Below are 112,783 nucleotides of genomic sequence, written 5' to 3'. Positions count from 1 at the left end.
TCTCGACGATCGCATGGCCCGGGCCGGGCAACGGTGGCTCCGTCTGCACCAGCTCCAAGGCCTCGGCGGGGGGACCGTAACGGGTCGCGACGATTCTGTGGGCCATGCCCCGTTCAAGGTCGCGACGCCCCCGGAGTATTCCAGCAGTCTCGGACTCACTGGTGACGGGCGCGATAGGGGACAATCGGCCGAAGCCTCGAGGTGCTCGCGGCAGGCCTGGTGCAGGTGGGCTCGGTGGGCACATATTGAGTGGGCAAGTACTTGGTGGGCACGTGATGACCAGGAGGAAACAGCATGACGCTCATCCCCAGCGGACGCCGCCGACTGCGCCCGGAGGGCGACGCGGTGGAGTTCACCCGCACCTATCGCACACCGATTTCAGACGTCTGGGCGGCAGTGACGGAATCGGACAGACTGGCCCGGTGGATCGGGTTCTACACCGGTGACCCGACGCAGGGTTACGTCCAGTTCACCATGAATGCGGAGGGCGAGGACAACATGATCCCCGTGCGCTACGACATCCGTCGGTGCGAACCGCCGCGAGTCCTCCAGATCCGCGCCACCGACGACTTCGGCACCTGGGATCTGGTCGTGGAGATGGTCGAGGCCGACGGCATCACCACCGTGACTCTCGCTGAGATGGTCAACGACCCGACGGCGATCGAGAACACCGGACCGGGCTGGGAGTACTACCTGGACAGGCTGACTGCCGTGATGCTAGAAACCGACCCGGCCGCAGTCGATTTCGACGACTACTATCCGGCGCAGCGCGAGTACTACCGGCTCATCCAGCAAGCGATCGTCGACGACGCGACGTCGGCGAACTGATCAGAAGAACCCGATCAGCGACGAAACCAGGCTGCCTGATCGTCGCGCAGCGCCTTGTCGATGCGCAGCCGAGAAGTGGTGGCCAGGTCAGCGGGCAAGGCGTCCGGAGAGAACCACTCGACGGCGATGTTCTCGTCGTCGGCGGGATGTGGCTCCCCGTCACGGTGGCGGGCGAGGAAGCAGACATCGAGATACTGCGTCTGATCCCCGTTCGGATAGGTGATCATCGGGGTGACGTCGACACTGGTCAGCCGCTGCACTTCGGCGCGTACCCCGGTCTCCTCGGAGATCTCGCGCAGGATCGCACGTGCGGGCTCCTCCCCGGGTTCCAACACCCCCGACACCACCGCCCACTGACGGGTGTCGGCGCGGTGGGTCAGCAGTATTCGTCCATCGGAGTCGAGTACGACGGCACTGACGCCGGAGAGCCACAGTGGGCGGTGGCCGACGTGATGGCGCAGATCGCGGATGAATTCGGGAATCGGCACCCGTTCATCCTGCCGGTGCCGACGGAACCCGGCAAAAGGCGAGGTCGGGCGCGCGCGACGGAATTGTCGGTGCCAAGTGATTCACTGACCGCGATTCACTCACAGGAGGTGCGCACATGGACGAGTACCAGCCCGACCACACCGACGATCATGCCGATCGACGTCGACCGGACCGGCACCCGGCACACGCCGGACATCGCGCCCGGCGGCGGGCCGTGGACTGGCCGGCGATGGAGCGGTGGCTGGTGGAGTCGATGGCCGACATGGGGCGCGCTGCGATCCTCGACATCGGTCCGGCCGTTGCGCACCCCGACGACGAACATGACGTCGACTGCGCGCAGATCCAGGTGCTGGCCTCGCAGACCTATCTGGTCCGGTTGTCGACGACGCTGATGTCCGTACCGCTGCTCGCCTCGCAGACCGTCGGTCGCGACGCCCTCGACAGGTGGTTCTACGACGACACCTTCGCCGACTGCACCCACGGATTCCTGATGAGCCGTTCACGGCGGCGGGTCGCCGAGATCGTGGTCACCTGGTTCCGGGATCGGTGCGGATTCGCGGCGCCGGATGAGTTGGGATGCTCCTATCAGGCCTCGACCATCCTGCCGAGATCAGCGCCGACCGACCCCTCGGCGCAGCGTCAGGGATACCCCTGAACTTTCCCCGATTTCGCCTGCAGACAGGTGATTTTTCGCGCCAACCGGATCACAGTGGAGACATGACATCAACGAATCCCAACGGAACCACCAACAGCGGCATGACCTTCTGGAAGGTCCTCGGCGTCATCGCAGTGGTGCTACTCGCGCTCGCGATGGTGGGCCCACTGCTCAAGGGCCTGTTCTGGATCGCACTGCTCGGACTGGCGATCTACGGCGCATTCGCGTTGTACAGGGCGCGCTCGCGAAAGAACACCAACGGACCTGCGTCCTTCTGACCGATCGATAGCCTGGACGCATGACCACCATCGAGGTCACCATCGGCGATATCACCACCCAACGCGTCGACGCGATCGTCAACGCGGCGAACTCGTCGCTGCTCGGTGGCGGAGGTGTCGATGGAGCGATCCACCGCGCGGGCGGCCCGGCGATCCTGGCCGAATGCCGATTGCTGCGGGAGACGTCGCTGCCGTCCGGGCTCGAATCCGGCGCGGCCGTCGCGACCACCGGGGGCGACCTTCCGGCGCAATGGGTCATCCATACCGTCGGTCCGGTCTACGCCCCCGGCGAAGACCGGTCGTCTGTCCTCCGTTCCTGCTACACCCGAAGCCTTCGGTTGGCGCACGCCCTCGGCGCGGCATCGGTGGCATTTCCGCTGATCTCGGGCGGTGCCTATGGCTGGCCGGTCGACGATGCCGTCCAGCAGCAGGTTCGCGCTGTCAAAGGTGCGGATTCGACTGTCGAATCCGTTACGCTCGTGGCGTTTTCAAGCCGGATCGCCGACATCACACGCCGCATCCTCGCCTGAACCCCACATCGGGCGTCGCCCGACTATCCTCTGTGCGTGGCCGACTCAACGGGACCTGACTCAGCCGAATGCGGCGCGACCGTTCGCTGCGCGCACGGTGCATGCCTGAGGTGCGGATCGGCCGATGACCACTGACACCGGCAATGCCCCCGGTGCGGTCGGGGACGGCGCCGTGTTCGGGTCAGGTGACTGCCCCGCTCATGTCGAGTTACTTTCCGCACGTGCTCGTGATGACGCGGACACGCCGCCGGTGGAGCCGACCGTCCTGCGACCCCCTCGATTCGCCTACAGCTCGGCCGAGTGGCATCGCGCGGGTCGTCGGCAGTCGCAGTCGACCGACATCCCGATTCTGGATCGACTCGCACAGATGTCGGTGAGCGCAAGTCGCGTCACCGACGCCGACACCATTCCCGGCGAAATCCTGGTAGACGTCGACGACGACACCTGGAGCAGCGTGCTGGCGCCCGGCTATCTGCGGTTGTACCTCGCCGGCCATGGCCACGACGGCACCATCGCGATCGTGTTGACCCGCTTCGTCATCGATCACGCCGTAGCTGTGTCCGAGCTCATGGATCACGCGTTTGTCGAGGCTCGTTCATTGCCCGAGTGGGACGAGAGCGAAGCCACGCGTACTCAGCCGGGTTTCCGCACCGAGGGATCGTCGGTCCAGTCGGGAACCTACGTCGGTGATGACGAGACCTGGTTCTGTGCCATCCGGTATGCCGCCTACCGTCGCGGAAACGTCGCATATCTGCTGCACGCCACCGGAACCGCCCCGGCGCGCGAGGGTGCTGCGTTCCGCCGATCGATTACCGCCGCCGTCAGTTCGGTCCGATTCGACGACTGATCGGGACAGCCGCCCGATTCGCCGATGGTCGACACACCAGCAGTTCAACACCGACAGGGGAGGACATGGTCCGACGCAGCGACCGAGTGGACGATCTCGAGCAGGTCTTGGCAGCCGACTCGGTCTTCGCCGACGACCCGGACGATCAGGGCTGGCTGACCGCTCGCGCCGCCGATCAGCAGATCTATGTGCGGATGGGCGATTTCCCCGATGAGGATCTCTGGTCACTCTGGCTCGGAGATGGGCGATGGATGGACTTCACGGTCGCACCGGCGCGTTGGACGCTCCGGATACCGGGACGTCGGCGCCCGACCGGAACGCGCCCACGACTCCCGAAAAACGAGTTCCACGAATGACCCTGGGCTCGCAGCTGCCCGGTGTACCGCCGATCCGGGATACGCTGTCCACCGAAACTGCCAGCACACGGGGTGGGCCATGCCGACGGCGATCGCGACCATCAGCCTCAAGGGAGGTGTCGGCAAGACGACGCTGACTGCCGGTGTGGCCGAATTCCTGGCCGGCGAGTTCGGGCAGCGTGTTCTGCTGGTGGATCTCGACGCGCAGACGAACCTCACCACCATGATGATCGGACAGGACCAGTGGCTGCAATGCAACAAGCGGGGACACACACTGGCGACGCTGTTCGCGGACGCACTCGACGACACCAGGCGTTTCGATCTCGACACGACGCTTCAGCGCGATGTGTCACCCGTCGAGTCGGTGCGGGGTGTGGACCTGTTGCCGGCCTCCCTCGACTTCATCGAGTTGCAGGAGGAACTGAGTGCACGCCGTGTGGCCGCCGACGACCACGCCGCGCTGATCGACGTGCTGCGTCGCGCGGTTGCCGCGATCGCCGACAATTACGACTTCATCCTCATCGACTGCCCGCCGAATGTCGGTCCGTTCAGTCTCAACGGTCTCTCGCTGGCCGATGCCTATGTGATTCCGACGATCCCGGACGTGTTGTCGACGTACGCGATCGGTCATGTTCAGCGTCAGGTCGCCGACTTCGGAAGGGAAATCGGCCGTGAGATCACCGAATTGGGTGTGGTGGTGACCAAGTTCCGCGCTGCGGCGACACTTCACCAGGACACGGTCTTACGGCTCCGTCGGGACCCGTCGATACAGAACGTACTGCCCGCGTACCTCCACGAGGCCAACGTGATCGGTGCCGCAGCGGAGTACCGGCCGTACGTGAACCTGCGCGCCAAGTACGGCCATCACGGGCACTTCGAGCAGTTCCGGGGCGTGACACAGGCACTGATGATCGAAGCAGCCGCGAAGGTTTCGTCCACCGCGTAGCGTCGAGTCGGGTGTGCGACCGAACGCGGTCTGGTCCAGCTGCCGCCGCGTACCGACCAGGTGGAGGAATGATGCTCGGACTCGGAATCATCGGATGGATCATCGTGGGCGGCCTTGCCGGGTGGATCGCCAGCATGATCATGAAGACCAACGCTCAGATGGGCATTCTGCTCAACATCGTGGTGGGCATCGTCGGTGGCCTGCTCGGAGGGTTCATCCTCGCCCTGTTCGGCGTCGATGTGGAGGGCGGCGGACTGATCTTCAGTTTCGTGACCTGTCTCGCCGGGGCCTGCCTGCTGCTGTGGATTGTCGGCCTCGTGCGTGGTCGATCGAAGGTGTGACCACCCTGCGGTCAGTGACCGCCCCGCGGCCAGTGGCGCTGGTGTACAGGCGGTGCGCGAGGCAGGCCTTCATGACCGAGATGGGTTGGGGGATCATCTCGGTGAGTTCGAATGAGTTGAGACGCTGCGGCGGCGCCTGTGCTGGTGGTGGGTGGATGCGGGCGCGTGCTTGTTCGAGGGTCGGGTTCGCTGTTGCGTCGCCACCACACGCGGCCGGCGTCGGGGCCGTCGGTGTAGACCCCGGCGGTGAACTGGCCCGGGTTTTTGCCGACCATCCGGTGTGGGGGCCACAGGCGGGGGCGAGGTCGACGATGTCGGTGTTGCCGCCGTCGGCGAAGTCACGCACGGCGTGATGCATCTCCGCGTGGGCGGCGGGCTGATCGCAGTCGGGTGCTGAGCACACGTGCCCGTCGGGGCGGGCGAAAGACACCAACCGTTGCGCGCGGGTGGCGAGTCGGGGTCGTCGGGATTGTTGAGGCCGGGTGTAACCCATACCGCCCACAACGTTTCGATCAGGGCGCGGGTTTCCGGGTCGAGGTGACCGGTCAGTTTTGACATTTGCTGGGCGTCTTGCCGGTTGACCCACACGTTACGACGCCGTTTACGGTCACTGTCGTCGGTCAACTCGGCGTCGGGGTCGAGGTTGTCGAGTAGCCGATGCCCGAGTTCACCGATCTCGGCGGGCGTGTGCTCACACGCCAACCCGGCCAGGGTGGCCTCGGCGGCCACCTTCTTGTCATGCGGCAACCGATCCACCACCGCATCCAGCTCGGCGAGCAGACCCGGCACCTGCGACAACGACCCCGCCGACACCGACCCAGAAGGTACCGAATCATGGGGCACCGAATCAGGCGGCGCAGAGTCGGTGGGCGCAGACTTGGTGGGCGCGGCATCGGTTGCATCACACTCGTCAAACTCGGCCATACTCACCCCCGACTGACCGTCCCGAACGTATGTTCGAGAATACCGCCACCAGTCGAACCTGCAACCCTTCGTCGCGTCCGGTCGGTACGTTGGTGGGGTAGGGACCGCAACGAGAGGAGTGTTCATGACACGCGTCGCGATCATCGGGGGTCACGGCAAGATCGCTCTGCGCTTGGCGAAGATCCTGTCCGACCGGGGCGATGAAGTGACCTCGCTGATCCGCAACCCGGCCCATCGCGACGATGTGGAGGCCGCCGGTGCCACGCCGGTCGTTGCCGATGTGGAGAATCTCGATGTCGCCGGGATTGCTTCGGTACTCACCGACCAGGACGCGGTGGTCTTCTCCGCCGGCGCGGGCGGTGGCGACCCGAACCGGACCTACGCCGTCGACCGCGACGCCGCGATCCGCTCGATGGACGCCGCTGCCACCGCGGGCGCGAACCGCTATGTAATGGTGTCCTATTTCGGAGCCGGGCCCGACCATGGTGTGCCGGAGGACAATTCGTTCTATCCCTACGCGGAGGCGAAAGCTGCCGCCGACGAACATCTGACGGCATCCGATCTGCAGTGGACCGTTCTCGGACCCAGCCGGCTCACCGACCAACCCGGTACCGGCCGGATCACGGTCGGCGGGGACCGGGTGGCCGGCGACGAGGTGAGCCGTGACAACGTCGCGCAGGTCGCCGCGGCCGTACTCGCCGTCCCCGCGACGGTGGGTAAGCGCATCGAGTTCAACGACGGCGACACCCCCATCGCAGACGCGGTGTCGTGAGATCTCACCGGTCATCGCCGACAATCGGACCATGACCGATACACACGCCACGTCGTTCCTGTCCGATGTCGTGGCGATCGTCGGGGACGCGCATGTGTTGACCGACACCGATGCGATGGCCGGCCATCTGACCGATTGGACCGGACGTTGGACCGGGACGGCGGACGCGGTGATCCGCCCGCGTACCACCGATGAGGTGGCTGCGGTGGTCTCTGCGTGTGCCGCCCACGGCGTGGCCATCTGCGTGCAGGGTGGCAACACCGGGCTGGTCGGCGGGTCGGTGCCGCCTACCGAGCCCGCGTCCCGGGGCCTGCTGGTGGTGATGAGCACTGCCCGTATGACCGACATTGATGAGGTCGACACCCGCGGTCGCTGCGTCGGTGTCCAGGCGGGTGCGACGATCGATCAGATCGACTCCCGCGCCGCAGAGCACGGCCTACGCTTCCCGGTGGATCTGGCGTCGCGAGAGTCGGCCACCGCGGGTGGGGTGGTCGGGACCAACGCCGGCGGGGTGCGGATGATCCGGCACGGCAACACCCGTCGCCAGGTACTCGGCATCGAGGCCGTACGCGCCGACGGTCAGGTGTTGCGCAGGTGGACATCGCTCGTCAAGGACAACGTCGGCTACGACATCCCCGGATTGCTAGCCGGGAGCGAGGGCACCCTCGCCATCGTGACCCGGGTCCTTTTCCGGCTGGTGGCCCCGCCTGCCTCGACGATCGTGACGGTGGCCGCGGTGCGCCACGTAGAGGATTCGTTCGCCCTCATCGACACCATGACCGAGCGAGGACTGACCGTCGAGGCGGCCGAGATCATGACCGATGCGGGGATTGAACTGGTGCATCAGCACGGCGTGCGCCGGCCGGTGGCCGCGCACGCGCCCTTCTACACCCTGGTGGAAGTGTCGGGCACCGGTGATGTGGAGGCCGCGGTGATCGACGTTCTCGACGATGCTGACGTCGTCGACGCCGTGCTCGAACCCGGCCCGGCCCGCGATCTCTGGGCGGCGCGTGAGCGGCACACCGAGACGATCTCGCGGTCGTCCACCACGCCGGTGGTGAAACTCGATGTGTCCGTGCCGATTCGGGCGCTTCCGGAGGCGCTTGCCGAACTGGCCGCCGTGGCCGACCTCGTCGAGCACCCGTGCCGGTCGATCCTGTTCGGGCATGTCGGGGACGGCAACATCCACGTCAACCTGCTCGATGTGCCCGAACACAACGCCGAGGAACTGACGGGGCGAGTCTTCGGGATCGTCGCCGCCAACGGCGGCAGCATCAGCGCCGAGCACGGTATCGGCCGGGCAAAGGTGGCGTGGACGCACCTGGGGCGTAGTGACGTCGATCTCGCCACGATGCGTGCGATCAAGGGTGCCTGGGACCCCGACGGCCGGTTGAACCCGGGCGTGCTGTTCGGCTGACGCGCGCGAACGACCGAATCCTGAGACGATTCATCTCGTGACGACCGACGATGGGGCGCGCGAGGACCTGGTGGAGCTGGCCCGACGCTGTGGCGTCGCCGATCGGTATGTGGGCTGGGATCAACTCGACCATCACGTGAGTTCGGATACGATCGTGGCGGTGCTCGCCTCGCTGGGCGTGGCCGCCGATGGCTCCGAGGAGATCGCCGCGGCCCACGCGCACCTCGACGATGCGCCGTGGCGGGAGATGTTGCCGCCGGTGACGGTGGCCGTCGAAGGCGCCCGGACCCGGTTCATCGCCCATGTGCCGCACTGGGATCCGCTTCATGTCTGGATCGTCACCGAGGACGGACGCACCGAGCAGCCCGCACAGGTCGACGAGTGGGTCGAACCGCGCGAGGTCGACGGGGTACTCATCGGTCGGGCGACCTTCGAGGTCCCCGCGAATATCGAACCGGGCTATCACCGGGTGCATGCCCTCGATCCGGCCACCGAACAGACCGTGGATCGGCCGCTGATCGTGACGCCTCGGCGGCTGTCGACCGCTGATGGCCTGCTAGACGGTCGGCGTTGGGGCGTGGCCGTCCAGCTGTATTCGGTCCGCTCGTCGAGGTCGTGGGGAGTCGGCGATTTCGCCGACCTCGCGGGCATCTGCGAGGCCGCGGCCAGTAGTCATGGGGCAGATTTCGTCCAGGTCAACCCGCTGCACGCGGCGCAACCGACCGCACCCATCGAACAGTCCCCGTACCTGCCGGTGACCCGGCGGTTCGTCAATCCCCTCTACATCCGGGTCGGCGACATCCCCGAGGTCGCGAGACTGGACAAACGGGCACGTAAACACCTCAAGACGCTGGAGCGAGCCTTTTTCGACGAGAACCTCGCCACCGACAAGATCAAGCGCAACAAATCGTTCCGGGCCAAGATGAGCGCGTTGGAGATGATCCACGACCAGCCGCGATCAGACGAGCGGGACTTTGCCTACCGATCGTTTCGGCGGCGTGAGGGCAAGGGGCTGCGCCGCTTCGCCACCTGGTGTGCGCTGGCCGAGCATTTCGGCTCCGACAGCCCCAAGTGGACGACGCGCTTGCGGGACAAGGACTTCGTCAAGCGTAAGCGCCGAGAGCTGGCCGACCGCGTCGACTTCTACATGTGGCTGCAATGGATCTGCGATCAGCAACTCGCCGATGCACAGCATGCCGCTCTGTCGGCGGGCATGCGGATCGGGATCATCGCCGACCTCGCGGTCGGGGTGGCTCGGCACAGTGCCGATGTGTGGATGCTCGGCGATGTGCTCGCCCGTGGCGCGACTGTCGGGGCGCCGCCCGACGGTTTCAATCAGCAGGGACAGAACTGGGACCAGCCTCCGTGGGACCCGCGCCGCCTGGCCGAGGCCGGATACGAGCCGTATCGCGACATGCTGCGTACGGTCCTGCGGCATGCGGGCGGTCTGCGGGTCGACCACATCCTGGGGTTGTTCCGGCTCTGGTGGATTCCCGACGGCAAGAGCCCGGCAGCGGGCACCTATGTCCATTACGACCACGACGCGCTGATCGGCATACTGGCGTTGGAGGCCGAACGGGCCGGTGCCGTGGTGATCGGTGAAGACCTCGGAGTCTTCGAACCGTATGTGCAGCAGGCGCTCACCGAGCGCGGAATACTGGGTACCTCGATCTTGTGGTTCGAACACGGTGCCGATGCGCCGGTGCCGCCGGAGGAGTACCGGCAATTGTGCCTGACGTCGGTGACGACTCACGACCTGCCACCCACGGTGGGCTACCTCGCCGGTGACCACATCGAATTGCGTTCTCGGTTGGGGTTGCTGGAGACCGGTGAGGCGGCCGAACGCGCACGTGACGAACGTGACCGCGACGCCGTACTGAATCTGGCCCGATCCCGTGGACTGCTACCGCCCGACGCCGCACCGACCGGGCAGGAGACGGTTGAAGCGCTGTACCGACTCATCGCGCAGACGCCGTCTGTGCTGTTGAGTGTGGCGCTGGTCGATGCGGTGGGGGAGCGTCGGATTCAGAACCAGCCCGGCACCGATTCGTCGCAGTACCCGAACTGGTGCATCCCGCTCGCCGACGAGAACGGCCAGGTGGTTCTCGTCGAGGATCTGGCCAGCAATGCGCGCTTCGCGAGTCTGGTCGACGCACTGACGGAGCAGGGCGTCGGGTCACATTGAGTGGTCACCCCGGGAGGCGGTGTGCCGCGGCCCGGGGCCGTGATCGGAGCGCACCGCCACCAGGGTCAATACCAGAGCGATGAGGGCGAGAACACCGACCGCGATGTTGAATGCGATCCCGGAGGTGCGCAGCCCCCAGTGGGCCGCGGCGAAACCCTCACCGACGATCGGGATCGAGATCGCCACATAGGCGACCACGAAATAGGTCGAGGTGACTTCGGCGCGCCGGTCGGATGGGCTGGCCGCGACGACCGCGGCCAACCCCTTGCTGAAGGAGAGTCCCTGACCGATTCCGCTGATGATCGCGCCGAGGAACAGGATGGCCAACGATGGGACCAGCAGCCCGCTCACCAGCACGGCCATTCCGACGACCAGGACTGCGCATCCGACGATCAGGGACCGCTCCGTAAGCTGTGAACGCCCGACGATCTGGGTCAACGCCGAGGTCAAGAACAGCACCGCCACCAGGATGCCGGCGATCGCGTGCGAGTCGATGCCGAGTATCTGCGACACGAACGACGGGGTCACACCTGTAAAGGTGCCCATCACCGCGAACCCGGCAAAGGCCGCGATGGCCGCACGCACGAAGACGCCTCGGACCTCGGCGGGAACCGACAGCCGCTGCAAACCCAGGCGCGTCCCGGCGCGGACATCAACCGATTCCGTCAGGAACCAGATCCCGACGAGGACCGGTGCCAGCAGCACCAGATCGAGCGCAAATGGAAGGCGGAGCGGGGCGGGTGCGAATTGAGCGAGGAGTCCGGCGATCAGCGGCCCCAACCCCAGACCCCCGATATTGGCGGCGGTGGCGATGGCGGGTGCCCGGCCCTGCCAGCCCCGGGGTGCCAGTTCGATGATGGCCGCGGTTGCGGCGCCGGCGTAGATTCCCGCCGACAAACCGGACAGCACCCTGCCGATCATCAACTGCCACACGGGTCCTGCGGTGAGGAACACCACGGCGCTGGCTGCCGAGAGCAGTGCGCCGGCGAGTAGCAGTGGCCGTCGTCCCACCGCATCGGACCAGCGACCGAACACGATCAGTGCGGCGATCACGCCGGCGGCGTAGATCGCGAAGATCACCGTGGTGGTGACCACGCCGAAGCCGAGCTCGGCCGCGTAGATGGCATAGAGCGGGGTGGGCAGGGTGGTGCCGAGCATGACGACGGCGAAGGCGAGTGCGGCCGCGGCGAACGAACGCCCACGTGACCGTTCTCGTCGTTGCGCTGGGGCCGTCTGTGTGTGGCTGCTCCCGGTCTGCGGCATGACTGTGCCAGCGTCGGATGTCGCGGCCGTATTCCCGCGCAGCTCCGGTGTCCACTTCGGTGTCGGTGTCGGTGTCGGTGTCGGCCGCGGCGATCGTCAGGCTGCGCCCGACGCGTCGGCCTCGTCGGGGTATGCCGCGACCATCAGCGACGCCACTGCCGACAGCACCTCCGACCACGCCGCGGTCATCTCCGCGGTCCAATGCGGGTCGCCGACTTCGGACATGGTGGCGATCATGCACTCGGCGACCGCGCCGTACATCGGTTCGGTCACCCCCAACTCGGCGTGACGGCGGCCCAGCGTGCCCAGTGTCGACGAGAGCCACGCGGAATCCTCGAGATGATCGACCACCGCGATGATGGCCGTGCGCAACATCGCGGCTTGCGGACGCACGCCCCGACTGAACATGGGTTGTACCTCGGGATATCGCTCGAAGAGCACCTCATAGAACCGGACGGTGAGGCCGTCGTCGGGTAGGTCCACCAGCGCCAGACTGCGCTCGAGAAGAATTTTGTCCATGCGACGATCGTGGTGAACCGCTGTTACCTGGCAATTACCGCGACGGCACAACGGGTCGCCGCACCGGTAACACCAACCTCACAGCCGCTCGGATCACCGACGTCGCCGACGGGTCTGGTCACGTCGCGTCTCGTCGATTAGTGTTTCGGGGAGTAACACTCACATCGGTCAGCACGATCGACGATTCGGCCCGGGGGCGGAAGCGATGACAGAGACGGCACGACCCGACCACGATGTGGTGATCGTCGGGGCGGGCTTCGGCGGGTTGGGTGCCGCAATCGAGTTCAAGAGCCTGGGTTTCGAGAACATCGCCATCCTCGAGCGCGAGCAGGATCTCGGTGGCACCTGGCACGTCAACCACTATCCCGGCCTGGCCGTCGACATCGCCTCGGTCACCTACTCGTACTCGTTCGAACCGAACCCGTATTGGTCGCGGCTGTTCGCGCCGGGAGTCGAACTCAAGCGTTACGCCCATCACGTCGCCGACAGCTACGACCTGAAGCGACACATGCAGTTCGACACCACGGTGACGCGGGCGGAATGGGATGAGCGCGAGCGACTCTGGCGGGTCGCCACGGCCGACGGTGCGACGCGAACGTGCCGCTATCTGGTCACTGCCACGGGGTTCCTCTCCCAACCGCACACGCCTGACTTTCCGGGTCTCGACACGTTCGGCGGAAAGATCATCCACACCACTGCCTGGGAGGATGGCCACGACTTCACCGGTGAGCGGGCGGCGATCGTGGGCACCGGCGCCACCGCGGTCCAGCTGATACCCGAGATCGCCCGCCAGGCAGAAACTCTCACCGTGTTCCAGCGGACGCCGATCTGGGTGGTGCCGAAAGTCGATTTCGGAATCCCGGCGCCTGTCCAGAAGATCTTCGCCCGGGTGCCGATTACCCAGCGCCTGGCCCGGATGGTGAACACCGCCGCACTCGAGGCCCTGATGGTGTTCGGGGTCCTGCACTTCAAGCAGGCCAGAATCGGCAACCGGGGAGCAGAGCTGTTGGCGCGTGCGCACCTGCGCGCCCAGGTGCGCGACCGGAGTACCCGAGCGGCACTGACTCCGACGTACGACTTCGGCTGCAAACGGCCGACGTTCTCCAACAGCTACCTGCGCGCCTTCAACGATCCGCATGTCTCTCTGCAGACGAGCTCCATCGACCGGGTGGAACCGGGAGCGATCATCACCACCGATGGCGACCGCACCGAGGTCGACGTTCTGGTCCTGGCCACCGGTTTCGATCTCTGGGGAACCAACTTTCCGGCGTTCGACATCGTCGGGCGGGATGGACGCGATCTCGGCACCTGGTGGCGAGAGAACCGGTTTCAGGCGTACGAGGGTATCGCCATGCCGAGTTTCCCCAACCTGCTCTCGCTGAACAGTCCGTACTCCTACAGCGGGTTGTCGTACTTCACGACGATCGAAGGGCAGATGACCCACATCCGTCGGCTGTTCGGTGAGTTGCGGCAGCGGCAGGCCACGACCTTCGAAGTGACCGAGGAGGCCAACGCGGAATTCCTGGCCCGGGTCACCGAGAAGTTGCAGTCCTCGGTGTTCTACAACGGCGACTGTTCGTCGGCCCGAAGCTATTACTTCAACCAGCACGGTGAGGCGGCGTTGTTGCGGCCGAGTTCCACTCTGTCCACGCGGCGCGAGATGGACGGGTTCCCGCTCGACGACTATCGGTACCGCTGACCCACCGTCAGCGGGCTGGGTCGGGGACATGCTGCCGACGCCCCATCGCCGCAGCAATGCCGCCATATCCTAGAATCATGCGTGCCTGGGAAGTGAGCGCTCCGGCGCCGATCGAGCACCACCCGCTGCGGTTGGTGCGCAAAGATGTGCCGGTGGTGGGTGACGACGAACTGCTCGTTCGTGTCCTCGCATGCGGCGTGTGCCGCACCGATCTGCATGTGGCCGAAGGGGATCTCCCACTGCATCGAGATCGGGTGACCCCTGGGCACGAGGTAGTGGGGGAGGTGGCAGCGCTGGGTGCGCGGGTCACCGAGTTCGCCGTCGGTGACCGCGTCGGGGTGGCGTGGCTGCACCGAACCGATGGCACTTGCGACTACTGTCGGCGTGGCGACGAGAATCTCTGTCCGGCATCGTCCTACACCGGGTGGGACCATGATGGCGGCTATGCCGACTTCACCACCGTGCCTGCGCCGTTCGCGTATCGCCTGCCCGCCGACCTGGAGACCGTCGCCGCGGCCCCGCTGCTCTGCGCCGGCATCATCGGTTATCGTGCGCTCAAGCGGGCGAGCCGGCCCGACCTGGGTGCCGAGTTCGGCTTCGAGATCCCGCACCGATTGGGCCTCTACGGCTTCGGTGGCAGTGCACACCTCTGTGCGCAGGTCGCGATCGCCCTGGGCGCCAGGGTGCATGTGATGACCCGCGGCGAACAGTCACGGGAGCTAGCGCGACGCCTGGGGGCGACGTCGGTGGGCGCCACCGACGCTGCCCCGCCGGAGCCACTGGACGCCGCCATCACATTCGCTCCGGTGGGTGAGCTGGTGCCGGTGGCGATGCGCGTCCTCGATCGCGGTGGCGTCCTGGCCATTGCGGGCATTCACCTGAGTGATGTTCCGCCGCTGAACTATCAGCGAGAGCTTTTCTACGAAAGAGAGATCCGCTCGGTCACCGCGAACACCAGGGCCGACGGCGAGGAGTTCCTGACACTTGCCGCACGCCATGGCGTGCACGCGACCACCCACCCCTATCCGCTGTCGGGGGCTGATGAGGCGCTCGCCGACCTGAAAGCGGGACGCTTCGACGGTGCCGCGGTCCTCGTGCCCGACTGACCGCGGGCCGCTCAGACCGGTTCCAACAGTTCCGGCCCGTTGTTGGCAACCCGGTTCACCAGCGGGGCCACCTCGCGGACGTCGATCGCGTCGGCGATCGCCTCGCTCGGCGGTGCGAACAGTTCGGCGGGGGCGGTGTGGTCCGGGTCGAGCCACGGATCCCAATTCTCGAAGGGCATGATCAGCGGCATGCGGTCGTGAATATCGCGCAGGTGTCCGACGGCGTCGGTCGTGAGGATGGAACAACTCAGTAACGGTGGTGTGTCCCGTGCGGCGTCCTTCGGGCGCCACACCGACCACAGACCGGCCATGAATAGTCGGGTCCCATCGTGGGGGGACATGAAGAACGGCACCTTGGTGGGTTTGCCCTTCGCATCGGCGGGGCCCTTCTTCCACTCATACCAACCGTCCATCGGGACCAGACACCGCTTGGACTTCACCGAGGAGCGGAACGAACTCTTCTCCGCCGCGCTCTCCGCGCGAGCGTTGAACAGCAGCGGGCCTTTGCCGACCTCCCTGGCCCATGGCGGCACCAGGCCCCAGCGCATCGCGCGGATGCGCAGCGCCGGGTCGTCGTCGGCATCGTCGGGTGCGTGACGCCGCACCACGGTCATCACCGTGGTGGTGGGTGCGACGTTGTAGTTCGGGCCGGGGGACCGTCCGGACGTGCCTCGTTCGGCCGACACTGGCTCATTGTTCGCGGACCCGTCCTTCGCCGATTTGTCATCAGCCGATTCGTCGCCCGCCGGGTCGAGGGGAACGGGCACCTCGTTGATCGCATCGATCTCCGCGGCGAGCTTCGCCGGGTCGGTGGTCACCGCATATCGTCCGCACATGGTCTCCATGCTGGCACGAACCCCCGACACGGACCCATGACACGATTCCACTGACACTCACACCGCGACCCCTCACACGGCGATCACTCACACCGCGATGTCGGCGGTCACGGCATTCGTCGCCGCGACGAGGTCGCCGGGAGCGAGTCCGATCTCCATACCCCGCCGACCGGCACTGCAGTACACCGTCGACCAGTCGAGCGCGGATCTGTCCACGACCGTGGGCAGCGCCGTGCGCTGGCCGAGCGGTGACACCCCGCCGAAGACGTAGCCGGTCGAGCGGGTGACCGCCTTCTCGGCGGCCATCGCCGCCTTGGATGTGCCCTTGGTGACATCTGCCAACGCCGCGGCGGCTGCTTTCAGCGACAGTCGGCGCGGTACCGGCACCACTGCGACCGCCAGGTGACCGCCGAGATCGATCACCAAGGTCTTGAAGACCTGATCCGGACTTATCCCGAGGGCATCGGCGAGCGCAGCGACCGCCTCGGCGCCGTACGCGTCGCTGTTCTTGTCGTGGGTGTAGCGGTGCACGCTGTAGGCGATACCTGCGCGTTCGAGTGCCGTCACCGCGGGTGTTGCGGCCATCATCTCGCTCCGTTCTGCTGGCTGTGCTGCCGATCCGTACATCGCATGGAACATTTGCCGTGCACACACTGTTGACGCATGTGTCGACGACGCGGGCAACCGGCGGTGGCCGCTCGTCAACCGAACATTCCCGACTCACACGGAAGGTCGAACAGCCATATGAGTAGCACTGGTCTGGTCGAACCCACCAGCGCGGTTCACGAGTCAGCATCCCAGGTGGGCGTCGCGCCCGGCGCGGCATCGGTAAGCTGGTCCGACAGTGGGATCTCCAACGGGATCGTGGCCCCGGACACCCGATGGGTGCTGCGGGCACCGACCTCGATCCCAGCGAACGCCGTCACCGAAGGGATCGTAGTGACCGAACCCGAGTCGCAGGACCAGGCGCCCGCCGATGCGGCCGATGCGGACTCGAAGCGCACATCCAGAGTCGGGTCGCAGGCGCCGCGCCGAGCCGATCCGGGCGAGTCGCCCGAGGCGTTGACGGAGCGTTTCGAGCGTGACGCGTTGCCGTTGCTCGACCAGATGTACGGCGCAGCACTGCGGATGACCCGTAATCCGGCCGATGCCGAAGACCTGGTTCAGGAGACCTACGTCAAGGCCTTCTCGGCCTTCTCGTCCTTCCGGGAGGGCACCAACCTCAAGGCGTGGCTTTATCGGATCCTGACCAACACCTACATCAACGGATATCGCAAGAAGCAGCGTCAACCGGCGCAGTATCCCACTGACGAGATCACCGATTGGCAGTTGGCGGCGACGGCCGAACACTCGTCGACCGGACTTCGCTCAGCGGAGATCGAGGCGCTCGAAGCCCTACCCGACGACGACATCAAGGCCGCGCTGCAGGAACTCCCGGAGGACTTCCGGATGGCGGTGTACTACGCCGACGTGGAAGGTCTGCCTTACAAGGAGATCGCGGAGATCATGGACACGCCGATCGGAACCGTCATGTCCCGGCTGCATCGTGGCCGGCGCCAGTTGCGCGATCTACTCGCCGACGTCGCCCGTGAGCGCGGCTTCAACCGCGCCGCACGCAACTCCGAGAGCGGGGTGAAGAGATGAGCGGCACACAGCGAAGTGATGATCAGGGTGGCGACATGGATCCTGAGTTCGTCGAACTCGACTGCTCCGCGGTGATCGCGGATGTCTGGTTGCTCCTCGACGACGAGTGCGATGCCGATGCACGGTCACGTCTGCAGGAGCATCTCGACACCTGCCCATCGTGTTTTGCCCATTACGGCATCGAGCAGCAGATGAAGACTCTGATCAACCGGAAGTGCGGCGGCGATCACGCACCCGAAGGGCTGCGTGAGCGGTTGCGTGTCGAGATCCGTCGGACCGTGATCGTGCGGGAGTCGGGTACCGACTGACCCGGTTGGGCGACGTCACCACGGGCTGGTGACGTCCGCACCTCACCTGCCCCACGGCGGTCGAGAGAACCCGAAAAAACGCCGAGAGCATCCACCCCTTCGCAGAGAAGTGACTCTCTGTTCCAAAGGTGGATGCTCTCGGCGTTTTTTCGGGTTCTCTCGACGCGTACCGCGTCAGACCACACCCTCAAGCTCGCTACCCGAGTCGAAACTCAGGAGTTGGGACGCTTGCCGTGGTTGGCAGCGTTCTTCTTACGAGCGCGCTTCTTGCGTCCGCGCTTGCCCATGACGGACCTCCTTCGTACTGTGTGCGGGTCTGATTGTCCCACGTGTGGCATGCGTGATCACAATCGCCTGTCGTCGCGCCGCCGTGTGCGTCGGCTAGGTTATGACCATGGCTGAAGACGTCGTGGCGGAGATCGTCGCCAGCGTGCTGGAAGTACGGGCGAGCGCCGGGCAGCAGGTCGAGGTGGGCGACACCCTGGTGCTCCTCGAATCGATGAAGATGGAGATCCCGGTCCTGGCGGAGGAACCGGGCACCTTGGCCGATGTCAAGGTCGTGGTCGGTGATGTGATCCAGGCCGGCGACATCATCGCCGTCTACGAATGAACGGTGCGGGCAGGCGATTGCGTTCGCCGGACCGCTCGGCTGAGTAGCCCCAGCTATGTCGACGCTGGCAGATCTTCTGGCAGAACACACGCAGCTGTCCGACGCCGCGGCAGCCCACCTGCAGCGTCTGGTCGCGGAATGGCAGTTACTGGCCGATCTGTCGTTCGCGGACCTGCTGATGTCGGTGCGGACCGAGAACGGCGACATGGTGACGGTGGCACAATGTCGCCCGAACACCGCGTCGACCGTCTTTCCGAGCGATGAGGTCGGTTCGGTGGCCGACCGCGCGATGAATTCGCAACTGGACCGGGCATTCTTCGCCGACCGGGTGTTGCGTGACGAGGACCCGGAGTGGTTCGGTTCGGTGGCGATTCGTCGCGAAGCGGTTCCGGTGGGGTTTCCCGGCGCCGACGGAGCGATCGCGGTTCTCACGCGCGCGGTGGATCTGACCCATCCACGGTTGCCGTCACCTCTCGAGCTGGCCTATCAGGACTCGGCGAACGATCTGTGTCAGATGGTCGCCGATGGGACCTTTCCGCATCAAGAGGGCAATCCGCGCGGTCTGTCCACACCCCGCGCGGGTGACGGATTCGTCCGGGTCGACGAGCACGGGATGGTCGTCTATGCCAGCCCCAACGCGTTGTCTGCGTTCCACCGGATGGGGTGGAGTGCGGAACTGACGCACACCCGGCTGTCGGAGGTGACGTCGGCGTTGTTGACCGATCGGTTCGAATCCGAGGATGTGGCCACCATGATCGATGCGGCAGCGGGGGTCACCGCGCCGCCGGTGACGCCGTACCGCGACGTCGGGATGCGGATGGAGGCCGATGCCAGTCGGGCGACCGTGCTCATCCGTGCGGTACCGCTGCATCCGCGGGCCGTCGATACCGGCGCGGTGGTGTTGATCCGCGACGTCACCGAGGTCAAACGACGTGACCTCGCGTTGATCAGCAAGGATGCGACGATCCGCGAGATCCACCATCGGGTCAAGAACAATTTGCAATCGGTGTCGGCGCTGTTGCGTCTGCAGGCACGGCGCACCTCCAACCCGGAGGCGCGCGGCGCGCTGACCGAGGCGGTACGCAGGGTGGCGTCTATCGCCCTCGTGCACGAATTGCTCTCCGGCAGTGTTGACGAGGAGGTTGATCTCGACGAGGTCGTCGATCGGTTGGTGCCGATCCTGGTCGATGTCGCCTCCAGGGATGCCAGAGTGCAAGTGCGGCATCGTGATCGACTCGGTGTGCTCTCGGCGGAGCTCGCGATGCCGCTGGTGATGGTGCTCACAGAACTGATCCAGAACGCGATCGAGCACGGCTTCGATGATGGCGCCGCCGACAGCGAGATCGAGATCGTGGCCCACCGGGATGTCCGAACACTCCGTATCGCCATACGTGACAATGGTTTCGGGCTACCCGCTCATTTCGACATGAGCACCTCGGATCGACTCGGCCTGCAGATCGTGCAGACCATGGTGTCGATCGAACTCGGTGGCACCCTGGCCATGGGAGCGAATCCCGCGGGCCGGGGCGCCGAGGTGAGTGTGACGATCCCGTTGCGCTGAAGCGAACCTGCTGATGGCCGAGATCGTATGTCCCACAGACGAAGAGACCCGGCCGGGGCCGGGTCTCTTCGATGTCGCCGTGGCGACTGGAGGCTGTGGCCCCTGTCAGACGCTGCTCCGCGTCCGCGTCCGCGCGGTGCGCCGTTTGAGCGCGCGCCGCTCGTCCTCGCTCATTCCTCCCCAGACGCCTGCGTCCTGCCCGGACTCCAGGGCCCACGAGAGGCATTCGGCCGTGACGGGGCACCGGGCGCAGACGAGCTTCGCATCAGCGATCTGTGCGATGGCCGGTCCGCTGGTCCCCACCGGGAAGAACAGCTCCGGATCTTCGTCGCGACAGATTGCTTTGTGACGCCAGTCCATTCCTTCTCCTTCAGGTGCTTGACGCACCACTCGACAACTACCAATGTCTGGTTTGTTGTGGCTGTAACCGCTAGTTCACGCGGACCCACCAAATGTTTCCGCACTGTTGCTTGTGAATACTTTCACGAATCCAGGCGAAGTCAATGGTGTTCCGTTAACACGTGTGCAATATCACTGTTCGGTGACCCTCCCCGAGGGGGGTGGCTGCACTTGGTTGCGCACCGATGTACTACTCTACTGGGGTTTGTGGCTGCTTTGGTGTGATTTTCGCTGGTCGCCGAAAGAAATCCCTGGTGGTCTTCGAGTCATAGTCGGTAGTCTGTGAGGCATGCCACGACGACGACGTTGATCCTCATCACACCGACAGCGCTCCCGGCGACGGGCTGAGGGCGCCGACCGGCTGAGCGTGGCCGCCTCGGTCGCGGCACTGGCCGAGGACGCGATCCCGCTCTACCCACTGTATGCGGTCATGTTCGCCGACCCCGACGTCGTCGGGGCCGGACTCTCACCCGCGTCGATCTCCGTGCTGTTCATCATCTGGTCGGCGTGCTCCTTTCTCTTCGAGATCCCGACCGGGCTACTTGCCGACCGTGTCTCGCGTCGCCCGCTGCTCGTCGTGGGTCCGCTGGTGACCGGGGCAGGCTTTGCGCTGTGGACCTGGTGGCCGTCGTTCGGGGCGTTCGCTGCGGGCTTCGTGTTGTGGTCGGCGGGCTCGGCGCTGCGCTCCGGCACGACGCAAGCGCTGCTCTACGACACCCTGGCCGCCCGAGGGCACGCCGTGCGCTATGCGGCGCTGGCCGGCCGACTGCGCGCATTCGGTGCCTGCGGTGTGCTGGTGGGCACGGTGTCGGCGGTGCCGTTGGCGGCGTGGGGCGGATACCAGGCGGCCGGCGCGGCGAGCGTCGCGGCGTGCGTGGTCTGCGCGGTCGCGTCGTGGGCACTGCCCGAAGAGCGGGCACCCGTCGGTGACGTGGACGATCTCGCGCGAGGCGACGGCGACGGAGCCGACCGGGAAACGGATGCCGAGCACGGCGTCGCGTGGACCGTCTCGGTGACGGCCATCCGCATGCTGTGCACCGACCGGGCGCTGGGCGGGCTGTTTCTGCTGGTGATCGCGCTCACCTGGGTATCAGCACTTGACGAGTATCTGCCGCTGCTCGCCGACGAGATGTGGCATGGGGGCCGGTGGGGATGGCCCCCTTCCATCGGGGTCCCCGTTGCGATGATCGTGGTTGCCGTCGGGGACATCGTCGGTGGCTGGGCGGCACAGCGGACCCGAATCGAGCGGCTCACCGCGCGGGGCACGGCGCCGTGGCTGCTCTTGGGCGCAGCGGCACTGGCAGTCGGCTCGTGGTGGGCCCATCCGGCCGGAATCGTGTTGGTTGCGGGTGCCTTCGCGATCTTCGGCTGGGCGTTCGTGATGGCCGAGGCGATGATGCAGCGGCGGGTTCGGTCCGAAGTAAGGGCCACCACCTCGTCGGTGGTCGGCGTGGGGGAGGAGGTGATCGCCGTGGTGGCGTTCGGTGCCTGGGCGCTGGGATCGGGCTGGTGGCCCCCATCGGTGTTGTTCGCCGTCGCGGCGGTGCCCTATGCCGTGCTGGGTGTGCTGCTCGGCGTCGGAGTGGGGGCCACCACGGCGAGAGCGTCGGCGCGATACCCGAAATCGACCGCATGATGGGCGCCGATGTAGTCGCCGTCCATCTGGACGTCGATGGGTTCCTCGGCGCGGAACCGCACCCAGGCGACGTCGTCGTCGCGATGCAGATGGCGCGCTTTCGGCGTGCGATGGCTGAGCAGCCGGGCGGCCAGCGGGATATTGCGGGCGACGCCTGTCGACGTGGCCGCGAACACCCCGAGTCGCGTGTCGAAGCCGGTCGTCGGATTGGTGCGGATCTCGAAGTCGCCCAGGTAGGTCCACGGACTCGTGTTCGACACGAACGCGAACCGGACGCCGTCGATCGGGTCGAGGCCGGGCAATTCGACGGTGAACGACGAACGGTCCATCGCATTGCGCAGGAAGGACGCGACAGTCGTCCACAGGTAGCGCATCGGCGTGGCCGCCTTGCCGGCATGCCGCTTGTCCTCCATCGCATGCACGACGACGGCATCCATTCCCATACCGGTGTTGAACAGGAACCACCGATCGCGGGTGTGTCCCAGGCCGATGCGCCGGCACCCGCCGGCCTCTAGCAGTCCACTGAGCTGAGCGGTCGCCGCGAGTGGATCGGGTTCGATACCCAGGGTGCGCGCGAAGACGTTGGCACTGCCGCCCGGGATGACGCCGAGCGCCGGTAGCCGGCGGTCGGGATCTGGCATGGTGCTCGGCGGCCCCAGGATGCCGTTGACCGCTTCGTTGACCGAGCCATCGCCACCGTGGACGAGCACCACGTCGAATCCTTCGTCGACCGCACGGGCGGCCAGCTCGTGGGCGTGACCACGATGGGTGGTGTGTTCGACGTCGAGGGCGAACCGTGAACTCAGCGTGTGCGCCAGAGCGTCGCGGCCGGCCGGGGTGGTCGCGGTGGCGAAGGGGTTGACGATGAGCATCATGCGCACGAGATCCCACGATATGGGGTCCGGGCGTGTGACGTGCACCCGCCCATCTCCGTCGTCGCTCGCCACCCATAGTCTGGAGTGGTGAGCAGCAAGCAGGGCGCCGGTCGCGCAACAGGTGGTGACGGGCAGTCGGGGGCCGATTCCGCGGCGGCGCAGCGACCGCCGACCACCGTGCGAGCGGCCGGTGCGGTGACCGCGCTGGAGGGCGCCGTCGCCGTCGTCGTCGCGATTGTTCTCGCCATCCGCGAGGCGGCGGGCCATCGGGAGGCGTTCATCAGCGGCTACGGCACTGCGGCATGGTTCGGCATCATCGGCGGCGGAGTGTTGATCGGCGGCATCGCCCTGCTGACAGGTCGCCGATGGGGACGGGCGATCTCGGTGGTCGCCCAGATCCTGCTACTGCCGGTTGCCTATGCGCTGCTGACCGACAGCGGGCAGCCGTGGTTCGGTATCCCGCTGGCCATCGCGGCGCTGGCCGTGCTGGTGCTGATCTTCAGTCCGGCATCCACGCGATGGCTGGTCGGCGAGTACACCACCGACGACACCCCCGAGTCGGGAGCCGGCTCGCGACGACGACGCTGACCCGCGCGGTACCGATCACGGCCGGTTCGACTCGGGCCGGTCGGTAACGCGGGTTACCCCAGACGGGGTGAGTGATCGGCCGTACAGTTGAGGCCATGACCCGCATGCTGGCCATCGCGAATCAGAAGGGTGGGGTCGCCAAGACCACCACTGTCGCGTCATTGGGTGCGGCGCTGGCCGACCTTGACGTGTCGGTACTCGTGGTGGATCTCGATCCCCAAGGCTGTCTTACCTTCTCACTCGGGCACGACCCCGACCAGCTGGAGTCGTCGGTGCACGACGTGTTATTGGGTGAGGAGGAGATCGCCGACGTGTTGCTCGACACCGACGACAACGTGACGCTGTTGCCGGCGACCATCGACCTGGCCGGCGCCGAGGCGTTGTTGTTGATGCGGCCGGGGCGGGAGTACGCCCTCAAACGCGCACTCGCCGAGGTCGCCGAGGACTACGACGTCATCCTGATCGACTGTCCACCGTCACTGGGTGTGCTCACCCTCAACGGGCTCACCGCCGCCGACGAGGTGGTGGTTCCGCTGCAGTGCGAGACGCTGGCCCACCGCGGCGTCGGGCAACTGTTGCGCACAGTCAACGAGGTGCAACAGATCACCAACCCGGCGTTGACGACCCTGGGCGCGGTGGCCACCCTCTATGACGCGCGCACCACCCACAGCCGTGACGTGCTCGGTGATGTCGCCGACCGCTACGACCTGCCGGTTCTGGACCCACCGATACCGCGTACGGTGCGGTTCGCCGAGGCGTCGGCGTCGGGCACGTCGGTGATGCGCGGCCGGAAGAACAAGGGCGCCAACGCTTATCGTGGACTGGCCGAGAATCTCTGGAAGCATTGGGAGGCCGGGACACCGGTCCAGACTTTCGACACCGCCTGACGTCTGAATCTGTATCTATGAGCGGCGCAGCACTCCTGCGTGACCAGCCGGGTGCGCAGCGCCGACGATGCTCCCGAGCGGGGTGTGTGACGACCCGGCATCGTACGGCCGGGATCAGGCAGGGGAGTAGGACGTGACGGTTGGCCCCCACTGTTCGATGACGTCGGCGCCCAGCACCCGCAGAGCCACCGGCTCGTCGCGGCGGCCGTCTCGCGGCAGGGTCATCGCGCGCAGTTCGCGGCCGGTGGCCCCGTCGCGGACGCTGACGCCGTCGGCGGTCGGCAGGAGCAGCTGGCCGGCCATGACCTCGCCCGTCCCGATGGTGCCGGGGATCTGGTAGATGGGCCGAAGATCGGAAGCGTCCAGCACCACGGTGGCCGTGCCGGTGTAGAAGGTGGTCAGGCCGCCGCCGGTGACGACGACTCCATCACCGGGGGGTGCTTGCACCCCGTTGACAGTGTTCGTGGCGGTGGGTGCTCCGTTCGAGGAGAACTGCCGGATCGTCGGCGTTCGATTGCCGTCAGGCGTCGGGGTGTCCGCGTCGGGAAGCGGCGGGTCGCCGCCGCCGTCGTAGACCGCGATGGTCGAACTGGTCATCGCGATCAGGATCGGCGGTGGGCCCGCTGAACCATCGGTGATTATCGATGAACCGTACTGCTGCACATCCTCATCGTCGTCGAGGACGGCACCGAGCACGGTCAACCGGTAGCCAGGGTCATCGGCGCAGCGCTCGATGACCGCGACGCGGCTACCACCGACCGCGGACGACAGCAACTGGCAGTCAGAGCGGCCCGGCTGCACATCCGGGTTCACCGGTGCATCCACCCGGCCGTATTCGATTCCGCGCACCAGATTCGACCCCCACGTCTCCAGACGTGTAGGGCCCTGGGAGACAACGTAACCGGAGTCCGACAGGAGTCGGACCCGATCGTCGGCGTCACTGCTGCGGCCGCCCGTACGCTGTCCCGAGGAAGCATCGAGTGCGGTGATCTCGCCACAACCGCGCGAGTTGCGGTAGGCGGCGAGCACCTTGTTGTTGCTCGCCGGCCACGCCGCGATCGCCGCGCACAAGTCCAGGTTCCGGGTGTAGCGCCACAGTTCGCGTCCAGTCCGCGGGTCGCGGCCCGCCACGGTGCCGCCGTCGGCGGTCACCACGGTCGAGTTCGCGACGGCCGGGATCCGGGTGGCCGGCGACTGCGCCCGCCACGAAGGTGTGAGGGCCGTGGGCACCTGCGCCGACGGCTCGACCTCGGGTACCGGCGCGACGGCTTGTACGCTCTCGGTCTGCCGGACCGGACTGTTCGCCCAGACGAGCAGTCCGACGACGACGGTGACCACGATGATCGCCGCGGTGACCGCCAGGTCGACCGGGGTGCGACGCTCAGGTCGAATACGGGCCACGTGCCCTCCGGTCGCCACTCACACGTCGACCAGCGCCGAAACGGGTCACTCGGCTGCGGCGACGGTCGTGGTCTTCTCCGGCTGTGAGTCGCCCGACGCAGCACCGCGCTTGGCGCTGCCGCGACGACGACGACGTCGACGCGGGCGCTCACCGCCGGCGGAATCGCTACCGTCGGCCGCACCGGCCCCCGCGTCTGTGGTGTTCTTGCCCGACGTCTGATTGTCGGCGGCGTCGTCCGAGGACCGCGCCGCTCCGTCGGAGGACTTGCCGCCGCGGGTACGTCGACGCACCCGGTTCGACTTCGGACGCTGCGACCTACTCGTGCGCTCCTCGCGCTCACCGGATGGCTTCGGCGTGGCGATTCGTCCGGTGGCCGAGTCCGGGATCGAGAGCTCTTCGCGCAGATGCTCCGAGGTCGAGTAGGTCTCCACCGGCGTCGGCACATCGAGACCCAGCGCCGAGTTGATCAGCTCCCAGCGATGCAGCTCATCCCAGTCGACCAGGGTGATCGCGATGCCGGTCCGGCCGGCACGTCCGGTGCGGCCGATGCGGTGCACGTAGGTCTTGTCGTCCTCCGGGCACTGATAGTTGATGACGTGGGTGACATCCTCCACGTCGATGCCGCGGGCTGCGACGTCGGTGGCCACGAGCACGTTGATGTCACCGTTGCGGAAACGCTTGAGTGCTTTCTCGCGCGCGACCTGTCCGAGGTCACCATGTACCGCGCCGACGGAGAAACCGCGTTCGGCGAGGTCGTCGGCGACCTTCTGTGCCGTGCGCTTGGTGCGGGTGAAGATCATCGTGGCGCCCCGGCCCTCGGCCTGCAGAATGCGTGCGACCAGTTCGGCCTTGTCGAGTGCGTGGGCGCGGTAGATGAACTGCGTGGTCCGCTCGTGGACGGCCGAGTCATTGGCGTGTTCGGCGCGGATGTGGGTCGGGCGGTGCAGGAACGTGCGGGCCAAGGTGACGATCGGACCCGGCATGGTGGCCGAGAAGAGCATGGTCTGTCGGGGTGTGGGCAGGGCTGCCATGATGCGTTCGATATCGGGCAGGAACCCGAGGTCGAGCATCTCGTCGGCCTCGTCGAGCACCAGCACGCCGACCTTGCCGAGGATGAGGTGGCCCTGCTGGGCGAGATCGAGCAGGCGGCCGGGAGTGCCGACGACCAAGTCGACGCCCGACTTGAGGTCGGCGATCTGCGACTCGTAGGGGCGCCCGCCGTAGATCGAGGTGATCTTGAGCGGACGGGTGGTGCCGTCGGCGAGGGTGACGTCGAGCTTCTTGGCCGCGACCTCGAGGTCGCCGGTCACCTGCAGACACAGCTCGCGGGTCGGCACGATGACCAGGGCGCGCGGAGTGTTGTCGAGTGGACGGAGACCCGATGCCTCGGCAGTCGCGAGACGATGCATCATCGGTACGCCGAATCCGTAGGTCTTACCCATGCCGGTACGGGCCTGACCGATCAGGTCGTCCCCGGACAGGGCCAGGGGAAGCGTCAGCTCCTGGATCGCGAAGGTATGTGTCTTGCCGTCGTCAGCGAGTGCCTCGACGATGCTGTCGTGCACGCCGAGTTCGGCGAAGGTGGGGGAGGTGTGGGTTTCGTCGACGATCGTCGTCTGGACGTCGTCACGGGAGTTGGTCCCGGTGGTATCGCTCATGTGAGGTTGTATGCCTTTCTGCATTTCCCGCACGCACGAAAGGCACCACAGTGGGGTCGAGCGGCCTGCGCCGGAAGGGCCCTGGTCGGGCCGCGTCGGTGGGTCCGGGACGGACCGCGCAAACCGCGCTCGGTGACTGTGTGGTGGCTCCGCTCGGGCAGTGTCACCCGGCGACCAGTGCGCGCACATTGTCCGGTGACCGCGCGATGAAAAGGGCCGCTCCGCCCGGCCGTGATGAGTCGTTGCCGGTCGGTTCGCCACCGAATCGTCATGATCGCGTCAGTGCACCGTTGTCCAGTGTACTTGGTGAACGTCGAGAGCCCGCATACCATCACCAGCATGTCGACTGCGCCGCACCCATCCGGAGTTTCCCCCGATCCCACAGATACCGCTGCGACCAGCGACGATGGCGGTGCCATCGGCAAGTTGTTCGCCGTCTTGCTGGCCGGTGAATACGCGGCTTTCTATCGCCTCATCGACGAGTCCCGGATGGCACCCGACGTCGCGAGCAAGGTGGCCATCGCCCGGATGGCGGCGTCGGAGATCAATCACTACGACACGTTGGCCGAGCAGGTCTGTGCGCGCGGCATCGACCCGATCGCGGCGGTCGAGCGTTACCGATCGATCTTTGACGACTACCACCGTGTTACCACTCCGAAGACCTGGTATGAGGCGCTGGTGAAGGCGTATGTGGGCGACGGGCTCGCGGCCGACTTCTACACCGAGGTCTCGGGGGTTCTGCCCGCCGATGCGCAGACCGTCATCCGCGAGGTGATGGCCGAGACGGCCAACTCCCGGTTCGCGCGCGACCAGGTCGCGGCCGCCGTCGCCGCCGACCCGTCATTGAGATCGCCGCTGATCCTGTGGGGCCGGAGATTGCTCGGCGAGGCCGTCACGCACGCCCAGTGGGTGCTCGCTGCCGAGGAGGAGGTCACCGACCTGCTGTTCGCCGGTTCGGCATCGCTTCAGGGTATTGCCGGATTCTTCGATGCGATCACCGCCGACCACGCCACCCGGATGGCCGAACTCGGTCTCGGTGGATAGGTCGGGTGGGGTCGAGGCTTCGCGTGTTGCGCTGTGAGCGGAGCCGATGTCGTCGGCGATCGGGTCTGATCTAGCCTGGATCAGCAGACAGTTGAGTGCCGTGTGCGCGGTTGGCCGCGACGCGGCGGATGACCTTCGGAAGGGTGGCCATGGCCGTTGAAGTGAAGATCGGAATCACCGACAGTCCTCGTGAGCTGTCCATCCAGACCACGCTCACCAGTGACAAGGCGTACTCGGAGGTCGAGGCGGCGCTGTCGGGTTCCGGACAACTGCTCGCGCTCACCGACGACAAGGGCGCGCGCTTCCTGGTGCCGGTGACGAAAATCGCCTACGTCGAGGTGGGCAGTACCGAGAACCGGCGGGTGGGCTTCGTCGCCTCCTGACCCATCGGCTCCGATGTACGGCCGCTGTCGATGAGTGTCGACGGCGGCCGAAGTCGTTTCCGCAGCCGGCTCCGGGGAGAGCGCGGCGGTATCGAGCGCTTCTCGGAGCTTCTCAGGCCAGGTCGTCGGAGTCGTCGTCGCCCGTCCCGATGCCCTGCAACGGCACGTGGGACAGCCCGCCCCACAACAGGGCGACCGTGGTGTCCACCGCGGCCCGCTTGTCGACCGGGCGTTTTGCCTCGAGCCAGTAGCGGGCGTTGACCTGGCTTGCGCCGACCAGCCCCGCAGCGAGCATCCGCGAGCGGTACGGGTCGAGGCCGGAGTCGTGCATGACCAGCCCGTAGACCGCGTCGACGCATGCCTCGGTGGCTCCCTCCACCCGCCGGATCACAGCGGGATCCTTGGCGTCGGAGGAGAAGATGAGCCGGTAGCCGGAGTTGTCCTGGTCGATGAAGTCAAAGAATGCCTCCACCGCGGCACGCACGCGCTGCTTGTTGTCGGTCGTGGTCAGCAGCGCGCGGTTGACGTCGCTGACGAGCTTCTCGGCGTGGGAGTCGACGACGGCGATGTAGAGGTCCAGTTTCGACGGGAAGTGCTGATACAGCACCGGCTTGCTGACTCCGGCATGCACGGCGATCTCGTCCATGCCCGCAGAGTGGTAGCCGCGCTCCACAAAGATCTCGCTCGCTGCATCGAGCAGCTGCATACGCCGGGCACTGCGCGGCAGTCGGGTGTTGCGCGCGGCACCGTTCGACGGGTTTGTGGTGGTCGACATGGGTAGAGCGTACTCGGCGACGATGCCGGGTCCCGTGGCCGCACGGCCCCATCGCGACACACCGTTCCACGCCTGCGCGTTTACCTGTGAGAAGGTTGAGCTGTGAGTCACCCAGGAGGCGGGCCGAACTCGCCGTACCCCGGGGCCGGAGGGCCCGGCGCGACCGGTGGGGGGATCGGGGCCGGGCGGACAACCGGCACGACCACGGGCATGCGCACCGGTGCCGGGTCGTCGGCGGAGCCCCCGCGGGCCAGACCGAAGCCGGACCAACCACTGCGTGCCCGGTGGGATCCCACCGACGACAGCGGACGGATCCGGGTCGATCGCGATGCTCAGCCCGAGCGCAAGAAACAGAGCGCATTGGGTCGGTTCGTCGCCACCTATGGGTGGCGCGCCTATGCCATCCCGGTCTTGATCGTGCTGACCGTCGTGCTCATCGTGGTCACCGTGCGGTCCGCCGACGACACCGCCTTCGTGCCCGCCGCGGACGTCAACCCCGATGCGGCCTCACGCAACACCGACGTGAGCAAGGAGACCGGGCCGATCGGTGCCCCGACCGGAACCATCCAACCCGAGGCATTGCCCGCCGGGACACTGCCCGCCGGCGGGCCGTACACCGAAAAGGGGCGTGAGGTCTACCACGTGGTGCCCGGGGCCGGCAAGCAGGTCGGCACCGGCGGCGAGGTCTACACCTACACCGTCGAGGTCGAGAACGGCATCAACGCGCAGGACTTCGGCGGCGATCGGTCGTTCGCGAAGATGGTCGACGCGACCCTGGCGAATCCGCGCAGTTGGATCGGGGACGGGAAGGTCAGCTTCCGACGCATTGACTCCGGTGAGCCGGACCTGCGCATCACGCTGGCATCGCCGGCCACGACACGTGAGTTGTGCGGCTACCAGATCCAGCTGGAGACGTCGTGCTTCTATCCGCCGGAGGAGCGGGTGACGCTCAACGAGGCGCGCTGGGTACGTGGTGCCATCTCATATCAGGGTGACGACCTTCTCTACCGGCAGTACCTGATCAACCACGAGACAGGGCACGGCATCGGGTACGAGGCGCATGAACCGTGTAAAGAGAACGGCGCGCTGGCGCCGGTGATGATGCAGCAGTCGTTCGGGGTGGCCAACAGCGAGATCATGGCGCTCGACCCCGATATGCAGGCGAATCGCAGCTATGTGTGCAAGCCGAATCCGTGGCCGTTCCCCGACCTGTGATGCGGCCATCCGTGGCTGCGGAATGACCGTGCCGCCGCGGCTGTTGTGATCAGCAGACCGCTCTCGAACAACGACGTAGGAGGAGGCGCCCGTGTCGTCCTTGCCCCCGCTGGTGGAACCTGCAGCGGAACTGTCCAACGAAGAGGTGGCCCGATACAGCCGCCACCTGATCATCCCGGATGTGGGGATGGACGGCCAGAAGCGGTTGAAGAATGCCAAGGTGCTGGTGATCGGCGCGGGTGGTTTGGGATCACCCACGCTGCTGTACCTGGCTGCCGCGGGTGTCGGCACCATCGGCATCGTCGAGTTCGACGTGGTCGACGAGTCCAATCTGCAGCGTCAGGTCATCCACGGACAGTCCGACATCGGCCGGCCCAAAGCAGAGAGCGCCCGCGACTCCATCCTCGAGATCAACCCGTTCGTCACGGTCAACCTGCACGACGAGCGCCTGGAACCCGAAGGCGCCATCGAACTGTTCTCCCAGTACGACCTGATCCTCGACGGCACCGACAACTTCGCGACGCGTTACCTCGTCAACGATGCCGCCGTGCTCGCGCACAAGCCGTACGTGTGGGGGTCGATCTACCGGTTCGAGGGTCAGGCGTCGGTGTTCTGGGAGGACGCGCCGGACGGGCGCGGCCTCAACTACCGAGATCTGTATCCGCAGGCGCCGCCGCCCGGCATGGTGCCCTCGTGCGCCGAGGGCGGTGTGCTCGGCATTCTGTGCGCCTCGATCGGATCGATCATGGGTACCGAGGCGATCAAGTTGATCTGTGGCATCGGTGAACCGCTGCTGGGTCGCCTGATGGTCTACGACGCCCTGGACATGAGCTACCGCACCATCAAGATCCGCAAGGACCCCGAGGGTGAGCGGGTCACCGAGCTCATCGACTACGACGACTTCTGCGGGGTGGTCTCCGATGAGGCCGCCGATGCCGTGGACGGTTCGACGCTGACCGCCGCAGAGCTCAAGGAGAAGATCGACGCCGGCGATCGTGTCGCTCTCATCGATGTCCGGGAGCCGGTGGAGTGGGACATCGTCCACATCGACGGTGCCACGCTCATCCCCAAGGACGAGATCCTGTCCGGTGTCGGACTCGCCAAGTTGCCGCAGGATCGCCCAACGGTGCTCTACTGCAAGACCGGTGTTCGCTCGGCAGAAGCGCTCGCCGCGCTCAAGCGCGCAGGGTTCGCCGATGCCACGCACTTGCAGGGCGGGGTCACCGCGTGGGCCAACCAGGTGGACAAGACGCTGCCGGTCTACTGATCGGGCGCGTTCATGTGGTCCGGGACTTGATTGCAGACCAGATGCCCGCGTCGTTGCCGCATTCTGCCTGCATCGCTCGGTAATCTCTGCAGATGTGAACACCGTCGAGCCGCCCGAACACGTGCTGAACACGTTCGGGCTGACCGCACATCCGCCGATTCAGATGGGCGATTCCTGGGTCGGCGGTTGGCGGGTCGGTGAAGTCGTCTTGTCCTTGGTGCCCGACCACGCGCGGGCCGCATGGTCGGCGTCGGTCCGTGAATCGCTCTACGTCGAGGGGTTGCGGATCGCGCGACCGTTCCGCGCCACCGACGGCCGATATGTTGTGTCCGGGTGGCGAGCGGATACCTATATCGCCGGTGCGCCAGAGCCGCGGCACGACGAGGTCGTCCTGGTGGCCGATCGCCTGCATGCGGCCACCGCAACGCTGGACCGGCCACGGTTCCTGTTGCAATCGCCGGCGCCGCCGCATACCGACGTCGACGTGTTCACCGCCGCCGATCGTGCGGCGTGGGAGGACGTCCCGTTGCGCACGGCCCGGGCGGCCGGCATGGGGGAGCCGACGTCGCCGGATGGTGCGCAGAGCGTCGAGATGCTGAAAACCCTTGCCACCCTTCGTAAGAACGTGTCGCTGCAGTCGCAAGTGGTGCACGGTGACCTTTTCGGCACCGTCCTGTTCGCCGGTGCCGCCGCGCCGGGCATCACCGACATCGTGCCGTACTGGCGGCCCGCGTCGTGGGCGTCAGCGGTGGTTGTGGTGGATTCGCTCGCCTGGGGTGGCGCTGACGACGACCTCGTGCGACGCTGGGCGGATCAGCCGGAATGGCCGCAGATGATGCTGCGGGCAACCATGTTCCGTCTGGCGGTCCACGCGTTACATCCGCGTGCCACCGCCGGCGCACTACCCGGGCTGCAGCGGGTCGTCGATCTCGTGCGCTTGATGCTGTAGGCGCAGGTCAGAGTCTTCTGGTCCTTCTCACACGCGCGCCCTCGCGATGTGAGCACAACGTGACTCTTCGGTCACGCGAGGGAAAATCCCGGCAACACACGCTGCCTAACTTTGAGTCCAATCGTCCGACAGAGTCGTCGGTCACTGCGTCCACAACAACGATTGGATGACTCATGCCCGTACTTCCCGCATCCGTGCGGACCGCGCTCGCGCGTGACCACCGGATCACCGACTGGGATCCCGAGGACCGCACTGCCTGGGACAACGGCAACGCCGCCATCGCCAAGCGAAACCTGGTGTGGTCGGTGATCTGCGAGCACGTCGGCTTCTCGGTGTGGTCGCTGTTCTCGGTGATGGCCCTGTTCATGGGACCGGAGTATGGCATCAGCCTCGATCAGAAGTTCATCATCGCGGCGACCGCCACTTTCGTCGGCTCCTGCCTGCGCATTCCCTACACCCAGGCGACCGCGCGGTTCGGTGGCCGCAACTGGGCGATCTTCAGCGCCATCGTGCTGCTGATCCCGACGGCGCTGACCATGATGCTGATGATGAACCCGGGCGAGTTCGGATTCGGCTGGTTCCTCGGCGTCGCCGCACTGACCGGTTTCGGTGGCGGCAACTTCGCCTCGTCGATGACCAACATCAACGCCTTCTATCCGCAGCGGCTCAAGGGCTGGGCGCTGGGTCTCAACGCCGGCGGCGGCAACATCGGTGTGCCGGTGGTGCAGCTCATCGGCCTCGCGGTCATCTGGCTCGCCTCCGATCAGCCTGAGATCGTCTGTGCCATCTATCTGGTGGCTCTCGCCGTGGCCGGTGTCGGCGCGGCGATCTACATGGACAACCTCGATCACCAGACTTCCAGCGGCCGCGCGATGATCGACTGCCTCCGGCACAAGGACACCTGGCTGATCTGCCTGCTCTACATCGGCACCTTCGGATCGTTCATCGGTTTCGGATTTGCTTTCGCGCAGGTCCTCAACATCAGCTTCACCGAGGCCGGCGCCGAGAAGCCCGCGCTGGCCGCCGCCACGATCGCCTGGATCGGGCCGCTGCTCGGCTCTGTGTCGCGCCCCTACGGCGGCAAACTCGCCGACCGCGTCGGCGGCGGCAAGGTGACGCTGTACTGCTTTGCCGCGATGACGCTGTCCGCCGCGATCCTGGTCATCGCCGGTACCGTCGCCGACAGCAATGGTCAGATCAGCGGGGGTGTGCTCAGCGCATTCGTCGTCGGCTTCATCCTGCTGTTCCTGCTCTCGGGAATCTCAAACGGTTCGGTCTACAAGATCATCCCGACCATCTGGGAGAACAAGTCCAAGGAGCTCACCGGCCTGAACGCGTTGGGCAAGACCAAGTGGTCGCGCAGCATGTCCGGCGCCCTCATCGGCATCGCCGGTGCGGCAGGCGGTCTCGGTGGCGTCGGCATCAACCTGGTGCTGCGGGCGAGTTATCAGTCGAATCAGTCGGCGACCGTTGCCTTTTGGATCTTCATGGGCTTCTACGTTCTCGCTGGAGTCATCACCTACGTGTTCTACGTCCGACGTCCGATGGTGATCAGCGAGACCACCGATCTGCAGGTCGCCGCCGACACGGTCGGTGCCGGCGAGACGACAGACGGCTCCGGGCCCGCCGACAAGGCGATGGCCTGAGCCAGACCAGCTCAGAATCAACAAGGAGTAACCAGTGACCAGCGAATCCAAGACCGTAGTCGTGGTCGGCCACGGCATGGTGGGTCACCGCTTCGTGCAGACCCTCCGTACCCGCGACATCAACGACACCTGGCGGATCGAAGTTGTTTCCGAAGAGGCCGATCCCGCCTACGACCGCGTCGGACTGTCCTCGTATGTCGGTGCCTGGCAGCGGGATTCGCTGGCACTGGATGGCAACACCTACGCGGGTGACGATCACGTCGTGACCCACCTGGGTGAAGTCGTGACCGACGTCGACCGCGCGGGCCGGCGGGTGGTGACGTCGGTGGGACGGGAAATCGACTATGACGCTCTCGTGCTTGCCACCGGGTCATATGCCTTCGTCCCGCCGGTTCCCGGACACGACAACGACAAATGTTTCGTCTATCGCACGCTCGATGATCTGGACGCCATCCGGGCGGCCGCCGAGGCAGCCGGACCGGGTGCGCCCGGCATCGTCGTGGGCGGCGGTCTGTTGGGACTGGAGGCGGCCAATGCGCTGAAGCTGATGGGGATGACCCCCCATGTGGTGGAGTTCGCGCCACGGTTGATGCCCATGCAGGTCGACGACGGGGGCGGGTCGGTCCTGGAGAACCTGGTGACCGACCTGGGGTTGACTGTGCACACCGGCGTCGGAACGGCCGACATCGCCGATTCCGACTCCGGCGGGCTCACCGTGACGCTCAGCGACGACAGCGAGATCGATGCCGCCCTGGTCGTGTTCTCGGCGGGCGTGCGGCCGCGCGACCAGGTGGCCCGCGACGCCGGTCTTGCGGTCGGCGAACGTGGCGGCGTGCTGGTCGACACCTCATGCCGAACCGATGATCCCGACGTGTACGCGATCGGGGAGGTCGCCGCAGTCGAGGGTCGTTGCTACGGGCTCGTCGCGCCCGGATACAGCACCGCCGAGGTGGTGGCCGACCAACTCCTCGGGCAGCAGTCCACTTTCCCCGGTGCGGACATGTCGACCAAGCTCAAATTGCTCGGTGTCGACGTGGCCAGCTTCGGTGACGCCATGGCGACCACCGAGAACGCGCTGGAGATCGTCTACCACGACCCCGTTGCCGGGCGGTACGCGAAAGTGGTGGTCTCCGACGACGCCAAGACACTGCTCGGCGGCATCCTCGTGGGTGATGCGTCGGCATACGCGCTGCTCAAACCGATGGTGGGCAGCGAGATCCCGGGTGACCCGGCTGCGCTGATCGCGCCGGCCTCGGGTCCCGCGGTCGGCGTGGACGCGCTGCCCGACGAGGCCGAGATCTGTTCGTGTAACGGCGTTTCCAAGGGAACCATCTGCTCGGCGATCGCCGACGGCGCCTGCGAGATCGCCGACATCAAGAAGACCACCTGCGCCGGAACCACCTGCGGTGGCTGTCTGCCCAGCGTCAAGTCGCTACTGGCGGCCTCTGGTGTGGAACTGTCCAAGGCCCTGTGCGAGCACTTCGAGCAGTCGCGCGCCGAACTGTACGAGATCATCTCGGTCACCGGTATCCGCACGTTCTCCGAGATCATCGACCGCTACGGCAGCGGTCAAGGCTGCGACATCTGCAAGCCGACGGTGGCGTCCATCCTGGCCTCCACGTCGAGCGACCACATCCTCGACGGCGAGCAGGCGTCCCTGCAGGACACCAACGACCACTTCCTCGCCAACATGCAGAAGAACGGCTCCTACTCGGTCGTCCCGCGCATGCCGGGCGGGGAGGTGACCCCCGAACAGCTCATCGTGATCGGTGAGATCGCCCGTGACTTCGGTCTGTACACCAAGATCACCGGTGGTCAGCGCATCGACCTCTTCGGCGCCCGCGTCGACCAGCTCCCGGAGATCTGGCGTCGCCTCGTCGACGCCGGCATGGAATCCGGGCACGCCTACGGCAAGAGCCTGCGCACGGTGAAGAGCTGCGTCGGGTCCACCTGGTGCCGCTACGGTGTGCAGGATTCCGTCGGCATGGCCGTCTTTCTGGAGAAGCGCTACCGGGGCCTGCGGTCGCCGCACAAACTGAAGTTCGGTGTGTCGGGCTGTGCCCGCGAATGCGCCGAGGCGCGGGGCAAGGATGTCGGTGTCATCGCCACCGAGAACGGGTGGAACCTCTACGTGGCCGGTAACGGCGGACAGAGCCCGAAACACGCCCAACTGCTGGCCAGCGGAGTGGATGACCAGACGCTGGTCGCCTACATTGATCGATACCTGATGTTCTATATCCGCACCGCCGATCGCCTGCAGCGTACCGCGCCGTGGCTGGAGGCGATGGAGGGCGGACTCGATCATCTGAAGGCGGTGGTCTGCGACGACAGCCTGGGTCTCGCGGCCGATCTCGAAGCGGCCATGGAACGCCACGTCGAGGGCTACCGCGACGAGTGGGCTGCGGTACTCGAGGACGAGGATAAGCTCAAGCGCTTCGTCTCGTTCGTCAACGCACCGGAGGTGGTCGATCCGACGATCCAGTTCACCGACACCGACGTCGAGCGCAAGATCCCGGTGCTGCTCGACATGCCGTCGATGCCCGGCCGCGTCGACACCGAGTCCGCCACCAACGACGCAACAGAACGTGAAGGAGTGCCGACATGACAGTCGCTGCGCGATCGACGGCGAACCAACCCGCTGACCCGACCACGCATGCCGAGGCCGTACCCGGACAGTGGATCCGTGCGTGCGCCCTGGCCGATCTCGCCATCGGACGAGGGGCCGGTGTGTTGGGTCCCGACTTCGAGCAGGCCGCGCTCTTCCGCATCCCTGCGGTGGAGACCGACCGAGAAGCGGTGGTGGGACGGACCCGGCTGTACGCCATCGGCAACATCGACCCGTTCGCACGCGCAGCGGTGCTGTCCCGCGGCGTCACCGGCGACCGCGGCGGCGAGCCGACCGTTGCCAGCCCGCTGGGCAAGCAGGTGTTCTCGCTGCGCTCCGGCATCTGCCTCGACGACGAAGCGATGTCGGTGCCCAGCTACGCCGTACGGGTGGTCGACGACATTGTCGAGGTGTACTTCCAGCGCCGATGAGCAACAGCAAAGACACGGCCCTCGCCGACGACGCCGAGGCCCTACCACTGGCCGGATTCACCATCGGGATCACCGCGGCGCGGCGCGCCGAGGAATTCGCTGCGCTGCTCGAACGCCGGGGTGCCGAGGTGATGGCCGCTCCGACGATCCGGATCCTGCCGCTCGTCGACGACACCGAACTCGAGCAGGTGACCGAGACGATCATTGCCGATCCACCGGAACTGATGGTCGCCACCACGGGTATCGGCTTTCGTGGCTGGGTGGAGGCCGCCGACGGCTGGGGCGGGGCCGAGCCGCTGATCACCGCGTTGGGAAAGAGTCGGCTCATCGCCCGTGGACCGAAGGCCAAGGGCGCGATACGGGCGGCCGGGTTGCGCGAAGAGTGGTCTCCGGGAAGCGAGTCGTCGTCGGAGGTGCTCGACCGGTTGCTGGACGAGGGGGTCGAGGGCGTGCGGATCGCGGTCCAGTTACACGGTGCGACCACCGAATGGGAGCCCTTGCCGGACTTCTGCGCAGTGCTGCGTGCCGCTGGCGCCCAGGTGCTACCGATCCCGGTGTATCGCTGGAACATGCATCCCGACGTCGATCGGATCGATCGCATGATCGGCGCAGTGGTACGCGGCGATCTCGACGCGATCACCTTCACCAGCGCGCCGGCCGCGGCGTCGATCCTCACGCGCGCCAAAGAACTCGGCAAGCTGCCGCAGTTCGTGCACGCGATGCGGACGGCGGTGCCGGTGATGTGCGTGGGTTCGGTCACCGCCGGTCCGTTGGAGGCGTTGCAGATCCCGACCAGTTATCCGAAACGGTATCGACTCGGCGCCTTGGTGCGGTTGATCACCGACGAGTTGCCCCGGAGAAGTCACAACTTGCGAGTTCACGGTCACGACACCGCCATCCGCGGTCAGGCGGTGATCGTCGACGGCGCGCTGCGTGATATGTCGGCGACCAGTTTGATCATGCTCAAGGCACTCGCTGCCTCACCCGGTCGGGTGGTCTCGCGCCACGAGCTGCTGGCCGGACTGCCCGGCGACAGCTCCGACACCCACGCCGTGGAAGTGGCAGTGGCCCGGCTGCGCAATGCACTGGGTGATCCGAAGATGATCCAGACCGTGGTCAAGCGGGGATATCGACTCGCTGTCGACCTGGAATACGAGGGGGAAGAGGACGGGGAATGAGGCATCGACACACTCGTCAGTACCTGCCGTTCGGCGACCGGCTGCGTGACGTCAGCCCGGTGCTGGTCGCTCACGGCACCCGAAATCCGCACGGCGTCAGCGTGATCGCGGAGATCGCCGAGGCCGTCGGAAAGCAGGTGGGTACCACCCGCACCGCCTTCGTCGACGTGCTCGGCCCCACCCCGGCCGAGGTCATCGCCGATGTCGACCGCCCGGCGGTGTTGGTACCGGCGTTCCTGGCGTCGGGGTATCACGTCCGCAAGGATCTGCCGCAGCATGTCGAGGCAGCGGGGCGTTGCGACACGATCGTCACCCGGGCGCTCGGGCCGGATCCGGCCATCGCCGATGTGGCCCGCCTGCGGCTCGTCGAGGCCGGTTGGGAGCCGGGTGACTCGGTGGTGCTGGCCGCGGCCGGCTCGTCTGACGAGAGCGCTTGCGGCCAAGTGCATCTCGCTGCCCGGCAGCTGGAGTCGATCATCGGCGGACGTGTCGAAGTGGGCTTCATCACCACCGCGACGCCGTCGGTTCCCGAAGCTGTCGAACGGGCATCGCGGAACGGACGCCGCGTGGCCATCGCGAGTTATCTGCTGGCGCCTGGGTTGTTCCATCAGCGACTGCACACCTACGGTGCCGATGTCGTCGCCGATCCGCTCGGAGCCGATCAGCGCATCGTGGACCTCATCGTCACGCGCATGCGCGCCGCGATCAGCCCATACCGTCGTCAGGCGCCGGTCAGCGGCTGACCCCAATGGCGACCTCCGGTGGATGGCCGCGAACGGAGTGAGTGGCGTATCGAGATCACATCACGGTCCCGCCAGAGAGCCGATCACCCCCGGTCAGTCATCGATGCCGGGTCTCCAGCGGCACTCGCGGAGGACGACCCGCCCGTCTCGGATGGGAACGCCCTCGGCGTGCAGCCTCGCCAACTGTCGCTCGGCCAGGTGTGGGGTCGGGCGGCCCGAGGCGGGGACCACGCGATGCCAAGGGAGGTCACCGGAATCGGTCCGCATGATCGCGCCTACGATCCGCGGGCTGGACAACCCGGCCGCATGGCCGAGGTCACCGTAGGTGGTCACCATGCCTTCCGGGATCGCCGCGACCAGTCCCCGCACCCGCTCCACGTCGTCATCAGTGATGGCGGCCATCTCAGACCTGCTCGAGAATCTCGCGGATCAACGTCGCGGTGAGTTCCGGCTCCAGGTACGGCACCATGTGCCCGCAGTCGGCATGTACCACCCGAATCGACTCCGCGTCCGCGCAGGATGCGAGGAAGTCGGGGCCCACGAACGGTGGCCGGACGCGATCGGCCACCACGACCACCGTCGACAGTCCGGTCGGTGGGAGCAACGCCTCGCGGGCCATCTCACTCCACGCCGTGGCCGCCGCCGGCGCACTCACCCGCCATCCCACCCGGCCGTTGGCCACGGGAACCAGGTGCTCATCGATCTCCTTGTCCAACAACGTCTCCGGGATGTCCGCCCACCCCTCGCTGCGTTTCGCCGACCGGGCGTGATCGGCGTCGGCGTAGTCCCAGTGGGCCAGGCTGTCGGTGGCGACCTCCAGCGCCCACGAGGGGTCGAGACCCTGCGCCGGGTCGAGCAACACCAACCCCGCGACCGCATCGCCGAGACGATGGGCCAGCCGGACGGCGAGCGCTCCGCCGAACGAGTGACCGACGATCACGAATGGACGCGCAGAGGCAGGGATGTGCTCGTCGACAACTGCGACCAACGCGTCGACGTGGTCTTCGTAGGACCACGGCGGTGTCCACGGCGAGTGGCCGTGGCCGAGGAGATCAGGTGCGATCAGGCGCAGGTCGGGTAGCTGGTCGCCGGCCAGTGCCGCCCACCGGCGGCCGTGGCCGGTGAGGCCATGGATGGCCAGGACAGCTGCGGCGTCGCCGGTATCGGGTCCGAATGTGTGGGTGGTCAACGGCATGACGCCATCCTGCCGTAGCAGCGTGGCGACTGCGTTGGCACGCCATCTTCACGGTGCTGCTCGCCGAGGCTGTCGGTGGCGCGTGCTTCCATGGGGACATGGCCCGACGCAGCGATTCCCACCCCACCGCGGGGACGGCGCTGCGTACCCGACTGACCGCGGCACCGGGCGTCGACGACCGTACGCGGCAATGGCCCGCGGAGGTCACCGAGGTGATCGAATCGGCGGTGACGCGGGATTCGTCGCGGTCGTGGTCGCCTGTCCGGGTACACGGTGGCCCGGGTACGGGAAAGACGTCGGTCATCGTCGACGCCGCGGTCGCGCGGCTGTTGCGTGACGATGTGGATGCCGAGTCCGTTCTGGTGCTCGCGGCGTCCCGACGTGCCGCGGCCTCGTTGCGAGAAGAGATCACCCGACGGGTGTTGTCGGCGACCTCGGGGGGTGCGGACGGTGGCGTCGAGAACCGCGCGCTGCGTGAACCATTGGTGCGCACCGTGCACTCCTACGCCTTCGCGGTGTTGCGGCTGCAGGCCTCCGCGCACGGCAATCCGCCGCCCCGCCTGATCACCGGGTCCGAGCAGGACATGGTGCTGCGCGAACTGCTGGCCGGTGACATCGAGGACGGCGCCCGGTACTGGCCGGAACGGCTGCGGCCGGCGCTGGGCACCGATGGATTCGCACAGGCACTACGCGACCTGATGATGCGGGCTGCCGAGCGTGGCGTGGGACCCGAGGAACTGACCGCGCTGGGACGCGAACACCGCCGGCCGGAATGGGTGGCGGCCGGTCGTGCCTACGCGCAGTACGAGCAGAACATGTTGTTGCGCGGCGCAGTCGGTGCCGACGCCCCCGGCGCATCGGCGCCCGCGGTGGATGCGGCCGAACTCATCGGTTCGGCGCTGTCGGCGTTTGCGACCGATCCGGATCTGCTCGCCGGGCAGCGCCGACGAATTCGGCATCTGCTGGTCGACGACGCTCAGCACCTCGACCCGCAGGCGGCGGCGTTGGTGACGTTGATCGGGACGGGCGCGGATTCGACGATCATCGCAGCGGACACCGATCAATCGGTGTTCGGTTTTCGCGGGGCCAGTCCGCGATTCGCCGACGAGCTGACCGACCTCGGCGCTCCGCGAGATGTTCTGCTGGAAAAGACTTTCCGCAACCATCCCGAAATCGCGGCGGTCGGTGCCGCGCTCGCAGCTCGGCTGCCCGGCGCCCGGTCGCACCCGTATCCGAGGCCGACCGACGAGGCCGACGGCGATGACACGGATCCATTGCCCGGGGGTGCGGAGGTGAAGGTCTTCAGCTCGGCGGCCAAGGAGGCGACCGCCGTCGCCGACCTGTTGCGTCGCGCGCATCTGTTCGGTGGCGTGCCGTGGTCGCGGATGGCGGTGGTGGTGCGGTCGGTGTCGCTGGCCTTGCCTGCGTTGCGGCGCGCCTTCCGCTCGGCCGGGGTGCCGGTGACGACGCCCACCAGCGATCTGCCGTTGCATCGCCAACGGGCCGTCGGCGCCCTGATGGGTGTCCTACGCGTGGTGGCTGCGCGGGATCTGGCGCAGCGGGAGTCGGCCGAACGGGAGCTGGCCGGACAACCGGCTGATCGCGACAGGGCGGATGGCGAACCGGCAGCGCCGGACGCTGTGGACAAATCGGCGGTGGACGACGGATCGGCCGCGGACCATGAGTTCACGATCGACGATGCGGTGGCCCTACTGGGTGGTCCGGTCGGTGGCGCCGATCCCGGCGCGATGCGCCGACTACGTCGCGGTGTGCGGCGTCTCGACGAGCGCAGCGGGGGAGGCGCGGCCACCGATTCGCTGATCGCGATTCGGCGGGCGTTGCTCGACCCTGACGTCGCCGCCCGCTACATCGCGGCGCTGACCGAGGCTGAGGCCCGCCCGCTGGTGCGCACTCTCGACGTCATAGCGGCCGCCGATCGTGCCCATCGCGCTCGACGTGGGGTCGAGGAGACACTCTGGGCGGCATGGCAGGCCACCGGCCTGGAACGACGGTGGGCGGCGAGCGCGATCCGTGGCGGACCGGCGGGTGAGCAGGCCGACCGCGATCTCGATGCCGTGATGGCCATGTTCGAGGCCGCCGCCAATTTCGTCGATACCTTGCCCGCGGCGGGGCCGGCCGGATTCGTGCGGTACCTGGCGGCGCTGCAGATTCCGCGGGACAGTCGATTGGCCGGCTCGGCCAACGACGCGGTCACGGTGCTCTCGGCGCACGCTGCCGCCGGCCGCGAGTGGGACGTGGTGGCCGTGGCCGGGGTTCTCGATGGGCTGTGGCCGTCATTGCGCAGTCGTGGCAGCGTGCTGGCGACCGGACAACTCGTCGATCTGCTCGACGGTCTCGACCCGGATGCCCTGGACACGGTCGCGCGGTCGCGGTCGGCGCTCGCCGACGAACGCCGATTGCTGCTGGTGGCGTGTACTCGCGCGCGTCGTCGACTGCTCGTCACCGCGGTGGAGGACGGCGGCGGTGATGCCTCGCCGTCGCGGTTCGTCGTCGAGATTGCCGACGCCATCCGTCGGTTCCGGGGCACCGCCCTGCCCGATGCCGACGATCTCGGTGCCGACGGCACGGCGGACAAGGCATTGGCCGAATTGCCTCTGGACCCGGGGGTCGACCGTGTGCTGTCGCTGCCGTCGTTGGTGGCGACGCTGCGCTCCGAGGTGGTCGGTGACATCGGTCCCGACGGTCCGGGAGAGAAGGCCCGCGCGGCCGCGGAACTTCTTGCCCAACTGTCGGATTCCGATATCCCTGGTGCCGCGCCCCGGGACTGGTACGGCCTGGGCGGGCCCAGCGCCGAGATCGCGTTGTGGGCTCCCGACCGGGGGCCGGTGACGTTGTCGCCCTCAAACGTCGAGGCGCTGACCCGGTGTTCGTTGCGATGGGTGCTCGAGCGTCATGGCGGCCGCGACGGGGACGGGACGCCGGCGCTGACCGGCAGCCTGGTCCACACGCTCGTCCAGGCGGTCGCCGGCCAGATCGAACCGGCTGAGGTCACCGCCGCGCTGCGCGGCATCTGGGATCGGGTGGACACCGGCGCGGCGTGGTACTCGGTCCGTGAACTCGAACGCGCCGAAGCGATGCTCACCAACTTCCGGGACTGGCTGCGGATCTCACGCGACGAGCTGTCCGAAGTGGGGGTGGAGGCCGATATCGACGCGACGGTTCCGGTTGACGCGGACGAGCAGGAGATGGCGGTGCGGCTGCGGGGTCGGATCGACCGGCTCGAGCGCGATCATCAGGGCCGTCCGGTGGTGGTGGACGTGAAGACGGCCAAGACGGCGATCACCAAGGCCGACGCCCAGGAGCACGCCCAGCTGGCCACCTATCAGCTGGCGTTGGCCCTCGGCGGGGCGACGAGTGGACAGTCCGAGCCGGTGCAGCCCGGCGGTGGACGGCTGGTGTACGTATCGTCGGCGAACAAGAACACCGGCGCGGCCGAACGTGTCCAGGAGCCACTGAGCACCGAGCAGGTCGACGAGTGGATCTCGGTGGTGCGCAATGCCGCCCGTGCCAGCGTCGGTCCGGTGTTCGCCGCCACCCGCAACCCCGGATGCAGTCATTGCGCGCTGGCGTCGAGCTGTCCGGCCCAGCTTCGTGGGAAGACGGTGATCGATGACTGAGCGGCCCACGATCTCGGCCGTCGCGATCGCCGCCGCCCTTGGTCTGCCGACTCCGACGCCCGAACAGGTCGCGGTGATCGAGGCACCGATGGAGCCGGTGTTGGTGGTGGCGGGCGCCGGTGCGGGCAAGACCGAGACCATGGCCTCTCGGGTGGTGTGGCTGGTGGCCAACGGTCTCGTCGCTCCCGACGAGGTGCTCGGCCTGACGTTCACGCGGAAGGCGGCCAGTGAGCTCGGCGCGCGTATCCGGCGAAGACTGTCGATGCTGGCGGGGTCCTCGGCGTTGCGCGGCTGGGATGTCGACGGTGCCATCGCCGCCCGGCTGAGCGGCGGTGACCCCGAGGTGAGTACCTATCACGCCTACGCCGGGCGGCTCATCGCCGACTACGGTCTGCTGCTGCCGGTGGAACCCAACTCCACACTCCTGTCGGAGACGGAGTTGTGGCAGATGGCGTTCTCGGTGGTGTCCAACTGGACCGGCGAGCTGCAGACCACCAAGGTGCCGGCCAGCGTCACCGAAGCGGTGCTGAAGCTCTACGGCGACATGGCCGAGCACCTGGTCGACTTCGACGACCTCCGTCGCGCCGGTGACGACCTGTACCAGCTGATCGACACACTGCCGAAGGGACCGCGTCAGCGCGACACCCCGACTCAGGCGTTGCTGAAGATCCAGGACGTCATCGACGAGCGGCGCGAACTCATCCCGATGGTCATCGCGCTGGGTGAGACGATGCGGGCGGCGACGGCCCTCGATTTCGGCAGCCAGATGTCCCTGGCGGCCCGGCTGGTGATGCGGAACCCGGAAGTCGCCGCTGCCGAACGCACCTCGTTCAAGGCGGTGTTGCTCGACGAGTACCAGGACACCGGCCACTCGCAGCGCATCCTGCTCGCCACACTGTTCGGTGTGGCGCCGGGCGCGCCGAAACGATCGGCGCGCGGATCGGTCGCGGTTACCGCGGTCGGCGATCCCATCCAGTCGATCTACGGCTGGCGTGGGGCCTCGGCGGCCAACCTGCCTCGCTTCACCGACGACTTCCGTCAGTCCGACGGCACCCCTGCGGTGCGCCTGGAATTGCTGACGAGTTGGCGTAATTCGGCACACGCTCTGCGGTTGGCCAACCAGACATCCGAAGAGCTGCGGCGCCGCGGCATCCCGGTCAGCGTGTTGCGGCCCCGGCCGGACGCGCCCACCGGCACCGTCGACCTCGCCCTCACCGAGACCGTCGTCGACGAACGGCGCTGGATCGGCGAACACGTCGAACGCCTCTACCGAGGCGCCGAGGCGGCCGGTGAGCCGCCACCGACCACCGCGATCCTGGTGCGCCGCAACGACGATTCGGCGCCCTTGGCGGCCGAACTGGAGAGCCGTGGCATTCCTGCCGAGGTGGTCGGCATCGGCGGGCTGCTGCACGTGCCGGAGATCGAGGACGTGGTGGCAATGCTGCGCCTTATCGCCGATCCGATGGCCGGTACGGCGGCGATGCGGTTGCTGACCGGCGCCCGATGGCAACTCGGCGCGGGCGACCTCGCGTCACTGTGGAAACGCGCCACCGAGCTCGCAGCCGTCGAGTTCACTGCCGCCAACGGCATCGTCGCCTCGCGCGAGGCGCTCGACAACGCGTTGGATGCGGTGCTGCCCACCGAGATCGTGGATCGCGCAGGCATCGCCGATGCGTTGGTCGACCCGGGAGAGCCACATCGATACAGCGAGGAGGGTTTTCGGCGTATTCGGACGTTCGGCGCCCAATTGGAGTCGCTGCGCCGCCGGATCGGCCAGCCGTTGCCCGAATTGGTCGCCGACGTGGAGAACACCATCGGAGTGGCCGTGGAGGCGCAGATCCGGGCGCGCCGGATGCGTGGTGCGATCACCGGCCGTGAGCACCTCGATGCATTCGCGGAGTACGTGACCACCTACGCCGAACGGTCGGGTGCGAATCTGCCCGGCTTGTTGGCGTTCCTCGAGACCGCCGAGACCATCGAGAAGGGGCTCGAGCCCGGTCGCATCGAGGTCGCCGAACAACGCGTGCAGATCCTCACCGTCCATGCCGCGAAAGGCCTGGAGTGGGATGTCGTGGTGTTGCCTCATCTGTGCCACAACATCTTTCCGGGCGGACGTGCCGACAGCACCTGGTTGGGTAGTGCCAAGGAACTGCCCGCGCAATTGCGCGGCGACCTCGCCGACGGTGCGAACGCGGAGGGCTTCCCGCCGCTCGACCTGCACGCGGTCGCCGACCGCAAGGAACTCGAAGTGGCGCTGACCGAGCACAAGGAGGCCATCGCGCAGCGTCGGCTCGAAGAGGACCGGCGGCTGCTCTATGTCGCGCTCACCCGAGCCAAGGAGACGTTGCTGATCTCCGCCCACCACTGGTCGGAGAGCGGCGACCGACCGCGCGGTGGGTCGGAGTTCTTCGCCGAGATCCGCGCGATCGTCACCGCGGCGATCGACGATCCGACCGTCGACTCGACCGGCATGGCGATCGATGTCGACGCCGACGAGCCGGCGCAGGACGCAACCAATCCGTTGGCCGACGAGATCGCGAGCGCGCCGTGGCCTCGGGACGTGCTGGGGGAGCGGCGAGACGCGGTCGACGCCGCGGCACGACTGGTGGAAGACGCGATCGCCGCGCGCGGCACACCGACGCTGTTCGAGGCGTCGGCCACTGACATCACACCCGGGTCCGGAGCGTCGGTGACCTCGGAAGCAGACCTGACCGAGTCGGCTCGGGAGATCGCCGCCTGGCGCGCCGAGGTGGACGCTCTGCTGGCCGAGCACCACCGCATCAACACCGCGGAGGTCGACGTGGCGTTGCCGACGCACCTGTCGGTCAGCCAGCTCGTCGAACTCGACGCCGACGAGGCGGCCTTCGCGCGGCGGCTGCGTCGCCCCACCCCATTCGCACCCAACCCGACCGCGCGCCGCGGCACCGCCTTCCACGCCTGGGTGGAGGGCTGGTTCGGCGCCACCCGACTCCTCGACATCGACGAACTGCCCGGTGCGGCCGACGCCACCGCGGCTCCCGACACCGACCTCGAGGAGCTGCGTGCGTCCTTCCTCGCGTCGCGCTGGGCTCAGCGCAGCCCCACCGAGGTCGAGGTGCCGTTCGAGACGGTCATCGGTCCCACCGTGATCCGCGGCCGCATCGATGCGGTGTTCGCCGAATCCGATGGCGGCTGGCTGGTGGTGGACTGGAAGACCGGTTCGGTGCCCGAGCCGGCCCGCCGCGAGTCGCTGTTCGTGCAACTCGCCGCCTACCGGATCGCCTGGGCGCAGTTGGCCGGGGTCCCGCTGGAGAAGGTGCGCGCGGCATTTCACTACGTGCGGTCCGGCTACACCCTGGAACCCGATGACCTGCCCGATCGACCTGCACTCGCGGCTTTGCTCGCGAAATGAGCTAGATTCGCCTCGTGAACGAACGGCGGCACATTTGAGACGACCTCGTGGATTCGGCAGCCGGCTACGATCCGAGCACTTGTCGGAGGGGCCCGACTACGCACTGGTCGGGGTCGTCCGCATCCCGGAACTGCAACAGAGTCCGGGACGGGCGATCGGCAAGCGCGTCGTGTTCGCGGTCATCGCCCTGTTCCTGACGTCGGTGATCGTGTTCCTCGACCGGGACGGCTACAAGGACTCCCAAGGCGGGGAGCTCTCGTTTCTGGATGCTCTGTATTACTCGGCGGTGACGTTGTCGACCACTGGATACGGCGACATCACCCCGGTGACCCCGTTTGCCCGCCTGATCAACCTGCTGGTGATCACCCCGCTGCGCGTGCTGTTCCTGATCGTGTTGATCGGCACCACGCTCGAGGTGCTGACCGAGCGATCCCGGCAGGCCCTCAAGATCCAGCGTTGGAGGAACAGCGTGCGTAACCACACCGTCGTGATCGGATTCGGCACCAAGGGACGAACCGCGGTGGACGCGATGATCGGTGACGGCATCAAACCGGCCGAGATCGTCGTGGTCGACGCCGATGCCGATGTGCTCGAGGCCGCGGCCGCAGACGGGCTTGTCACCGTCCGCGGCGACGCCACCAAGTCCGACATCCTGCGCTTGGCGGGGGTGGCCCATGCGGCGAGCATCGTGGTGGCCGCCAACCGTGACGACACCGCGGTCTTGGCCACCCTGACCGCCCGCGAACTCAATCCCCGGGCCAAGATCGTCGCGTCGATCCGCGAGTCGGAGAACACCCACCTGATGCGTCAGTCGGGTGCGAACTCGGTTGTCGTGTCGTCGGAGACCGCCGGCCGGCTGCTCGGCATCGCCACCATGACCCCGTCGGTGGTGGAGGTGATCGAGGACTTGCTCACCCCCGACGCCGGCTACGCCATCGCCGAACGCGAAGTCGACCCCACCGAGACCGGCGGATCTCCGGCGCACACCCGCGACCTCGTGCTCGGGGTGGTGCGCAACGGCGTCTTGCATCGCGTGGACGACAGCGAGGTCGAACAAATCGAGGTCGGCGACCGACTGCTGTATGTGCGCAAGGGAGGTCAGGACTGATGGCCCACTTCACGTTGGCCCGCCCGCCGCTGCTGGCGCAGGCCAGGTTCGACCGGGCCGACGAGATCCGCGACGACCCGGACCGGATGCAGTCGGGTTGGCCGACGGCGCGGGTGCTGCAGATCGATCAGGCCGGGCGGTATCCGGTGGCCGACGACGGTGGCCTGCGATGGATCGAAGCCACCGACCTCGGTGACCGACCGCCGATGGACGCGGTGTTTCTCGGCGTCGGGAGCAGCGACCTGTGGACAGTGCGGGTCAGCGAACTCGACGGCCGCGCCGACGATCCGCGCCGCGGCGCCCACGGGCTGACCGCCGACGACGCAGGTCTGCTGGCGACGGCCCTGGGTATTCTCAATTGGCATGCCACCGCGGCGTTTTCGCCGGTGGATGGCACGCCCACCCGACCGGCGCGGGGCGGTTGGGTGCGCCGGCACCCGGACACCGGTGTAGACGAGTTCCCGCGCACCGATCCGGCGATCATCACCGTCGTCCACGACGGGGCCGACCGGGTCCTGTTGGGGCGACAGTCGGTGTGGCCCGACGGTTGGTATTCGACGCTCGCCGGATTCGTCGAGCCCGGTGAGTCGCTGGAGCAGTGTGTTCTGCGGGAGGTGTACGAGGAGGTCGGCATCACCGTTGCCGAGCCGCGGTATCTGGGCAGCCAGCCGTGGCCGTTCCCGCGGTCGCTGATGCTCGGTTTCTCTGCTCTCGGCGACCCCGCCACGCCGCTGCAGTTCTTGGACGGTGAGATCGGCGACGCGGCCTGGTTCGAGCGTGCCGAGGTGATCGAGGCGCTCGAGAACGGCAGCGAGTGGGTCCGTGGCGACGGCGCGGTGGGCACCAGCTCCGACGGACGCCGACTCCGGCTACCCGGCTCGATCTCCATCGCCCGTTCGCTGATCACGGCGTGGGCCTACGCCGAGCACTGAACTGTCCGGACACCGAGCCGTCCGGTCTCGAACCCGATGAGTGGGAACAGCAGCGGGATTCGTGCTGTTATGGGGGACATGAGCAACGTGATCGACGACGACGCCTCGGCCCGGGTTTCCGACACCGGCGAACTGACCATGTACACCACGAGTTGGTGTGGTTTCTGTGCCCGCCTCAAGACCGGGCTCAAGAGTCTCGGTCTGACCTGGCAGGAAGTGGACATCGAGCTGAATCCGGACGCCGCCGAATTCGTCGGCAGCGTCAACGGCGGCAACCACGTGGTTCCGACCGTGCTCTACGCCGACGGCACCACTGCGACCAACCCGTCGGTGGCCGAGGTCAAGGCCAAGCTCGGCGTCTGAGCCACCCCGGAGCGGGCCCGTTCGCGATGTCGGCGACCGATGGCATAGTGAACCGGTGCCCGATCCTCACCGCATCCTCGACGGTCTCGACCCCGAGCAGCAGCGGGCGGTGATGGCACCCCGTGGGCCGGTCTGTGTGCTGGCCGGTGCCGGAACCGGCAAGACCCGCACCATCACTCGCCGCATCGCTCACCTGATCGACAGCGGTCAGGTGAGTCCGGGCCATGTTCTGGCGGTGACCTTCACCACCCGGGCGGCCGGCGAGTTGCGGTCGCGGCTGCGCGCGTTGGAGATCAGCGGTCCGGGGGTGTCGGTTCAGGCTCAGACCTTCCACGCCGCGGCTCTCCGTCAACTGCGCTATTTCTGGCCGCGCGGCCTGACCTGGGAACTGCTCGATCACAAACTGCCGGTGGTGGCCCACGCCGCACGCGGGGTCGGGGTGACCACCACGAGTGAATCGCTACGCGATCTGGCCACCGAGATCGAGTGGGCGAAGGGCTCGCTCATCAGCCCGGCCGACTACCCGGCTCGCGCCGCCACCGCCGGCCGGGACGCGCCGTTCGGTCATGACGTGGTCGCCGCGGTCTACGACGCGTACGAGGCGGCGAAACGCGACGGTTCGCACCTGTTGCTCGATTTCGACGACCTGATCATCTATGCCGGCGAGATCCTGCGCGAGCCGGATGCCGCGGCCAACTTCCGCGCCCGTTACCGCTGTTTCGTCGTCGACGAGTACCAGGACATCACCCCGGTGCAACAGCGCCTGCTCGATTCCTGGCTCGGCGAACGCGACAACCTGACCGTGGTCGGCGACGCCAACCAGACCATTTACTCCTTCGCCGGGGCCACCGCCGACTATCTGCTGGGTTTCACCCGTCGCTTCCCGGAGGCCACCCTCGTCCGCCTCGAGCGTGACTATCGGTCCACACCGGAGGTCGTCGCCGTCGCCAACCAGGTCATCGGGGCGGCCGAGGAACGCAGCCCGGGTACGCGTCTCGAACTGATCGGTCAGCGTGATAGGGGACCGGCCCCGCGGCCGGCCGAGTTCGCCGATGACATGCGTGAGGCGCGCGGGGTGGTTGCGCAGATCAAACACCTGGTCAACGCGGGCACCCCGCCCGCCGAGATCGCGGTCCTGTACCGGGTCAACGCGCAATCGGAGCGGTTCGAGGAGGTGCTGACCGAGGCCGGCATTTCTTATCAGGTCCGCGGCGCCGAGGCATTCTTCACCAGGACCGAGATCGTGCAGGCCATGCGCAAACTCACCGACGTCGCCGCTCGCGACGATCTGCCGGCGGACGCCGATACCGCCCGAGTGGTGCGCGCGGTGCTGGCGCCGCTCGGACTCGGCGCCGACGAGCCGGCCGGCCCGCACGCCAAGGCCCGGTGGGAATCCCTGCGGGCGTTGATGTCCGTCGTCGACGAACTACTCGCAGACGAGCCGGGCATGTCGTTGCGCAGGCTGGTGTCCGAGCTGACCACGCGTGCCGAGGAACGCCACACACCCGAACGCACCGGGATCACCTTGGCGTCGCTGCATGCGGCCAAGGGACTGGAATGGGATGCGGTCTTCCTCGTCGGGCTCACCGAGGGATCGGTACCGATCGCACAGGCGATCAGCAACGGAGCCGAGGCCATCGAGGAAGAGCGTCGGCTGTTCTATGTGGGCATCACCCGCGCGCGGGTGCATCTGTACCTGTCGTGGAGTCTGTCGCGCACCGGGGCGGGTCGCGTCACGCGTCGCCGGACCCGCTTCCTGGACGGGATCGAACTGGACCCGCGACGCAGTGGTCGCTGTGTCGAGTGCGGCGCCGACCTGGTGAACCCGGAGTCGCGGGTGCGTGGCCGGTGCGGCAGCTGTCGCATCGAAGAGCAGGGTGACGAACTGCTGGCGGCACTGCGCGCCTGGCGCCGTGACCACGCACAGGAGCGCGGTATCGGCGAACTGGCCGTGCTCACCGACGCGATGCTGGAGGCGATCGCCGATCGCCGTCCGGCCGACACCGCGGCGTTGGGGTCCATCCCCGGGATCGGGCCGGTGAAGCTGGAGCAGTTGGGTGGCGCGGTTGTGGAGTTGGTCCGGGCGCGAGGGGGCGCTCGCCGCGGATGACCGGTGGTCCAGGACACGAAACCGCAGGTCAAAAATAGGTTGTGCGATTCGCGTCGCCCCGCCTACTCTGGATTCGTCAGCACGGGGAGAGACTCGTATGTCCGTAACGGGTCACCTCACAGGTGGAAGCCCTCGAGCACAGGAAGGAGCGGATCAGTGAACGGAATCATCAAGGCGGCACTCGTCGGAATGCCCGCGGCGCAGCCGAGCCTGGCTCTGGCCATCGATGCACCCCGTCACGCCCGCTTCTGGGTCGACGAGACCCGCGTGCCGGTGGCCGTCCATCCGATCGCCGGCCGGGTAGCCAAGGCACCCGCAGGCGAAGCAACCGCCGCAGCGCGAGCGCCGCAGCGGTTCCCCGTGCAGATACGAAATCCGCGGAGTCACTGACTCCGACCTTTCGGGCCACGGGCGAATCGCAGAGGCGAAACCCGTGGCCCCTTTGTGTACGACCGTGAACCACCTCTGACGACCTCGTCCGACACCGGCGAGTGCCGAGGCTTTCGTTTCACAGTCGACATCCACATCGGGACTCGGGTGCAACACACCAAACACGAGCAGATGTGGAGAGCAGAATGACTGTCGATTACGTTCTCGAATCCTGTCTTTCGGCGGACCGCGAGTCGGTCGGCGGCCTGGACCTGCCCTGCCAGGTGGCCGACGCCGATCTGTGGTTCGCCGAGGATCCCCGAGACCTGGAGCGCGCCAAGGCCATGTGCGCCGAATGCCCGTTGCAGCAGGCCTGCCTGCAGGCCGCGCTCGACCGCGCCGAGCCCTGGGGGGTCTGGGGCGGCGAGATCCTCGAGCGTGGCGCGGTGATTGCGCGGAAGCGTCCCCGTGGCCGCCCCCGCAAGAACGCCGCGTGAGAGGTGGGGTGTCCGGACTCAGTCGGCGAGTCCGGGCACCCACTTCTCCATGATCGCCCGGTAGGGCGCGTCCGCCTCGAGCTGCGATGCGATCCCGACACAGCCGGCCAACACCCGGAAGACCATCACATAGTTCTTGGGCACGTTCAGGTTTCGTGACGTCTTGTACACATCGCCGCGAACATCGGTGGCCTTGCCGGCCGCTCGTTGCATCCACTTGCGAGTGAAGTGGAAGGACTCGGTGTACAGGGGATCGACGTAGGGCTTCAGATATGCCTCGATGTCGGCTGCGCTCACCCGATCGGCGCGCGACGCCAGGATGAAATCGGTGCGCACCATCAGGTCTTTGAGTTCTTCGTACTGTTTGTCGCGGGCCAGACGCAGGATCTGTCCTGTTTCGCTGGGCAGACCATTGGGGTAGTGTCCGACGGCGCCGAAGTCCAGGGCGCCGAACCGGCCGTCGGCGGTGATGAAGAAGTTGCCCGGATGCGGATCACCGTGGAGCAGGCCCACTCGGAACGGCGAACTCACTTCGAAGGTGGCCATCTTGGCGGCCGCGTCGTTGCGGGTCTCCTGATCTCCCGAGACGATGATCTTCGACAGAGGTGTGCCCACAAGCCATTCCGACACGATCACCTTCGGTGCGCTGGCGACGACCTTGGGGATGACGAAGTCCGGGTCGCCATCGAAGGCCTTCGCGAACGCACGTTGGTTGTCCGCTTCGCCGAGATAGTCGAGTTCTGCCTCGGTGCGATCGATGAGTTCGTCCATCATCGCCTTGACGTCGGTGCCCGGTGACAGTTTCTGGATCACACCCGACATCCGCGACAGAGTCTTGAGGTCGGCCTTCAATGCATGATCGGCGCCGGGATACTGGACCTTGACCGCCACCTCGCGACCGTCCGACCAGATTCCCTTGTGGACTTGGCCGATGCTCGCCGACGCCGCCGGCTCGTCGGAGAACTCGCGGAAGCGGTCACGCCATTTGGTGCCCAGTTGCTGATCGAGCACCTTGTGCACCTTCGGTGCCGGCATGGGGGGCGCCTCGGCCTGCAATTTGGTCAAGGCCTCGCGGAACGGTTCCCCGAATTCGTCGGGGATGGCGGCCTCCATGATCGACATGGCCTGGCCGACCTTCATCGCGCCGCCCTTCAATTCCCCGAGAACGGAGAAGAGTTGTTCGGCGGCGCGTTCCAGCATTTCCTGCTGGACCTCGTCCTTGTCCCGGCCGACCATGCGTTTGCCGAGTCCGGCCGCAGCGCGACCGGCCATTCCGATGGGCAGTGACGCCAGTCTTGCGTTGCGCCGTCCCTGTCCCCGAGCGATGTCACTCATAGCGTCCTTTCCCCACCACAGGATAGAGGACCAGACGCTGCACCCGGTCGCCGCCACACGTGGGCATCACCCTGCCCGTGCCGCCGCCGGTCGGCACAGACAGAGGGGATGTGGCGGCCATCTGGTCGCAACCAGGCGGGCCGGGGCCGGATGGAACTCCAGCGCCCGGTCGATCAACTCGGGTGCACGATCAGTGCGATCCGACCACAGCGCCGTCCCGAGTTGCTCGATCTGTGACTGGGCGAGTGCGGCCGTGCCGCGCACGATGCCGGCCGAACCGAATCCGATTTGCGCGACCAACTGAGCCGCCAACATCGGCCAGTCCGGCTCGAGGTCTGCCCGGTGGCGATCGGCGCAACGCAGACAACTCGACAGGCCCGGCAACACCAACGGACCCACCACACCCACCCCGTCGCGTACACGTACCGGCAGATGCGCGATCCGCGCGTCGATCAGCGCGTTGACGACCTCCGGATCATGCACGAGGTAGTCGGTGAGCACCACGAGGTTCGCGGTCCAGCCGTCGACGGCGACCACCGGCGGCCGCCGCGCCGATCTGCGCGGCGCCAGACCCGACTCGGTGAGCGAGGTGATCAGCAGATCGGCCAGGGGGCCCTCACCGTGAAGCGCAATGCGCAAGCTCGTGGCCGCCGGACCCGAGGCCGGGATGGTCGCGAGGCCCGCCGCGGTCAGGTGCGAGACGATGTCGGTGAGGTCGGTGACGGTCAACCCGATCGCGCGTGCCCTGCGTTGTGTCTCGGCTACCGGTGTGACCACCGCGAATCCTCGGAGCAACACCGCGACGTCGGCGGCCCGCACTGGCGAGGGCACGTCGATCACGAGGCTCCCGTGTGGGTCGCTGCCCACATGGACACGGTTGCCGGGCCGCACCAGCACCGGTGTGCCCGGACGCAACAGCGGCAGGCTCAGAGTTGCGACGTTGGCCGGTGCATCCGGCTCCTCCGCACCCTCGCCTGCCGGAACCGCACATCGGACACCTCGATCGGACATGGCGTCACTGTGCCACCTATGGGTCCGGATGCCCCGGAGTTGTCCACAGGCGCAGGGGGCCGAGGAGGTTATGCAGAATTACCGTCGCGGCCGCCGTCCTCATGGTCCGTGTCGTTGCCGGCTGGGTTGTCTCCCGCGCCGGAGTCGTCCGAGGGCTCGCGACCGTCGGCCCCGTCGGCGGATTTCTCGGCGCGTTCCTGCGCAAGGGTGGCCTCGAGCTGGGCGATCGGATCGTCGAACGAGCTCACGCCGCCGCCGATGACACCGTCGATGAAGGCGGCGGGATTGTCGAGATCCTCGGCGTCGGGCATCAGATCGGGGTGCGCCCACACCCCATCACGGGTGGCGATGTCACCGGCCTCGAGCAGCTGTCGCCACAGGGCCGATGCCTCGCGCACCTTCCGCGGCCGCAGCTCCAGGCCGACCAGGGTGGCGAAGGTCTGTTCGGCGGGGCCACCGGAGGCGCGTCGGCGGCGCATCGTCTCCGTCAGCGCGCCGACGCTCGGGATGCGGTCGGCCAGTGCGGTCGACACCACCTGCTCCACCCACCCCTCGATGAGGGCGAGGAGCGTCTCGAGGCGCGCGAGGGCCGCCTGCTGCTCCGGGGTGGTGGTCGGCTCGAAGGATGCCGACGAACCGATCAGTTCCTCGAGTTTGGCCGGGTTCGACAGCAGCTCCTGAGGATCGACACCCGAGGTCATGTCGGCGATGCCGCTGAAATCGATGCTGATCCCACGGGCGTACTCCTCGACTGTGGACAGCAGCCGTTGGCGCAGCCACGGGACATGGCTGAACAGCCGGACGTGCGCGGCTTCCCGGGCGGCGAGGAAGACGACGATCTCCTGGGCCGGCTGCTCGAGGCCCTCGGCGAACTTCGCGATCGCCTCGGGCAACAGGACCGCCACACCCTCCGGCGCCAGGGGCAACCCGACGTCGGTCGAGGTCAGCACCTCCTTCGCGAGCTGGCCCAGTCCCTGACCGAGCTGGGTGCCGAAGGCCATGCCGCTCATCTGGGTGAGCATGCCCATCATCGGTCCGGCGAACTGGGCGGCCTCGGCCGGAAGATTCTGCTCCCAGGTCCGCGACAACTGCTCGGCAACGGGATCGCACAGCCGTTTCCAGGTGGGCATCGACTCTTCGAGCCACGTCACCGGCGTCCACGCCACCGACTGACGCACCCCGCTGGGGAAGGTGGTGACATCATCGAGCCAGACCTCGGCCAGGCGGACCGCGTCGGTGACAGCGTTGGTCTCCTTGTCCAGCACCGGCGTGAAGTTGCCGATCTGTTGGCGCGCCAGATTCGATGCGACCTGGTAGTTCACCGGGCCGCCACCGCCGGAGCCGGGAGTGATCCCGGCGCCCATGCCGCTGAACATGCTGCCCAATTGGGAGAACATCTGGCCCAATTGAGCTGGATCGAACGAACTGGGATCGAAACCCTCACCGCCGAGGGCGAATCCGAAGGGATTCTGGGTGCCGCCGGAGGATTCACCGGACCCGGACTGATCCTTACGGCGCTCGTTCTCGGCGCGGCGCTCATCATCTCCATCACCGGATGGGGAGAAGCCGAAGGGCAGATCACTCATGGTCTCCACGGTACCGTCCGCAGTCCGGGGAGGCGTTCGCCTTGAGCGTAGGCGGCTTACGGTGCCACGCCGAGGCCGGACCGGCGGCCCCGATCGCCGTCGGGGAGGTCAACTACTGTGAGCGGAATGAGTCTTCAGCCCGGTCACCGCCGGCTCGCGACGGTCGCCGTGACGGCGGTGGTGTTCGTGGCGTTGCTGTTCATCGGTACATCCGTGCAGGTCCCGTTCGTCGCGCTGGGGCCGGGCCCCACCGTCAACACCCTGGGCGAGCTCGACGACAAACCGGTCGTCGACATCACCGGTGTGCCCACCGACCCGACCACCGGAAACCTCAACCTGACCACGGTCTCGGTGACCGACGGGATGTCGTTGTTCCAGGCGTTGGGTATGTGGATGTCGGGCACCTACAGCCTCGAGCCGCGCGACCGGCTGTTCCCACCGGACCAGAGTCCCGACGAGGTGCGCGAGCAGAACCAGCAGGAGATGACCGGGTCCGAGGACAGTGCGACCGCGGCGGCACTGCGCTACCTGGATCGCCCGACCAAGCTGGTGCTCACCTCAGTCGCCGACGGCGGTCCGGCAGCCGCCGAACTCGAGGTGGGTGATCAGGTCCTGGCCGTCGACGGGCAGGCGGTGTCGACGACCGCGCAGATGCAGGAGGCGGTGATGTCCCGTGCACCCGGCGACTCGGTGCCCATCGCCATCGATCGGGGCGGACAGCGGCAGTCGGTGACGGTCACCTTGGGCGCTCGGCCCGACGACCCGGAGGTCGGCTACCTCGGTGTCACCCCGGAGGTGGTCAATGCCGACCCGGCGTTGAAGATCTCCTACAACGTCGGCGACATCGGTGGTCCGTCGGCCGGGATGATGTTGACGCTCGCTGTGATCGACCGTCTGAGCCCGGGAGAGCTGACCCACGGCGACTTCATCGCCGGCACGGGCACCATCACCGAGGATGGGGTGGTGGGCCCGATCGGCGGAATCACCCACAAGACCCGGGCGGCGCGCGACGCCGGTGCATCGGTGTTCCTGGTTCCCGAACGCAACTGTGCCGAAGCCGTATCCGATGCGCCCGACGGTCTCACCCTGGTCAAGGTGGCGAACCTGGACGGTGCGGTCGACGCGTTGGACGCGATCGGTGCCGGCCGGTCGGCGCCGCATTGCTGAGATCGACAGGGTTCCCCATCTGACGGGTCGGCGCCGTCGACGCCGACTACTGATACGAATCGACGTCTGATGCGAATCGTCGCCGGCTCCGCACGGAGTGGAGTGGCGATCAGCTCTCGTCGAAGGTGTGCGCGAGCGCGGTCCGCAGGTCGGCGGCGAGGTCGTGGCGGGTGAGCAGTTCGATGTCGCCATCGGTGACGTCGGCAGCGGGGTCCGGACGTAGATGCAGCAGACCCAGGGTGGTCCCAGAGCGCAGCGCGCCGACGATGAGGCGGGCCACCCGGCGTTCGGGGTGCGCGGCTGCTCCCGAGAGGGTGTCGGTGCCCTCGGCCTCGGGCGGCAGGACGACGATCTCCTGGATCAACGCCGCTCCGGCGACCGCGGCAGGCCAACTCGTGGTGGCCAGTGCTCGTTCGATATCGGCCGTCAGGTCGGTCTTTGAGCGGTCGGTGTCCCCGGATGTCGCCTCGTCTGCTCGGGAGGCCACCGCCGCAACGTCGGCGGTTGTGTCGCGGGGGAAGGGTTCCTGTGCGATCGGACTCAGGACGGAGTCGTCGTCGGGGGCGATCAAGCCCGGCTGTGAGGCCGCCAGGATCGCGGTCGGTACCAGGGCGAACAGCATCGGTGGCTGTCCCCATCCCGCCGGGTCGACGAACTCGACGATGTCGCGCAGGGCGGCACCGAGATCGTCGACGGACAGCGTGGCGGGGTCGCTGGCGGGGCCTGAATCGTCGGTCACGGCCCCCATCTTGCCGTTTCGCGTCGGTGTGACGCGGAACTCACCGCGTCGGTCGATCGTTGGCGGGGTGTCGTGCACATCCGGCAGCACGTGACGGCCATCTCGATATGGCGCGGAACGAAGCGGTACTCGGCGCCCGTGTGGCGCAGTCGATCGTTGTCCGGAGCCGACCAGTACAGTTGGGTGCACGAGTCAGGCGGGCGTCCACGCCGGTCGGGCCGATGTCCGGAATGAGAACTTTGGAGAGTGGGTCAGGTGGGCGTTCGCGGGCCGGCTGGTATGCCGACACTGTCGCGCAGAAGCAAGATCGCCATCGGGATCGGCGTCGGCATCCTGGTGCTGTTGCTGGTGGGGCCCCGTCTGGTCGGGTTGATCACCGATTGGTTGTGGATGTCCGACGTCGGATACACGCGGGTGTTCTCGACGGTCATGTGGACCCGCGTGATCCTGTTCCTGGTCACCACGCTGGTGGTCGGGCTGCTGATCTTCGGCGCCATCGCGATGGCGTACCGTTCGCGTCCGGTGTTCGTGCCGGCCTCGGGACCCAATGATCCGCTCGCGCGCTACCGCAGCACAGTGATGGGCCGTACCCGGTGGTTCGCCATCGTTCCGGCCGTGATCATCGGCATCCTGGCCGGGCTGGTCACGCAGGGGTCGTGGGCCACGGTGCAGACCTTCTTGCATGGTGAGCAGTTCGGCGTCACCGATCCGCAGTTCGGCATCGATGTGAGTTTCTACGCCTTCGACCTGCCTTTCATCAGGCTGGTGCTGAACCTGCTGTTCGTCATCGTGGTGATCGCCTTCCTCGCGAACCTGCTGACGCACTACCTGTTCGGGGGCATCCGGCTGACCGGCGGTGGCGCCAACGGCAACGGACCGTCGTTCTCCAACGCGTCCCGTATCCAGCTGGCCGCGCTCGCCGGAACCTTCCTGCTGCTCAAAGCGGCCGCGTACTGGCTGGACCGTTACTCGTTGCTCTCGAGTCAGCGCAAGCAGGACATCTTCACCGGCGCCAGCTACACCGACATCAATGCGGTGCTGCCGTCGAAGCTGATCCTGATGGCCATCGCCATCATCTGCGCGGTCGCGTTCTTTGCCGGCATCGTGCTGCGGGATCTGCGGGTACCGGCGCTGGCGACCGCGTTGATGCTGCTGTCCGCGTTGGTGATCGGCGTGGGTTGGCCGCTGGCGATGGAGCAGTTCTCGGTCAAGCCGAACGCGGCACAGAAAGAGTCCGAGTACATATCGCGAAACATCACCGCCACCGAACAGGCCTATGGGATAGGTCCGGAACAGGTGACCACCCAACCCAACTGGACGGCCGAACCGGTCAACCAGCCGTCGGTGGACGCGGACACGCCGACGTTGTCCAACATCCGCATCCTGGACCCGAACATCGTCTCGCCTGCGTTCACGCAGTTGCAGCAGCGACAGAACTTCTACGGGTTCCCGACACAGTTGGCATTGGATCGCTACGACATCGACGGCGAGATGCGCGATTTCGTGGTCGCGGTCCGCGAGATCGATCCTGCGCGACTGGTCGGCAACCAGACGAACTGGCTCAACAAGCACCTCGTCTACACCCATGGCAACGGCTTCGTAGCGGCGCCGGCCAACCGGGTCAATCAACCGGCCTCCGACGACGTCGAGGGTGGCGGTTCTCCGGTGTTCTTCGTCAGCGATCTGTCGAATTACCAGACCGAGGAATATCAGAACGAGGCGCCGATCAAGGTCACGCAGCCACGTATCTACTTCGGCGAGCTGATCTCGCAGGTCGACCCCGACTACGCGATCGTCGGTTCCAACAGCGACCAGTCCCGCGAGTACGACACGCAGGACTCGACGTACACCTACCAGGGCGATGCCGGTGTGTCGCTGGGCAACTACTTCAACCGGTTGCTCTATTCGATCCGGTTCGCCGAGCGCAACTTCCTGCTCTCCGGTGAGATCAACGAGAACTCGAAACTGCTCTACGACCGAGACCCGCGCGACCGTGTCAAGAAGGTCGCGCCGTGGTTGACCGTCGACTCCAAGACCTACCCGGCCGTGATGGCGGACGGGTCGATCAAGTGGATCGTGGACGGCTACACGACGCTGGACAACTACCCGTACGCGCAGCGCACCTCCCTGCAGGCGGCCACGACCGACGCGCAGGAACTGAACCAGGGCCAGACCGGACGCACCCAGGTCAATCGCAGCGTCTCCTACGTCCGAAACTCGGTGAAGGCCACCGTTGATGCCTACACCGGCGAGGTCACGCTCTATCAGTTCGACGACCAGGACCCCGTGTTGCGGACGTGGATGAACATCTTCCCCGGGACCGTGAAATCGCGCGCGGAGTTCGATCAGCAGGAATCGCTGGCCGATCACGTCCGCTATCCGGAGGATCTGTTCAAGATCCAGCGTTCGTTGCTGACGAAGTACCACGTCACCAACCCGCAGCAGTTCTTCGAGGGCAGCGACTTCTGGTCGGTGCCGTCGGACCCGACGAACGAGGACGCCGACGCGCAGGGCCTCGATCAGCCGCCGTACTTCTTCGTGGCGTCCTCGCCGGAAAACGGTCAGCCGTCCTTCCAGCTGACGTCGGTGCTGACCCGCCTGAACCGCCCGATCCTGGGTGCCTACATGACGGTGTCGTCGGATCCCACCGACTACGGTCAGATCACGGTCAAGACCATTCCGACCAACATCCAGCGTGATGGTCCGCGCCAGGCGTTCAACCCGATGCAGCAGGATGATCGCGTCGCCGAGAGTCGACGCAACTTCCAGGGCAACGTCGACGTCATGTTCGGCAACCTGTTGACGCTGCCGGTGGGTAACAGCGGAATCCTCTATGTGGTGCCGATGTATGCGCAGGCACGCGGTGAGGGTACGTATCCGCGCCTGTTCCGGGTGATCACCCGGTATGAGAATCGGGTCGGTTACGCGCCCACCACGGCGGGTGCGCTCTCGCAGGTGGGGATCAACCCGCAGGGAGCCGCGCTGGTTCCCGGGGAGACCACCCCGCAGCCGGAGGCGCCAGAGCAGACCGAGCAGCCGCCGGCCGGCGAGCAACAGCAGGTGACCCCGCCCGCGACCGGTTCGACCGCGGAGCGCGACGCCGCGCTGCAGGCGATCAGCGAGGCTCTCGACGCTTTGGAGCAGGCGCAGAGCGCGGGGAACTTCACCGCCTACGGCGAAGCCCTCGACCAGCTGAACGAGGCCGTCCAGCGCTACGAGGCACTGCCCAACTAGTCAGCATCAACTGGTGAGAACCGACCGCCCGCGTGAGCCATGTTCACGCGGGCGGTTCGGGTTGACGAGGGTCTGCTGGGTACCCGCGGGTGGTCGACAAGCCGCGCGAGCCGAGTCGGCCCGCGGCAGCCGAGTCCGCCCGCGGCAGCCGAGCGGGGTCCGCTCAGCTCAGCGGCGTGCGAGGCGCCGTATCACCCGCGATAACGCTGGCGATACCGACCGAGTTCGGCTTCGGTGTTGTCGGGCAGCACCGGGCTGTGATGGTGGCTGTGCGTCAGGGTCATGAAGATGGCGGTCGCGCCGGCAAACGCGCCGATCATCAGCAACCCGAACACGATCGCCGGGACGACGTTGCCGCCGGCCATCGCGACCAGCCACAGGGCGGCGCTGGCGAACCCGCCGAGCACCAACAGATATCCGAGAACGCTCATCGGATGATTTCCGTGGCTCTCGTGATGGGGCAGATGATGAGTTGCCATCGTTCCTCCTCGATCTCGCTGTATGCGGTATCTGTGAGGCCAGGATACCGCGCTGTGATGTTTATCACATTGAGATGGGTGTTCTGCTAGCCGTCAGCGGCGGTGTTCGGCGAGGTAACGCTGCTTTTCAGCGTCGCTGTCGTCCGGGATGAGTGGGCTGTGGCCCAGCCGCCGCGCCATTGTGGCGTAGATGGCGGCAGCGCCGACCAGGAATGCCGCGCCGGCGACGCCCGACGCCACCGCGCCGCCGGTGTTGCCCTCGGCGGAGAACGTGACCGCCAATCCGAGCGCCGGGATGATGAGCAGTACCAGCAGAAATGCGACGATGCTCATCGGGTGACGATTGTCGGATGCGGTGGCGTTGCCTGAGGCGAGGCTGGTCACGGTTGGTTCTCCTTTGTTTCGAACACACCTTCTGTCTCCCTCACGATGCGCCGGCAGCGGGCGCACCGACAGGGACTTTCGGCCCGGTCGGGGCGGGTCGTCGGATACTGAACGCGCTGTCGGTCGTGCGGGCCGCGGCTGCACCGATCGTCGGTCTGTTGGCGGCGGTGTACGCCGGACGACGGTCAGAACCAAGGCCAGGCGGATCGGTGCCGGTGGGTGATCCGACGGGTGTGCCTGAATCCGTTGGCGCGGCAGCTGGCGGCATTTCCGGCAGTCCGACCGCAGTGATCAAAGTGCCCTGTGTCACAGGGGGATTGGTTGTCGGCATGTGAACGCGACGGGGCGTCGGAAGCGATTTGCACCCGCGGCAAACCAGTGTGTAACGTGGTGTTCACCAACGCGGGGTGGAGCAGCTCGGTAGCTCGCTGGGCTCATAACCCAGAGGTCGCAGGTTCAAATCCTGTCCCCGCTACCAAAGAAATGATGTTAGAACCACGGTCCTCAGGGGCCGTGGTTCTTTCTTTTTCCCACGGCATGGCACCTCTGGGGCGTTCGACGGTCAGGAACCCGGGGATTCGGGCGTGTGGGGCGGTTCTACGGGCACGGGTCGGTAGGTCCCGTCCGGTCGCCGATCCACCTCTGTCGCGCTTCTCGGTGACCTCTGTCGTGCCGATGAGGTCACTAGTTCTAACGACGTTGTTCTGCTCCCGCTTCCGTTCGGCGGCCAGAGTCGCGGCCAGATCGTCGTTCATGAGCAGTTGGTATGCCGGGGTCAGGTCGCTGGCGACGATGTCGTCATCGTGGACGTAGAGGCGCGTGAAGATGCTCTGGTTGAGGTCGCGGCGCGACTTTGTGTCGGCTGACAGGTAGTGCTCGTGGGCGTTGCCGAGAAGCTCCAGGCAGCCTTCGAGCTTGGCGGTGAGGTGGGATGCCTGGAATTCGAACTCGCCGAGTTTCGCCTCTGCCTTCGCGCGCTCGGCTGCGATGCGTGCCTGTTCGGTGCGGAGTTCGGGTGTGCCGATTGCGTCGGCATAGAACGCTTCAAGTAGCTTACGGCTCTCCTGTTCGAGCTGCTGGAGCCGTTCGGAGGCTGCCCGTTGTTCCTGTGCTACATCGGGCACAAGCACGCGCATGTGGTCGAGGACGAGCCCTCGGATCGCGGTGGTCTGCTTCGGGCTGAGCGTCACGGTCTGCCAGTGAGCGGTTACCAGGTCTTCGAGATGTGGCGCTTGGATGGCGCGGAAGGTGCAGCCGTTCTTGAGTCGTTGGCGTCCGAGGCAGTAGAAGTAGTCGTAGACGGTGCCCACCCGATTGCGGGTCTTCTCGAATGTGAGGGGTTCGCCGCATTGCCCGCAGTAGACCGAGCCCTTCAGATAGTGATTGTGCACGCGCGGCTTCTCGCGGCTTTGGTGGCGGGCCTGGCGGACCCGCTGGACCTCAGCGAAGAGCGCTTCGCTGACGAGGGCTGGGTGGCTGCCGGGGTATTCGACACCTTCGAACCTGACCGCACCCGTGTAGTAGCGGTTCTGGAGCATCGACGTGATGTGCGAGTGCGCGATCGGTCGGCTGGGGCGATTGGGCCGGGTCACGGTGGTCACACCGCGCTTGTCGAACTCGTCTTTGATCATCCCGGCTGTCCACTCACCGGTGGCGTAGCGCTCGAACATCCAGGTGATCCAGTGACCGCGCTCGGGGTCGATGACGACGGTCTTCACTTCTCGGCCGTCGTCGGTGCGTATGCGGCTGTTGAGGTAGCCGAAGGGCGCCATGCCTGGAGTGCCGCCGCCCTTTGCCTTCTGGAGCATGCCTTTTCGGGACTCGGTGGCCAGGTTGCGGCTGTAGAACTCGGCGATCGAGCTCATGATGCCGTGGAGCAGCATGCCGCTCGGCGTCTCGTCGATGTTCTCGGAGCAGGAGACGAGTTGGGCACCGACGGAGGTGAGCTGCAAATTGATCTCGACGTCGTCGACGCGGTTGCGGGCCAGGCGGTCGACCTTGTGCACGATGACGTACTGGATCTTGTGCGCCTTGACGTAGTCGAGCATTTTCTTCAGCTCCGGGCGATTGGCTGAACGGGCACTCTCACCGGCATCGACGAACTCTGCGACCGTCACCGCGTCCAGTGACTGTGCTTTGCGGAGGCAGGCCTCGCGCTGGGCGGGTATCGAGAAGCCCTCGGCCTCACCGCCTCGCTCGGCTTGATCTTTGGTGCTGACGGCGGAGGTACTGCACCGCCAGCGGCCTGATTCCGAGCGAGGGTGCGGCGGTCATGCGTAGCTCCTTTGCCGTGTTGCGCGGGGTGCGCGGATGAATTTCTGGCGCTCGTAGCGGTTGGTGTGGATAGGTCGGGCGCAGCGGCTCGCGAGAGGTGCATCGTCGGTCTTGTCGAGCCCAGTTTGTGCGAGACGGACACGGATGGCTGGTTCGCTGACGCCGAAGTGGGACGCCAGGTCGGCGACACGCTGGATGCCGTTGCCCCAGGCCGCTTTGAGTGATCGCTTGGAGACGAGGGCGCAGCCGGCGAAGTAGTCGGCAGCGGCTTCTGCTTGCTCGGCCGCAGTCATCTTGTGGGTAGTGCGGTAGAGCCGATCGGTGTGGCCATGATCGACGATGTGCTTGAACTCGTGCAGCAGTGTGAAGCGCTGACGAACGGCGGGTTCTTTGGCCGAGAGCACGATCACCCACTGCTGGCCGTTCCAGTAGCTCATGCCCGAGACGGGGATGTTCTCGCGAATGACGACCATGCGTGGCAGTCCGGTGATGTGATGCTCGAGGATGCCGCGTTCGTCTCCGATCAGATCGGCGAGCTTCGCAGCCTGGGTCTCGGCGGTACGCAGTGTTTCCAGGAAGCTCGCGTCGCGCTGTGGGATGACGGCCCGGAGGCTCGTCAGTACTGATGGTTTGTAAGTATGTGTCATGGTGAGCCTCCTTTCATAGTGGGCTGTTAGTTATTCTCCTTCGTCTTCTCCGTCGCGAGGTCCATTCGGGTCATATCCGTGCTTTGCTGCAATTCTTGCGAAACTGGCTTCCATTTCTTTTGTTGCCGACTCCGGGATATCTGAGTATTTGCTGCGAAGGTAGGGGGAGAAGCTCGGCAGTGTTTTCGGTTGAACGTAGCCTGCGAGGTTGAACAAGTCGGAGAGTTCGAGTCCCAGCACATCAGCCAAGGACTTCAGCGTTTCCGGTCTCGGCTGCGGGATGTCACCACGCTCGATACGAAGCACGTTGGAGTCGGTCACGCCAGAGCGGCGAGCGACTTCCTTGATAGTCAGCTCAAGTTCGGTCCTGCGGTCTTTGAGCGCGTTTCCGAGTTTGACTGCGTTAGTGGTATTTGCCATGGTGATTATCTCCGATTTCTTCATTTCCTTATTTCTATTTTATTCCCGAAATTGCATAAATGCAGTACTGAAATCGTTGTAGAATTGGCGAGGTTTTCCTTACCTCTGTGCAGACTTGTCGAGGGATGGTGGGGAGTCAGGGAGCTGCTGGCTGCAGCTCGACCTGACTCCCCGGTTGTGGATAGGTTGACTCACTCCTTGGGTTGACGGCCCCGCGAAGTTGCTCGCTTGCTGGTGCCGAACAGGGTGGCGATAGCGTCGCGCTGTTCGGCAGCTTCGCGGTCGATCTCGGCGGTCAGTGCTTCGGCCTTGGCCGCGATCTCTGGGTCGGCTGCAAGCGTCTCGATACGGCTCTCGATGGCGTCACGGATGGTGTCCGTGAGCGACACGCCGCTGAGCTTGGCCAGGATCGACAAGCGAGCGTGCTGTTCGTCTTCGAGACGAATTGCCAGTGTTTTCATGAGTCTCCTACTCCTTCCTGAAGGTTTGTTTCCGGGTGTCCCGGTCACCGTCTTCGAGGTGGTGCGGCCGGTGAGCGGACTGCTCACTGGGACGGCCGCAGTCTCTCGACGACGGGTGACCGGCTGCCTTAGATCACCCGGAAGAGCCAGACCTTGCCGTCGGGTGCGTTCTCGATGTGGACGTCGCCACTGAGCTGGAGGTCGCGGGCGAATCCGTCGTAGTCGAACTGGATATAGGCACGGAGGTCGGCAGGTACCTCACGGTCGAGCGTCTCCTCGATGCCGCTGCCTACGAGCACCTCGCGGGCCCAGTCGGCCGGTGAGTCGTAGGTGCCGATGAAGCAGTCATCGAACTGGGCGAGCATGTCGGGATTGCCGTCGTGGATCTCGGCCCAGGCGGCGAACGCGGGGCCATGTTCGGCGATGCCGCGAGCGACGTTGGCAACCTGGTCGAGCGAGTCGTACTCGCCGACTTGGTAGGCGCCGAAGTCGTCGTAGTCGAAGATGCCCCATTCCTCGGCGTCCGGCTCGTGCGATCCGGCCAGGATGCGATCGACAGCTGCTCGCAGGTCGCTTGGGTCGGCGGCGGCGTCAAGCCAGTCGCCCAGGAGTCGCCCAGCATTGTAGTCGGCCAGGCTGCCGACCCAGATACGGGGGTGGAGTTGTGGGGTTGATTCGTCCTCGTGATGTGTTTCGTGTTCATGGTTCATATCACCTCCTTCCGTTTAGTTGTATTGGGCTGCAAAGTGCTTCGGATACGTTGCTCGGCGATCTCGACGTACCGGGGGTTGATCTCGATTCCGAGCCAGTCGCGCCCAGTACGAGCAGCCACAACAGCCGTGGTGCCTGAGCCGATGAACGGATCGAGGACCAGGCCGGGTTCGGCGGGCGCGTTGCAGGTGCAGCTTGGTCGCGGTGGTTTGTGGCGAGCGTGGTCGCCGCGTCGGACAAGTTCCCGAGTCCACGGTGCGCGGCAGTGTGAGCAGCGCAGACGTGGGCAGCCCGCCAGGATCATGCGACGGACGAGCGACTCCGGGTAGGTCGCGATGTGACTGCTGCGGAAGCTACTGACGCTCATCGCCCAGACATCACCGGGGTTCTTGCCGAGCGGATGGCCGACTCGTCCGCTGGCTCGGAGATTCAGCAGACCGCGATCGCTGTGGGTGTTGGGCCCGCGTCCCGCTTTCTCGACGCGGGTCGCTGGTCGGGGTGACCGTCGTGGTGGTCGCGAGACGTGCGGTATGCGAATTTCGTCCAGGTCGAAGTAATAGCGCGGCGACCGTGTCAGCAGGTAGATGACCTCGTGCGAGGCAGTGAGCCGGTCCTGCACGCTCGAAGGCACCGTGTTGGTCTTGGCCCAGACGATCTTATTGCGAATTGTCCAGCCGTCCGCGATCAGGTGTAGGGCCAGGCGCTCCGGGCCAAGCAGCAGACTCTTGCGCTCAGCACCTTCTCTGACGTGCGTGCTGTAGGTGTCCCCGAGGTTGAGCCACAACGTTCCGGTCGGTACGAGGACGCGGGCGCATTCGGTGAGCACCGCATGCAGCTGGGTAACCCAGGCGTCGACGTGTGACTCGAGGCCGAGCTGGTCGTCGTGGCCGTAGTCGCGCAGCCGGAAGTACGGCGGGCTGGTGATGACGCAGTCGATGCTGGCGTCAGGCACCGTCTTCAACTGTGCGAGCGCATCGCCAGTCAGGACCCGGTTTCGTGGTGGCTCGCTCATTGCAGCCACTCCTGTGCGCTGGCGGCGAAGCCGGCAATCGTCGTTACCCGGTACAGGTTGGGAGTCAGCCGTGTTGAGCGCAGGATGGAGGACTTCACCTTCTCGGCGCGCGTCTGGCCCGTAAAGATCCAGATCACCAGCGGGAAGGCGTGGTGCGCGTCCTGCTCGATGCCGCTGGCTCGGTAGGTCTCGTACTGGCCGCATTTCTTGAGCACGGTCGGGAGTGATTCGGTGCCGAGGTCGACTTCGATGAACCAGCGATCGACGTAGTCCTTTGTCCGAACGACACTGGCAAGGTCCGGCTGCAACAGGCGCCGTTCGCCGCCGGGACCGATGTAGCGCCGCCAGGAGTTGGGCTCGGTCGCCACGTCGGTCGCTTCGACAGCCTCAAGCACGGTCAGATTACGCACGCCGAGGTGGACGTCGGCGACCGCCAAGCAGTGTTGGAGAAAGCGCAGCGACGGTTCATGGCTGCGGTAGGTCTGACCCTCGTCGCGGAGCAGTCGGGCACCGGCCGGAGCCAGTTGCCAGATGCGGGCGGCACTACCGGCTCGGACCCCACCCACCCGGCGCGGCAGCGACCGGATCAAGGCGAGGCGTTCGAGTCGTGCCAGGACGTAGCGGGTGGTGCGGGCGGCCGAGTCGGCGCTGCCGTGATCGGTGAAGATGAAGGACTGGACTTGGTGCGTGGTGAGGTAGCGGTGCTCGTCGATGCGGCGCAGGACCTCGCGGTCACGCTCGGGCATAGCCTCACTGATGCGCCGGAGCTCGTCGCGGTCGATTCGTCGCCGTCGCTTGTCCGGCTGCAGTACTCGGGCGCTCTCCGTCGACATCGTCGGCGGAGTATTCGTCCCCCGACCGCGCACGGATTCGCGACTGACCTGCGACGACGAGGATGTGGCGGATGAGCCGGCCGGAATAGCGGATGGAATGCCCTGTCCTGGGGTGTAGCTGGTCATGACGCACCCCCTTCTGTGTCGGATCGCTTGGTGCGGCCGAAGGATTCGCGGGAGGATCGGCGTTCGGTGAGTGACAGCAGATCGGCTTCGACGTCACTGAGTGGCCGGCCGTAGCGCTCGCGGGAGCATCGTCGGATTGACTCGGCGGACCGGACGGGGTCGGGCATCTTCGTGGTGGTGACACTGATCCATGGGCCGGGCGTGTTCTGGTGCAGGATCTGGGCGTACGCGTGGTAGGCGGGCAGCGCTTCGAAGTCGGCGGGTTCAAGCTGGCCGCTGGTGAGGCTGGCGAACTCGCGGGCATCAGGGTGACTGAGTTGGAAGGCGATGCGCGTCCTGGCGTTTGCGGTGACGGCTTCGCGGATCGACTTGGGGAGCTGGCCGAGGTGCTGGTGCGCGAGTGTGTAGCCGACGCCAAGCCCGCGAGCTTGCGCCAGAGCATCGCCGATTTCGCCGGGGAGCCGGAGATAGTCCTGGACTTCGTCGATCAGGATCGTGACCGGGTGCCGCGACTTTGGTGGCTGTGAGGCCCGGGCGAGGGTCGCAGTCCAGAGCTGCGAAACGATCAGAGAACCGAGCAAGGCGGCAGCTTCGGGGCCGATCTTGCCCTTCTCCAGACTGACCAGCAGGATGCGGCGTTTGGTGAACACGTCGGAGAGATCGAAATTCGGACGCCGCTGGCCGAGGATGCCACGTAGGCCCGGACGCAGCAGGATCGGACGAACTCGGCGAAGTAGGGGTGCGGTGGCCTGAGCTTGTTCGTTCTCGCTGAGTCCTTCCCACCACGCCCAGAATCCGCCGAGGCCCATCGGGTCTTCGCGGGTTACCCGGCCAACGATCGAGCGTCGGAATCCGGCATTGGTGAGCAGTAGCGGCAACATCGCGATCGAAGCGTCACCGCGCCGGGCGAGCGTCAGCAGGCTCGCGTGCAGGACGTCTTGAGTGCGAGGACCCCAGGCGTCGGCCCACAGTGAATGGAACACGCCGAGGATCGTGTCGGCAGCGAGATCGGGGTCAGTCGAGCCGACCAACCCGTTGATGCCGATCGGTGCGGGGTCGGTGGCGTCAAGGACGGCGATGTCGTCGAGTCGAGATTCGTCGGCGCGCTGCAGGATGTCGTCGATCAGGTCGCCCTTGGGATCGATCACGACAAGTCCGCGTCCTGCCTCGATATCGGCTAGCGCAAATTGGCCAAGTAGGTTCGATTTACCGACGCCGGTCGGGCCGGTGATGGCGATTCCGGAGAGTGAATCGCGAACCGAGATAGCGATTGGTCGCTGTGGCTGTGCGGTCGAAACCCCAACTATGCGGCCCTCTTTCGGCGTAGTTGTTGAGGTGGGGAGTAGCTTCGGGTGTCGCGATGGCACGCCGGGAAGCGGTGCGGCGTCGCGGTGAGTGATGGGCCAGGCCGTCAGCGCCACGACCTCACTGACGCTCAGCGTCGTCGTCCAGAACCACGGTGCGCGAGCGCGGTCGAATGACGTAGGAGCCACGCGGGTGGCGGTGAGCTGGGCGTTCGGTGCGCTCAATCCGCGAACCGCGGCGATGGCACGATCCGCCAGGCATCGGGCTCGGTCGTCATCTGCGGCTGTTGCCGCGACACGGATGACGCACCCGAACCGAAACTCGCGGAGCTTGGCTGTGGCGAGTGTGCGGTCACCGCCGCGTAGTTGGTGGGGCGGGAGCTGAGGGGTCTTGCGTGGTCCGAGCAACACTTGAAGGTAGACGCGCTCATGCTGTCCGGCGATCGCGAGAGCACCGAGGAGCCCTCGCGTGACAGATTCAGTGGATTCGTGAGCGAGCGGCCCCTCGACCGCAGACCGTGACCGGACGCGGACCTTCGCCGCGACATCGGCCCGCGGCCCGACTGCAAGCGGCTTGGGATCGTCGACGACAAGACCCGGGAGATGAGTCCGCAGTACCTCGATCACCTGGTGGCGGCGGCGCATCGGCATCCCGATCCGCCACCGCACTTGGCGATTGCTGCCGAGCGCCTCGATGACGATCTGTGGCTGCCCGCTGAGTCCCGCCAAGGCGACGACGGCGGCGTGCGCGGCCTCGATCGCGAGCGGAGCGGGGATCGACAACGTGACGAAGACCAGACGGTTGGCCTCATTCATCGCCAGTCTCCTGGCGCTCCGCGCGGCGTTCGGCCTCTTCCTGCGCTTCCTTCTCGGCTTGGGCGACGGCGATCGCAACCACCGTGCGGGCAATCCGCCCCAGATCTGGGTCGGAGCGAAGTTGGCCGCGAATCCGTAGGTGCCGATTCCTGCCACGCTTCAGCGGTTGCGATGTGCGTGAATGTTTTTTGGACATAGTAAATACACCCTCCTTTCGGTGGTTAGCTGGTGATTTGAATGGCAATTGGTGTGCTGCATTTATGCAGCGGCCATGCCCTTACTATGAGCTGCACGAATGCAGCGGTCAATATGTCCTGCGCATTCCACAACACCGGCTGGAACTCGGTTGAATCTGAACTACCAGCGTCGAAAATGTCGATAAATGAGTGCACAAGATCCTCCGACAATGGCGACGGTCGCGATGGTGATGCAGAGCGGAACCCAGATCGCTTGCAGGATGTAGATCGCCCCGTAGAGCGCCAAGGCGCTGACGAACATTGCAATGCAAGCGTTGAGCAGCCGGCCTCCGAGCCCGCCGGGGCCGTCACTCACGACGACTCCCGGCGGATCTCACGCAGAATGCCCTGCTCGAAGCCGTACAGCTGGCACTCGAGGTCGAACAGCTCCTGATCGGCCGGGAACCGACGAACTACCGCGTTAATGATCACCTGGCCGAGCGTGTCGGCCTTCAGGAAGGCGTACTCGAAGCTGTCAGTGCTGAACCCGTCTCGCTCCAGTTCGGACAGGTGCCACAATGCCAGCTCGTACTCGTCGGGTAGTGAGAAGCTGAGGCCACGTTCAACGTGTGCTATGTCGTGCACGAAGCGCCAGGCGAAGTTGGCATCGGGCGAGGTCAGGATGACCGAGGCCGAGTTTCCGACGACACCGGCATCGACCCGCCCGACTGCGCCGAGCGGGAGTATGCGGCGCACAACTCCGGATAAGTCGACGGAGCGTCCGGCCGTGGCGTCCAGGCGAAGCCGCATTCCCGCACCTTCGTGGTCGCGGTGGCGAAGACCCAGCGTGTCAGCCTCCGCCTGGCTTGATCAATCTCTTCGGTACAGATGTAGTCGGACTGAACTCCGAGTGTCGTAACCGCGAGATCGGGCGCCGTGTCGGTCATTTCTGACCTCCTCGCCCGACGCACCGTGCGCACTGGCAGAAGACGCCGTGCGGTGCGGCCGCTTTGGTCATCTGCTGAATCGCCGACGAGGTGAGACGGTTGATTTTTGCCTCGGCCTGCCGACGTTCCCGATTGACGCGGGCAATCTCGATCTGGCGGTCGGACTCGTCGAAGATGTCGATAAGGAAGCCGACGAGGTAGAGGATCGCCAAGATCGTGGCGATGGCCGCCAGGATGATCACGAACGTGGTTATCACCGGTTCACCGCCCTGCTCGTGTCGGCGACGATCTGGCCGATGCCTACGACGGTCATGGTCTTGATGAAGTCGAGATCACCGGACGCTGCCGGTGCCGCGAGCGCGAGCTGTTGCTGCATCTGTGACACCAGCGCGACCTGCTGCATCGCGTACGCACCAGCGCGGGCGACGGCATCGATCCGCGCCTGCTGAATCTCACCGGCTGCCGACACACGTGCGGTGCTGATCTCGGTCGAGTAGTTGATGGTCGCGAGGTCACGGGCGGTCTGACGGGACAGCCGGCCTCGAGGGATTGATCGGCTCGGGAGTAGGGGCTGCGTGTAGGGCTCGATCGATGACACTGGACGGCTCCTTCGTGAATCGGGGGTATCCGGGACTACCGGACGCCGCTTACGATTCAGCCGAATGGAGGACATACTCAAGGTCGCGAAGTGGGCATATACTGGGCTCTCACTGTCGTAACTCTGACCTGCGAGAGGAGCTTGGTGACGTCGACGAAGCTCCCTGTGCAGAAGCACCCGCCGCCTCTAGACGACCTTGTCGAACCCCTGAAGGAGATTCTCAAAGCGGGTCTGCCAGTTAGTTACGACTTCGACGACATGAGCGTCTTGGCGCTTCGTGGTGTCGTTGCACGATCTGTCATCCCGCAAGATCGGTTGAGCCGCATCAAGGCACTAAACGAGCTAATCGCTCGGCTGCTGGTGCACTATCCGGACGACTCCCTAGGCGAAGCTGCGCGGATAGTGTTCGGGCTTGCACAAGGCGTTCGCGGCCTGACTCTTACGCAGCGCAGAGAGCGCGCTGCGGCAGCAATGCATCGCGAATCTGACCATTTTCGTAAGCGTATCGAGCCGAGGATTGTGCGTGAATTAGCTCGTCAATTGCATAGCGACTCACAAAATTATGTGCCGCGAACGACGCCAACGGCAGAACCATTGGAAATTACCGGAGATACGCCGTACATCGCAGTTGGTGACGTCGCGAGCCATGACAAGGCCATGCGCGAGGAGGCACTCTCACGATTGTGGTCGGAGGTCTACGTGTTTCGCGCAGAAGTTCTGCGTGTGGAGCGGTTGAAGCACTGGCCATACGATTTGACCGAGCCCAGCCTAAGTCAGGACAAGTTAGAGGAAGCGATGCGGGACCGGTCTCATGCTCTTATCCGATTGAAGGGCACTGTTCGGCGTTTTTTAGATGACTACGGCCAAAGTATCAATTCGGGTGCAGCTGAGTTCAATCTAGAGGGCATCCTTAACCTTGTCAAATGGTCCGAGTAGATCTGTCAATGTGTCGTACATGGTAATGAACAAGATGGAGCGTCTAGATTGATGCAACAATCAACCGAACGAGCACGTCGACTATTCTGCTGGCACACTTACGATGTAACGTCTCTGATGCCTGCTGACTGGTGCACAATTCTCCTTAGAATTGCCGAGACATCCGCGATGGAGCGGTCGCTGAAGCCGACATCTGTCACGTCGAGAGAAGACAGAACAGTCGAAAGTGTAGATGTAAGTACCGTAGGCGGCCTCAAGCTCGCAAATGAAGCACCATGGCTCGACCAACTGTATCGGACGTCATTTCGCGAACTCGCAGAAATGCAGTTTAAGACGCCTGTGAAGTGTGCAGAGGATACTCGGATATCGATCAATATCAACGTTCAATACCCCGGCCGGCGCTACGAGGCGCATGTCGACTCGAATCCAATTGAGGGCCTGCTGTATGTAACAGACCACCCGAAGGGCAGTGGCGGAGAATTGGTCGTAGCAAACAACGAAAACGCGATCGGAGTATCAGAAATAGACTCAGATGCATCAGTGGTATATCCAGTGGCAGGACATCTAGTATTCTTCGATGCGCGTGAGCGCCCTCATTATGTGCGCGAGCTTGCAATCGGCTCGAAGGGTCCCAGGGTTGTCGTTGCGATGAATTTTTACACAGCTGATTCTCCTGAATCAGCGCGACCTTCCGACTTGAATAGGCACCTATTTGGCGAAGACTAGAGTATGTGAGTTGCGGTTTTATGATTTATAATAAGTTTGTAAAGTAGCATATAGAGGAGAAGTGATGGCGCGAATCATCGTCTTTGGTGCCGCAAAGCCAGGCATCGGCCAGGCAGTGACTACCAGGCTAATTGCCGAGCAGAACTCAGTAGTAGGTGTGTACAACCCAGCCGACGCTGATGAGACCTCAGAGTTTCGCGAGAAGAATAAGATCGTTGAGTGGATCTCGATAAATACATTTGATCCGCAGGAAACCGTCGATAAGGTGACTGCTATCACCGATATTGACGCTGCCATTCATGCTGACATGTATTTCACTATGGAGCGTGCGACCAGTTTCGACATCGATAGTTGGCAGAAGAGCTTGGCGGCGAACTTGACTACCCCAAAGATCATCGGTCACGCCGCGCAGACATTTTGGCCAAGCTGTAGTTCGGTGGTATTCGTAACCAGTAGTGAAGCGAACACCGGCTCCTTCGGCGCGCATGCGTATGCTGCGACGAAGGCCGCTGTGCACAATCTGACAAAGTCGCTCGCCAATGTGGCGGCTGGCCGCACACGCTACAATTCTGTCGCTGCAGGCTGGATTGGTGGAGTTATGGATACCGACGAGGTCTTCAATAGGTCCCGCGAAGTAACACCGATGGGGCGACTGGGGTCTCCCGAAGAGATCGCTGCGACGGTGAGCTGGCTATTGGGGTCGGAGTCGTCGTTCGTAAATGGTACGACAGTATTTGCCGATGGTGGCTACACGGGTGTTGATACCATCTCGAAGTTTGAGTACTTCGACTCCTTTTCAGATCAGTAGCTGAATAATGGCCGATTTGGTTCCAGCGAAGGGCGTCAGTTCTTTCAAAGGCAATAACGTTCTCAAAGATGTGGAGTTCTGGGCTGAGTTAATCCCTGCTGCAGGTCTGGGGGCGCTTCTATTCTGGGTCTTTGACCTAGAAGATCTCGGGCAGATTACCTGGATTGTGGGAGCGCTCCTTATCTATCATAGATACGTGCTTAGATCTCATTTTAGGGCAGCTATTAGCCCGATCGAAGCGTCTTTAGAGAGGAACCAGGAAAGCGTGGCTCGAATTGGCGAGCTGATTGACATATCTGATTCATGTAACGATGCGATGCTTAGGGCCGTAGTTGATAAGTATGTACACATAACCGAAAGCGAACTGGCATGGCAGAAAAATGAATCCTTAATAAAATTGGAAAGGGAGCTGGATTCCCTGCTGCGGGATAAACGGTCCCGCACAATGCTAACTTCGGAGTACTATCGCTGGCTATTGCCGCGTATAGCCTCTACGAGTGCAGGGAGTAACATCTGGGCAGTATCGCGAATGATGGACTGTGAGTGGGATAACTCGCCAGAGGAAAGTGATTTTCTGAAACTCAACCTGGAGGCGGCGAAGCGAGGTGTCCAAGTGGAGAGGATCTTTCTGTGTGAGCGTGACATCTGGGAGCGGGCTCGTTCAACACTCGAACCCGTAAGGAGGCAGTTGTCGTGTGGCGGTAACCTGCAGATATACTTCGGTGATGTAAACGCGATTCAAAAGCGGGATGCCGAGATTCTGAAGCTAGTTGGTGACGGATTGATTGCGTTCGATAACGACGTGATTCTAATTGATGATCACTCGGAGGATGGGACGGCGCGCGGGCACGTAGTAATGGCTCCTCAGTTGATAGCTGCTAGTAAACAGACGTTCGAGAGCTTAAAGGTGATGTGCGCCCCACAGAGGCCACTCTCTGAATCGGACTGATTTCCGAGCATGTCAACCCAGTCTGGAGTGTCCTGTTTAAGCATCTCGACAAGACTCGTTCGCACCTTAAAAATATCTCTTGGAGTTTCACATGGATCTCACAAGACTGGTGCCAAGCCGCGTGATTCTTCGCACATTTGTTCGAACTGGTGGTAAAATGGCATCAGAGTATGCCTGGAGAAAACAAAGGTAGACCAGCTGTGGCACTCAAGAAGTCGGACCTCTACTCATCCCTGTGGGCAAGTTGCGACCAGCTTCGAGGCGGCATGGATGCCTCGCAGTACAAGGACTACATCCTCACGCTGCTGTTCGTGAAGTACGTCTCCGACAAGGCGAAGGCTGATTCAGCCAGCCTGATCGACGTACCCGACGGTGGGTCGTTCGACGACATGTTGGGCGCGAAGAACGACAAGGAGATCGGCGACAAGTTCAACAAGATCATCGCCAAGCTTGCCGACGCCAACGAACTGCGCAACGTCATCGACCTGGCCGACTTCAACGACGAGGAGAAGCTCGGCAAGGGCAAGGAGATGGTGGACCGTCTCTCCAAGCTGGTCACGATCTTCAATGACCTCGATTTCCGCGGCTCCCGCGCCGAGGGCGATGACCTGCTCGGCGACGCTTACGAGTACCTCATGCGTCACTTCGCCACGGAGTCCGGCAAGAGCAAGGGCCAGTTTTACACCCCGGCCGAGGTCTCGCGCATCCTCGCCAAGGTCGTCGGCATCGGCACGCAGACCCGCCAGGATCAGACTGTCTACGACCCGGCCTGTGGTTCTGGCTCGCTGCTGCTCAAGGCGGCAGCCGAGGCACCACGCGGCATGTCGGTCTACGGCCAGGAGAAGGACAACGCCACCTGGGCACTCTCCAGGATGAACATGATTCTGCACGGCAACGAGATCGCCGAGATCTACAAGGGCGACACCATCACGAGCCCGCAGACGGCGGCGGGGAGTCACCTCAAGACCTTCGACTTCGTAGTCATGAACCCGCCGTTCTCGGTCAAGTCCTGGAACAACGGCCTCGAGAACGACTACAGCCGCTTCGAGTACGGCCGACCGCCTGAGAAGAATGGCGACTACGCCTTCCTGTTGCACGCGCTGACATCACTCAAGAGCGCCGGCAAGGGCGCGATCATCCTGCCGCACGGCGTGCTGTTTCGAGGCAACACGGAAGCCGGCATCCGTAAGCGCCTCCTGCAGCATGGGTTCGTCAAAGGCATCATCGGTCTGCCCGCCAACCTGTTCTATGGCACGGGCATTCCCGCCTGCATCGTCGTCCTCGACAAGGAGAACGCGGTCGGACGTAGCGGTGTGTTCATGATCGACGCGTCCAAGGGCTTCATCAAGGACGGCAACAAGAACCGCCTCCGGAGTCAGGACATCCACAAGATCGTCGACACCTTCAACAACCAGCGGGAGATCGATCGGTACTCGCGCATGGTGCCGATGAGCGAGATCGCCGACCCGAAGAATGACTTTAACCTCAACATTCCTCGCTACATCGACTCATCCGAGCCTGAGGATCTTCAGGATCTGCACGCACACTTCCACGGTGGCATCCCGGATCGCGACCTCGACCTGCTCGACGACTATTGGCAGGCGTTTCCGCAGCTACGCGCGCAGCTCTTCAAGGCGAACCGTCCCGGCTATAGCGACCTGACCTTGGATGTCGGCAAAGTGCAACAGTCAATCCTCGACTCGCCTGAGTTTCAGAAGCTCGCCGATGAAGCACGATCGATCTCAACGGATTGGTTCGACGCACACAGAGACGCCCTAGCTGCGATCGACGCTGACACCAAGCCCAACGATCTCATCGCCACGATCGGGGACGACCTGCTGGAGCGCTTCAAACCAGTCCCGCTGCTCGACGAGTACGACGCATACGAGCAGCTTATGACCTACTGGCACGACACGATGCACGACGACGTCTACCTCATCATGGCCGACGGCTGGCTCAACGCCGCCAAGCCTCGACTGACGATCAATGACAAAGAGCGCAAACTCACCGAGGAACCTGACCTCACCATCGGCTCTGGCAAGAACGCTCAGAAGTACAAGATGGACCTCATCCCGCCTGCACTCATCGTCGCGCGATATTTCACGGACGAGAGGGCCAAGGTCGACGCGCTCACGGTTGCGGCCGAGGAGGCGACGCGCGCCGTCGAGGAGTACGTCGAAGAACACGCCGTCGAGGACGGCCTGCTTGCCGATGCGATGGACGATGACAAGATCACCAAAGCGCTTGTCGCTGCGCGGCTCAAGACCATCAAACGGAGCGGCGACCCCGATGAGATTCAGGCTCTTCAGCACGCCACCAAGCTGTACAACACCGAGACCGCCATCAAGAAAGCCGCGAAGGACGCCCAGGCTGCACTTGATCTCGCGACCCTCAAGAAGTATGGCGATCTGACTGAGGATGAGATCAAGACGCTGGTGCTCGATGGCAAATGGCACGCAACTGCCGTGCATGGCATCGCGGGCGAAGTCGAGGCACTCACGCTCGACCTCGTAGCACGCATCCAGCAGCTCGGTGAACGATATGCCGAGACGGTGAACGACCTCGACACCGAGCTGGAGAAGCTCGAAGCCAAGGTCGCCAACCATCTCGCCGCAATGGGGGTCAGATGAGCGCGTCCGAAAACTTCCCCCTAGCTTCTATTACGACCTGGTCTTCGGGCGGCACGCCGAATCGCTCAAATCCCGCGTATTGGAACGGCGCGATCCCGTGGATCAGTGCAGCAACCCTAAAGGGTTCGCGCATCGTTGGATCAGATCAATATCTTACCGAGGCTGGGCTTCGCGCTGGGAGCAAGTTGGCTCCTGTAGGTGCGACACTCGTACTAGTTCGCGGGATGGCGCTTCACAGAGAGACGCGCATCGGACTGGCGCAGCGTCGTGTCAGTTTTAACCAGGATGTGAAGGCCCTAGTGCCTAAGTCTGGTGTTCTTCCCGAGTTTCTGCTTTTCGCGCTTCAGGCCCGGAGTGCAGAGATTCGCAACCTGGTGTCTTCTGCGGGAAGCGGCACTGGTGTGCTCAACACGCAACTCCTTCAGCGTCTCCCCGTATGGGTTCCCGATGAGGGGACGCAGCGCGCCGTAATTCAAGCAATGTCGAATGCCGACGATCTGATCGCCACCCTCGAACGCCTCATCGCCAAGAAGCAGGCGATCAAGCAGGGGATGATGCAGCAGCTCCTAACCGGCCGCACCCGGCTGCCCGGATGCACACGGCGGTGGAGAACCGCGACAGTTGGACAAGTTGCAAGCGTAAAGACCGGGCCTTTCGGGAGTTCGCTACATGAAAGAGATTACGTCGCTCACGGGACACCGATAATTACGGTAGAGCATCTTGGTAGTCGCGACATCCAAGGCAGGGGTGCGCCGATGGTGTCAGATAGCGATCGAAACCGCCTGAAGGCATATGCCCTGGCCGAAGGTGACATTGTCTTTAGTCGTGTTGGGTCAATTGATCGCAATGCTTTAGTTTCGTCGAACGAAGTTGGATGGCTTTTTTCTGGCCGTCTTCTTCGAGTACGGTTTGATCGAACCATCGCGGATCCAGTATTTATGAGTGCGCAATTTCACTCCAATCGTTTTATCAGGGCGGTGAAGACAGTTGCAGTCGGCCAGACGATGCCATCGCTAAACACTGCAATTCTTAAGGGTATTCAGGTCAGCCTTCCGCCGATCGAGGAGCAACGTCGAATCGGTAAGGCATACTCTGATCTGGATGCCGAACTGGGCAGTCTTGAAAGCAGGCTTCAAAAAGCTCGTGCAATCAAGACCGGCATGATGCAGCAACTTCTGACCGGCCGCACCCGCCTGCCGGTGGAGGCTACGTCATGAGCGATGTCGGACAGGTTGAACGCAAAGCCCAGGATCGCGTCGTCCAGCTGTTCCGCGAGCAGCTTGGCTACGAATATCTTGGCAACTGGGAAGGTCGGGCGGGAAACTCGAATATCGAGCGGCAGTTACTAGTTCAGAATCTCAACGCACGGGGGTACGACGGCAATCTGATCAATCGGGCTCTCGACAAGCTCGACAAGGCTGCAGCCGTGGGTGCTGGCCACGATCTGTACGAAGCCAACAAGGATGTCTATAGCCTGCTCCGCTACGGCGTGAAGGTGCAGCCGGGTGCCGGTGAGAACTTCGAGACTGTCTGGCTCGTCGACTGGGCCACGCCCGAGGCCAATCACTTCGCGGTGGCCGAGGAGGTCACGATCGCCGGGGAGCACACCAAGCGCCCTGACATCGTGTTCTATGTGAACGGTCTCGCGCTAGGTACGCTTGAGCTCAAGCGGTCGAAAGTCGCAGTCTCCGAAGGCATTCGGCAGACGATTGGCAACCAGGACAAGCAGTTCATCCGCTCGTTCTTCTCGACGGTTCAGTTTGTGCTTGCCGGCAACGATGTCGAAGGACTGCGCTACGGCGTGATCGACACCCCTGAGAAGTACTGGCTGGAATGGAAAGAGCCGTCAGATATCGAGGACCCGCTCGACCGCGCGCTGCTGCAACTGTGCAGCAAGGAGCGCTTCCTTGAGCTGATCCATGACTTCATCGTCTTCGACGCGGGCGTCAAGAAAGGCCCGCGTCACAACCAGTACTTCGGCGTGAAAGCCGCTCAAGGGCGGATCGCCAAGCGTGAGGGCGGCATCATCTGGCACACGCAGGGCTCAGGCAAGAGTTTGACGATGGTGTGGCTGGCCAAGTGGATTCGGGAACATCAGGACGATGCGAGGGTTCTGCTGATCACCGACCGCACCGAGTTGGACGACCAGATCGAGGGCGTGTTCAACGGTGTCAACGAGCAGATTTACCGCACAAAAAGTGGCTCAGACCTGATTAGCACCCTCAACGCATCCGAAGAGTGGCTGATCTGCTCGCTAGTGCATAAGTTCCGTGGCGCAGACACCGACGCTGACGACAATGATGCGACCGCGGACTTCATCAAAGAGCTCAACGCCACGATCCCGAAGGACTTCAAGGCCAAGGGTAACATTTTCGTTTTTGTCGACGAGGCGCACCGCACACAGTCGGGCAAGATGCACACCGCCATGAAAGAACTGCTCCCCGGAGCCATGTTCATCGGCTTCACAGGCACACCACTCTTGAAGGCGGACAAGGCCACCAGCATCGAGACCTTCGGCTCGTTCATCCACACCTACAAGTTCGACGAAGCCGTCGAGGATGGCGTGGTGCTCGACCTGCGCTACGAGGCTCGCAACATCGATCAGGACCTCACCTCGCCCGAGAAGGTCGACAAGTGGTTCGAAGCCAAGACCAAGGGCATGACCGGTCTGTCGAAGGCCGAGCTGAAGAAGCGTTGGGGCACGATGCAGAAGGTCGTGTCGAGCGAGCCGCGAGCCCGGCAGATCGTCGACGACATCCTGATGGACATGGAGACGAAGCCCCGACTGATGGACAAGCGCGGCAATGCCATGCTGGTCGGCTCGTCGATCTACCAAGCCTGCAAGTTCTATGAGCTGTTCAACGCCACAGACCTCAAGGGCAAGTGCGCGATCGTCACCAGCTACACCCCGAACGCCAGCGACATCTCCAAAGAAGACTCCGGCGAAGGCAAGACGGAGAAACTGCGCCAGTACGATATCTACCGGCGCATGCTGGCCGACTACTTCGGAGAGTCCGAAGACGCCGCGATGAGCAAGGTCGAGCAGTTCGAGAAAGAAGTCAAAGAGCAGTTCGTCAAAAGCCCCGGGCAGATGCGACTGCTGATCGTGGTCGACAAGCTCCTGACTGGCTTCGACGCACCGAGTGCTACCTACCTCTACATAGACAAGAAGATGCGCGATCATGGGCTGTTCCAAGCGATCTGCCGCGTCAACCGACTCGACGGCGAAGACAAGGACTACGGCTACATCGTCGACTACCAAGACCTGTTCAACTCACTCGAAGACGCGATCACCGACTACACCTCGGGCGCTCTCGACGGCTACGAGAAGAAGGACATCGACGGCCTCTTGAGTGATCGCATCGAGAAGTCGCGCGAGGACCTCGACGACGCACTCGAACGTATCCGCGCACTCGTCGAGCCCGTCGCACCGCCGAAGGGCACGCTGCAGTATCAGCAGTACTTCTGTGCCAAGGATCAGGGCAATGCCGAGCAACTCAAGGCAAATGAGCCGAAGCGCGTCGAACTGTACAAAGCGGTGTCGGCGGTATCGCGTGCCTACAGCAACCTTGCCAACGAGATGACCGACGCCGGCTACAGCGAAGCCGAGGCTGCGGCCATCAAGAAAGAGATTGCGCACTACATCGATGTACGTGCCGAGGTGAAGCTCGGCGCGGGCGAAGACATCGACTTCAAGCAGTACGAAGCCGGGATGCGCTACCTGCTCGACACCTACATCCGTGCCGACGCCAGCGAAGTCGTGTCCGAGTTCGAGAACACCGGCCTGGTCGATCTGATCGTCAAGCTTGGTGCGGGCGCGATCGGTAAGCTGCCAGCCGGGATCAAGAAGGACCCCGAAGCGGTCGCAGAGACGATCACCAACAACATGCGCAAAGTGATCATCGACGAGCATGCCATGAACCCGAAGTACTACGACAAGATGAGCGAGCTGCTCGACGCCATCATCGAAGAGCGCCGCCAACAGGCCATCGACTACCAGGCGTACCTGGCCAAGCTGCTGGAAGCTGCCAAGAAGCTCGGCACTGGCGAAGGAACCGGTCACAGCTACCCCGACTACCCGCAGACGTTCGAGCGCGCCTTCTTTCGACTCGGCGGTGACAGACCAGTCTTCGCCGCCGTACCGACCTGTCCACACACCGTTGGCGTCTTCGGTGAGGATGGCGCGTTGGGTCACATGCAACCGCGGCCGCTCATCCATCTGGATGCTCCTTACCCGTAGAACGTCTCGACGAGCAGCGCTACGGGCGCAGGGCAAGCTTGCGCCGTACCCCAGCCCCAACCTCTCGGTCTCCCCGTGCACCAAGACCTCCGGCGGATGGCAATTCACCCTGAACTACGTCCGCTAGACACTCCACACCCAGGCTGCACCCCGCCCCACCGCACCGGTGGGGCGGGGTGCAGCCGTTTAGGGGACAAGGATTCGGGCTGGGTGGTGGCCACAGACTCATGTGCGCCGCAAAAACCTGACGTCGTCACGTCGTCACGTCGTCACGTCGTCACGTCGTCACGTCGTCACGTCGTCACGTCGTCAGGTGGGACAAGGGGCTGAAGTGGCGGGGGTGCGTGCGGCCCCGGACTTCCCGATCCGGGCACACCCCCGCCCACGCGAACAGACTACACCACCATCGAACACCCATTCGACTAGCGCGGCTAGACTGTCAACATGTTCGATCACTGGCCCGACACCCGGACACTCCGCGTGTTCGACCCACCGCGGCCCGTGCTGATCGACATGGCGATCGCGGACCCGTCGTGCGGGCGCTCATTTGCGGCCGGTGGGGGAGTGTCGTTGCGAGTACGCGCATCCGGCGCGCGCATCGAGCCGACCATGCCCGCGTCCCTCTTGGCTTGGTTGCAGCTCTCAAATGGGTTGTGGCGCGGTATATGTCAGATGCCGGTCGAGAGCGCCAACCACGTCTCGTCCGCGACCATCACGATGTGGGTACCGCCCGAGGCCCTGCGACCGCGAGAGGATGCCACCGAGCAATGACCGAGAATACCGACGGGGTCGGCCCCACTAATCGGGTCGCGCCCAAACGGGGTCGCGTCACGATGGGTGAGCTGACGTTGATCGTGCGGCCACCCGGCCGGCCGGCCGACGTTCGGGTCTATACCGACGATGAAGCGGCCGAAGCCCAGGCGTACGCCTCCGAGGTTGGCGGCCAGGTCGAGCAACTCGTAGAAGACACAAGCTGACTGCGCTGCGCTGCGCTGCCGCCTTCCCCGGTCGGGTCGGTTGCCCCAGAATCCGGTGTGGTTGCGTGCCGTCCGGGGACAGTCGAGGTCAGGACCTATCGTCGGGTTCGGGCCAGATCACTTCGTCTGGGGTTTTGTCGGTGCGGAAGCCCTTCCATGAGGAATGTCGGAGGCGGCGGGTGATCTCGCGGTACTCGATGGTGCCGACTAGGACCGGCTTCACCCATCGCACGTTGCTGATCCTCGTAGGGGAGTGTTCTGCGGTGAACGGATGGCCAGGGTGGGCCACCGCGGCGAGCAGGTCGGCGATCTCGCGGCGCTGTTGCTTGGTGAATCCGGTCCCCACCTCTCCGAGGTAGACCAACTCACCTGACGGCCGATACCCGCCCACCAGCAGCGACCGCACCGCAGTCGGGCCGCCGGTCCACCCGCACACGATCACTTCCGCGCTCAGCCGCAGCGGGACCTTCACCCACGACGGCGACCGTTGGCCGCGCAGGTACTTCGACGCCCGCCTTTTGGCGACCACGCCCTCCAAGCGGAATTGCTTCGCGAGCTCCAGCATCGGTTCAGCCGAGCTGTCAGGCCAATACGGGGTGACCTGCACCGCCCCGGTGCTCGTCATCGCGGAGTCGAGCAGTTCCCGGCGTTCGAGGTAGGGCAGCGGTGCAACGTCGTCTGTGCCGTCGAGCTCCAGGACGTCGAACAGATAGAACGCGACCGGGACGTCGGTGAGGAGCCGGCGGCCCGGCCGTGGGGTGTGCATCCGACGTTGCAGAAGCGAGAACGACGGTCGCCCCGTAGCGTCGAGGGCCACGATCTCACCGTCGACCACGACGTCGCGGCCACCGCTCGCCGTGCGCAGAGCAGCTGTGATCTCGGGATACGTCGAGGTGATCGGGCTCAGGTTGCGGCTCAACAGCAACACCTCACCGCCGGCAACCCGGGCTGTGCACCGTTGACCGTCATATTTCATCTCCCACGACCAGCCCGAACCTGACGGAGCCCGACCTGGGGTCGCGAGCATCGGCGCCATCGAAGCCATACGCTCCACTGTCCTCGCTCACCCACCGGTCGGTGTCTATCCTCAGGCCGTGATCGAACGCGTCCGCATCACCGCAGAGACGGTAGTGCTGGTTGACGACTGAGGCCGCCGACCCGAGTGGGTCGACGGCCTCAGTGTGTAGATGGACGGTGCCGGTCAGTGCGCCTCTCGGCGAGTGGCCGCACGCAGCGGCGAAAAGGGGTGAGGCCCGGGGCAATGAGCCCGCCACCGTCACACCACTCAACGGCGGACCAACTCGCGGTATTCCTCTCGAGTGACGCTGACGGTCAGCGCTACTCGCAGGCGACGCCGTCGCCGTCGCGGTCGAGCTTGCTGCTGTAACCGGGTTGGCCGGCGTAGATCGGGGCCGCGCCCGCGGCGCGGACTGCCGAGCAGTTGGCGTAGTAGACCGACGACGGCGCCCCAGCCGCCGGCGGCGGGGTGTAAGTCGTCGTCGGAGGGGTGTAACTCGGCTCAGGGATCGGCGTCGCCGTCGAGGTACGGGTGTTGGGAACCTGGCGGGTCGTCGGTGCCGGGACCGCGGCGCCGCAACTGGTCAGGACGCGGGTGATGGCGTCCCGTTCGGCCTGGGTCACCCACAGCTTGTAGGCGGCTTTGACCTCGACCTGACGGGCGACGTAGGTGCAGCGGTAGGAACGGTTCGGCGGCAGCCAGGTCGCGGCGTCACCGTCGCCCTTCTGCTGGTTGGTGGGACCGTCGGTGGCTTGCAGGTTGCGCGGATCGTTGGCGAAGTCGGCCCGTTGAGCGGGGGAGAGCTGTTGTGCGCCCTTCTGCCACGCATCCGACAAAGCGACGACGTGGTCGATCTGCACCGCCGAGGAGGTTTGCTGACCACGGGTGAAGGTGATGGTCCGACCGGTGTAGGGGTCGGCGAGTGTCCCGGACTGGACGGCGCAGCCGTTCGAGCCGGGCTTGAGCACGATGTTGGTGAGGTCGCGGCGCAGGATGTCGTTGCGGGTGTCGCACCCGTTGTGGCCGCTGTCGACGTTCACGTCGTCGGTCCAGGCTTGCCCGAAGAGCGCACGGTCATATCCGGTCTTGGGTGCGCGTCCCTTCACCGCGAGGGTGTCCAGTGTCGCCAGCGCCTTGTTCGCGGCCGGTGCCGCCGACACAGTGACCACCGGTGTCGCCGTGGGCAACGACACCTCCGACGTCGGGGCGTCCGAGGTCGAGGTCGCCGGCAAGGTCGAGGTGTCAGCGACCCGCTCGGTGATCGTCTCGGTCGTCCCGCACGCCCCCAACGTCAGGGCCAGGACAGCGGCGCAGCTACCGACCAGGACCCGAGGGCGAATCCTGCGAGGTGAAGGGGTGGCCGGCGACTCTGTCGAGGAGACGGCAGGGGAGAGCTGTGGCATAGCCATTGAGCGGGAGAGCCTTTCACGAAAACGGCGACCGGCGCGCAATGGCCGATGCAATGTCACCTAGCTATAGCAACCCACTCGGACAACGTTACGAAACCGGACAATCCCGTCCCACGTTTGCTTCAGTGCCCCCGGCCGTACTCGAACTGACACTGGACGGATTTTGAATCCGTTGCCTTGGCGCTGTCTGATCAAGTGCGGGTGCGGATGGTCCATCGCCAGTCGGGGAACTCGGTTTCGATGCGGCGGATCCGCTCGGCCGGCAACCGGCCTTTACGGTAGTCGGCCCGACGGTTGGCGACCCACTGGCCGATCTTGAAGCCGTCGATAACCTCGAGGCGGGCCGGCGAGCTGGTGCCGTGCGCCGCGCGATAGGTGTGCAGATGTGCGACACCGGTCTCGAAAGCGGCCGCTGATGCCGCGTCCTGCGGGTTCCATTGCCAATCCGGAAACTCGTTCGTGAACAGTGCAATTCGCTCGGCCGACAACCGTCCTTTGCGGTAGTCGGTGCGGCGATTGGCGACCCACTGGCCAATCGCGAAACCCTCGATCACGTCGTGCTGACGGGCATTACTGGTGCCGTGTGCGGCGACGTAGCACCGCAGATGTTCGATCCCGGTCGCGAAGGCGGCATCAAGCACAGTCCACCGCCAACCCGGGAACTCGTCCTCGAGGCGCACGATCCGCTTCGCGGACAACCGGCCTAGCCGGTAGTCGGTGCGGCGACTGTCGACCCAGGCGCCAATCTTGAATCCGTCGATTGTCGCGTGGCGGGCCGGCGAGCTCGAACCATGCACGGCGACGTAGCGGTGCAGGTGCGCGATCCCGGTGCCGAACCGCCGATCGTCCGCACGTCGGCGGTCAGCGGCCGGGACCGTGTTGTGCTCGCTGGGCATGGCGTCACCGCCTGTTCGTGGCGGCGGGTCGTACCGTCCACCGCCAGTCCGAGAACTCGGTCTCGATGCGGCGGATCCGCTCCGCCGACAATCGGCCTTTGCGGTAGTCGGCGCGACGGGTGGCAACCCAGATACCGATCGGGAACCCATCGATCACATCCCGCTGAGGGATCTGGCTGGTCCCGTGGGCGGAAACGTAGCGGCGGAGGTGAGACAGACCGGTCTCGAACGCGGCCGCGAAGGCCTCGTCCTGAGGCAGCCACCGCCAGTCCGGGAACTCGGACTCCAGACGCGCGATCCGCTCGGCCGACAGTCGGCCTTTGCGGTAGTCGGCGCGACGGGACGCGACCCAGGTACCGATCTCGAAACCGTCGATCACATCTCCTTCTCCGGCGTTGCTCGTGCCGTGGACGGCGGCATACCTGCGCAGATGGGTCACGCCGACGTCGAACATCGCGTCACGCACATTCCACACCCAGCCGGGAAACTCGGTTTCGAGGCGGCGGATCCGCTCGGCCGACAACCGACCCCGCCGGCACTCGGCACGGCGGTTGACGACCCACCAACCGATCGCGAAGCCGTCGATCGTCGCATCGCGGGCCGGCGAGCTTGTGCCGTGGACGGCGGTGTAGCGGTGCAGGTGCGCGATCCCGGACTCGAAGAGATTATCGTAGGCACCACCACGGCTGGCCGAGCCAGGCTCATGCTCGCTCGGCATTGCGGCACAGTGGCCATGACGGTTTCGCCTGACACCGTTTGTCGGTCTCGCTCGACACCACTTGGGCACCGAATGGGGTAGGAGTGTCGGCTTCGTTCGACACCACTTCGCGACCCGTGTTACTGCTGGGCGAGTCGCCGGTTGGTGTGGGCGAGTCGGTAGGAGTCGGTGCCGGTTTCGATGATGGTGCCGCCGAAGGTGAGGCGGTCGACGATGGCGGCGCAGAGCCGCGGGTCGGTGAACGTCTTGGTCCACCCGGAGAAGGACTCGTTGGACGCGATCGCGACAGATGCCTTCTCCTCGCGTTCGGTGAGGACCTGGAACAGCAGTTCGGCACCTCGTCGGTCGAGCTGCATGTAGCCGAGCTCGTCGACGCATAGCAGGTCGACGCGTCCGTAGCGGGCGATTGTTTTCGACAGGGTCTTCTCGTCGGCGGCCTCGACGAGCTCGTTGGCGAGCTTCGTGGCGAGGGTGTACTTGACCCGATAGCCGGCCATGGCGGCCTCGGTGCCGAGTGCGATGAGCAGGTGGGACTTGCCGGTGCCGGAGTCGCCGATGAGGCACAGGGGTTGGCCCTTCTTGACCCAGTCGCACTTGGCGAGGGTGTGGATGGTGGCGGGGTCGATGTTGGGGTTGGCGTCGAACTCAAAGGCCCGCAGGGACTTCTCTCGGGGGAACTTCGCGGCCTTGATCCGTCGCTCGGAGCGGCGGCGAGCCCGGTCGTCGCACTCGGCAAGGAGGAGCTCTGCGAGGAACCCGCGGTAGGACATCTGCTCGGCTGCCGCCCGGTCTGCGCCGTCGGCAAAGCCTTGGCGGATGGTCGGCAGCCGCAGCATGCGGCACGCCTGGTCGATGGAAGCATCGGCGGCTTCTTCAGTCATGCCTCGGCGGCGGGTCATGGGGCTCCTTCATTCCTGGGCGCGAGATCGGCGTCGTAGCAGCTGGTCGTACTGGTCGACGGTCGGCAGCGGGCGGATATCGACGGGCAAGGGCTTGCGTAGTCGCCGTTCGGTGAGCGACGCGATCACGGTGGGGTCGCTTCGAGGGGAGACCGCGGAGTCGGGCGCGCCGCTGTTGTCGTGGGTTTTGTCTTCGGCCTTGCGCGCTTCGAGTGCGACGACGTCGGCGGTGTGCCCACCGGCTCGCAGGGCGGCGGCTAGCCCGGCGACGACATGCTCGTGCGCGAGGTGTCGGTGCAGGAGCAGGACCTCGATCAGGGCGCGGGTGCCCTCGGCATCGCCATGGGTCTTGCAGGCCGCGGCCCACCACTCGTCATGTATTGGGGTGAACCGGCCGGTCTTCCGGGCTTGCTCGAGGGCAGTGGCTCCGGGGAGCGCTCCGGGTTTGCGGAGGAGGACCTCGAGGTAGTGGTCCAGGTCGAGCTGGACACCGCCCTTGGTCATCAGCCGCTCGTGGCGCGCCACCACCTTGTGGCCGTCGTAGACGACCAGCTCGCTGGCATGCAGCAGGACCCTGATTTGGCGACCGACGTAGCGGGCGGGCACGGAGTACTTGTTCATCCGGACGCTCACCTGAGCGAACCTGTCGACCCGCGGGGTGAACCATCGGCCGGTCTCGAACGGCTCGGTCGGGAGCGCAGCGAGGAGTGGTTGCTCGGCTGCGAAGTGCTCGCCGATGGTGTGCGCGCGTGAGGCGATCCTGCGTTGCTCGTCGCTGCGGTCCCAGGCGTCGACCATGGCGTTGAGCTGCTCGATGGAGTCGGCCTCTGGGATGGGGACGAGGTGGTTGCGGCGAAACCAGCCGATGTCGCCCTCGACGCCGCCCTTCTCGTGCGCGCCGGTGATCCCTGGCTGGCAGTAGAACGCCTCGATCCCGTAGAGGGAGCGGAACGCGGTCCACCGATCCGCCTCGACCCGCTGACGGGAGAACCCGATCACGGACGCGACGGCGGCCTTCAGGTTGTCGTAACGGATCTTCCCGGTCGGTACCCCGCCCAGGACACGGAAGGCGTGGACGTGGCCTTCGAAGAACGCCTCTTGCCCGGCTGAGGCGCTGATCCTGTGGACGGCCTTCCCAGAGTAGGACAGTCGCAGGCTGAACAGCGTGCAGGTCACCAGCTCTCCGCGCAGCCGTACGACGACCTCGCCGAAGTCAACCTCGCCCTCGCGGCCGGGCAGGTGGGTCTGCGGGATGAACGTGGTGACGGGCTCCCGCCCGGTTTCGATGCGGATCTCGCGGCGACGGGTCGCGACGTAGTCGCGCACCATCCCGTACGACACCACTCCAATGGCGTCGTGCTCGTCGAGCAGCCGGTCGAAGATGCGCTTCGCGGTGTGTCGCTGCTTCCTCGGCGCGTCCAGGTCATCGCGGAGCCAGACGTCGATCACTGGCCGGTAGGGGTCGAGCCGCGACCCTCTCTTCGGTGGCGGCTTGGGCTCCTTGGGCCATGCCGAGGCCAAGGCTGCCGCTACTGTGCGGTACCCGACCCCGTGCTTGCGTTGCAGTGCCCGTTTCGACAGGCCCTCCTTGGCATCGCGTCGAATTGCTGCGTAGAGGTCGACACGGGACGTTCGTGCTTCACGCGCCATGACGTCGGTGTCCGCAGGGGGTTGCGGTTAGTTGAGCGCCTTGGTCCGCGGCGCGAGACGGACTGCCATGATCACCGAGACCAGCAGGATCCCGGCCGACCAGGCGAGGGCGGCTATCAGGGAGGTTTGGTCGACGCCGATCAGGTTGGACTGGGTGAGGCCGCGCAGTGCGTCGATCATGGGGGTGAGCGGTTGGAAGTCGGCCACGGCTGCCAGCCAGCTGGGCATCGACGCGGTGGGGACGATGGCGCTGGAGATGAAGGTGAGCGGAATCGCGATGAACGCCAGCCCTTGGGCAGCCTCCGGGCTGGAGGCCGCTGACCCGAGTGCGAGGAACAGCGCGGCGAACGCGACCGAGTAGAGCACCAGCATCGCCAACGCCAAGACGAGTTCGCGTACGCCTGCGTGGGGTCTGAAGCCGGTGATGAAGGCCGCGAGGAGCGTTGTGAGTGCTGCGGCGACCACGATCGTCGACTGCGCGGCGAGCCGTCCCAGTGTGATCCCGACGCGGGCCACCGGCAGTGACAGCACGCGGTCGGTGAACCCGGCGGAGCGTTCCTTGGCGACGGTGACCGCTGCCTGGGACGAGCCGAACAGCAGCGTCGTGGTGATGATGCCGGGCGTCATGTAGTCGACGTATGCCAGCGGAGCGGAGTCGATCGCCCCGGCAAAGACGTAGCGGAACACGAGCAGGAAGAGAACGCCCTGCAGCAGGGTGGGGAACACGACCTGCGGGTCGCGGAGGAACACCTTTAGAGTCTTCGACGCGATCGTGGCGCTGGTCGCCGCAGGGCCGGCTGAGATGGGCCGGGTGGCCGATGTCGTGGGGATGGTGGCGGTCATGGGCGTGCCTCGCTTCCGGTCATGGAGAGAAAGACGTCGTCGAGTGTCGGCGGGGACACGGAGAACTCGGTGATGTCCGTCGGGATCCCTTGCTCGGTCACTGCACGATGTGCGGTGTCGAGGTCGAACTGGCCGGTCACCGTCAGTTCGTTGTCCCGCAGTTCGCTCACCTCGCCGCTGAGTCGCGCGGCCAGCGCGGCGGAGTCGTCGTCGGACAGCGGTTCGTGGGTAACGAGGCGCAGCCTGGTGGTGGCCATCGTGCGGCGCAGTTGGTGGGGCGTTCCGGCCTGGACGACGCGGCCGGCGTCGATGATGACGACTTCGTCGGCGAGGGCCTGCGCTTCCTCCAGGTACTGGGTGGTCAGCAGCACCGACGTGCCTTCTGCGGGCAAGGTCCGGATGGACTCCCAGAGGCTGTTGCGGCTGTGGGGGTCCAGCCCGGTGGTCGGCTCGTCGAGCAGCAGCAGTGACGGCCTGTTCACGAACGTCGCTGCCAGGTCGAGGCGGCGTCGCTGTCCGCCCGAGTAGGTGGAGACGCGCCGGTCGACGAACTCGCCCAGCGCGAACTCGTCGATCACCGCCGCCGCGGCCGCGCCGGCCTCCTTCAGCGAGAGCCCGTAGAGGCGGGCGACCATACGGAGGTTCTCGACGCCGGTCAGCTCGGCCACCACGGCGGCGTGCTGCCCGGCCAGTCCGACGATTCCCCGGACCGTCTGGGCTTCGTCCTGCACCTCGTGCCCGAACACGCGCAGCGACCCGCCCCGGTAGGGCTGGAGGGTCGCGAGGGCACGCACCAGGGTGGTCTTCCCCGCGCCGTTTCGTCCCAGGACCGCCGTAATCCTCCCCGCGGGCGCGCTCAGGTTCAACTCCTCGAACACGGTGCGCTTGGGGTACTCGATACGCAGCCCTCGTGCCTGGATCGCCACGTCTGCGCTCGGCGTCGGTTCCGTCCGTCCGGTCGTCATGTCGAGCCCTCGATCAGTTCATGGGCTTGAGACGGACCGACGACCAGGTATCCGAGAGCGAGATGTTGCCGTTGAGCGTCCAGCCGGACTCCTCGGCGCGCTTCCAGATGCTGTCGCGGTTGATGTCGGCCTTGTTGCCCTTGGGGTAGCCGATCCACACGGCCTTCGGGGCCGTGAGCTTGGGCAACACGTCATTCAAGAGCGAGTCGAGCTCGTCGCGGCTGTGGGCGAACATCACCGCGACGCCGCCGGTGTCGCGGTCGACCCCATCGACGACGGTGACGTCCTCGGGGAGGGGGTCGAGCAGCCCTCGCTGCTCTGGTGAGGACTGCCCGAGCAGCAGCTCGGTGCCGGGCTTAATCTGGAGCTTCTCCGCGATCGTGCGTGCCATAGTGGGCCTTCCTTGTTCGTGGCCGTTCGCTGACATGCGTCAGCCGTGGTTGGTTGGGGCCGGGTGAATCGGGGGCGGATCAGTGCAGGTGCTGGAGCAGTTCGCTGAGGCGACGCAGGACGTGGCTGCGCCACCCACCGTTCATGAACTTCCGGGCGAGCTGCTGCGTGGGGTCGTCGAGGTCGAAGCCGGCGTGCTCCAGGAACAGGCGGGTGCCCTTCCCTTCGGGCTGCAGCATCCAGGTGACGGTGGTGGCCATCGAGTCGGGCTGCTCGGCGTCAGCCCAGCTGATCCGGAGCATCTTCTGGGGCAGCAAGTCAAGCACCTCACACACGATCCGACCGGAGAACCCGGTCTGCGCGACCGGGCGTGCCCAGAAGGTGAACCGGTGACCCACGACGGGTTCGAAGTCGTTGGGCATCAGCCACTGCGCCATCAACTCCGGCGTCGTCAGGGCCCGCCAGAGCTTCGAGGGCGGGTGCGGGAAGTACTGGTCGACCTCGATCCGGGTCAGGTCTTCATGCGTGGTCATCGTCGTCCATTTCGTCGAGCACACCGCCCAGGGCGGTCATCCGGTAGCGCCAGAAGCGCTCGTAGGGTGTGAGCCAGTCGATCAGCTCGGCCATCGGCTCTCCCGTGACGCGGTAGAAGCGGTGCCGGCCTTCCTGGCGCTCCTCCACGAGTCCGGACTCGCGCAACGCGCGGAGGTGTTCGGAGACGCTGGGACGAGCCATGTCGAACTTCCCGGCAAGTTCCCCGGCGGTGTGCTCACCGCCGAGGAGCGCGTCAAGGATGTCGCGACGAGTGGGATTGGCGAGCGCGCCGAACACCTCGTCCAGCGGACCGCTCTTGAGACGGCGTGGCAAGCTGGACGACCTCAGCCCTGCAGGATGTAGCCGTTGCCGTCCGGGTCCGAGAAGGTGGCCTGCCGGGCCCACGGCATCTCGTTCGGTCCGTCGACGACCACGCCGGCCTCCTGCAGGCGTGCGACGTCGGCGTCGAGGTCCGAGCTGCCGAACAGAATGCCCTGCCCGCCGCCGGCGCTCATCCCGGGAAACGGCTTGTGCAGCACCAGTGTGGTGCCGCTCGGGGCACCGACCTCGAGCCAGCGGTTCTCGCCGAACGTCTGGTCGGTCCTCACCTCGAGCCCGAGCGCGTCGACGTAGAAGTCGCGGGCACGGTCCTGGTCGGAGACGAACACGGTCACGGTCTTCACGGTGTTGATAGCCATGCCCCCACCTTACGTAGGAAAAAACCTACGCGTCAAGACCGTGCTGCGGCCCGTTGGACTTCCTGGTCGACCCCAGCCGCCAGTGGTGTCACCGCTCATCGACATCCATCTTGTCCCCGCCAGGCATGGTGTTGAACGAGACCGACAAGCGGTGTCAGGTGAGCTCGACAGAATCATCCGGCCAAGCATTCTTAGGTACTACCTCCCATCTGTCGTCACTCACGAAGACAACGGAGCCCCTCCGAAGGTCGGCCAGTTATCCCAGCGAGAATCTGGCAGTGCCACCGTTTGAAGTGCGGCCCAGGAACGCGTCGCCCCCATCTAGCACCTCGAGCACCTTAATCAGATGCCCGTCCCAACGCCCCTCGACGTTGCCCGCCTCGCTCACTTGCGCACTTCCCTCACGGGGCTTGACATCTCGAGCTCTCGCCAGTCGGGGACGAGGGCGGTCATCATGGCGGTGAACGCCTTGCCGTGGGAGCGGTAGCGCAGGTGGAGCAGTTCGTGGACCACGACGTAGTCCTGGAACTCCTCGGGCATGTCGACGAGATCGCCGGCCAGGGTGACAACGCCGTCAGGTGCACAGGAACCCCACTTCGTTTCCAGCTCAGCGATCACGATGCGGGTGGGATTCACGCGGATCTTGGTCGCCCAGGCCATCGCCCTGCGGGTGAGCATCTGATCCGCAGTCAGGATCATCTTGGGCCGCGCCATCAGACCTTCTCCAGCACGTTCATGACGTTCTCGATGATCTCGTTGCATGCTTTCGCGGGAACCTTGTTGTCCAGCAGGGGCTTGTAGAGGCCGCTGCGGAGGCGGCGACGCTCGTCCAGATTCTGCTTCCAGTGCGGGAACTGATCGACGGCGACCTCGATGGTCGACGCGATCCACTGGATGTCTACCTTCGAGCCCTCCAGCGCGGGCTCCTTGCTGAGTGCCGCATAGATGCCGAAGGCACGATCCGACAGCCCGGCCTTCTTTGCGAACTCACGCAGCCGGTCCTTCTCCTCGGCAATTGCCTTCAGTTCGTCGAGGGCGGCGAGCCCGTTGACCTTCCGCTCTTCGAGGTTTTCGATGACGCGATCCGCCTTCTCCTTGATGCTCTGGAGCACGACAGCAGCGGCGGGATTTTCCTCGATCTCCTGCCGCAGGCCGCGCAGGAGGTTGTAGACCTTTTCCTCCGGCGGTCCGTCGTCCTTGCCGATGGCTTCCAGTGTCTCGACGTCGAAGGTGGCAACTTTGCTGAATCGGCCGAGACCTTCCTGGGTCGCGCTCTCCTCGATCAACCGTTTGGTCTTGTGCTCCAGGTCGGCGGTAAAGCTACCCACGTCGGAGTATGCATTTCGAACAGCGGCGTACAGCACGGAGAGCCGCTTGTATGTCGTGATGTGGTCGCGCAACTCTGCTGACGGCGAGAGGATCTCCCACAGAGACTCGATGTCGCGGTAGGCGTCGAAGAACTCCTTGCGAGCGTCCTCGGTCAGGAACTTGCCGTAAACGAGGCTCTCCAACTGCTCGTCGGCTCCCTGACCGCTTTCGACCTGGAGGTACTCGGTCGATGCCGCGTCGATCTTGTCGAGCAGATCGGCCAGCAGCACGTCGAGGTCTTCCAGCGCGCCCTCGACGTCGGCTGAGTCGAAGCGCAACGCCTTATGTAACTCTTTGAGGATGCCGACGAAGTCCACCACCAGGCCGACTTTCTTCTGGACTCCCTCGCTGTCGACGTAGGGGCGGTTCACGCGGGCGAGCGCCTGGAGCAGCACGTGGTCGCGCATCGGCTTGTCGAGGTACATCGCGGACAGCACCGGCGCGTCATATCCGGTCAGCAGTTTGTCGGTGACAATCAGGATTTTTGGCTGCTGGTCAGCCTTTTTGAACTGGCGGCGCACCTCCTTCTCCCGGTCATCCGAGAGCTGGAGATCGTGGACATCCGGCCGCTCGACGACGTCGTTAGCGTTCTTGCTGTAGACGACCTCGGACCATTCAACCGGCAGCAGCTCGTCTAGCGCGCGCTTATACTTGGCGCATGTTTCCCGGTCGACGGCAACGAGAAACGCCTTGTAGCCCAACGGGTCGATGTTCTCCTTGAAGTGGTTGGCGACGAACTCGGCCACCTGCTTCACACGGCTGTCTGCACCAAGGAAGGTACGCAGGCCAACAGCCCGCTGGAGTATCTTGTTGAGCTCCTCAACGTCAGTGATGTCCTCGTCATTGGCGAGGGCGTAGAACTGTTCGTCGAGGTCCTCAGGCTCCATGGACATCGTCGACGGAGCAAGCAGGTACTTGATCGGCAACGTCGTCTCGTCGTCGATGGACTCGATGATCGAGTACTTGTGCAGGTAGCCCTTCTCGTCCTGGGCGCCGAAGATCTGGAACGATCCCGACCCGCCGCCTTGCGTGCCCCCGACCGGAGTTCCGGTGAAGCCGATGATGGTGGAGTTCGGCACGGCCGCCATCAGGTAGGACCCGAGGTCGGCAGCGACCGATCGGTGAGCCTCGTCGATGAAGACGAAGATGTTGTCCCGGTCAGAGCTGTCCTTCCGGATCGTCTCGAACTTGTGGATCATCGAGACCACGAGTCCGCGAAAGTCTGAGTCAAAGATGTTCTGCAGGTCGTCCCTGCTGTTGGCCCGCCGGACGGGGATGTCGTTGGCCTGCATCTCACCAAGGAGTCTGTCGACCCACTCCTTGAGCTGGCCCTCTAGCTCAGTGCGGTCGACGACAAGGATGACGGTCGCCTTCTTGAAGCGGTCCTTCTGGCTCAGGATCAGCTGGGCGGCAGTAAGCAAGGTGAACGTCTTGCCCGAGCCCTGGGTGTGCCAGATCAGCCCACGGTTTTTCGTTGAGTCGGCGCAGCGCTCGACTACGGCGTCTACAGCCCCGCGCTGGTGCTCGCGGAGGACAGACTTCCGGGTCTCGCCGTCCTCAACGTAGAAGAGCACCCACTCGCGAAGCGTTCGCAGGAATTCACGCGGCTCGAAGAACGCCTGAACCGCGTCGCGGTAGAACTCGTCACTCGTGTGCTTCCACTTGAAGAGCATGCGGCGATTGACGTTCCAGGTGACGCCATACCAGTAGTCGATGAGGTGCGTCTCGTTGTGCAGTTGCGCCTGGGTGACGAGCTCGGGCGTCTCCTTCTCGTAGCGACGGAGCTGGGTGACTGCCTTAGTCAGGGCGTCACGATCCTTCGGGTTCTTGTGTTCGACGATGGTCACCGGGATGCCGTTGACGACGAACATGACATCGGCGCGGTTGCCCTTGGCGCGTGCCGGCGGCTCGATCTTCCACTCCCAGGTGACTTGCAGCGCGTTCTGGTCCGGGACGGCATAGTCGACGACCTGAACGGGGCGCTGTCGCTGCTCGTTCTCGTCGTTCCACTGGCGCTCGCCACGCAACCATCGGAGCACCTCCCGGTTGCCCTCGATCGTCGCCGGGAGCGCCTCGATACTCTCGACGATGGCACGTGCCTGATCCTCGGTCAGCCACGCGTTGAACCCTCGCAGCTTGTCCTCGATCACCTCGGGAAACAGCATGTTCGCCCGGCCGCGCCGCATTCCCTCGGCCTCTTCTGGCGTGAGCTGCTCCCATCCGACCGCCGAAGCATGCTTCACCATCGGGAACTGCACCGACTTGGCCTCTGAGATCTTGATCTGAGTCATGCAGCGCTCCCCTCGAGCTTCGGCAGCGCACTCAGGTCGAGGTCGTCAACGGATACCTCGCCCGTCATCAGCTTGTGCAACAGTGACTTGAAGAGCTGGTCCAGCACCTCGCGCTTGCGACACAGCAGGTCGATCTTGCGATCGAGAGCATCGAGAACGTCGACGATCTCCTTCTGCTCGTCGACTCCCGGCCAGCTGATGGTCTCGGCATGCAGGAAGTTGCGGTTCAGCGCGGGGTTTGCCGCACCAGAGTCAAGGCGCTTCAAGTCGAGGATTTGCACCCGATAGAAGACAAACTTTGGCAGATTGCCGTGGAAGTCTCGGCACCAGAGTGTCGTGTCGTGCGGCCAGAAGTCGGACGCGACGTAATAGGTGCTGCCGATCGAACCCTTCCTTCCAAGGACCACGCCGGGGCCTTCAACCGCGGCCGTGTCGTGGTAACTCCTGACTCCTCCAGACGAAACCACGGGGACAGTTCCGGTCACGACTTGCGTGCTCTTCGTGATGTCGAACCCTCTCTGAAACTCAGCGAGGTCTCGGAGCGCGCCGACCCTCCAACTCGACGGGACCGGGCCGATCTCGGTTTCCTTCTGCTCGTCCCCTCTCAGCCCCCGCGAGAACAACGGCCGCATCGATGAGTGCTTCAAGCCCGAAGCCGACTCGATTGCCGCTGCTGTCGCCATCCGTAGGCGGTACAGGCTCCACAGGAGTCCGGCGATCGACTCCTGCTGGTGGGCATCCCAATCAAGGACCTCGAAGTTGCGGATATGCGCCCACGATGTTCGCGGGTGCTGTGCACCCGTCACACCCTGAATGGCGAAGTCGATGAACGCAGGCGAGTGAACGACACAGACCAGATACTCTGGCCTGACCTCAGGCTTTGGGCGCAGTACCAGCAACTCGGTTGTGGCGATGCCGTGGCGGTCTGCCAGGACTGCCTTGTCGAGATACGGCCGCAGCTTCCCGTAGAGCACGTCTCCGGGCTCGAAGACCGCCTTCTGACTCCCCACCTCGTCAGCACCACCAAACCCAGCGGGGAGGAGGCGCCCAGACTCCAGATGTTCGAGACCCAGGTACGGCGCATCGCGCATGTCGGCAGGCTTGACCTGAACACTCACGAGATCGCACAGCTTGTCCAGTTGGATCGTCTGAGTGCTCATGCGAGTTTCCTTAGGCTTGCAAATGCCCGTTGGAGTTGCGCCTCATGGCCCGCCTCCTCGGCGAGGCACTTCTCCAACTCGCTCAGCAGAACCCCCACATCGCCCGTGTCGTCAGACCCAACCGGAACTACCCACCTGCTCGGACTGAGGTTGTAGTCCGCCTCTGCAACCTGCGAGATCTCGATGACCGCGACCTCGCCATCGACAGGCTCGCTCGCGTTGAAGAGCCTCGCGAGATTGGCAACGGCCTCGTCAGCGAGGTGATTCTTGGGCCTGCCCTTGGTGAAGCGCTTGCTGGCGTTGACGAGCGTGATCTTGCCCTTCTTGGACTCGGGCTTGCGCTTGTTGAGCACCACGATTACGCCTGCGGCGGTGGTGTTGTAGAAGAGGTTGTCGGGCATGAGGATGACGCCCTCAATCAGGTCCCGGTCGACGAACCACTTGCGAATGTTGCGTTCCTTGTCCTCGTTCTTCGAGCCGGAGCCGCGAGTGACAGCGCCGGTGTCGAGAACCACGGCGGCACGGCCGCCGTCCTTGAGGACCGAGAGCGTGTGCTGAAGCCAAGCCCAGTCACCCTTGCCCGAAGTCGCTCCTCCGTTCTTGATGAAGCGGTCGTAGGGGTCGTCCTCGAAGATGCTGGCGCCAAAGGGCTGGTTCCACATCGGATTAGCGACGACGAGGTCGAACTGGTCGAGTGAGCCGGAGGGCGTACGGAACTTCGGGTTGATCATGGTGTCGCCCCGCCGGAGGTCGACGTCCATGTCGTGGATGATCGCGTTCATCCGTGCGACCGCATAGCTCTCGGCCTGGAGTTCCTGCCCGTATAGTTTCAGCGGCACCTTCGCGGTCGGATCAAGCTCGCTGGCAACAAGCTGGAGCTTGATGAGGAGCCCGGCCGATCCGCAGGCGTAGTCGTGGCAGGTCTGGCCGGGCTTCGGGCGCAAGATCCGGGCCATGAGGAAGCCGACCTCGGTCGGCGTGAAGAACTCGCCGGCGCTCTGGCCGGAGCCCTCGGCGAACTTGCGGAGGAGGTACTCGTAGGCACGACCGAGGAAGTCGGGCTGCACATCAGCGAGGCCGAGTCGGTAGCGCGGATCCGAGAAGGTCTCAACTACACCGTTGAGCTTGGCGGGGTTGATGTCTCGCTCGCTGTTGCGCTCGGCCGCGAAGTCGACGACGTCGATAACGCCTGCCAGCGTCGGGTTGAAGCGGACGACCGCACGTACCGCCTTGGTCAGGTGCTCTCCGATGTCGCGGGGGCGGGTCGTACGACCGCGCTCGTCGTTCGGCCAGTCGTACTGGGTGCGACCACTTATGACTGCCCACCGAGACTCGGGTGGGAGATAGAAGCGGAGGAGAACATGGTCGTTGTCGGCGATCTCAACGGCGACCTCGCGATCGCCGTACTCCTCGGCGAGGCGGTCGATTTCGTCGTCGAAGACATCCGATAGGCGCTTCAAGAACAACAGCGGGAGCAGGTAGTCCTTGAACTTCGGCGCATCCTTCTCGCCACGAATCGAGCAGGCCGCGTCCCACAGCATCTGCTCCATCGGCTTGGTGGTCGGCGTCGCCGGCTTGGCCTGGCGGCCGCGACGCCGGGCCACAACCGCGCCGCCCGTGACTGGGGCATCACCGACGTCGACGCCGGCCTCTTCGGCCAGCGCAGTGATCCTCGCCAGTTGGGCCCGCTGCGGCTTGTTGGCTCCGCCCTCCCACCTGTTGACCGTGGCGAACGAAACCCCGATCCGCGCAGCCAGCTCGGCTTGCGTCAGATCAAGCGAGGCGCGAATAGCCCGCAGGAGGGCCGGAGCGGCCGATAAGTCTGTCATGTATGTTATCTTTGCATAGTGATATGACATTCACAAGCGGACCGCCGTGATCGAGAGAAAGGAGGGTCTGTATAAGAGGGCTTCTCGACGACGACCGTCTCGACGGACCGCACGAGGGTCCAGGTCTCCTTTCGACCAAAGCTCTCACTCCAATGCTGCATTCCCGCAGCCTCCGCATTCATCTCGTGGTCGCCGGTTCGGCGCTGGTTGTCGGGTGCGCGTCAATCGTTGGCGCCGGCTCTGCCGCCGCCGGGACCTCCCAGAATGGGTACCCTTCTCCTGGCGAGGCACGAGGGGTCGGATGAGTGAGGCTCGATTCGATGCCGGAGTCGCGCACCTGCACCGCTACGTCGCCGCGTATGGCACCAGCAACCCGCGTCAACGCGACACCATCGACGGGTTCCCGATTGGCCGGTGGGTCGATAGCCGGCGCACCGAGTACCGCCGGGGCCGGTTGTCGGCCGAGCGGATCCGGACTCTCCGCGTTTCTGCAGGTAAGATGGGGTTTTGGCGGCCATCAAAATTGATTGAAGAAACTTTCAGGGATTTCCGGTCGGCCGACACTTAAGAGGGTGTACACCCCGAAGGGCTTCGGGGTGCCCACCCTCAAGCAGCCCGGAGACTAGCCATGGATCGAGCCCGGCCCACCAGCCGCGCAGCCGATGCTGGCATGCACTTAGAACCGGCAGACGCAGGCGAAGTCTCATTATGGCTCTCCGATGCTGAGTTCGATCGCCCCACCAGCGACCTCATCGAGCGTCTCGGCGGCGACGAGGAACTGCTTCTCGCCTTACAACTCAGTGGCTTCGCCGACCGAGACTGGAATCCGGTCGCTGAGGAGCTTGCCCGCTATGGGCTGGCGGTGATCACCAGTTGGATACACAAAAGAACTATCTTTTCCAAGGTCAAACGGCGGACCGGATATGGCCTACCCACCCTCGTGGACTGGCCCGGCGATCAACACACAGTCGTCGAGCTTGCCGACGACGTAGTCATCGAAGCCCTCAGCTACTTCAAGAACAACGTGCTCATCGCCGGCAAGTGGGACCCCACCAAAGGAGCCAGCCTGCGCACCTACTTCATCGGGCAGTGCCTGTTCCGATTCCCTAACTGCTACCGGCGTCTCTTCGACGCCGAACTCCTCCGCCGCACCAACGAGATCATCGCCGACGACGACTCAATAGCACTCGTCGCCCGCACCCTTCACGGCATAGAAGACGCAGTCATCACCAGCGACGCCGTCCGCCACGCCCTTCGATCGATCACCACACCCAGAGCGCGAAGCGCCCTGGTCATGCACGCACAGGGATACCCCTACCAGGAAATTGCTGACTACCTGGGAATCGCCGGGGGCGCCAAAGCCATCGAAAACATGATCACCTACCAGAAGAAGAGAGCGAGACGCTCATCATGAGCACACCTGCAGACCGCCGTCACATGATTCAACAACTAATCGAGAACTCGTCACTCGGTACCGCATCCGCACGCGCAGCCCGGCGCAGTGTGCCCGCGCAACGCGGCCGCGCCGTGGCCCAACAAGCCGCCCGACGAAATGCTGACACCACCAGGTCCAACCAGCAGCCATGACACTCGAAGCCACCACACAACAACATTCAGGGGGGCTGGTGCACGAGTAGGTGACATCTGATCTGGCTTGCCCTGCCGGGCGGCCTGGAAGGATGCCAGCTGTGCCCAAGCCCTATCCCCAGGAGTTCCGCGACGACGTTGTCCGCGTCGCCCAGAACCGTGAAGACGGTGTGACTCTCGAACAGATCGCTGCCGACTTCGGTATCCACCCGATGACCCTGAACAAGTGGATCCGCAAGGCCGACGTGGAGGCCGGGATCAAGCCCGGCACCACGTCGGCCGAATCGCGTGAGCTGCGCGAGGCCAAGCGGCGTGTGCGCCTGCTTGAACAGGAGAACGAGGTCTTACGCCGGGCGGCGGCGTACCTGTCCCAAGCGAATCTGCCGGGAAAAGGTGGTACCCGCTCGTGAGTGAGCTGGCCGCTGACGGCATCCCCGTCACGGTGGCGTGTCGGGTACTCAAGATCGCTCGCCAGCCCTACTACCGGTGGCGCAAGAACCCGATCACCGACGCCGAGCTCGCCGAGGCGTACCGGGCCAACGCCCTGTTCGACGCCCACCGCGAAGACCCGGAGTTCGGCTACCGCTACCTCGCCGACGAGGCCGAAGCCGCAGGCGAGAAGATGTGCCGGCGGACGGCGTGGCGGATCTGCTCCGCCGGCGGCTGGACCAGCACCATCAGCAAGAGAGGCCGCGGCAAGCACCGCAAGGCCGGCCCGCCTGTACACGACGATCTCGTCAAGAGAGACTTCACCGCGCCCGGCCCCAACGAGCTGTGGCTGACCGACATCACCGAGCACTGGACGGCCGAGGGCAAGCTGTACCTGTGCGCGATCAAGGACGTCTACTCGGGCCGGATCGTCGGGTACTCGATCGACTCGAGAATGAAGTCCCGCCTGGCCGTGGCCGCCCTGAACAGCGCTGTCGCCAGGCGAGGGGACGTGGCCGGCTGCGTTCTGCACAGCGATAGAGGGTCTCAATTTCGTTCGAAGAAGATGCAGAAGGCCATCACCCGGCACGGCATGCTCGGGTCGATGGGCAGGGTCGGTGCGTGTGGTGACAACGCGGCGATGGAGAGCTTCTTCTCGCTGCTACAGAACAACGTCCTCGACCGTCGATCCTGGGCCACCAGAGACGAGCTCCGGGCCGCCATCGTGCACTGGATCGAACGGACCTACCACCGCCGCAGACGACAGGACCGCCTCGGCAGATTGACCCCCATTGAATTCGAGACCATCATCAACCACGAGGCCCCTCAGGCCGCGTGACTAACCCTGTCACCTATCCGTGCACCAGGCCCAGGGGTTTCCCGCCAGCCGTCACTTAGTAGTAGATGACCCGCTCAACAAGGAGAGGGCCACCAACAAGGAGGAACCATGGCAAAGGGCCACGCACGCAGCGCCATTACTGGCCGCTACGTCACCCGCGGCACCGCGGCACGACACCCGCGCACCACGGTGACGGAGACCGGACGCAACCGCAGCTCCGGGACCAGCCATCGCAGCGCCATCACTGGCCGCTACGTCACTAAAGCCACTACGACGCGGCACCCCAACACAACGGTCACCGAGAACGGCTGACCATTTACAGGGAGGGGTGGTGCGGTGGGGAAGCTGTCCACCGCCCCTCCCATCTGCAACAGCACGCAAGGAGAACACAATGACTTTCGACCACATCAGAGCAACCGTCCGCCCCTGGAGCGAGCGTCCTACCCAACTGCGCAGCGCACCCCCTGGCTGCGCAATCCTCGTCTGCAATAGCGCTGGCACCACACACGAACTGTTCGTCAACGACGAGATCTCCTGCGACCACCGTCATTTGACCCATGACGCAAATGCCCTGATCGACACGTACGACCAAGGCCGACGTGACGACGGCTGGGGCGCACTCAACAGCGGCGCCCACTACACGATCATCCTTACCCGCCAGGCGGCAACGCAGCTTGGTACCACGTACGCAGAGATCGACAGCTAGACCATCGGCCACAAGGCCTGCCCGGCAGCACTCGATCGTCGTGATCTCGCTCGGGTCGGCGCGGCGAGTGGGTTGAGTCATCCGTGGCCAACGCCCCCCGAACGACCCAGAGTTGCCGATAGGCAAGCCTCTCGACTGTAGAAATGTCATAATATCTAGTATCGGAAATCGTAATCATCAGGGGGGCAGGGCAGTACATGGCCGAACGTCATAACCGACGCTGTTCCAGCGGTCGTGACATGGTCACATCTCCTTACCGAGACGGTTCGCGTCTGTGTTCGCGCACCGTCGGGCCCAGCGTCGTCCTCACTGGTCCAGAAGCTGGTGAAAACGTCCCGACGGCGACGACGGCGGAGTAGCGACGCCGAGTGGGGCCACGCCTGCACTTTGTAGCGACTGGGTCGTCCGCAGCAGCTGACCAGGGGGAGGGTGAGAGGGGGTGAGGGGCCTGGTGACCGCTTCAAATACCGGTGGAGTGGAAGAGTGTTAGGCGACTTCGGGGTCAGTGGTGAGGCGGTCGGTGCTCAGTTGCTGTAGCCGCTGCCAGGTGCTGTCGTCGACGGCGGTGGGGCGCGCTTGGGTCAGAGCGTGCGTAGGCGCAGGAAGTACGTCCGATCTGAGACGCCGAATGTGGTCCAGATGTCGTCGGGGTCGCCGCCGTGGGGTGCCCATCGCAGTGCGAACGCGAGCATTGCTTGTCGCTCACGGGTCCAATCGACTCGTTCGGGCATGTCGTCAGTGTCGACGGGAATGCCCGGCGCGGCGTGGTTTTCCGTCAGCGATCGTGTGAACAGTGCGTGACACCCCACCAGGGCGACGCGAAGCAGGCGAGGCGTGCCTGCTGCTGTAGGCAATGTCCGATGAGCGCCAGATTCGGGTGTCGTCGACGGTGGGCGAAGGCATCATGGTTCGGGTGCGGGAGTCACCCGTCCGGTCCGTTGAGCGGTTTGGGCCGTCAGGGATAGATCTCCTTGCAGGAGGCGCTGGTATGAGAGCGGGCGAGACCCCGCCCCGTCGTGGAGATGTGCTTGGCGGTAGCTGGCCGAGGGCGTGTGAACTTGTATGTTCATGGATCTGCGCTAGTATGTGTTCATACATCAGGAGGCGGAATGATCCGAACGCTGCGCCCAGTGAGCGACCCGCTGGGGTCGTATCTTCGTGTGGGTCGAAACGACCACTCCTTTCTGGCTCAGATGCTGGTCGATGGGCGCAATACTGGGACCGGTCTGATCGCTGATCCTGCCTGTCACGAGCGGCACAAGGACTTGTGGGTTGAGGCGCGGCAACGCGGAGTGGAGACGGTGCTGGATCCTCGTTCCCTCGACCTTTCAACGCCGGGAGGAATGCTCCGGGGTGGTGTTCATGACCTGCCTTGGGGTTCGAATGCGCCACACGTTCCGGACAATCTTTACGGTCAGGCCGGAGCTGATCTATGCGCTCAGCTCGTCGACATGGTTGACGAGGCGGGCCATTCCGCAGTGCTAGCCCCAACGCACTTCCTCGCGACTGCAGATGATCCGTGGCTAGAAATCGACGCGGACCTTACTACCGGGTTGCGTTCCTCGCTGGACCGCAATGGCCTAACGGACGTACCGATCTACTATCCGTTAATCGCAAGAAGCAACAACTTCTACGACGCAGATTGGCGGCAGCAGATCCAGGAGCATCTTCGACCCCTGCCCATCGATGCGCTGTGGCTCCGAATTCACCCGTTTGGCACATCGACATCGGGTCCCCTTGCGTTGAAGCGTTACCTGGCTGCATGCCGCCATATGCACGAGCTTGGTCGCCCGCTGGTGGGTGAGCATACTGGCGCTGTTGGCGTAGGCCTGATGGCATTTGGCGCACTTGGCGGCATCGAATCTGGCGTGACAGTGAACGAGACAACAGATTTGTCCCGGTGGCTGCGCAAGCCGAAGAAGTCCGGCGGAGGCGGGGGTGAAGCGCGCATCTACTTACATCAGCTTGGCGCTTTTTTGGAGCTGAGCAAAGCGCAGACGCTGCTCAACCGGCCAGGAATGAAAGCGGCGCACGCATGCCTTGACACGTCTTGCTGCCGACGCGGGTGGAAGGACACCCCCGGCAGGTACCGGGAACACTTTGTCACCCAGCGTGCGCAGGAAGTTGCATCTCTGTCCAACACCCCAGACACACTCCGCGCAGGTTCGTACCTTGAAGGGTTTCTTCGACCGGCTTCGGACAAAGCTATTCGTGCTTCGGAGGCAGAGCCTGCGCTGTCCGTAGTCCGCCGGCGCCTCGACAGCTGGCGAGGAACTTTCGGGGCCGATCTGACTGACAACCCGGCTCACAGTTTCAGCCCTCCCGCGGCCGGCAAGCGAGTGCGGAGGTCCGCATGAGTGGAACTACACAAATAGTCAGTACACAGGAGGAGCAATGACGGGCGCGATCGCCCAGCGCTTGGACTCGATCAAGAGCCATGGCGGAGTCCGGTCACGAGAAATCGCGGAGCTACTCGCCACAACGCCGCAGACTGTATCGAGATGGCAGCAGGGGCGGGTCGATCCCCAACCCGCCAAGCTGCACCAGCTTCTCGCGTTGGAATGGCTCATCAATCAGCTTGCCGAGTTCTACGAACCGGAGGACGCCCGGTTATGGCTATACAGCCCCCACAAGCTGCTGTCTGGAAAGCGCCCAGCCGAGAAGATCGCCGACGGCGATATCGACGCCGTTCTAGCTCTGATTGATCAGCTCCGTGACGGCGCGTACATCTGACTGATGGCGATCCACGATCCCAGCCTTCTCGATGCAATCGAACAGCTCGGCTCTGAGTCACTGGTAAATGTGACGCTGTGGCGGCACATGTTTAATGACAACCCTCCGGAGCTATCAAATACACGAGGGGCACGATGGAACCCGCCCGGCCTAGCCGCGATATACACTTCGAGTGAGCGGGGCACTGCGGTCGCAGAGGGGCAGCACGCTATCGACTCGCAGCCGCTGCGTCCCAAGGCTCGACGGTTCGTCTATAAGCTTCGGGCGAGTGCATCGAAAGCCCTTCGGATAACGGCCGCAGACTTTGATTCCCTTGGCTTATCGCCAGGCGATATCGAAGACCCAAACTTCACGAAGTGTCAACGAATCGGTGAGCACGCAGCGTTTCTGGGATTCGACGCCCTAATCGTTCCGAGTGCGCGATCTGACGGGACCAATGTGGTCATCTTTATCAACGAACTCGGAGCCGACGCCGCCCTCGAACGAGCAGCACTCCCAGAAGAGATCACATAATTGTCACTCCGCGCGGCTCGGCACGAGACGCCATAAGAGCGAAGCCGCATTCTTGGCCGGCTTACGAGAGGCGCCTCCTTCCTGCGGTTGCTACTTTCAATGGTCGACGACGCGGGTTAGGCGGGGGTACCCGCCTGCTAAAACGGCCCGTATACAGCCATTAGCTCGGGGCAATGCAGATCGAGCTGCTGGGCGTACCCGATATTTGTCGCCGGATAGCCGGGACAAGGGACGGAGTGGTCGCGCCCTTAAATTGCCAGGCTCAGAGTTGTATCGGTGCTCGAAATCGTTAGTTTGCTACCGTAGTTTCATGTACTTTGTCGGCGAGGGTGTACCTATTTAGGCGCAGGCGCGTTTGTGTCTGCAACACGCACTTGCAATTTTATTACGGCCACGATCGACGACGTGACGCATATACAGATTGTCAGTTCAGTAGTGCCCCATAGAGTGGTGTAACTCGGTGGCCGAGATCGTCTGCGATTCCGTGTTGTGTACGGATGTAGAGCGGCCACCGTGTGATCCTTCGAGTCAACCTTCTACCGAATCCTCGAACGGAGTCATCACGATGACCGCACCCCATATTGTCGACCCTGCAGGCCTGCTTAGCCAAGCCCTGACCGACGCGTCACCGGATCTGATGCGCGAGCTGCTGCAGACCATGATCAACGCCCTGCTGTCCGCGGACGCCGACGCCGTGTGCGGCGCCGAGTGGAACGCCCGCTCGTCAGAGCGCACCAACTACCGCAACGGTTATCGCCACCGGCCCCTGGATACCCGGGTCGGCACCGTCGACGTCGCCATCCCCAAGCTCCGCTCGGGCTCCTACTTTCCCGAGTGGCTGCTCGAGCGTCGCAAGCGGGCCGAATCCGCGCTGATCACCGTCGTGGCGGACTGCTACCTGGCCGGGGTCTCCACCCGCCGGATGGACAAGCTGGTCAAAACTCTCGGCATCGACTCGCTGTCCAAGTCCCAGGTCTCCCGCATGGCCGAAGACCTCGATGAGCAGGTCGCGGCGTTCCGGCACCGGCGCCTGGACGAGGCCGGACCGTTCACGTTCGTCACCGCCGATGCGCTGACGATCAAGGTCCGGGAGAACAAGCAGGTCGTCAAAGCCTCGGTGCTGCTGGCCACCGGGGTCAACGGTGACGGCCACCGCGAGGTCCTGGGCATGCAAGTCGCCACCAGCGAGACGAAGGCCTCGTGGAACACCTTCTTCGCCGACCTGGTGGCCCGTGGCCTGGGCGGAGTCCGGCTGGTGACCTCCGATGCCCACGCCGGGCTGATCGAGGCGATCGCGGCGAACCTGCCCGGGGCCGCCTGGCAGCGCTGTCGCACCCACTACGCCGCAAACCTCATGGCCGCGTGCCCCAAGTCGATGTGGCCGGCCGTGAAGGCGATGCTGCATAGCGTCTACGACCAGCCCACCGCCGAGGCTGTCAATGCCCAGTTCGACCGGCTCTTGGACTACACCGAAGGCAGACTGCCCGAGGTTGCTGACCACCTCGGCGATGCCCGCGAGGACCTGCTGGCGTTTATCGCGTTCCCCGACGATGTGTGGCGGCAGATCTGGTCCAACAACCCCACCGAGCGGCTCAACCGGGAGATCCGACGCCGCACCGACGTGGTCGGGATCTTCCCGAACCGGGATGCCATCGTTCGCCTCATCGGCGCCGTCCTGGCCGAGCAGACCGACGAATGGGCCGAAGGCCGCCGCTACCTCGGTCTCGAAGTCCTCAGCCGCTGCCGACTCACCCTGACCACCGACCCCGCCACCAGCTCGCCGACGGAGGTGAGCACCGATGACCTGATGCAACTACCCGCCTGACCACCCACGAAGGATCACCATTCAGTTGCACCACTTCCAGGGGCTTGACCGTCAGTTCTTGGCACCACTCTAGCGTTTGGTACGGTTGCGTATTGCGAGTACCGCCAGAGCGAGAAGTATGGGGCCTAAGATTCGGATGGAGAGGTCGATGAACACGCCGATGCCGACGAGAGTTGCCCCTGCTGCTCCGGCTGGTCGAAAGAGCGCGACTGCTTCCTGTGCGGCGAAAGCTAGAGGCCAGAGATGACTGTCGGGATCAATCAATGGGGGAGTGGAAGAATCATTCTTGCGGACCAATTCCCAACCAAACGGCGGTTTCTCACCACGAATAAAGCAAAGAGCGGCGAGACCGATAATGGCGGCGAGACTGGCAACCGCCCGCCAGGCGCGTAACCCGTACCCCGATACTACTCGGTAAGTAGCTAGTATCCATCGCTCCACGGAAAGCAGCCCAGCGGCTTGACGACGCATCTCCATCTCGCCGTAGTAAAAGTCGGCAGCCCCCGGTTCATCTTTGGCATCTTCGAGTGCTTTTCGGAGAGATCGATAGATGGCCGACACCTCTCGTGCCGACAGCGGATCTGAGTCCTCACCCTCTCGCTCGCGACTGTCCCTGATGGCGGTGCTATCTCGTCTGAGCTCATCGTTGATTACACGGCGGTCGGTTCGCCACCAGTGTCTACCGCAAGTCTGCTGCGGGCGTTTGTCCTTCTCACGGTCCCCGCGGCTGCTCGACATAATGTTGTCGCCGGTGATAGTCAAAGCATCAAGTCCGTAGGCCGCAGCGAATGTGCAACTCGTTAGGTCCATTCCTGAGATGGTTACCCCAGTCACTTGCGCTCGCTGCAACGATCTTATGCTTGAGCGCTGGCCTGCCGGTAAGGCCTCGGTCAGCGCGATATCTAGCCGTAGCAGGGCGAGGACGTAATCGGCCCACTGTGCAGCGGACAGTTGCCGCCTTGCGGGCCTCGGGTACAGAACGTTTAGGCGGCTGCCTGCGAGCGGTGGGACGCGCACCCAAGTTCTGTGGTTCTCAGGCTCCGTTGAGGGATGGTCTGCCAAAGCTTCGCTGATCAACGACCCCGGTGCCAGTTCCGCATCCGGCAGATCGACTACTGCGCCGGAAACTACGAGATGCAGCCGACTCGTCGCCCTCAACCAGTCCGCCGACACCTTCCCCGTGGTTATGTCTAACCGTGCTGGTGCGTCAAACACCGCGCGATCAAGCCGGACCCTCGTAGTCGCCAGACCGGTCGATCGGATAGTCGGCGACGACCACTGAGTCTGCGACCAGTCCAGTAGTCGAAACCGAGCGTTCTCGAACTGGGCGTTGTTAGAGAACGTCGCACCGCGGAACTCGGCTGAGCCGGTGACGATTGCCTCGGCGAACTTTGCGTCGCCGGTGAATATAGCCGCCCCGAATCGGGCGTCGCCGGTGAAGATAGCCGCTCCGAATTGGGCGTCGCTAGTGAAGGTCGCGCCGCCGAAGTCTGCGTGGCGGATGAAATTCACCTCACCGAAGTTGGCGTGGCGGGTGAATGTAGCCTCCCGAAACCAGGCGTCGCCAATAAAGATCGTCCTGTCGAAAGAGGCGGTGTCGGTGAACCTCGCACGGGTAAATAAGGTATCGCCGGTGCATGTTAGCCGTTCGAACGAGGCCCGGCGGCCGAAGGTTGCCTGCTGAAATCGGGCATCGCCGGTAAAGGTCGCTCCGTCGAACCGCGCGTCATCGGTGAACGTGGTCTCCTGAAACTGGGCTTTGCCAGTGAGGGTCGCTTCGTCGAACCGGGCATGGCCCATGAAGGTCGCCTTGTCGAACCGGGCATCGCCGGTGAAGGTAACTTCGTCAAACCAAGCTTTGCCGACAAAGGCGGTACCCTCGAACCTTGAATCTCCGCCGGCGAAGGTCGCCCCGGCGAATTTTGTGTCGCCGTTTAGCACCGAGCCTGTGATGCTGAGGCAGATGCGTTCACCCTGCAGGTCGAGATTGCCGTCGACCCTGGCTCCGCTCAGGTTCACTGCCGCTTCGCGTTCCAATAAAGTGTGCTCTAGAAAGGCGGCGCGCACCACCCTATCGTCACCCCATCCTGCGGCGTCGAGAGCTGACGGATGGTGATTGCGCTCGTTTTGAGGGCGTAGGTTGCAGGCCTGACCGGCGCTGATCGCGCACAAGAGGGCGCGCTCGCCGCTAGAGGTGGGCTCCATTTCATTTGTAACTCTATTACAACGGACGTCGAGCGAGCAGCCCACACGGGGAGTCGAGTTAGCGGATCTAGGCTGGGGTCTAGGGGTTGCAGGGTGCCGAGGCGACGGGCTGGATCTGGGTTGTCGATGTTGTCCGCAGGCTTCCATTCGAGCACAGCTGCCACCAGCTGGAGGTGGACAACGACCGCGAGGTGCTCGGCCGCGAGGGTTGCCAACCGTATGCAGCGCCAGGGTGTTCTGCGTCGCAGATGCTATGCATAGTGAGGTGGGCCCTTCGTAGTGGTCCAGTTGTTGTGCGACTCTGTTGCCCGAGTGTTTGGGCAGGAAGAATCGACGACGACATGGCAGGTAGCAA

Annotated in this window: 108 protein-coding genes, 1 tRNA gene and 1 pseudogene (1 of these 110 cut by a window edge); 59 read left to right on the top strand and 51 right to left on the bottom strand. The window is 65.0% G+C overall.

What is annotated here, in order from left to right; genetic code table 11:
• Window positions 1–106, bottom strand: partial view of an NADP-dependent oxidoreductase gene (locus tag ACIGKQ_RS07325; RefSeq protein ID WP_396572964.1) — the 5' end (the start) only. It extends 836 nt beyond the left edge of the window; the window shows 106 of its 942 coding nt (coding positions 1–106); the start codon lies at window positions 104–106; the stop codon falls past the left edge of the window.
• Between the two features lie 188 nt (window positions 107–294).
• Here ACIGKQ_RS07325 and ACIGKQ_RS07320 point away from each other — a divergent pair, with 188 nt between their 5' ends.
• A complete protein-coding gene (locus ACIGKQ_RS07320) occupies window positions 295–828 on the top strand; it encodes an SRPBCC family protein (RefSeq protein WP_328712968.1) in 534 nt (177 codons plus the stop codon).
• Between the two features lie 14 nt (window positions 829–842).
• Here ACIGKQ_RS07320 and ACIGKQ_RS07315 read toward each other — a convergent pair whose 3' ends face one another.
• Window positions 843–1,316, bottom strand: a complete 474-nt coding sequence (locus ACIGKQ_RS07315) for an NUDIX domain-containing protein (protein ID WP_328712970.1) — start codon at window positions 1,314–1,316, stop codon at window positions 843–845.
• A gap of 116 nt (window positions 1,317–1,432) precedes the next feature.
• Between ACIGKQ_RS07315 and ACIGKQ_RS07310 the strand changes: the two genes are divergently transcribed.
• The 7 genes from ACIGKQ_RS07310 (at window position 1,433) to ACIGKQ_RS07280 (ending at window position 5,270) form a co-directional block, all read left to right on the top strand.
• Window positions 1,433–1,972, top strand: a complete 540-nt coding sequence (locus ACIGKQ_RS07310) for a hypothetical protein (RefSeq protein ID WP_235725058.1) — start codon at window positions 1,433–1,435, stop codon at window positions 1,970–1,972.
• 62 nt (window positions 1,973–2,034) lie between these two features.
• The gene (locus ACIGKQ_RS07305) at window positions 2,035–2,250 is read left to right on the top strand and encodes a hypothetical protein (RefSeq protein WP_396572962.1); all 216 of its coding nucleotides are present in this window, start codon (window positions 2,035–2,037) and stop codon (window positions 2,248–2,250) included.
• A 20-nt stretch (window positions 2,251–2,270) separates the two neighbouring features.
• On the top strand, window positions 2,271–2,780 hold the full coding sequence (locus ACIGKQ_RS07300; RefSeq protein ID WP_235725056.1) for an O-acetyl-ADP-ribose deacetylase: 510 nt from the start codon (window positions 2,271–2,273) through the stop codon (window positions 2,778–2,780).
• 124 nt (window positions 2,781–2,904) lie between these two features.
• The gene (locus ACIGKQ_RS07295; protein WP_396572960.1) at window positions 2,905–3,627 is read left to right on the top strand and encodes a hypothetical protein; all 723 of its coding nucleotides are present in this window, start codon (window positions 2,905–2,907) and stop codon (window positions 3,625–3,627) included.
• 65 nt (window positions 3,628–3,692) lie between these two features.
• Window positions 3,693–3,983 (top strand): hypothetical protein, encoded by a 291-nt coding sequence (locus tag ACIGKQ_RS07290; protein ID WP_396572958.1) that lies wholly within the window; start codon window positions 3,693–3,695, stop codon window positions 3,981–3,983.
• Between the two features lie 79 nt (window positions 3,984–4,062).
• Window positions 4,063–4,929, top strand: coding sequence for a ParA family protein (locus ACIGKQ_RS07285; protein ID WP_396572956.1), 867 nt, complete (start codon window positions 4,063–4,065; stop codon window positions 4,927–4,929).
• Between the two features lie 71 nt (window positions 4,930–5,000).
• Window positions 5,001–5,270, top strand: a complete 270-nt coding sequence (locus tag ACIGKQ_RS07280; RefSeq protein WP_235725124.1) for a GlsB/YeaQ/YmgE family stress response membrane protein — start codon at window positions 5,001–5,003, stop codon at window positions 5,268–5,270.
• 93 nt (window positions 5,271–5,363) lie between these two features.
• On the opposite strand, the gene ACIGKQ_RS07275 is transcribed toward ACIGKQ_RS07280, so the two are convergent.
• On the bottom strand, window positions 5,364–6,194 hold the full coding sequence (locus ACIGKQ_RS07275; RefSeq protein ID WP_396572954.1) for a DUF222 domain-containing protein: 831 nt from the start codon (window positions 6,192–6,194) through the stop codon (window positions 5,364–5,366).
• 124 nt (window positions 6,195–6,318) lie between these two features.
• Between ACIGKQ_RS07275 and ACIGKQ_RS07270 the strand changes: the two genes are divergently transcribed.
• From ACIGKQ_RS07270 to malQ, 3 genes are read left to right on the top strand one after another with little or no spacing between them, the layout of a single operon-like run.
• Window positions 6,319–6,966, top strand: a complete 648-nt coding sequence (locus ACIGKQ_RS07270) for an SDR family oxidoreductase (protein ID WP_235724618.1) — start codon at window positions 6,319–6,321, stop codon at window positions 6,964–6,966.
• 31 nt (window positions 6,967–6,997) lie between these two features.
• The gene (locus tag ACIGKQ_RS07265; protein WP_266062331.1) at window positions 6,998–8,383 is read left to right on the top strand and encodes an FAD-binding oxidoreductase; all 1,386 of its coding nucleotides are present in this window, start codon (window positions 6,998–7,000) and stop codon (window positions 8,381–8,383) included.
• A gap of 37 nt (window positions 8,384–8,420) precedes the next feature.
• A complete protein-coding gene (gene malQ / locus ACIGKQ_RS07260; protein ID WP_266062333.1) occupies window positions 8,421–10,568 on the top strand; it encodes a 4-alpha-glucanotransferase in 2,148 nt (715 codons plus the stop codon).
• Here the strand turns inward: malQ and ACIGKQ_RS07255 are convergent.
• On the bottom strand, window positions 10,560–11,831 hold the full coding sequence (locus tag ACIGKQ_RS07255; protein WP_266062336.1) for an MFS transporter: 1,272 nt from the start codon (window positions 11,829–11,831) through the stop codon (window positions 10,560–10,562). The two genes, malQ and ACIGKQ_RS07255, sit on opposite strands and share 9 nt — an antisense overlap.
• Before the next feature lie 96 nt (window positions 11,832–11,927).
• Entirely contained in the window at window positions 11,928–12,350 is a 423-nt protein-coding gene (locus tag ACIGKQ_RS07250) for a globin domain-containing protein (protein WP_287017017.1), read from the bottom strand.
• Window positions 12,351–12,555: 205 nt separating this feature from the next.
• On the opposite strand from ACIGKQ_RS07250, the gene ACIGKQ_RS07245 reads away from it, so the two are divergent.
• Window positions 12,556–14,049, top strand: a complete 1,494-nt coding sequence (locus tag ACIGKQ_RS07245; RefSeq protein WP_287017018.1) for an NAD(P)/FAD-dependent oxidoreductase — start codon at window positions 12,556–12,558, stop codon at window positions 14,047–14,049.
• Between the two features lie 77 nt (window positions 14,050–14,126).
• Window positions 14,127–15,155, top strand: a complete 1,029-nt coding sequence (locus ACIGKQ_RS07240) for a zinc-binding alcohol dehydrogenase family protein (RefSeq protein WP_396572950.1) — start codon at window positions 14,127–14,129, stop codon at window positions 15,153–15,155.
• Between the two features lie 11 nt (window positions 15,156–15,166).
• Here ACIGKQ_RS07240 and ACIGKQ_RS07235 read toward each other — a convergent pair whose 3' ends face one another.
• Window positions 15,167–15,991, bottom strand: coding sequence for an SOS response-associated peptidase (locus ACIGKQ_RS07235; RefSeq protein WP_235724630.1), 825 nt, complete (start codon window positions 15,989–15,991; stop codon window positions 15,167–15,169).
• A gap of 87 nt (window positions 15,992–16,078) precedes the next feature.
• Entirely contained in the window at window positions 16,079–16,576 is a 498-nt protein-coding gene (locus ACIGKQ_RS07230) for an aminoacyl-tRNA deacylase (protein WP_235724611.1), read from the bottom strand.
• 159 nt (window positions 16,577–16,735) lie between these two features.
• On the opposite strand from ACIGKQ_RS07230, the gene ACIGKQ_RS07225 reads away from it, so the two are divergent.
• Window positions 16,736–17,635, top strand: coding sequence for a sigma-70 family RNA polymerase sigma factor (locus ACIGKQ_RS07225; RefSeq protein WP_396572947.1), 900 nt, complete (start codon window positions 16,736–16,738; stop codon window positions 17,633–17,635).
• Entirely contained in the window at window positions 17,632–17,943 is a 312-nt protein-coding gene (gene rsrA, locus ACIGKQ_RS07220) for a mycothiol system anti-sigma-R factor (RefSeq protein WP_266062344.1), read from the top strand. Before ACIGKQ_RS07225 ends, rsrA begins: the two co-directional genes overlap by 4 nt.
• Window positions 17,944–18,155: 212 nt before the next feature.
• Here rsrA and ACIGKQ_RS07215 read toward each other — a convergent pair whose 3' ends face one another.
• Window positions 18,156–18,230 (bottom strand): 50S ribosomal protein bL37, encoded by a 75-nt coding sequence (locus ACIGKQ_RS07215; RefSeq protein WP_370452957.1) that lies wholly within the window; start codon window positions 18,228–18,230, stop codon window positions 18,156–18,158.
• A gap of 107 nt (window positions 18,231–18,337) precedes the next feature.
• Here ACIGKQ_RS07215 and ACIGKQ_RS07210 point away from each other — a divergent pair, with 107 nt between their 5' ends.
• Complete coding sequence (locus ACIGKQ_RS07210; protein ID WP_235724608.1) at window positions 18,338–18,553, top strand: biotin/lipoyl-binding carrier protein; 216 nt, start codon at window positions 18,338–18,340, stop codon at window positions 18,551–18,553.
• Window positions 18,554–18,608: 55 nt separating this feature from the next.
• Window positions 18,609–20,114 (top strand): sensor histidine kinase, encoded by a 1,506-nt coding sequence (locus ACIGKQ_RS07205; RefSeq protein WP_235724607.1) that lies wholly within the window; start codon window positions 18,609–18,611, stop codon window positions 20,112–20,114.
• A 105-nt stretch (window positions 20,115–20,219) separates the two neighbouring features.
• Here the strand turns inward: ACIGKQ_RS07205 and ACIGKQ_RS07200 are convergent, their stop codons facing one another.
• A complete protein-coding gene (locus tag ACIGKQ_RS07200; protein WP_005170735.1) occupies window positions 20,220–20,474 on the bottom strand; it encodes a WhiB family transcriptional regulator in 255 nt (84 codons plus the stop codon).
• A gap of 406 nt (window positions 20,475–20,880) precedes the next feature.
• Here ACIGKQ_RS07200 and ACIGKQ_RS07195 point away from each other — a divergent pair, with 406 nt between their 5' ends.
• Complete coding sequence (locus tag ACIGKQ_RS07195) at window positions 20,881–22,149, top strand: MFS transporter (protein WP_396572943.1); 1,269 nt, start codon at window positions 20,881–20,883, stop codon at window positions 22,147–22,149.
• Here ACIGKQ_RS07195 and ACIGKQ_RS07190 read toward each other — a convergent pair.
• Window positions 22,062–23,021, bottom strand: coding sequence for a diacylglycerol/lipid kinase family protein (locus ACIGKQ_RS07190; RefSeq protein WP_396573086.1), 960 nt, complete (start codon window positions 23,019–23,021; stop codon window positions 22,062–22,064). The genes ACIGKQ_RS07195 and ACIGKQ_RS07190 overlap by 88 nt on opposite strands.
• Before the next feature lie 180 nt (window positions 23,022–23,201).
• Here ACIGKQ_RS07190 and ACIGKQ_RS07185 point away from each other — a divergent pair, with 180 nt between their 5' ends.
• Window positions 23,202–23,612 carry a hypothetical protein gene (locus tag ACIGKQ_RS07185; protein WP_396573084.1) on the top strand — a complete coding sequence of 137 codons (411 nt, stop codon included), beginning with the start codon at window positions 23,202–23,204 and terminating at the stop codon, window positions 23,610–23,612.
• A gap of 95 nt (window positions 23,613–23,707) precedes the next feature.
• On the top strand, window positions 23,708–24,499 hold the full coding sequence (locus ACIGKQ_RS07180) for a ParA family protein (RefSeq protein WP_235724604.1): 792 nt from the start codon (window positions 23,708–23,710) through the stop codon (window positions 24,497–24,499).
• 114 nt (window positions 24,500–24,613) lie between these two features.
• Here the strand turns inward: ACIGKQ_RS07180 and ACIGKQ_RS07175 are convergent, their stop codons facing one another.
• Window positions 24,614–25,900, bottom strand: coding sequence for a hypothetical protein (locus ACIGKQ_RS07175; protein WP_396572942.1), 1,287 nt, complete (start codon window positions 25,898–25,900; stop codon window positions 24,614–24,616).
• 45 nt (window positions 25,901–25,945) lie between these two features.
• Window positions 25,946–27,559 (bottom strand): DEAD/DEAH box helicase, encoded by a 1,614-nt coding sequence (locus ACIGKQ_RS07170; RefSeq protein WP_396572940.1) that lies wholly within the window; start codon window positions 27,557–27,559, stop codon window positions 25,946–25,948.
• Between the two features lie 339 nt (window positions 27,560–27,898).
• Between ACIGKQ_RS07170 and ACIGKQ_RS07165 the strand changes: the two genes are divergently transcribed.
• Entirely contained in the window at window positions 27,899–28,603 is a 705-nt protein-coding gene (locus tag ACIGKQ_RS07165) for a ferritin-like fold-containing protein (RefSeq protein ID WP_396572938.1), read from the top strand.
• A gap of 149 nt (window positions 28,604–28,752) precedes the next feature.
• Window positions 28,753–28,986 (top strand): DUF3107 domain-containing protein, encoded by a 234-nt coding sequence (locus tag ACIGKQ_RS07160; protein WP_235724600.1) that lies wholly within the window; start codon window positions 28,753–28,755, stop codon window positions 28,984–28,986.
• A 112-nt stretch (window positions 28,987–29,098) separates the two neighbouring features.
• Here the strand turns inward: ACIGKQ_RS07160 and ACIGKQ_RS07155 are convergent, their stop codons facing one another.
• Window positions 29,099–29,761 carry a TetR/AcrR family transcriptional regulator gene (locus ACIGKQ_RS07155; RefSeq protein ID WP_235724599.1) on the bottom strand — a complete coding sequence of 221 codons (663 nt, stop codon included), beginning with the start codon at window positions 29,759–29,761 and terminating at the stop codon, window positions 29,099–29,101.
• Window positions 29,762–29,971: 210 nt separating this feature from the next.
• Between ACIGKQ_RS07155 and ACIGKQ_RS07150 the strand changes: the two genes are divergently transcribed.
• The 8 genes from ACIGKQ_RS07150 (at window position 29,972) to ACIGKQ_RS07115 (ending at window position 39,795) form a co-directional block, all read left to right on the top strand.
• Window positions 29,972–30,976: a DUF3152 domain-containing protein gene (locus ACIGKQ_RS07150; protein ID WP_235724627.1), complete on the top strand. Its 1,005-nt coding sequence runs from the start codon at window positions 29,972–29,974 to the stop codon at window positions 30,974–30,976.
• A gap of 91 nt (window positions 30,977–31,067) precedes the next feature.
• Window positions 31,068–32,243 (top strand): adenylyltransferase/sulfurtransferase MoeZ, encoded by a 1,176-nt coding sequence (moeZ, locus tag ACIGKQ_RS07145; RefSeq protein ID WP_235724598.1) that lies wholly within the window; start codon window positions 31,068–31,070, stop codon window positions 32,241–32,243.
• Window positions 32,244–32,337: 94 nt separating this feature from the next.
• Window positions 32,338–33,192, top strand: coding sequence for a TIGR02569 family protein (locus ACIGKQ_RS07140; protein WP_235724597.1), 855 nt, complete (start codon window positions 32,338–32,340; stop codon window positions 33,190–33,192).
• 173 nt (window positions 33,193–33,365) lie between these two features.
• The gene (locus tag ACIGKQ_RS07135; protein ID WP_235724596.1) at window positions 33,366–34,838 is read left to right on the top strand and encodes a NarK/NasA family nitrate transporter; all 1,473 of its coding nucleotides are present in this window, start codon (window positions 33,366–33,368) and stop codon (window positions 34,836–34,838) included.
• Between the two features lie 34 nt (window positions 34,839–34,872).
• Entirely contained in the window at window positions 34,873–37,443 is a 2,571-nt protein-coding gene (gene nirB / locus ACIGKQ_RS07130; protein ID WP_396572936.1) for a nitrite reductase large subunit NirB, read from the top strand.
• Complete coding sequence (nirD, locus tag ACIGKQ_RS07125; protein WP_235724594.1) at window positions 37,440–37,874, top strand: nitrite reductase small subunit NirD; 435 nt, start codon at window positions 37,440–37,442, stop codon at window positions 37,872–37,874. Before nirB ends, nirD begins: the two co-directional genes overlap by 4 nt.
• Window positions 37,871–39,052 (top strand): uroporphyrinogen-III synthase, encoded by a 1,182-nt coding sequence (locus ACIGKQ_RS07120; RefSeq protein WP_235724593.1) that lies wholly within the window; start codon window positions 37,871–37,873, stop codon window positions 39,050–39,052. Before nirD ends, ACIGKQ_RS07120 begins: the two co-directional genes overlap by 4 nt.
• The gene (locus ACIGKQ_RS07115) at window positions 39,049–39,795 is read left to right on the top strand and encodes a sirohydrochlorin chelatase (protein ID WP_235724592.1); all 747 of its coding nucleotides are present in this window, start codon (window positions 39,049–39,051) and stop codon (window positions 39,793–39,795) included. Before ACIGKQ_RS07120 ends, ACIGKQ_RS07115 begins: the two co-directional genes overlap by 4 nt.
• 93 nt (window positions 39,796–39,888) lie before the next feature.
• Here the strand turns inward: ACIGKQ_RS07115 and ACIGKQ_RS07110 are convergent, their stop codons facing one another.
• Together ACIGKQ_RS07110 and ACIGKQ_RS07105 are read right to left on the bottom strand one after the other, a co-directional pair.
• A complete protein-coding gene (locus ACIGKQ_RS07110; RefSeq protein ID WP_235724591.1) occupies window positions 39,889–40,197 on the bottom strand; it encodes an MGMT family protein in 309 nt (102 codons plus the stop codon).
• Window position 40,198: 1 nt separating this feature from the next.
• Entirely contained in the window at window positions 40,199–40,990 is a 792-nt protein-coding gene (locus ACIGKQ_RS07105; protein ID WP_396572934.1) for an alpha/beta fold hydrolase, read from the bottom strand.
• A gap of 98 nt (window positions 40,991–41,088) precedes the next feature.
• Here ACIGKQ_RS07105 and ACIGKQ_RS07100 point away from each other — a divergent pair, with 98 nt between their 5' ends.
• The 8 genes from ACIGKQ_RS07100 to ACIGKQ_RS07065 all read left to right on the top strand — a co-directional run bounded on the left by ACIGKQ_RS07100 (window position 41,089) and on the right by ACIGKQ_RS07065 (window position 53,398).
• A complete protein-coding gene (locus ACIGKQ_RS07100; protein WP_396572932.1) occupies window positions 41,089–44,628 on the top strand; it encodes an ATP-dependent helicase in 3,540 nt (1,179 codons plus the stop codon).
• A complete protein-coding gene (locus ACIGKQ_RS07095) occupies window positions 44,621–48,019 on the top strand; it encodes an ATP-dependent helicase (protein ID WP_396572931.1) in 3,399 nt (1,132 codons plus the stop codon). The genes ACIGKQ_RS07100 and ACIGKQ_RS07095 overlap by 8 nt, the downstream gene beginning before the upstream one ends.
• 79 nt (window positions 48,020–48,098) lie before the next feature.
• Window positions 48,099–49,127, top strand: coding sequence for a TrkA family potassium uptake protein (locus tag ACIGKQ_RS07090; protein WP_235724587.1), 1,029 nt, complete (start codon window positions 48,099–48,101; stop codon window positions 49,125–49,127).
• Entirely contained in the window at window positions 49,127–50,059 is a 933-nt protein-coding gene (nudC, locus tag ACIGKQ_RS07085; RefSeq protein ID WP_396572929.1) for an NAD(+) diphosphatase, read from the top strand. Before ACIGKQ_RS07090 ends, nudC begins: the two co-directional genes overlap by 1 nt.
• 78 nt (window positions 50,060–50,137) lie before the next feature.
• Window positions 50,138–50,422 (top strand): mycoredoxin, encoded by a 285-nt coding sequence (locus ACIGKQ_RS07080; protein WP_235724585.1) that lies wholly within the window; start codon window positions 50,138–50,140, stop codon window positions 50,420–50,422.
• Between the two features lie 55 nt (window positions 50,423–50,477).
• Window positions 50,478–52,532 carry an ATP-dependent helicase gene (locus tag ACIGKQ_RS07075; protein WP_266062379.1) on the top strand — a complete coding sequence of 685 codons (2,055 nt, stop codon included), beginning with the start codon at window positions 50,478–50,480 and terminating at the stop codon, window positions 52,530–52,532.
• 156 nt (window positions 52,533–52,688) lie between these two features.
• Window positions 52,689–52,922 carry a hypothetical protein gene (locus ACIGKQ_RS07070; RefSeq protein ID WP_235724584.1) on the top strand — a complete coding sequence of 78 codons (234 nt, stop codon included), beginning with the start codon at window positions 52,689–52,691 and terminating at the stop codon, window positions 52,920–52,922.
• A gap of 185 nt (window positions 52,923–53,107) precedes the next feature.
• A complete protein-coding gene (locus tag ACIGKQ_RS07065; RefSeq protein ID WP_266062381.1) occupies window positions 53,108–53,398 on the top strand; it encodes a WhiB family transcriptional regulator in 291 nt (96 codons plus the stop codon).
• A gap of 18 nt (window positions 53,399–53,416) precedes the next feature.
• Here the strand turns inward: ACIGKQ_RS07065 and ACIGKQ_RS07060 are convergent, their stop codons facing one another.
• The 3 genes from ACIGKQ_RS07060 to ACIGKQ_RS07050 all read right to left on the bottom strand — a co-directional run bounded on the left by ACIGKQ_RS07060 (window position 53,417) and on the right by ACIGKQ_RS07050 (window position 57,330).
• Window positions 53,417–54,733 carry an AarF/ABC1/UbiB kinase family protein gene (locus ACIGKQ_RS07060; protein ID WP_235724582.1) on the bottom strand — a complete coding sequence of 439 codons (1,317 nt, stop codon included), beginning with the start codon at window positions 54,731–54,733 and terminating at the stop codon, window positions 53,417–53,419.
• 66 nt (window positions 54,734–54,799) lie between these two features.
• The gene (locus ACIGKQ_RS07055; protein ID WP_266062384.1) at window positions 54,800–55,744 is read right to left on the bottom strand and encodes a hypothetical protein; all 945 of its coding nucleotides are present in this window, start codon (window positions 55,742–55,744) and stop codon (window positions 54,800–54,802) included.
• A 68-nt stretch (window positions 55,745–55,812) separates the two neighbouring features.
• A complete protein-coding gene (locus tag ACIGKQ_RS07050) occupies window positions 55,813–57,330 on the bottom strand; it encodes a zinc-dependent metalloprotease (RefSeq protein ID WP_328712990.1) in 1,518 nt (505 codons plus the stop codon).
• Between the two features lie 126 nt (window positions 57,331–57,456).
• On the opposite strand from ACIGKQ_RS07050, the gene ACIGKQ_RS07045 reads away from it, so the two are divergent.
• Window positions 57,457–58,497 carry a PDZ domain-containing protein gene (locus ACIGKQ_RS07045; protein ID WP_328712992.1) on the top strand — a complete coding sequence of 347 codons (1,041 nt, stop codon included), beginning with the start codon at window positions 57,457–57,459 and terminating at the stop codon, window positions 58,495–58,497.
• Between the two features lie 109 nt (window positions 58,498–58,606).
• Here the strand turns inward: ACIGKQ_RS07045 and ACIGKQ_RS07040 are convergent, their stop codons facing one another.
• On the bottom strand, window positions 58,607–59,245 hold the full coding sequence (locus ACIGKQ_RS07040) for a PPA1309 family protein (RefSeq protein WP_235724625.1): 639 nt from the start codon (window positions 59,243–59,245) through the stop codon (window positions 58,607–58,609).
• Between the two features lie 270 nt (window positions 59,246–59,515).
• Here ACIGKQ_RS07040 and ACIGKQ_RS07035 point away from each other — a divergent pair, with 270 nt between their 5' ends.
• Window positions 59,516–62,470: a UPF0182 family protein gene (locus ACIGKQ_RS07035; protein WP_235724624.1), complete on the top strand. Its 2,955-nt coding sequence runs from the start codon at window positions 59,516–59,518 to the stop codon at window positions 62,468–62,470.
• A 191-nt stretch (window positions 62,471–62,661) separates the two neighbouring features.
• Here the strand turns inward: ACIGKQ_RS07035 and ACIGKQ_RS07030 are convergent, their stop codons facing one another.
• Both ACIGKQ_RS07030 and ACIGKQ_RS07025 read right to left on the bottom strand, forming a co-directional pair.
• The gene (locus ACIGKQ_RS07030) at window positions 62,662–62,949 is read right to left on the bottom strand and encodes a hypothetical protein (protein ID WP_235724578.1); all 288 of its coding nucleotides are present in this window, start codon (window positions 62,947–62,949) and stop codon (window positions 62,662–62,664) included.
• A gap of 93 nt (window positions 62,950–63,042) precedes the next feature.
• Entirely contained in the window at window positions 63,043–63,333 is a 291-nt protein-coding gene (locus tag ACIGKQ_RS07025; RefSeq protein WP_235724577.1) for a hypothetical protein, read from the bottom strand.
• Between the two features lie 401 nt (window positions 63,334–63,734).
• Between ACIGKQ_RS07025 and ACIGKQ_RS07020 the strand changes: the two genes are divergently transcribed.
• Together ACIGKQ_RS07020 and ACIGKQ_RS07015 are read left to right on the top strand one after the other, a co-directional pair.
• A tRNA-Met gene (locus tag ACIGKQ_RS07020) sits at window positions 63,735–63,811 on the top strand.
• Window positions 63,812–64,211: 400 nt separating this feature from the next.
• On the top strand, window positions 64,212–64,385 hold the full coding sequence (locus ACIGKQ_RS07015) for a hypothetical protein (protein WP_396572925.1): 174 nt from the start codon (window positions 64,212–64,214) through the stop codon (window positions 64,383–64,385).
• 204 nt (window positions 64,386–64,589) lie between these two features.
• On the opposite strand, the pseudogene ACIGKQ_RS07010 reads toward ACIGKQ_RS07015, so the two are convergent.
• The 12 genes and pseudogenes from ACIGKQ_RS07010 to ACIGKQ_RS06955 all read right to left on the bottom strand — a co-directional run.
• Window positions 64,590–65,501 (bottom strand): annotated as a pseudogene (locus ACIGKQ_RS07010) (recombinase family protein); the annotation flags it as partial.
• A 102-nt stretch (window positions 65,502–65,603) separates the two neighbouring features.
• Complete coding sequence (locus tag ACIGKQ_RS07005) at window positions 65,604–66,254, bottom strand: ImmA/IrrE family metallo-endopeptidase (protein ID WP_396572923.1); 651 nt, start codon at window positions 66,252–66,254, stop codon at window positions 65,604–65,606.
• A gap of 30 nt (window positions 66,255–66,284) precedes the next feature.
• Entirely contained in the window at window positions 66,285–66,698 is a 414-nt protein-coding gene (locus tag ACIGKQ_RS07000) for a helix-turn-helix transcriptional regulator (protein WP_396572921.1), read from the bottom strand.
• 167 nt (window positions 66,699–66,865) lie between these two features.
• Window positions 66,866–67,135: a DNA-binding protein gene (locus tag ACIGKQ_RS06995; RefSeq protein WP_396572919.1), complete on the bottom strand. Its 270-nt coding sequence runs from the start codon at window positions 67,133–67,135 to the stop codon at window positions 66,866–66,868.
• A gap of 128 nt (window positions 67,136–67,263) precedes the next feature.
• Complete coding sequence (locus ACIGKQ_RS06990) at window positions 67,264–67,845, bottom strand: antirestriction protein ArdA (protein WP_396572918.1); 582 nt, start codon at window positions 67,843–67,845, stop codon at window positions 67,264–67,266.
• Window positions 67,842–68,798 (bottom strand): DNA-methyltransferase, encoded by a 957-nt coding sequence (locus ACIGKQ_RS06985; RefSeq protein WP_396572916.1) that lies wholly within the window; start codon window positions 68,796–68,798, stop codon window positions 67,842–67,844. Before ACIGKQ_RS06985 ends, ACIGKQ_RS06990 begins: the two co-directional genes overlap by 4 nt.
• A 56-nt stretch (window positions 68,799–68,854) precedes the next feature.
• Entirely contained in the window at window positions 68,855–69,691 is an 837-nt protein-coding gene (locus ACIGKQ_RS06980; protein ID WP_396572915.1) for a replication-relaxation family protein, read from the bottom strand.
• Between the two features lie 122 nt (window positions 69,692–69,813).
• A complete protein-coding gene (locus ACIGKQ_RS06975) occupies window positions 69,814–71,937 on the bottom strand; it encodes a type IV secretory system conjugative DNA transfer family protein (RefSeq protein ID WP_396572913.1) in 2,124 nt (707 codons plus the stop codon).
• A 357-nt stretch (window positions 71,938–72,294) separates the two neighbouring features.
• Window positions 72,295–72,489, bottom strand: a complete 195-nt coding sequence (locus ACIGKQ_RS06970) for a hypothetical protein (protein WP_396572911.1) — start codon at window positions 72,487–72,489, stop codon at window positions 72,295–72,297.
• Complete coding sequence (locus tag ACIGKQ_RS06965; protein ID WP_396572909.1) at window positions 72,486–72,923, bottom strand: hypothetical protein; 438 nt, start codon at window positions 72,921–72,923, stop codon at window positions 72,486–72,488. Before ACIGKQ_RS06965 ends, ACIGKQ_RS06970 begins: the two co-directional genes overlap by 4 nt.
• Window positions 72,924–73,056: 133 nt before the next feature.
• Complete coding sequence (locus ACIGKQ_RS06960) at window positions 73,057–73,317, bottom strand: hypothetical protein (protein WP_396572907.1); 261 nt, start codon at window positions 73,315–73,317, stop codon at window positions 73,057–73,059.
• Complete coding sequence (locus ACIGKQ_RS06955; protein WP_396572905.1) at window positions 73,314–73,658, bottom strand: hypothetical protein; 345 nt, start codon at window positions 73,656–73,658, stop codon at window positions 73,314–73,316. Before ACIGKQ_RS06955 ends, ACIGKQ_RS06960 begins: the two co-directional genes overlap by 4 nt.
• A gap of 144 nt (window positions 73,659–73,802) precedes the next feature.
• On the opposite strand from ACIGKQ_RS06955, the gene ACIGKQ_RS06950 reads away from it, so the two are divergent.
• From ACIGKQ_RS06950 to ACIGKQ_RS06915, 8 genes are all read left to right on the top strand, one after another.
• Entirely contained in the window at window positions 73,803–74,594 is a 792-nt protein-coding gene (locus ACIGKQ_RS06950; protein ID WP_396572904.1) for a hypothetical protein, read from the top strand.
• A 117-nt stretch (window positions 74,595–74,711) separates the two neighbouring features.
• Window positions 74,712–75,320, top strand: a complete 609-nt coding sequence (locus ACIGKQ_RS06945) for a 2OG-Fe(II) oxygenase (RefSeq protein WP_396572902.1) — start codon at window positions 74,712–74,714, stop codon at window positions 75,318–75,320.
• 64 nt (window positions 75,321–75,384) lie between these two features.
• A complete protein-coding gene (locus ACIGKQ_RS06940; protein WP_396572901.1) occupies window positions 75,385–76,128 on the top strand; it encodes an SDR family NAD(P)-dependent oxidoreductase in 744 nt (247 codons plus the stop codon).
• A gap of 7 nt (window positions 76,129–76,135) precedes the next feature.
• Window positions 76,136–77,077: a hypothetical protein gene (locus tag ACIGKQ_RS06935; protein WP_396572900.1), complete on the top strand. Its 942-nt coding sequence runs from the start codon at window positions 76,136–76,138 to the stop codon at window positions 77,075–77,077.
• Between the two features lie 200 nt (window positions 77,078–77,277).
• On the top strand, window positions 77,278–79,707 hold the full coding sequence (locus ACIGKQ_RS06930) for a type I restriction-modification system subunit M (protein WP_396572898.1): 2,430 nt from the start codon (window positions 77,278–77,280) through the stop codon (window positions 79,705–79,707).
• Window positions 79,704–80,924: a restriction endonuclease subunit S gene (locus ACIGKQ_RS06925; RefSeq protein WP_396572897.1), complete on the top strand. Its 1,221-nt coding sequence runs from the start codon at window positions 79,704–79,706 to the stop codon at window positions 80,922–80,924. The genes ACIGKQ_RS06930 and ACIGKQ_RS06925 overlap by 4 nt, the downstream gene beginning before the upstream one ends.
• A complete protein-coding gene (locus ACIGKQ_RS06920) occupies window positions 80,921–83,947 on the top strand; it encodes a type I restriction endonuclease subunit R (RefSeq protein WP_396572895.1) in 3,027 nt (1,008 codons plus the stop codon). Before ACIGKQ_RS06925 ends, ACIGKQ_RS06920 begins: the two co-directional genes overlap by 4 nt.
• Before the next feature lie 767 nt (window positions 83,948–84,714).
• Window positions 84,715–84,924 (top strand): hypothetical protein, encoded by a 210-nt coding sequence (locus ACIGKQ_RS06915; protein ID WP_075862404.1) that lies wholly within the window; start codon window positions 84,715–84,717, stop codon window positions 84,922–84,924.
• A gap of 88 nt (window positions 84,925–85,012) precedes the next feature.
• Here ACIGKQ_RS06915 and ligD read toward each other — a convergent pair whose 3' ends face one another.
• The 16 genes from ligD to ACIGKQ_RS06835 form a co-directional block, all read right to left on the bottom strand.
• On the bottom strand, window positions 85,013–85,951 hold the full coding sequence (gene ligD / locus ACIGKQ_RS06910; protein ID WP_262338815.1) for a non-homologous end-joining DNA ligase: 939 nt from the start codon (window positions 85,949–85,951) through the stop codon (window positions 85,013–85,015).
• Window positions 85,952–86,262: 311 nt separating this feature from the next.
• Window positions 86,263–87,351, bottom strand: coding sequence for a DUF1524 domain-containing protein (locus ACIGKQ_RS06905; protein WP_396572893.1), 1,089 nt, complete (start codon window positions 87,349–87,351; stop codon window positions 86,263–86,265).
• A gap of 191 nt (window positions 87,352–87,542) precedes the next feature.
• Complete coding sequence (locus ACIGKQ_RS06900; protein ID WP_075862401.1) at window positions 87,543–88,247, bottom strand: helicase associated domain-containing protein; 705 nt, start codon at window positions 88,245–88,247, stop codon at window positions 87,543–87,545.
• A 4-nt stretch (window positions 88,248–88,251) separates the two neighbouring features.
• Entirely contained in the window at window positions 88,252–88,965 is a 714-nt protein-coding gene (locus tag ACIGKQ_RS06895; protein WP_075862400.1) for a helicase associated domain-containing protein, read from the bottom strand.
• Window positions 88,966–89,084: 119 nt separating this feature from the next.
• Window positions 89,085–89,864 carry an IS21-like element helper ATPase IstB gene (istB, locus tag ACIGKQ_RS06890; RefSeq protein ID WP_075862399.1) on the bottom strand — a complete coding sequence of 260 codons (780 nt, stop codon included), beginning with the start codon at window positions 89,862–89,864 and terminating at the stop codon, window positions 89,085–89,087.
• A 9-nt stretch (window positions 89,865–89,873) separates the two neighbouring features.
• Window positions 89,874–91,514: an IS21 family transposase gene (istA, locus tag ACIGKQ_RS06885; RefSeq protein ID WP_075862398.1), complete on the bottom strand. Its 1,641-nt coding sequence runs from the start codon at window positions 91,512–91,514 to the stop codon at window positions 89,874–89,876.
• Window positions 91,515–91,541: 27 nt separating this feature from the next.
• Window positions 91,542–92,357: an ABC transporter permease gene (locus ACIGKQ_RS06880; RefSeq protein WP_084813118.1), complete on the bottom strand. Its 816-nt coding sequence runs from the start codon at window positions 92,355–92,357 to the stop codon at window positions 91,542–91,544.
• The gene (locus tag ACIGKQ_RS06875) at window positions 92,354–93,322 is read right to left on the bottom strand and encodes an ATP-binding cassette domain-containing protein (protein ID WP_075862397.1); all 969 of its coding nucleotides are present in this window, start codon (window positions 93,320–93,322) and stop codon (window positions 92,354–92,356) included. Before ACIGKQ_RS06875 ends, ACIGKQ_RS06880 begins: the two co-directional genes overlap by 4 nt.
• Window positions 93,323–93,335: 13 nt before the next feature.
• Entirely contained in the window at window positions 93,336–93,713 is a 378-nt protein-coding gene (locus tag ACIGKQ_RS06870; protein WP_396572890.1) for a hypothetical protein, read from the bottom strand.
• 79 nt (window positions 93,714–93,792) lie between these two features.
• Entirely contained in the window at window positions 93,793–94,245 is a 453-nt protein-coding gene (locus tag ACIGKQ_RS06865; RefSeq protein ID WP_075862396.1) for an SRPBCC domain-containing protein, read from the bottom strand.
• Window positions 94,232–94,579, bottom strand: coding sequence for an ArsR/SmtB family transcription factor (locus ACIGKQ_RS06860; protein WP_396572888.1), 348 nt, complete (start codon window positions 94,577–94,579; stop codon window positions 94,232–94,234). The genes ACIGKQ_RS06865 and ACIGKQ_RS06860 overlap by 14 nt, the downstream gene beginning before the upstream one ends.
• Before the next feature lie 11 nt (window positions 94,580–94,590).
• On the bottom strand, window positions 94,591–94,944 hold the full coding sequence (locus tag ACIGKQ_RS06855; RefSeq protein ID WP_075862395.1) for a VOC family protein: 354 nt from the start codon (window positions 94,942–94,944) through the stop codon (window positions 94,591–94,593).
• Window positions 94,945–95,328: 384 nt separating this feature from the next.
• Window positions 95,329–95,658 (bottom strand): M48 family metallopeptidase, encoded by a 330-nt coding sequence (locus tag ACIGKQ_RS06850; protein ID WP_075862394.1) that lies wholly within the window; start codon window positions 95,656–95,658, stop codon window positions 95,329–95,331.
• Window positions 95,658–98,603: a type I restriction endonuclease subunit R gene (locus tag ACIGKQ_RS06845; RefSeq protein ID WP_075862393.1), complete on the bottom strand. Its 2,946-nt coding sequence runs from the start codon at window positions 98,601–98,603 to the stop codon at window positions 95,658–95,660. The genes ACIGKQ_RS06850 and ACIGKQ_RS06845 overlap by 1 nt, the downstream gene beginning before the upstream one ends.
• A complete protein-coding gene (locus ACIGKQ_RS06840) occupies window positions 98,600–99,763 on the bottom strand; it encodes a restriction endonuclease subunit S (protein ID WP_075862392.1) in 1,164 nt (387 codons plus the stop codon). The genes ACIGKQ_RS06845 and ACIGKQ_RS06840 overlap by 4 nt, the downstream gene beginning before the upstream one ends.
• Complete coding sequence (locus tag ACIGKQ_RS06835) at window positions 99,760–101,592, bottom strand: N-6 DNA methylase (RefSeq protein ID WP_075862391.1); 1,833 nt, start codon at window positions 101,590–101,592, stop codon at window positions 99,760–99,762. The genes ACIGKQ_RS06840 and ACIGKQ_RS06835 overlap by 4 nt, the downstream gene beginning before the upstream one ends.
• 301 nt (window positions 101,593–101,893) lie before the next feature.
• On the opposite strand from ACIGKQ_RS06835, the gene ACIGKQ_RS06830 reads away from it, so the two are divergent.
• The 5 genes from ACIGKQ_RS06830 to ACIGKQ_RS06810 all read left to right on the top strand — a co-directional run bounded on the left by ACIGKQ_RS06830 (window position 101,894) and on the right by ACIGKQ_RS06810 (window position 105,152).
• Window positions 101,894–102,160: a helicase associated domain-containing protein gene (locus ACIGKQ_RS06830; protein ID WP_084813117.1), complete on the top strand. Its 267-nt coding sequence runs from the start codon at window positions 101,894–101,896 to the stop codon at window positions 102,158–102,160.
• Window positions 102,161–102,220: 60 nt separating this feature from the next.
• Window positions 102,221–103,006, top strand: a complete 786-nt coding sequence (locus tag ACIGKQ_RS06825) for an RNA polymerase sigma factor (RefSeq protein ID WP_396572885.1) — start codon at window positions 102,221–102,223, stop codon at window positions 103,004–103,006.
• Between the two features lie 274 nt (window positions 103,007–103,280).
• A protein-coding gene (locus tag ACIGKQ_RS06820; RefSeq protein WP_085948641.1) for an IS3 family transposase occupies window positions 103,281–104,446 on the top strand; the annotation gives its coding sequence in 2 pieces (ribosomal slippage) (window positions 103,281–103,565 and window positions 103,568–104,446; 1,164 coding nt in all).
• Between the two features lie 108 nt (window positions 104,447–104,554).
• Entirely contained in the window at window positions 104,555–104,758 is a 204-nt protein-coding gene (locus ACIGKQ_RS06815) for a hypothetical protein (protein WP_075862389.1), read from the top strand.
• Window positions 104,759–104,837: 79 nt separating this feature from the next.
• On the top strand, window positions 104,838–105,152 hold the full coding sequence (locus tag ACIGKQ_RS06810) for a hypothetical protein (protein ID WP_139319378.1): 315 nt from the start codon (window positions 104,838–104,840) through the stop codon (window positions 105,150–105,152).
• 581 nt (window positions 105,153–105,733) lie between these two features.
• On the opposite strand, the gene ACIGKQ_RS06805 is transcribed toward ACIGKQ_RS06810, so the two are convergent.
• A complete protein-coding gene (locus ACIGKQ_RS06805; protein ID WP_158037433.1) occupies window positions 105,734–105,883 on the bottom strand; it encodes a hypothetical protein in 150 nt (49 codons plus the stop codon).
• A gap of 399 nt (window positions 105,884–106,282) precedes the next feature.
• On the opposite strand from ACIGKQ_RS06805, the gene ACIGKQ_RS06800 reads away from it, so the two are divergent.
• From ACIGKQ_RS06800 to ACIGKQ_RS06785, 4 genes are all read left to right on the top strand, one after another.
• A complete protein-coding gene (locus ACIGKQ_RS06800) occupies window positions 106,283–107,509 on the top strand; it encodes a hypothetical protein (protein WP_396572884.1) in 1,227 nt (408 codons plus the stop codon).
• A 37-nt stretch (window positions 107,510–107,546) separates the two neighbouring features.
• On the top strand, window positions 107,547–107,885 hold the full coding sequence (locus ACIGKQ_RS06795; protein WP_075862388.1) for an antitoxin Xre/MbcA/ParS toxin-binding domain-containing protein: 339 nt from the start codon (window positions 107,547–107,549) through the stop codon (window positions 107,883–107,885).
• Between the two features lie 3 nt (window positions 107,886–107,888).
• On the top strand, window positions 107,889–108,398 hold the full coding sequence (locus ACIGKQ_RS06790) for an RES family NAD+ phosphorylase (RefSeq protein ID WP_075862387.1): 510 nt from the start codon (window positions 107,889–107,891) through the stop codon (window positions 108,396–108,398).
• A gap of 565 nt (window positions 108,399–108,963) precedes the next feature.
• Window positions 108,964–110,223: an IS256 family transposase gene (locus tag ACIGKQ_RS06785; protein ID WP_096905832.1), complete on the top strand. Its 1,260-nt coding sequence runs from the start codon at window positions 108,964–108,966 to the stop codon at window positions 110,221–110,223.
• A gap of 69 nt (window positions 110,224–110,292) precedes the next feature.
• Here the strand turns inward: ACIGKQ_RS06785 and ACIGKQ_RS06780 are convergent, their stop codons facing one another.
• Window positions 110,293–112,428 (bottom strand): pentapeptide repeat-containing protein, encoded by a 2,136-nt coding sequence (locus ACIGKQ_RS06780; protein WP_158037573.1) that lies wholly within the window; start codon window positions 112,426–112,428, stop codon window positions 110,293–110,295.
• Between the last annotated feature and the right edge of the window lie 355 nt (window positions 112,429–112,783).

It is taken from the genome of Gordonia sp. NPDC062954, assembly GCF_044543825.1.
Lineage (GTDB): Bacteria > Actinomycetota > Actinomycetes > Mycobacteriales > Mycobacteriaceae > Gordonia > Gordonia tangerina.
Note: the sequence above shows the minus strand (reverse complement) of the source record. Positions and strands in the feature narration are given on the sequence as shown.

What these genes read in the sequence shown, in the direction of transcription:
- ACIGKQ_RS06895 (WP_075862400.1), bottom strand. Translation starts at nt 88,965, where the DNA reads ATGCCGAGCGAGCATGAGCCTGGCTCGGCCAGCCGTGGTGGTGCCTAC.
- ACIGKQ_RS07305 (WP_396572962.1), top strand. Translation starts at nt 2,035, where the DNA reads ATGACATCAACGAATCCCAACGGAACCACCAACAGCGGCATGACCTTC.
- ACIGKQ_RS07200 (WP_005170735.1), bottom strand. Translation starts at nt 20,474, where the DNA reads ATGGACTGGCGTCACAAAGCAATCTGTCGCGACGAAGATCCGGAGCTG.
- ACIGKQ_RS07055 (WP_266062384.1), bottom strand. Translation starts at nt 55,744, where the DNA reads ATGTCCGATCGAGGTGTCCGATGTGCGGTTCCGGCAGGCGAGGGTGCG.
- ACIGKQ_RS06855 (WP_075862395.1), bottom strand. Translation starts at nt 94,944, where the DNA reads ATGGCTATCAACACCGTGAAGACCGTGACCGTGTTCGTCTCCGACCAG.
- ACIGKQ_RS06945 (WP_396572902.1), top strand. Translation starts at nt 74,712, where the DNA reads ATGCCTGCTGACTGGTGCACAATTCTCCTTAGAATTGCCGAGACATCC.
- ACIGKQ_RS07040 (WP_235724625.1), bottom strand. Translation starts at nt 59,245, where the DNA reads ATGGGGGCCGTGACCGACGATTCAGGCCCCGCCAGCGACCCCGCCACG.
- ACIGKQ_RS07100 (WP_396572932.1), top strand. Translation starts at nt 41,089, where the DNA reads ATGGCCCGACGCAGCGATTCCCACCCCACCGCGGGGACGGCGCTGCGT.
- ACIGKQ_RS06865 (WP_075862396.1), bottom strand. Translation starts at nt 94,245, where the DNA reads ATGACCACGCATGAAGACCTGACCCGGATCGAGGTCGACCAGTACTTC.
- ACIGKQ_RS07035 (WP_235724624.1), top strand. Translation starts at nt 59,516, where the DNA reads ATGCCGACACTGTCGCGCAGAAGCAAGATCGCCATCGGGATCGGCGTC.
- ACIGKQ_RS07210 (WP_235724608.1), top strand. Translation starts at nt 18,338, where the DNA reads ATGGCTGAAGACGTCGTGGCGGAGATCGTCGCCAGCGTGCTGGAAGTA.
- ACIGKQ_RS06830 (WP_084813117.1), top strand. Translation starts at nt 101,894, where the DNA reads ATGAGTGAGGCTCGATTCGATGCCGGAGTCGCGCACCTGCACCGCTAC.
- ACIGKQ_RS06780 (WP_158037573.1), bottom strand. Translation starts at nt 112,428, where the DNA reads ATGGAGCCCACCTCTAGCGGCGAGCGCGCCCTCTTGTGCGCGATCAGC.
- ACIGKQ_RS07160 (WP_235724600.1), top strand. Translation starts at nt 28,753, where the DNA reads ATGGCCGTTGAAGTGAAGATCGGAATCACCGACAGTCCTCGTGAGCTG.
- ACIGKQ_RS06995 (WP_396572919.1), bottom strand. Translation starts at nt 67,135, where the DNA reads ATGAAAACACTGGCAATTCGTCTCGAAGACGAACAGCACGCTCGCTTG.
- ACIGKQ_RS06940 (WP_396572901.1), top strand. Translation starts at nt 75,385, where the DNA reads ATGGCGCGAATCATCGTCTTTGGTGCCGCAAAGCCAGGCATCGGCCAG.
- ACIGKQ_RS07270 (WP_235724618.1), top strand. Translation starts at nt 6,319, where the DNA reads ATGACACGCGTCGCGATCATCGGGGGTCACGGCAAGATCGCTCTGCGC.
- ACIGKQ_RS07265 (WP_266062331.1), top strand. Translation starts at nt 6,998, where the DNA reads ATGACCGATACACACGCCACGTCGTTCCTGTCCGATGTCGTGGCGATC.
- ACIGKQ_RS06850 (WP_075862394.1), bottom strand. Translation starts at nt 95,658, where the DNA reads ATGGCGCGGCCCAAGATGATCCTGACTGCGGATCAGATGCTCACCCGC.
- ACIGKQ_RS07065 (WP_266062381.1), top strand. Translation starts at nt 53,108, where the DNA reads ATGACTGTCGATTACGTTCTCGAATCCTGTCTTTCGGCGGACCGCGAG.
- ACIGKQ_RS07120 (WP_235724593.1), top strand. Translation starts at nt 37,871, where the DNA reads ATGAGCAACAGCAAAGACACGGCCCTCGCCGACGACGCCGAGGCCCTA.
- ACIGKQ_RS07165 (WP_396572938.1), top strand. Translation starts at nt 27,899, where the DNA reads ATGTCGACTGCGCCGCACCCATCCGGAGTTTCCCCCGATCCCACAGAT.
- ACIGKQ_RS07225 (WP_396572947.1), top strand. Translation starts at nt 16,736, where the DNA reads ATGAGTAGCACTGGTCTGGTCGAACCCACCAGCGCGGTTCACGAGTCA.
- ACIGKQ_RS07030 (WP_235724578.1), bottom strand. Translation starts at nt 62,949, where the DNA reads ATGGCAACTCATCATCTGCCCCATCACGAGAGCCACGGAAATCATCCG.
- ACIGKQ_RS07285 (WP_396572956.1), top strand. Translation starts at nt 4,063, where the DNA reads ATGCCGACGGCGATCGCGACCATCAGCCTCAAGGGAGGTGTCGGCAAG.
- ACIGKQ_RS06790 (WP_075862387.1), top strand. Translation starts at nt 107,889, where the DNA reads ATGGCGATCCACGATCCCAGCCTTCTCGATGCAATCGAACAGCTCGGC.
- ACIGKQ_RS07275 (WP_396572954.1), bottom strand. Translation starts at nt 6,194, where the DNA reads ATGGCCGAGTTTGACGAGTGTGATGCAACCGATGCCGCGCCCACCAAG.
- ACIGKQ_RS07080 (WP_235724585.1), top strand. Translation starts at nt 50,138, where the DNA reads ATGAGCAACGTGATCGACGACGACGCCTCGGCCCGGGTTTCCGACACC.
- ACIGKQ_RS06880 (WP_084813118.1), bottom strand. Translation starts at nt 92,357, where the DNA reads ATGACCGCCACCATCCCCACGACATCGGCCACCCGGCCCATCTCAGCC.
- ACIGKQ_RS07135 (WP_235724596.1), top strand. Translation starts at nt 33,366, where the DNA reads ATGCCCGTACTTCCCGCATCCGTGCGGACCGCGCTCGCGCGTGACCAC.
- ACIGKQ_RS07230 (WP_235724611.1), bottom strand. Translation starts at nt 16,576, where the DNA reads ATGGCCGCAACACCCGCGGTGACGGCACTCGAACGCGCAGGTATCGCC.
- ACIGKQ_RS06900 (WP_075862401.1), bottom strand. Translation starts at nt 88,247, where the DNA reads ATGCCCAGCGAGCACAACACGGTCCCGGCCGCTGACCGCCGACGTGCG.
- ACIGKQ_RS07050 (WP_328712990.1), bottom strand. Translation starts at nt 57,330, where the DNA reads ATGAGTGATCTGCCCTTCGGCTTCTCCCCATCCGGTGATGGAGATGAT.
- ligD (WP_262338815.1), bottom strand. Translation starts at nt 85,951, where the DNA reads ATGCTCGCGACCCCAGGTCGGGCTCCGTCAGGTTCGGGCTGGTCGTGG.
- ACIGKQ_RS06965 (WP_396572909.1), bottom strand. Translation starts at nt 72,923, where the DNA reads ATGCGGCTTCGCCTGGACGCCACGGCCGGACGCTCCGTCGACTTATCC.
- ACIGKQ_RS07180 (WP_235724604.1), top strand. Translation starts at nt 23,708, where the DNA reads ATGACCCGCATGCTGGCCATCGCGAATCAGAAGGGTGGGGTCGCCAAG.
- ACIGKQ_RS06915 (WP_075862404.1), top strand. Translation starts at nt 84,715, where the DNA reads ATGACCGAGAATACCGACGGGGTCGGCCCCACTAATCGGGTCGCGCCC.
- ACIGKQ_RS07115 (WP_235724592.1), top strand. Translation starts at nt 39,049, where the DNA reads ATGAGGCATCGACACACTCGTCAGTACCTGCCGTTCGGCGACCGGCTG.
- ACIGKQ_RS07060 (WP_235724582.1), bottom strand. Translation starts at nt 54,733, where the DNA reads ATGAGTGACATCGCTCGGGGACAGGGACGGCGCAACGCAAGACTGGCG.
- ACIGKQ_RS06925 (WP_396572897.1), top strand. Translation starts at nt 79,704, where the DNA reads ATGAGCGCGTCCGAAAACTTCCCCCTAGCTTCTATTACGACCTGGTCT.
- ACIGKQ_RS07095 (WP_396572931.1), top strand. Translation starts at nt 44,621, where the DNA reads ATGACTGAGCGGCCCACGATCTCGGCCGTCGCGATCGCCGCCGCCCTT.
- ACIGKQ_RS06870 (WP_396572890.1), bottom strand. Translation starts at nt 93,713, where the DNA reads ATGGCACGCACGATCGCGGAGAAGCTCCAGATTAAGCCCGGCACCGAG.
- istB (WP_075862399.1), bottom strand. Translation starts at nt 89,864, where the DNA reads ATGACCCGCCGCCGAGGCATGACTGAAGAAGCCGCCGATGCTTCCATC.
- ACIGKQ_RS06845 (WP_075862393.1), bottom strand. Translation starts at nt 98,603, where the DNA reads ATGACTCAGATCAAGATCTCAGAGGCCAAGTCGGTGCAGTTCCCGATG.
- ACIGKQ_RS07310 (WP_235725058.1), top strand. Translation starts at nt 1,433, where the DNA reads ATGGACGAGTACCAGCCCGACCACACCGACGATCATGCCGATCGACGT.
- ACIGKQ_RS06990 (WP_396572918.1), bottom strand. Translation starts at nt 67,845, where the DNA reads ATGAACCATGAACACGAAACACATCACGAGGACGAATCAACCCCACAA.
- ACIGKQ_RS06975 (WP_396572913.1), bottom strand. Translation starts at nt 71,937, where the DNA reads ATGAATGAGGCCAACCGTCTGGTCTTCGTCACGTTGTCGATCCCCGCT.
- istA (WP_075862398.1), bottom strand. Translation starts at nt 91,514, where the DNA reads ATGGCGCGTGAAGCACGAACGTCCCGTGTCGACCTCTACGCAGCAATT.
- ACIGKQ_RS07105 (WP_396572934.1), bottom strand. Translation starts at nt 40,990, where the DNA reads ATGCCGTTGACCACCCACACATTCGGACCCGATACCGGCGACGCCGCA.
- ACIGKQ_RS07155 (WP_235724599.1), bottom strand. Translation starts at nt 29,761, where the DNA reads ATGTCGACCACCACAAACCCGTCGAACGGTGCCGCGCGCAACACCCGA.
- ACIGKQ_RS06795 (WP_075862388.1), top strand. Translation starts at nt 107,547, where the DNA reads ATGACGGGCGCGATCGCCCAGCGCTTGGACTCGATCAAGAGCCATGGC.
- ACIGKQ_RS07250 (WP_287017017.1), bottom strand. Translation starts at nt 12,350, where the DNA reads ATGGACAAAATTCTTCTCGAGCGCAGTCTGGCGCTGGTGGACCTACCC.
- ACIGKQ_RS07190 (WP_396573086.1), bottom strand. Translation starts at nt 23,021, where the DNA reads ATGCTCATCGTCAACCCCTTCGCCACCGCGACCACCCCGGCCGGCCGC.
- ACIGKQ_RS07245 (WP_287017018.1), top strand. Translation starts at nt 12,556, where the DNA reads ATGACAGAGACGGCACGACCCGACCACGATGTGGTGATCGTCGGGGCG.
- ACIGKQ_RS07235 (WP_235724630.1), bottom strand. Translation starts at nt 15,991, where the DNA reads ATGTGCGGACGATATGCGGTGACCACCGACCCGGCGAAGCTCGCCGCG.
- ACIGKQ_RS07110 (WP_235724591.1), bottom strand. Translation starts at nt 40,197, where the DNA reads ATGGCCGCCATCACTGATGACGACGTGGAGCGGGTGCGGGGACTGGTC.
- nudC (WP_396572929.1), top strand. Translation starts at nt 49,127, where the DNA reads ATGGCCCACTTCACGTTGGCCCGCCCGCCGCTGCTGGCGCAGGCCAGG.
- ACIGKQ_RS07045 (WP_328712992.1), top strand. Translation starts at nt 57,457, where the DNA reads ATGAGTCTTCAGCCCGGTCACCGCCGGCTCGCGACGGTCGCCGTGACG.
- ACIGKQ_RS07170 (WP_396572940.1), bottom strand. Translation starts at nt 27,559, where the DNA reads ATGAGCGATACCACCGGGACCAACTCCCGTGACGACGTCCAGACGACG.
- ACIGKQ_RS07205 (WP_235724607.1), top strand. Translation starts at nt 18,609, where the DNA reads ATGTCGACGCTGGCAGATCTTCTGGCAGAACACACGCAGCTGTCCGAC.
- ACIGKQ_RS06805 (WP_158037433.1), bottom strand. Translation starts at nt 105,883, where the DNA reads ATGCCCGAACGAGTCGATTGGACCCGTGAGCGACAAGCAATGCTCGCG.
- ACIGKQ_RS06815 (WP_075862389.1), top strand. Translation starts at nt 104,555, where the DNA reads ATGGCAAAGGGCCACGCACGCAGCGCCATTACTGGCCGCTACGTCACC.
- ACIGKQ_RS07150 (WP_235724627.1), top strand. Translation starts at nt 29,972, where the DNA reads ATGCGCACCGGTGCCGGGTCGTCGGCGGAGCCCCCGCGGGCCAGACCG.
- rsrA (WP_266062344.1), top strand. Translation starts at nt 17,632, where the DNA reads ATGAGCGGCACACAGCGAAGTGATGATCAGGGTGGCGACATGGATCCT.
- ACIGKQ_RS06825 (WP_396572885.1), top strand. Translation starts at nt 102,221, where the DNA reads ATGGATCGAGCCCGGCCCACCAGCCGCGCAGCCGATGCTGGCATGCAC.
- ACIGKQ_RS07290 (WP_396572958.1), top strand. Translation starts at nt 3,693, where the DNA reads ATGGTCCGACGCAGCGACCGAGTGGACGATCTCGAGCAGGTCTTGGCA.
- nirD (WP_235724594.1), top strand. Translation starts at nt 37,440, where the DNA reads ATGACAGTCGCTGCGCGATCGACGGCGAACCAACCCGCTGACCCGACC.
- ACIGKQ_RS06935 (WP_396572900.1), top strand. Translation starts at nt 76,136, where the DNA reads ATGGCCGATTTGGTTCCAGCGAAGGGCGTCAGTTCTTTCAAAGGCAAT.
- ACIGKQ_RS07300 (WP_235725056.1), top strand. Translation starts at nt 2,271, where the DNA reads ATGACCACCATCGAGGTCACCATCGGCGATATCACCACCCAACGCGTC.
- ACIGKQ_RS06835 (WP_075862391.1), bottom strand. Translation starts at nt 101,592, where the DNA reads ATGACAGACTTATCGGCCGCTCCGGCCCTCCTGCGGGCTATTCGCGCC.
- ACIGKQ_RS06980 (WP_396572915.1), bottom strand. Translation starts at nt 69,691, where the DNA reads ATGTCGACGGAGAGCGCCCGAGTACTGCAGCCGGACAAGCGACGGCGA.
- ACIGKQ_RS06785 (WP_096905832.1), top strand. Translation starts at nt 108,964, where the DNA reads ATGACCGCACCCCATATTGTCGACCCTGCAGGCCTGCTTAGCCAAGCC.
- ACIGKQ_RS07000 (WP_396572921.1), bottom strand. Translation starts at nt 66,698, where the DNA reads ATGAAGAAATCGGAGATAATCACCATGGCAAATACCACTAACGCAGTC.
- ACIGKQ_RS07320 (WP_328712968.1), top strand. Translation starts at nt 295, where the DNA reads ATGACGCTCATCCCCAGCGGACGCCGCCGACTGCGCCCGGAGGGCGAC.
- ACIGKQ_RS06920 (WP_396572895.1), top strand. Translation starts at nt 80,921, where the DNA reads ATGAGCGATGTCGGACAGGTTGAACGCAAAGCCCAGGATCGCGTCGTC.
- ACIGKQ_RS06840 (WP_075862392.1), bottom strand. Translation starts at nt 99,763, where the DNA reads ATGAGCACTCAGACGATCCAACTGGACAAGCTGTGCGATCTCGTGAGT.
- ACIGKQ_RS07295 (WP_396572960.1), top strand. Translation starts at nt 2,905, where the DNA reads ATGACCACTGACACCGGCAATGCCCCCGGTGCGGTCGGGGACGGCGCC.
- ACIGKQ_RS07280 (WP_235725124.1), top strand. Translation starts at nt 5,001, where the DNA reads ATGCTCGGACTCGGAATCATCGGATGGATCATCGTGGGCGGCCTTGCC.
- ACIGKQ_RS07255 (WP_266062336.1), bottom strand. Translation starts at nt 11,831, where the DNA reads ATGCCGCAGACCGGGAGCAGCCACACACAGACGGCCCCAGCGCAACGA.
- ACIGKQ_RS07240 (WP_396572950.1), top strand. Translation starts at nt 14,127, where the DNA reads ATGCGTGCCTGGGAAGTGAGCGCTCCGGCGCCGATCGAGCACCACCCG.
- ACIGKQ_RS06905 (WP_396572893.1), bottom strand. Translation starts at nt 87,351, where the DNA reads ATGGCTATGCCACAGCTCTCCCCTGCCGTCTCCTCGACAGAGTCGCCG.
- ACIGKQ_RS07005 (WP_396572923.1), bottom strand. Translation starts at nt 66,254, where the DNA reads ATGACACATACTTACAAACCATCAGTACTGACGAGCCTCCGGGCCGTC.
- ACIGKQ_RS06810 (WP_139319378.1), top strand. Translation starts at nt 104,838, where the DNA reads ATGACTTTCGACCACATCAGAGCAACCGTCCGCCCCTGGAGCGAGCGT.
- ACIGKQ_RS06875 (WP_075862397.1), bottom strand. Translation starts at nt 93,322, where the DNA reads ATGACGACCGGACGGACGGAACCGACGCCGAGCGCAGACGTGGCGATC.